This window comes from Nocardia pneumoniae NBRC 100136, from assembly GCF_000308755.1.
In the GTDB taxonomy this organism is placed as follows: domain Bacteria; phylum Actinomycetota; class Actinomycetes; order Mycobacteriales; family Mycobacteriaceae; genus Nocardia; species Nocardia pneumoniae.
The window spans coordinates 114,015-229,357 of sequence record NZ_BAGF01000075.1; the positions used below are offsets into that span (position 1 = coordinate 114,015).

The 115,343-nt window shown below is 67.8% G+C and carries 89 protein-coding genes and 1 pseudogene (2 of these 90 cut by a window edge); 39 read left to right on the forward strand and 51 right to left on the reverse strand.

Going from position 1 to position 115,343, the window contains the following annotated elements; all coding sequences use genetic code 11:
* A protein-coding gene (locus ON34_RS24030) for a lipase family protein (protein WP_040783287.1) crosses the window boundary here: on the forward strand, positions 1-496 show its 3' end. Its footprint begins 704 nt before the window's first position; only the last 496 of its 1,200 coding nucleotides appear in the window; its start codon lies off the left edge, out of view; its stop codon occupies positions 494-496.
* A 120-nt stretch (positions 497-616) separates the two neighbouring features.
* Here the strand turns inward: ON34_RS24030 and ON34_RS24035 are convergent, their stop codons facing one another.
* Positions 617-2,293, reverse strand: coding sequence for a cutinase family protein (locus ON34_RS24035; RefSeq protein WP_040783289.1), 1,677 nt, complete (start codon positions 2,291-2,293; stop codon positions 617-619).
* 270 nt (positions 2,294-2,563) lie between these two features.
* On the opposite strand from ON34_RS24035, the gene ON34_RS24040 reads away from it, so the two are divergent.
* Positions 2,564-3,919, forward strand: a complete 1,356-nt coding sequence (locus ON34_RS24040) for an MFS transporter (RefSeq protein WP_040783293.1) — start codon at positions 2,564-2,566, stop codon at positions 3,917-3,919.
* 123 nt (positions 3,920-4,042) lie between these two features.
* Positions 4,043-4,663, forward strand: coding sequence for a TetR/AcrR family transcriptional regulator (locus ON34_RS24045; protein ID WP_040783526.1), 621 nt, complete (start codon positions 4,043-4,045; stop codon positions 4,661-4,663).
* A 156-nt stretch (positions 4,664-4,819) separates the two neighbouring features.
* On the opposite strand, the gene ON34_RS24050 is transcribed toward ON34_RS24045, so the two are convergent.
* The 7 genes and pseudogenes from ON34_RS24050 to ON34_RS24070 form a co-directional block, all read right to left on the reverse strand.
* Positions 4,820-5,821 (reverse strand): NADP-dependent oxidoreductase, encoded by a 1,002-nt coding sequence (locus tag ON34_RS24050; RefSeq protein ID WP_040783528.1) that lies wholly within the window; start codon positions 5,819-5,821, stop codon positions 4,820-4,822.
* A gap of 23 nt (positions 5,822-5,844) precedes the next feature.
* Positions 5,845-7,068 (reverse strand): acyl-CoA dehydrogenase family protein, encoded by a 1,224-nt coding sequence (locus ON34_RS24055; protein WP_040783297.1) that lies wholly within the window; start codon positions 7,066-7,068, stop codon positions 5,845-5,847.
* Positions 7,069-7,264: 196 nt separating this feature from the next.
* Positions 7,265-8,305 carry a phosphotransferase family protein gene (locus tag ON34_RS24060; RefSeq protein ID WP_040783300.1) on the reverse strand — a complete coding sequence of 347 codons (1,041 nt, stop codon included), beginning with the start codon at positions 8,303-8,305 and terminating at the stop codon, positions 7,265-7,267.
* A complete protein-coding gene (locus ON34_RS38165; protein WP_281032465.1) occupies positions 8,305-8,427 on the reverse strand; it encodes a hypothetical protein in 123 nt (40 codons plus the stop codon). The genes ON34_RS24060 and ON34_RS38165 overlap by 1 nt, the downstream gene beginning before the upstream one ends.
* 19 nt (positions 8,428-8,446) lie before the next feature.
* Positions 8,447-8,548: pseudogene (locus ON34_RS38620) on the reverse strand (beta-ketoacyl-ACP reductase); the annotation flags it as partial.
* A 281-nt stretch (positions 8,549-8,829) separates the two neighbouring features.
* Positions 8,830-9,510 (reverse strand): TetR/AcrR family transcriptional regulator, encoded by a 681-nt coding sequence (locus ON34_RS24065; RefSeq protein ID WP_051023059.1) that lies wholly within the window; start codon positions 9,508-9,510, stop codon positions 8,830-8,832.
* Between the two features lie 218 nt (positions 9,511-9,728).
* Positions 9,729-10,427 carry a DUF8020 domain-containing protein gene (locus ON34_RS24070; RefSeq protein WP_040783304.1) on the reverse strand — a complete coding sequence of 233 codons (699 nt, stop codon included), beginning with the start codon at positions 10,425-10,427 and terminating at the stop codon, positions 9,729-9,731.
* Positions 10,428-10,811: 384 nt separating this feature from the next.
* Here ON34_RS24070 and ON34_RS24075 point away from each other — a divergent pair, with 384 nt between their 5' ends.
* Complete coding sequence (locus ON34_RS24075; protein WP_040783307.1) at positions 10,812-11,054, forward strand: hypothetical protein; 243 nt, start codon at positions 10,812-10,814, stop codon at positions 11,052-11,054.
* A gap of 109 nt (positions 11,055-11,163) precedes the next feature.
* Here ON34_RS24075 and ON34_RS24080 read toward each other — a convergent pair whose 3' ends face one another.
* Positions 11,164-11,361 carry a hypothetical protein gene (locus ON34_RS24080; RefSeq protein WP_040783310.1) on the reverse strand — a complete coding sequence of 66 codons (198 nt, stop codon included), beginning with the start codon at positions 11,359-11,361 and terminating at the stop codon, positions 11,164-11,166.
* Positions 11,362-11,533: 172 nt separating this feature from the next.
* Between ON34_RS24080 and ON34_RS24085 the strand changes: the two genes are divergently transcribed.
* The 3 genes from ON34_RS24085 (at position 11,534) to ON34_RS24095 (ending at position 13,785) form a co-directional block, all read left to right on the forward strand.
* On the forward strand, positions 11,534-12,601 hold the full coding sequence (locus ON34_RS24085) for an NAD-dependent epimerase/dehydratase family protein (protein ID WP_040783312.1): 1,068 nt from the start codon (positions 11,534-11,536) through the stop codon (positions 12,599-12,601).
* Between the two features lie 228 nt (positions 12,602-12,829).
* Complete coding sequence (locus tag ON34_RS24090; RefSeq protein ID WP_040783315.1) at positions 12,830-13,354, forward strand: cysteine dioxygenase; 525 nt, start codon at positions 12,830-12,832, stop codon at positions 13,352-13,354.
* On the forward strand, positions 13,351-13,785 hold the full coding sequence (locus ON34_RS24095; RefSeq protein ID WP_245548171.1) for a rhodanese-like domain-containing protein: 435 nt from the start codon (positions 13,351-13,353) through the stop codon (positions 13,783-13,785). The genes ON34_RS24090 and ON34_RS24095 overlap by 4 nt, the downstream gene beginning before the upstream one ends.
* An 859-nt stretch (positions 13,786-14,644) precedes the next feature.
* On the opposite strand, the gene ON34_RS24100 is transcribed toward ON34_RS24095, so the two are convergent.
* Positions 14,645-15,535, reverse strand: coding sequence for an NmrA family NAD(P)-binding protein (locus ON34_RS24100; RefSeq protein ID WP_051023039.1), 891 nt, complete (start codon positions 15,533-15,535; stop codon positions 14,645-14,647).
* Positions 15,536-15,592: 57 nt separating this feature from the next.
* Between ON34_RS24100 and ON34_RS24105 the strand changes: the two genes are divergently transcribed.
* A complete protein-coding gene (locus tag ON34_RS24105) occupies positions 15,593-15,949 on the forward strand; it encodes a winged helix-turn-helix transcriptional regulator (RefSeq protein ID WP_051023040.1) in 357 nt (118 codons plus the stop codon).
* Positions 15,950-16,107: 158 nt separating this feature from the next.
* Here ON34_RS24105 and ON34_RS24110 read toward each other — a convergent pair whose 3' ends face one another.
* Positions 16,108-16,434 (reverse strand): hypothetical protein, encoded by a 327-nt coding sequence (locus ON34_RS24110; RefSeq protein WP_040783318.1) that lies wholly within the window; start codon positions 16,432-16,434, stop codon positions 16,108-16,110.
* 203 nt (positions 16,435-16,637) lie between these two features.
* On the opposite strand from ON34_RS24110, the gene ON34_RS24115 reads away from it, so the two are divergent.
* A complete protein-coding gene (locus ON34_RS24115) occupies positions 16,638-17,081 on the forward strand; it encodes a Fur family transcriptional regulator (protein ID WP_040783321.1) in 444 nt (147 codons plus the stop codon).
* Between the two features lie 40 nt (positions 17,082-17,121).
* Positions 17,122-19,353, forward strand: coding sequence for a catalase/peroxidase HPI (katG, locus tag ON34_RS24120; protein WP_040783323.1), 2,232 nt, complete (start codon positions 17,122-17,124; stop codon positions 19,351-19,353).
* 51 nt (positions 19,354-19,404) lie between these two features.
* Here the strand turns inward: katG and ON34_RS24125 are convergent, their stop codons facing one another.
* The 3 genes from ON34_RS24125 to ON34_RS24135 form a co-directional block, all read right to left on the reverse strand.
* The gene (locus tag ON34_RS24125) at positions 19,405-19,851 is read right to left on the reverse strand and encodes a DUF6294 family protein (protein ID WP_040783325.1); all 447 of its coding nucleotides are present in this window, start codon (positions 19,849-19,851) and stop codon (positions 19,405-19,407) included.
* A gap of 389 nt (positions 19,852-20,240) precedes the next feature.
* Entirely contained in the window at positions 20,241-20,762 is a 522-nt protein-coding gene (locus ON34_RS24130) for a hypothetical protein (protein WP_040783327.1), read from the reverse strand.
* A gap of 183 nt (positions 20,763-20,945) precedes the next feature.
* Positions 20,946-22,157, reverse strand: a complete 1,212-nt coding sequence (locus ON34_RS24135; RefSeq protein WP_040783329.1) for an FAD-dependent monooxygenase — start codon at positions 22,155-22,157, stop codon at positions 20,946-20,948.
* Between the two features lie 91 nt (positions 22,158-22,248).
* Between ON34_RS24135 and ON34_RS24140 the strand changes: the two genes are divergently transcribed.
* Positions 22,249-22,980 carry a TetR family transcriptional regulator gene (locus ON34_RS24140; protein ID WP_040783331.1) on the forward strand — a complete coding sequence of 244 codons (732 nt, stop codon included), beginning with the start codon at positions 22,249-22,251 and terminating at the stop codon, positions 22,978-22,980.
* 41 nt (positions 22,981-23,021) lie between these two features.
* Here ON34_RS24140 and ON34_RS24145 read toward each other — a convergent pair whose 3' ends face one another.
* Complete coding sequence (locus ON34_RS24145; RefSeq protein ID WP_040783333.1) at positions 23,022-24,158, reverse strand: FAD-dependent oxidoreductase; 1,137 nt, start codon at positions 24,156-24,158, stop codon at positions 23,022-23,024.
* 90 nt (positions 24,159-24,248) lie between these two features.
* Between ON34_RS24145 and ON34_RS24150 the strand changes: the two genes are divergently transcribed.
* Positions 24,249-24,815: a TetR/AcrR family transcriptional regulator gene (locus ON34_RS24150; RefSeq protein ID WP_040783337.1), complete on the forward strand. Its 567-nt coding sequence runs from the start codon at positions 24,249-24,251 to the stop codon at positions 24,813-24,815.
* Between the two features lie 119 nt (positions 24,816-24,934).
* Here the strand turns inward: ON34_RS24150 and ON34_RS33790 are convergent, their stop codons facing one another.
* From ON34_RS33790 to ON34_RS24215, 13 genes are all read right to left on the reverse strand, one after another.
* Positions 24,935-25,714 carry an SDR family NAD(P)-dependent oxidoreductase gene (locus ON34_RS33790; RefSeq protein ID WP_157172405.1) on the reverse strand — a complete coding sequence of 260 codons (780 nt, stop codon included), beginning with the start codon at positions 25,712-25,714 and terminating at the stop codon, positions 24,935-24,937.
* Positions 25,711-26,652: a diacylglycerol/lipid kinase family protein gene (locus tag ON34_RS24160; protein WP_040783340.1), complete on the reverse strand. Its 942-nt coding sequence runs from the start codon at positions 26,650-26,652 to the stop codon at positions 25,711-25,713. Before ON34_RS24160 ends, ON34_RS33790 begins: the two co-directional genes overlap by 4 nt.
* The gene (locus tag ON34_RS36300) at positions 26,637-27,371 is read right to left on the reverse strand and encodes an HAD family hydrolase (protein WP_051023042.1); all 735 of its coding nucleotides are present in this window, start codon (positions 27,369-27,371) and stop codon (positions 26,637-26,639) included. Before ON34_RS36300 ends, ON34_RS24160 begins: the two co-directional genes overlap by 16 nt.
* The gene (locus tag ON34_RS24170; protein WP_040783343.1) at positions 27,368-28,774 is read right to left on the reverse strand and encodes a nucleotidyltransferase domain-containing protein; all 1,407 of its coding nucleotides are present in this window, start codon (positions 28,772-28,774) and stop codon (positions 27,368-27,370) included. The genes ON34_RS36300 and ON34_RS24170 overlap by 4 nt, the downstream gene beginning before the upstream one ends.
* Position 28,775: 1 nt before the next feature.
* Complete coding sequence (locus ON34_RS24175; RefSeq protein ID WP_051023043.1) at positions 28,776-30,068, reverse strand: aminotransferase class I/II-fold pyridoxal phosphate-dependent enzyme; 1,293 nt, start codon at positions 30,066-30,068, stop codon at positions 28,776-28,778.
* Entirely contained in the window at positions 30,065-32,809 is a 2,745-nt protein-coding gene (locus ON34_RS24180; RefSeq protein ID WP_040783345.1) for a PEP/pyruvate-binding domain-containing protein, read from the reverse strand. Before ON34_RS24180 ends, ON34_RS24175 begins: the two co-directional genes overlap by 4 nt.
* Positions 32,806-34,215 carry a cytochrome P450 gene (locus tag ON34_RS24185; protein ID WP_040783347.1) on the reverse strand — a complete coding sequence of 470 codons (1,410 nt, stop codon included), beginning with the start codon at positions 34,213-34,215 and terminating at the stop codon, positions 32,806-32,808. Before ON34_RS24185 ends, ON34_RS24180 begins: the two co-directional genes overlap by 4 nt.
* Entirely contained in the window at positions 34,212-35,960 is a 1,749-nt protein-coding gene (locus ON34_RS24190; RefSeq protein WP_051023044.1) for a fatty acyl-AMP ligase, read from the reverse strand. The genes ON34_RS24185 and ON34_RS24190 overlap by 4 nt, the downstream gene beginning before the upstream one ends.
* Positions 35,957-36,211 (reverse strand): acyl carrier protein, encoded by a 255-nt coding sequence (locus ON34_RS24195; RefSeq protein WP_051023045.1) that lies wholly within the window; start codon positions 36,209-36,211, stop codon positions 35,957-35,959. The genes ON34_RS24190 and ON34_RS24195 overlap by 4 nt, the downstream gene beginning before the upstream one ends.
* Positions 36,208-37,056, reverse strand: a complete 849-nt coding sequence (locus ON34_RS24200) for a hypothetical protein (protein WP_040783349.1) — start codon at positions 37,054-37,056, stop codon at positions 36,208-36,210. Before ON34_RS24200 ends, ON34_RS24195 begins: the two co-directional genes overlap by 4 nt.
* Positions 37,053-42,974, reverse strand: a complete 5,922-nt coding sequence (locus ON34_RS24205) for an aminotransferase class III-fold pyridoxal phosphate-dependent enzyme (protein ID WP_040783351.1) — start codon at positions 42,972-42,974, stop codon at positions 37,053-37,055. The genes ON34_RS24200 and ON34_RS24205 overlap by 4 nt, the downstream gene beginning before the upstream one ends.
* Positions 42,971-43,240, reverse strand: coding sequence for an acyl carrier protein (locus tag ON34_RS24210; RefSeq protein ID WP_051023046.1), 270 nt, complete (start codon positions 43,238-43,240; stop codon positions 42,971-42,973). The genes ON34_RS24205 and ON34_RS24210 overlap by 4 nt, the downstream gene beginning before the upstream one ends.
* A gap of 748 nt (positions 43,241-43,988) precedes the next feature.
* Positions 43,989-44,336, reverse strand: coding sequence for a cupin domain-containing protein (locus ON34_RS24215; RefSeq protein WP_063821734.1), 348 nt, complete (start codon positions 44,334-44,336; stop codon positions 43,989-43,991).
* Here ON34_RS24215 and ON34_RS24220 point away from each other — a divergent pair.
* Positions 44,317-45,819, forward strand: coding sequence for an aminotransferase-like domain-containing protein (locus tag ON34_RS24220; RefSeq protein WP_245548172.1), 1,503 nt, complete (start codon positions 44,317-44,319; stop codon positions 45,817-45,819). The genes ON34_RS24215 and ON34_RS24220 overlap by 20 nt on opposite strands.
* Here the strand turns inward: ON34_RS24220 and ON34_RS24225 are convergent.
* Together ON34_RS24225 and ON34_RS24230 are read right to left on the reverse strand one after the other, a co-directional pair.
* Positions 45,768-47,039: an NADH:flavin oxidoreductase gene (locus ON34_RS24225; protein WP_083889715.1), complete on the reverse strand. Its 1,272-nt coding sequence runs from the start codon at positions 47,037-47,039 to the stop codon at positions 45,768-45,770. The two genes, ON34_RS24220 and ON34_RS24225, sit on opposite strands and share 52 nt — an antisense overlap.
* Positions 47,036-47,620, reverse strand: coding sequence for a TetR family transcriptional regulator (locus tag ON34_RS24230; protein ID WP_051023048.1), 585 nt, complete (start codon positions 47,618-47,620; stop codon positions 47,036-47,038). Before ON34_RS24230 ends, ON34_RS24225 begins: the two co-directional genes overlap by 4 nt.
* 95 nt (positions 47,621-47,715) lie before the next feature.
* Between ON34_RS24230 and ON34_RS24235 the strand changes: the two genes are divergently transcribed.
* Genes ON34_RS24235 through ON34_RS24245 form a run of 3 tightly spaced genes read left to right on the forward strand, consistent with a single transcriptional unit; the run spans position 47,716 to position 49,934 of the window.
* Entirely contained in the window at positions 47,716-48,174 is a 459-nt protein-coding gene (locus ON34_RS24235; RefSeq protein WP_245548173.1) for a MarR family winged helix-turn-helix transcriptional regulator, read from the forward strand.
* Positions 48,171-49,604: an MFS transporter gene (locus ON34_RS24240; RefSeq protein WP_040783359.1), complete on the forward strand. Its 1,434-nt coding sequence runs from the start codon at positions 48,171-48,173 to the stop codon at positions 49,602-49,604. Before ON34_RS24235 ends, ON34_RS24240 begins: the two co-directional genes overlap by 4 nt.
* A 33-nt stretch (positions 49,605-49,637) precedes the next feature.
* Positions 49,638-49,934 carry a DUF1330 domain-containing protein gene (locus ON34_RS24245; protein WP_040783362.1) on the forward strand — a complete coding sequence of 99 codons (297 nt, stop codon included), beginning with the start codon at positions 49,638-49,640 and terminating at the stop codon, positions 49,932-49,934.
* A gap of 174 nt (positions 49,935-50,108) precedes the next feature.
* Here ON34_RS24245 and ON34_RS24250 read toward each other — a convergent pair whose 3' ends face one another.
* Complete coding sequence (locus ON34_RS24250; protein WP_040783364.1) at positions 50,109-50,759, reverse strand: response regulator; 651 nt, start codon at positions 50,757-50,759, stop codon at positions 50,109-50,111.
* Positions 50,756-52,000: a sensor histidine kinase gene (locus ON34_RS24255; protein ID WP_245548174.1), complete on the reverse strand. Its 1,245-nt coding sequence runs from the start codon at positions 51,998-52,000 to the stop codon at positions 50,756-50,758. Before ON34_RS24255 ends, ON34_RS24250 begins: the two co-directional genes overlap by 4 nt.
* A 112-nt stretch (positions 52,001-52,112) precedes the next feature.
* Between ON34_RS24255 and ON34_RS24260 the strand changes: the two genes are divergently transcribed.
* Together ON34_RS24260 and ON34_RS24265 are read left to right on the forward strand one after the other, a co-directional pair.
* Positions 52,113-53,111 (forward strand): SDR family NAD(P)-dependent oxidoreductase, encoded by a 999-nt coding sequence (locus ON34_RS24260; protein ID WP_040783368.1) that lies wholly within the window; start codon positions 52,113-52,115, stop codon positions 53,109-53,111.
* Positions 53,112-53,197: 86 nt separating this feature from the next.
* Positions 53,198-53,938: an SDR family oxidoreductase gene (locus ON34_RS24265; protein WP_040783552.1), complete on the forward strand. Its 741-nt coding sequence runs from the start codon at positions 53,198-53,200 to the stop codon at positions 53,936-53,938.
* Positions 53,939-53,957: 19 nt separating this feature from the next.
* Here ON34_RS24265 and ON34_RS24270 read toward each other — a convergent pair whose 3' ends face one another.
* Positions 53,958-55,406, reverse strand: coding sequence for a lipase maturation factor family protein (locus ON34_RS24270; protein WP_040783371.1), 1,449 nt, complete (start codon positions 55,404-55,406; stop codon positions 53,958-53,960).
* A gap of 178 nt (positions 55,407-55,584) precedes the next feature.
* On the opposite strand from ON34_RS24270, the gene ON34_RS24275 reads away from it, so the two are divergent.
* Complete coding sequence (locus ON34_RS24275) at positions 55,585-55,923, forward strand: MmcQ/YjbR family DNA-binding protein (RefSeq protein WP_040783373.1); 339 nt, start codon at positions 55,585-55,587, stop codon at positions 55,921-55,923.
* A 146-nt stretch (positions 55,924-56,069) separates the two neighbouring features.
* Here ON34_RS24275 and ON34_RS24280 read toward each other — a convergent pair whose 3' ends face one another.
* The 3 genes from ON34_RS24280 to ON34_RS24290 all read right to left on the reverse strand — a co-directional run bounded on the left by ON34_RS24280 (position 56,070) and on the right by ON34_RS24290 (position 59,592).
* Positions 56,070-57,275 carry a hypothetical protein gene (locus ON34_RS24280; protein ID WP_157172406.1) on the reverse strand — a complete coding sequence of 402 codons (1,206 nt, stop codon included), beginning with the start codon at positions 57,273-57,275 and terminating at the stop codon, positions 56,070-56,072.
* Positions 57,276-57,374: 99 nt separating this feature from the next.
* Entirely contained in the window at positions 57,375-58,499 is a 1,125-nt protein-coding gene (locus ON34_RS24285) for an EamA family transporter (protein WP_063821735.1), read from the reverse strand.
* 730 nt (positions 58,500-59,229) lie between these two features.
* Positions 59,230-59,592 (reverse strand): ArsR/SmtB family transcription factor, encoded by a 363-nt coding sequence (locus tag ON34_RS24290; RefSeq protein ID WP_040783377.1) that lies wholly within the window; start codon positions 59,590-59,592, stop codon positions 59,230-59,232.
* Positions 59,593-59,685: 93 nt separating this feature from the next.
* Between ON34_RS24290 and ON34_RS24295 the strand changes: the two genes are divergently transcribed.
* Both ON34_RS24295 and ON34_RS24300 read left to right on the forward strand, forming a co-directional pair.
* On the forward strand, positions 59,686-61,683 hold the full coding sequence (locus ON34_RS24295; RefSeq protein ID WP_040783379.1) for a heavy metal translocating P-type ATPase: 1,998 nt from the start codon (positions 59,686-59,688) through the stop codon (positions 61,681-61,683).
* A 151-nt stretch (positions 61,684-61,834) separates the two neighbouring features.
* Positions 61,835-62,758 (forward strand): phosphatidylinositol mannoside acyltransferase, encoded by a 924-nt coding sequence (locus ON34_RS24300; protein ID WP_040783380.1) that lies wholly within the window; start codon positions 61,835-61,837, stop codon positions 62,756-62,758.
* Positions 62,759-62,926: 168 nt separating this feature from the next.
* Here the strand turns inward: ON34_RS24300 and ON34_RS24305 are convergent, their stop codons facing one another.
* Together ON34_RS24305 and ON34_RS24310 are read right to left on the reverse strand one after the other, a co-directional pair.
* On the reverse strand, positions 62,927-63,868 hold the full coding sequence (locus tag ON34_RS24305) for a sigma-70 family RNA polymerase sigma factor (protein WP_040783382.1): 942 nt from the start codon (positions 63,866-63,868) through the stop codon (positions 62,927-62,929).
* 10 nt (positions 63,869-63,878) lie between these two features.
* Positions 63,879-65,069, reverse strand: coding sequence for an NAD(P)/FAD-dependent oxidoreductase (locus ON34_RS24310; RefSeq protein WP_040783384.1), 1,191 nt, complete (start codon positions 65,067-65,069; stop codon positions 63,879-63,881).
* A 483-nt stretch (positions 65,070-65,552) separates the two neighbouring features.
* Between ON34_RS24310 and ON34_RS34950 the strand changes: the two genes are divergently transcribed.
* Positions 65,553-65,900, forward strand: a complete 348-nt coding sequence (locus tag ON34_RS34950; RefSeq protein ID WP_083889719.1) for an ATP-binding protein — start codon at positions 65,553-65,555, stop codon at positions 65,898-65,900.
* Between the two features lie 36 nt (positions 65,901-65,936).
* Positions 65,937-68,117, forward strand: a complete 2,181-nt coding sequence (locus ON34_RS24315) for an ATP-binding protein (protein ID WP_157172407.1) — start codon at positions 65,937-65,939, stop codon at positions 68,115-68,117.
* Positions 68,118-68,881: 764 nt separating this feature from the next.
* Here ON34_RS24315 and gnd read toward each other — a convergent pair.
* Entirely contained in the window at positions 68,882-70,327 is a 1,446-nt protein-coding gene (gene gnd / locus ON34_RS24325) for an NADP-dependent phosphogluconate dehydrogenase (RefSeq protein ID WP_040783389.1), read from the reverse strand.
* Positions 70,328-70,531: 204 nt separating this feature from the next.
* On the opposite strand from gnd, the gene ON34_RS24330 reads away from it, so the two are divergent.
* From ON34_RS24330 to ON34_RS24340, 3 genes are read left to right on the forward strand one after another with little or no spacing between them, the layout of a single operon-like run.
* A complete protein-coding gene (locus tag ON34_RS24330) occupies positions 70,532-70,900 on the forward strand; it encodes a VOC family protein (RefSeq protein WP_040783557.1) in 369 nt (122 codons plus the stop codon).
* A 31-nt stretch (positions 70,901-70,931) separates the two neighbouring features.
* Positions 70,932-71,297 carry an ArsR/SmtB family transcription factor gene (locus tag ON34_RS24335; protein ID WP_040783392.1) on the forward strand — a complete coding sequence of 122 codons (366 nt, stop codon included), beginning with the start codon at positions 70,932-70,934 and terminating at the stop codon, positions 71,295-71,297.
* Positions 71,294-71,737, forward strand: a complete 444-nt coding sequence (locus ON34_RS24340) for an SRPBCC family protein (protein ID WP_040783395.1) — start codon at positions 71,294-71,296, stop codon at positions 71,735-71,737. The genes ON34_RS24335 and ON34_RS24340 overlap by 4 nt, the downstream gene beginning before the upstream one ends.
* 149 nt (positions 71,738-71,886) lie before the next feature.
* Here the strand turns inward: ON34_RS24340 and ON34_RS24345 are convergent, their stop codons facing one another.
* The 4 genes from ON34_RS24345 to ON34_RS24360 all read right to left on the reverse strand — a co-directional run bounded on the left by ON34_RS24345 (position 71,887) and on the right by ON34_RS24360 (position 74,640).
* Positions 71,887-72,183: a DUF3558 domain-containing protein gene (locus tag ON34_RS24345; RefSeq protein WP_040783398.1), complete on the reverse strand. Its 297-nt coding sequence runs from the start codon at positions 72,181-72,183 to the stop codon at positions 71,887-71,889.
* Between the two features lie 126 nt (positions 72,184-72,309).
* Complete coding sequence (locus tag ON34_RS24350) at positions 72,310-72,987, reverse strand: winged helix-turn-helix transcriptional regulator (protein WP_040783401.1); 678 nt, start codon at positions 72,985-72,987, stop codon at positions 72,310-72,312.
* A gap of 4 nt (positions 72,988-72,991) precedes the next feature.
* Entirely contained in the window at positions 72,992-73,696 is a 705-nt protein-coding gene (locus ON34_RS24355) for an alpha/beta fold hydrolase (RefSeq protein ID WP_040783402.1), read from the reverse strand.
* The gene (locus ON34_RS24360; protein WP_040783404.1) at positions 73,693-74,640 is read right to left on the reverse strand and encodes an LLM class flavin-dependent oxidoreductase; all 948 of its coding nucleotides are present in this window, start codon (positions 74,638-74,640) and stop codon (positions 73,693-73,695) included. Before ON34_RS24360 ends, ON34_RS24355 begins: the two co-directional genes overlap by 4 nt.
* A 96-nt stretch (positions 74,641-74,736) precedes the next feature.
* Between ON34_RS24360 and ON34_RS24365 the strand changes: the two genes are divergently transcribed.
* Positions 74,737-75,198, forward strand: a complete 462-nt coding sequence (locus ON34_RS24365) for an organic hydroperoxide resistance protein (protein WP_051023050.1) — start codon at positions 74,737-74,739, stop codon at positions 75,196-75,198.
* Between the two features lie 133 nt (positions 75,199-75,331).
* Here the strand turns inward: ON34_RS24365 and ON34_RS33800 are convergent, their stop codons facing one another.
* Positions 75,332-78,313: a tetratricopeptide repeat protein gene (locus tag ON34_RS33800; protein WP_051023051.1), complete on the reverse strand. Its 2,982-nt coding sequence runs from the start codon at positions 78,311-78,313 to the stop codon at positions 75,332-75,334.
* A gap of 156 nt (positions 78,314-78,469) precedes the next feature.
* On the opposite strand from ON34_RS33800, the gene ON34_RS24375 reads away from it, so the two are divergent.
* Both ON34_RS24375 and ON34_RS24380 read left to right on the forward strand, forming a co-directional pair.
* Entirely contained in the window at positions 78,470-79,696 is a 1,227-nt protein-coding gene (locus tag ON34_RS24375) for a TetR/AcrR family transcriptional regulator (RefSeq protein WP_169333895.1), read from the forward strand.
* Positions 79,697-79,919: 223 nt separating this feature from the next.
* The gene (locus tag ON34_RS24380; protein WP_040783408.1) at positions 79,920-81,755 is read left to right on the forward strand and encodes an acyl-CoA dehydrogenase; all 1,836 of its coding nucleotides are present in this window, start codon (positions 79,920-79,922) and stop codon (positions 81,753-81,755) included.
* A gap of 111 nt (positions 81,756-81,866) precedes the next feature.
* Here the strand turns inward: ON34_RS24380 and ON34_RS37795 are convergent, their stop codons facing one another.
* On the reverse strand, positions 81,867-82,157 hold the full coding sequence (locus ON34_RS37795) for a GNAT family N-acetyltransferase (RefSeq protein ID WP_281032466.1): 291 nt from the start codon (positions 82,155-82,157) through the stop codon (positions 81,867-81,869).
* A 284-nt stretch (positions 82,158-82,441) separates the two neighbouring features.
* A complete protein-coding gene (locus ON34_RS24390; RefSeq protein WP_157172408.1) occupies positions 82,442-83,785 on the reverse strand; it encodes an NsdA family TPR-like regulatory protein in 1,344 nt (447 codons plus the stop codon).
* A 195-nt stretch (positions 83,786-83,980) separates the two neighbouring features.
* Between ON34_RS24390 and ON34_RS24395 the strand changes: the two genes are divergently transcribed.
* The 4 genes from ON34_RS24395 to ON34_RS24410 all read left to right on the forward strand — a co-directional run bounded on the left by ON34_RS24395 (position 83,981) and on the right by ON34_RS24410 (position 85,389).
* Complete coding sequence (locus ON34_RS24395; protein ID WP_040783411.1) at positions 83,981-84,277, forward strand: hypothetical protein; 297 nt, start codon at positions 83,981-83,983, stop codon at positions 84,275-84,277.
* A complete protein-coding gene (locus ON34_RS24400) occupies positions 84,274-84,456 on the forward strand; it encodes a hypothetical protein (protein WP_040783413.1) in 183 nt (60 codons plus the stop codon). Before ON34_RS24395 ends, ON34_RS24400 begins: the two co-directional genes overlap by 4 nt.
* On the forward strand, positions 84,453-84,794 hold the full coding sequence (locus tag ON34_RS24405; protein ID WP_157172409.1) for a hypothetical protein: 342 nt from the start codon (positions 84,453-84,455) through the stop codon (positions 84,792-84,794). The genes ON34_RS24400 and ON34_RS24405 overlap by 4 nt, the downstream gene beginning before the upstream one ends.
* 94 nt (positions 84,795-84,888) lie before the next feature.
* Positions 84,889-85,389, forward strand: coding sequence for a hypothetical protein (locus tag ON34_RS24410; protein WP_040783418.1), 501 nt, complete (start codon positions 84,889-84,891; stop codon positions 85,387-85,389).
* 247 nt (positions 85,390-85,636) lie between these two features.
* Here ON34_RS24410 and ON34_RS24415 read toward each other — a convergent pair whose 3' ends face one another.
* The 3 genes from ON34_RS24415 to ON34_RS36310 all read right to left on the reverse strand — a co-directional run bounded on the left by ON34_RS24415 (position 85,637) and on the right by ON34_RS36310 (position 86,817).
* Entirely contained in the window at positions 85,637-86,125 is a 489-nt protein-coding gene (locus ON34_RS24415) for a hypothetical protein (protein ID WP_157172410.1), read from the reverse strand.
* 312 nt (positions 86,126-86,437) lie between these two features.
* A complete protein-coding gene (locus ON34_RS36305; RefSeq protein ID WP_157172411.1) occupies positions 86,438-86,608 on the reverse strand; it encodes a Sec-independent protein translocase family protein in 171 nt (56 codons plus the stop codon).
* Complete coding sequence (locus tag ON34_RS36310) at positions 86,605-86,817, reverse strand: hypothetical protein (protein WP_040783424.1); 213 nt, start codon at positions 86,815-86,817, stop codon at positions 86,605-86,607. Before ON34_RS36310 ends, ON34_RS36305 begins: the two co-directional genes overlap by 4 nt.
* A 270-nt stretch (positions 86,818-87,087) precedes the next feature.
* On the opposite strand from ON34_RS36310, the gene ON34_RS24425 reads away from it, so the two are divergent.
* The 6 genes from ON34_RS24425 to ON34_RS24450 all read left to right on the forward strand — a co-directional run bounded on the left by ON34_RS24425 (position 87,088) and on the right by ON34_RS24450 (position 93,461).
* Positions 87,088-87,444 (forward strand): hypothetical protein, encoded by a 357-nt coding sequence (locus ON34_RS24425; protein WP_245548176.1) that lies wholly within the window; start codon positions 87,088-87,090, stop codon positions 87,442-87,444.
* On the forward strand, positions 87,425-87,952 hold the full coding sequence (locus ON34_RS24430; RefSeq protein WP_040783426.1) for a DUF6879 family protein: 528 nt from the start codon (positions 87,425-87,427) through the stop codon (positions 87,950-87,952). The genes ON34_RS24425 and ON34_RS24430 overlap by 20 nt, the downstream gene beginning before the upstream one ends.
* Entirely contained in the window at positions 87,949-88,791 is an 843-nt protein-coding gene (locus ON34_RS24435; RefSeq protein ID WP_040783429.1) for a helix-turn-helix domain-containing protein, read from the forward strand. The genes ON34_RS24430 and ON34_RS24435 overlap by 4 nt, the downstream gene beginning before the upstream one ends.
* A 517-nt stretch (positions 88,792-89,308) precedes the next feature.
* Positions 89,309-90,352 carry a LacI family DNA-binding transcriptional regulator gene (locus ON34_RS24440; protein ID WP_051023052.1) on the forward strand — a complete coding sequence of 348 codons (1,044 nt, stop codon included), beginning with the start codon at positions 89,309-89,311 and terminating at the stop codon, positions 90,350-90,352.
* A gap of 50 nt (positions 90,353-90,402) precedes the next feature.
* Entirely contained in the window at positions 90,403-91,773 is a 1,371-nt protein-coding gene (locus tag ON34_RS24445; RefSeq protein ID WP_157172412.1) for a glucuronyl esterase domain-containing protein, read from the forward strand.
* Positions 91,774-92,018: 245 nt separating this feature from the next.
* Positions 92,019-93,461 (forward strand): MFS transporter, encoded by a 1,443-nt coding sequence (locus ON34_RS24450; RefSeq protein WP_051023054.1) that lies wholly within the window; start codon positions 92,019-92,021, stop codon positions 93,459-93,461.
* Between the two features lie 346 nt (positions 93,462-93,807).
* Here ON34_RS24450 and ON34_RS24455 read toward each other — a convergent pair whose 3' ends face one another.
* A complete protein-coding gene (locus ON34_RS24455; RefSeq protein ID WP_040783432.1) occupies positions 93,808-94,602 on the reverse strand; it encodes an FkbM family methyltransferase in 795 nt (264 codons plus the stop codon).
* Positions 94,596-115,343, reverse strand: partial view of a non-ribosomal peptide synthetase gene (locus ON34_RS24460; RefSeq protein WP_040783435.1) — the 3' portion only. 3,714 nt of this gene lie beyond the right edge of the window; 20,748 of the gene's 24,462 nt are visible here — the last part of the coding sequence; its start codon lies off the right edge, out of view; its stop codon occupies positions 94,596-94,598. Before ON34_RS24460 ends, ON34_RS24455 begins: the two co-directional genes overlap by 7 nt.

Here is a 115,343-nt window from a genome sequence, read left to right on the forward strand (position 1 = left end):
CGCCGCGCTGGACGGGAGCATCACTCCGGGCGCCGCGGTCCTGTTCCTCGCCTACTGGATCACATCGATGAATCGGATCCACCACCTCTACGACAATCCGGCCGAGGCCTTTCACCAGCCTTACGCCGACCGCGTCGAACAGCTCTTCGACGGCACCAAGAGCGAGATCACGATCGTGACCTCGTTGGCGATCACCCCGCTGCGGCTGCTGACCCCTCGCTTTCTCGAGTGGGCCGCCAACCCGACCGGCGCTGCCGAGAAGGCGCTCGCCGACAGCGATGGCACCTGTGACTGGACTCCGCGCGTGCCCGTCCACCTCTACGCCGCCACCGGTGACCATGCCGTCCCCTACACCAACGCCGAGCACTGCCTGCTGGCCCTGCGCAGTGACAACGTCACGCTGCACAATCTGGGCGACGTGGACCACTCCGGCACGGCCAGGGTCGCCCTTCCAGAGATCCTCCGCTGGTTTCAGCAGCAATTCGCGCCGAGCTGACCGGCACCGTTGACCGCGGAGTATGTCGATGGCGCCGCAACCGGTGGTGGTCGCCGAGCCGCGGATCGCGAACGGTCGCCTCGCGGCTACGCTCGCGATCCAACGCCTCCGGTGCGGCGGTCAATTCGATGTTCTCGGGCTGGCGGTCGTGGTGGTCGGCGCCGCCGGTCCGGTTGTCGTGGTAGTCGGCTCCGTGGTCGTGGTGGGCGCCGCGACCGAAGCGGAAGCCTGCGAGGTCGCCACCGGCGCGGTGACCGTCGTGCTCGGCGTCTGGGACGGCGACGCCGAAGTCGTCGGGACCGGGCTGGTCGGCGCGCTGCTGACCTGGGCCTTCGCCGGGACGGCGGTGGTGGTCGGTGACGCGGTCGTGCTCGTGGCCGGTTGACTTGTCGGCGCCGCCGAGGAGGTCGCCGCCGCCTTGTACGCGGCGGCGAGGTCCGCCGCTTCCGGCTTGGCTGTCGGGTCGACGGGCTCGCCCGCCTGCGCTTGCTGCGCCAGGTGGGTCAGCCAGGCAGCCGCGTACTCGGCGGAGGTCAGCGGTTTGCCATTGGCCGGATCGGCGTCATGCCAGTAGTCGAAGTGGTGACCGGTGTGGTTCGGTCCCAGCGTGAGCTGGTACGGGTCGCTCATGATCACCGGGATCGTGTTCTGGTTGGTCAGGATGAGGCCGATGATCTCGTTCAGCACCTTCTGCGGCAGGTAGGCCAGCGGCGACATCGCGTTGGTCGAGATCGCCTCCGCCTTCGCCGGAGTCTTCGGCGGCTCACCCGGCTTGTATGCCGGGTCCGACACCCTCAGCAGGACCTGGAGGAACGTCTCGTCGCTCTGCATCCAGTTCGGCTGCGACTGGATGTCCGCGAACGCCGCGAGCGCGATACGGCTGAGCACAACAGCGACGTCCTGCCCGGTGGCCGGGGTGAGCCCGTCTTTCTCGAGAGCGTCGACGTTCAACTGCCGCCCCACGTTGACCACCAACTGCAGCAAGGAGATGTTCTCCGGCGCCGAGCAGGTGAGATCGCCGTCGGAGCAGAACGACGCCACCTTGCCGTTCAGCGCACCGAAGTCACCGCTGGTCCCCGGAAGCGCACCCTGACCGGGGACGGGATTCGCGCCGTTCTGGTACTGCTGGTCGAAGCCATCGGGACTGCCGAAGGGGTCCTTCGCGCCGGGGAACGGCCCGTCCCCCGCTGATCGACCCGAGTCGGCGAGGATGACGACACCGACGACGTCGGCCGGATCCACGATCCCGTATTCGCCATCCTGGCCCGGCTCCTGATGACCGATCTGCATCGCGACGCGGCGGACGACGTCGGCGCCTTCGCTGTATCCGACGATGGAGAACTTGGTGTCGGGGCAAGCCTGCGCTATCTCCCGCATGACCCGTTCGGTGTTCGCGACACCGGTCGTGACCGCGTCTTCGTAGCTGGCCATGTTCGCCGGGTACGCGATGTAGACAGCGGCATACGAGCCCGGATCCACGGCGTCGCCCGGCGCGTTGACGACCGGATCGACCCACTCGCTGCTGTGGTCACCGGACAGCGCGGCGGGCAATGCGTTGCCGTTGGCGTCGACAAGCATCTTCGTGGTGCCCTCGACCGGAGTGTCGCCGCGACCGGCGACCGAGATGGTCACCATGTCGTGGCACTCGGTCACGGATGCCGTGAGGTGCGTGTCCTCGGTGTGCGGCGTGGATGTCAGTGCCCATGAGGCGGCGACGACCGCCGTAACCCCCAACACTGCTGGCGCGACAACGGCCGAAGCGATTCGATGTCGCGCGAAGAATTCGCGGAAAGCCACGTCCTGATCCCCATTCCATCAATTAGCAAAAGGACAGGCCCCCCGACGAAGCCATGTGCCACCAGAGACGTCGTGGTTGGGCAGGCGGGCGTTACCGGCGCGAATTGTCGGTCTCGCGACAGCATCGGCGGGCCACCGCTGTAACCGGGCGGGTAGGGCGTCCGATCACTGCCACCGAGCAGTTGAATTCGAAGTCAACTTCAAGTAACGTGCCGCGCACTGATGGTGACCAGCGTCACATCAGCTTCGCCCTCTACTTGGAGATTAGGTATGACTCCGAACACGGATTCCGGCACAACGGATCAGAAGAAATTACGGCGGCTCATGGCCGCTGCCCTGGTGGGAAGTTCGATCGAATGGTACGACTTCTTCATCTACGGAACGGCTGCTGCCCTGGTGTTCGGCAAGCTGTTCTTTCCCCATTCATCGCCACTGATGGGTACATTGCTGTCCTTCAGCACGTTCTGGGCGGGTTTCATCGCCCGTCCGCTGGGCGGACTGCTGTTCGGGCATATCGGCGACACGTTCGGCCGGAAACCGGCATTGGTCTCCTGCCTGATCCTCGTCGCGGCGTCCACCTGCGCGATCGGCCTGCTGCCGACCGCCGCGTCGCTCGGGATGGCCGCGCCGATTCTGCTGGTGACGTTGCGGTTCCTCCAGGGCATCGCTGTGGGTGGCCAGTGGGGCGGCGTCACCCTGCTGCTCACCGAAACGACCAGGCCCAACCGCAAAGGTCAAGCGGGAACCTTCGGCCAGATGGGCGTGCCGTTCGGCCTGCTGCTCGGCACGGGCGCGTTTCTTCTGGTCGGCGCACTGGTCAAGAAGTCCGACTTCCTGGCCTGGGGTTGGCGCGTCCCATTTCTGGCCAGCGCCGTCCTGTTCATAGTGGTTCTGTTCATCCAACTCCGCATCGAGGACTCGCCGGAATTCCGTCGGCTCCAGAAGCGCGCCGATGAAGCCACGAACACGATCGCGCAGGCGCCGATCCTCGAAGTGCTGAAGAAGCATTCGAAGCAGGTTCTCCTCGGCGCCGGCCTCCTGTTCGGAACGAACGCCGTCTTCTACATCAGCGTCGCGGGCGTCCTCGACTACGGTGTCCGGGAACTCGGGCTGGGCCGCAACGGCTTGTTGGCGGTCTCGCTGATCTCCTCCGCCGTCAGCGTGCCCGTCATCTATCTGTCCGGCTCGCTGTCCGACCGCGTGGGTCGCCGCCCCCTGATGCTCACCGGCGCGGCGATCATGGCACTCTGGGCCTTCCCCTTCTTCTGGCTGGTCAACACCGGTTCGCTCGCTGCGATTCTGATCGCGACCACGGTCGGCAGCGGCATCGGCTCGGGACTGGTGTACGGCCCGCTGGCGGCGTACCTCGCTGAACTGTTCGAGCCCCGAATTCGCTATTCGGGCATAACGCTGGCCTATCAGCTGGCCGCGATCCTGGTCAGTGGTGGCACCCCATTCCTCATGACCGCGCTGCTCGCGTCGACGGGATCGACCGCGGCGGTCTCCACCTTCATGATGATCATGGCGCTGTGCACGCTCGGCAGCGCCTGGGTCCTGCCGGAAACCGTGTCATCGGAGCAGTCCGTGACGACCGACGGGCATGCGTCCGCCTCCGTCCCATCCTGACCGATCTCGAATGAGCCGGCGATGTCGTGGACATCGCCGGCTCGCCATCTCGGCGGTGTTCCGGCGGGGTGCGCGGGCGCCGCGGCCGGCGAACGCCACACGCGCAGGTGAGAGACTATGCGGGTGACCGATGCCGAGGACCGCCCACGCGCGGACGAAACCCGTGCTCGACTACTCGAGGCCGCCGCGACTGCGTTCGCCCAACGAGGCTTCCACGGGTCGACGACGCGCGATATCACTTCTCTCGCAGGTTTGAGCACCGCGGCCATTTACGTGCACCACCGTTCCAAGGAAGAACTGCTCTATCAGATCTCGAAGACCGGTCACCAGGCCACGCTGGATCTCGTGCGCGCCGCCGTCGGCTCGGCCGAGGACCCGATCGGTCAATTGATCGCGGTCATGCACGACTTCGCCGAACACCACGCCAAGGCCCACGTCGTCGCCCGCGTCGTGAACTACGAGATCGCCGCACTCGCCGCGCCGCATCAGCAGGAGATCAAGGACCTCCGCCGCGATATCCACGGCGAGCTCCGCACCCTGATCGAGCGTGGCACCGAGACCGGCGTCTTCAATACACCGGATGCGCATATGGCCGCTACTGCCCTTTTGTCACTCGGCATCGATATCGCTCGCTGGTATCACGAGGACGGCTCTTGGTCTCCCGAGGACATAGCGAATTTCTATGCGGACCTCGCGCTGCGCATTGTCGGCGCACCTCGTCCAAGTGACGCGACTTCCGCCTAGATTCACATTCCCGAGCGGCCGCACGAGGAGGGCCGGTGATCTGCGCCAGAACGACGTCGCGGTGCAGAAGACGGGCCTTGCCGCCATTCTGCACCGCGATGTCGTCAGTAGTTGTAGAGCAAATTCACGCCACGACAGACCCCGTGGGCAGCCGCATCACACAGCGAGTACGAGCTTTCCCGTATTCGCTCCAGTGAACAGCATGTCGAGTGTCTCGCCGAACCGCGTGACTCCGCCCTCGACGACGTGCTCCCTGCTCTTGACGCGGCCGTCGGCCAGCCACTCGGAAATCTGGCTGATCGCCTCACCGTAGCGATCGGCATAGTCGAACACCACGAACCCGGTCATCGATGCCCGGAAGACCAGCAGGGACATATACCGCGATGGCCCCGGCGGCAGCTTCTCCGCGTTGTACGCCGATATCGCACCGCAGATCACCACTCGGGCGCCGCGTCGAAGATTGGCGAGCGCGGCATCGAGGATATCTCCGCCGACGTTGTCGAAGTACACATCGATCCCGTCGGGCGCGACTTCGCGCAGCCGTTGGAGGACGTCCTCGTTGCGGTAGTCGATCGCGGCGTCGAACCCGAGTTCTTCGGTCAGCACACGGCATTTGTCCTCGCCGCCCGCGATACCGATGACCCTCGCACCCTTGGCCTTGGCGATCTGGCCTGCGACGCTGCCGACCGCCCCGGCCGCCGCGGACACCACGACCGTGTCACCGGCGCGCAACTTGCCGACCTCGAGCAGGCCGAAATACGCGGTCATCCCGGGCATTCCGAGTGTGCCGAGCCAGGTCGGCCCCGGTGCGACGCCCAGATCGACCCGCTGCACATTCCGGCCGTCACTGATCGCGTACTCGGTCACTCCGAACGTGCCGCTCACGGTGTCCCCGACCGCGAAGTCCGGATGCGCGGACTCGACGACGGTCGCGATGTCCAGTGATCGCATGACCTCGCCGATACCCACCGGCGGCACATACGAACGCACATCGTTCAACCAGCCGCGCATGGCCGGGTCGAGGGAGATGTAGTCGACCTTCACCAGAATCTGACCGGCCGTGATGGCGGGAAGCTCCTCGGTCGTCAGACTCCAGGTATCCGCATCGATTTTCCCGGTGGGCCTTTTGGCAAGCCGCACCTGTTGGGTCTTGGTCACGTGTTTCCTCTCGTTGCCGGTGGTTACGCGCTCCGGCCCCAAGCGGGGTTCCGGCGTCGCAATTCCATCTGCGCGATCGTGCGCTTGTGGACCTCGTCGGGACCGTCGGCCAGGCGTAAAGTCCGTTGGTGGGCGTACATGTTCGCCAACGGGAAGTCGTCGGAAACGCCACCGCCGCCGTGCACCTGTATCGCACGGTCGATCACCTTCAGCGCGACCTGCGGCGCGGCCACCTTGATCGCCGCGATCTCGATGCGCGCGTTGCGATTTCCCACGGTGTCCATCAGGTATGCCGCCTTCAGGGTCAGCAGGCGCGCCATTTCGATCTCGACACGCGACTCGGCGATCCAGTCCTGGATATTGGCGCGGTTGGCCACCGGCTCACCGAAAGTCGTTCGCGCCTGCGCGCGATCGATCATCAGATCCAGCGCGCGTTCGGCCATGCCGATCGACCGCATGCAGTGGTGGATCCGGCCGGGCCCCAGTCGCGCCTGGCTGATCATGAACCCGTCACCCTCACCGGCCAGCAGCGCCGTCCGCGGCACCCGGACATTCTCGAACACGACCTCCGCGTGCCCTTCCCGGTCCTGGTATCCGAATACCGGAAGGTTGCGCAGGACGGTGACTCCGGGCGTATCGATCGGAACGACCATCATGCTCTGCTGGCGATGCGGTGGCGCCGCGGGATCGGTTTTGCCCATCACGATGAGCACCTTGCAGTTCTTGTGCAGGGCGTTGGACGTCCACCACTTCCGGCCGTTGAGGACGTATTCGTCCCCGTCGCGCTCCATCCGCAACTGGATGTTGGTGGCGTCCGAGCTGGCGACTTCCGGCTCGGTCATCGCGAACGCCGACGCGATCGTGCCGTCCAGCAGCGGCTGAAGCCACGTCTGTTTGTGTTCGGCGGTGCCGAAAAGGGTCAGCACCTCCATGTTGCCGGTGTCCGGGGCATTGCAGTTGGTGGCCTCGGGAGCCAAGTGCGCACTGCGGCCCATGATTTCGGCCAGCGGCGCGTACTCCAGATTGGTCAGGCCGGGGCCCCATTCCGGATGCGGGTGAAACAGATTCCACAGACCGCGCTTCCTCGCCTCGGCCTTGAGCTCTTCCAGGATCGGCGGGTGGAAATGCGGATCACCCGACTCCTTCATCTGCGCTTCGTAGACCGCTTCGGCGGGGTAGACGTGCTCGTCCATGAAGGCGAGCAGATCCTCCTGATACTTGCGGGCTCTCTCGGAAAGCTCGAACATCGGGCTCCTTCGATCGATGGTGGTTCCGCACTGCTGCGGCGATGACGTCGCGGATTACCTCGGCGCTGCCCGGTTGCTGTGCCGCGATCCGAGCCCTCCCCTTGGCCTGGCAGGCAGGGATCCGATTCGCACCCTAATTGAATCCGGCGTCAACTTCAATTCGCCGATCCGGTGCGCATCGTCGCGGACCGGGTCGTCAGCGATGATCTTGCGTCAGATACCCGATTCCGGCCTGCAACAGCGGTTCGACCGCGTCTCCCAGCTTCTCGAAGCCGGGACCCACGGTCTTGCCCTGGAGATGGCGGTAATGGATCCCCTCGCAGATCACGGCGAGCTTGAACGCGGCCAGCCCGAGATAGAATCCGATCCGGGTCAGGTCGCGGCGGCTTCGCTGCGCGTACCGCTCCAGCAACGCCGATTCGTCAGGGAATCCCGGGGCCGACGCGACATCGGTGACCACAGGAATGCCCAGCTCGCCGGAACGCAGGTAGACCATGAGCAAAGCCACATCGGTGAGCGGATCGCCGATGGTAGCCATCTCCCAGTCGATGACGGCGGTCACTCGGTCGCGCGAGTCGACGAGGATATTGTCGAGCCGGTAATCGCCGTGCACGATCCCGGCGGGTGATTGCCCCGGCTGGTGCCGCGCGAGCAGATCGTGCAATTCCGCCGCCGCGGGAAGGTCTCGGCTTCGCGACGCGTCCAGCTGGTTCTTCCAACGCCGGACCTGCCTTTCGAGGAACCCCTCGGGCCGCCCGAAATCATCGAGTCCGACGGCGGCGGGGTCGACCGCGTGGAGAGCGGCGAGGGTGTCGATCATGCCCGTCGCGATCGCACGGGTCCGGTCGACGCCCAGGGCCGCCAATTCGGTCGACGAGCGGTAGGGCGTACCGTCGACGCGCTCCATGACGTAGAACGGCGCACCGATGACGTCCGCATCCGCACACCGGGCGTAGGTGATCGGTACCGGGACCTCGGTGTCGGCCAGCGCGTTCATGACGCGGTATTCCCGCCCCATGTCGTGCGCGGTCGCGAGCACATGGCCGAGCGGTGGACGCCGCACGATCCAGTTCGATACTCCGTCGGTGACCTCGTAAGTGAGATTCGATCTCCCTCCGGCGACCAGATGCCCGTGCAGTGAGCCCGCGACGAGACCCGGAGCGGCGTCGGCGAGCCATGCCGCCAAGCGGTCCAGGTCGAGGCCGGGTAGATGCGAGGAGTCGTGTCCGGTGGTCATCAGGGCACCAACACCGCGACGGTCTCGGCTACGCAGGCGGGTTTGTTGGAGCGCCAGTCGCTGTACCCGAGATGGGTTCCGACCGCGGACTCCAGCTCGGTCAAGCCGTGGAATATACGCATGGTGGGTGTTCCTTCCGTGTCAGTTCCGCGGTCCGCCCGCGACGTAGGTCACCTGGCCGGACACAAAACCGGTGCCGTCGCCGACCAGGAACGACACCGCACGCGCGATGCCCGTCTTCACGGGTGAGTCCTTCCCAGCGCCATGACCCATGCCCTGACCGCACCTTCGGGGCAACTTACTGAGCGCTTACTTAGCCCTCGACACCATGCTGGATGGCTTGCGCAGTGGTCAAGGCCACCACCGATTCAGCCTGTATGACGTGAGTCACAGTGCCGTGGATTGCCTGCTTCACGGGCGCGACCGGCGACGCGACATCCCGCTGTTCATGCGCGACCCAGGTACGCGGTGATGGCAGCGGCGACTCGGTTATATCGAGTGCAGCGCGGTCACCTGCCGCACGCTCAGCTGGCGGCCTCGTCGATTTTCAGCGCGTTGGCCCACAGCCGCGTAGCTGTGCGGACGAGCTCGTCGAGCGAGGTCTCCTCTTCGAGGGCGAACGCGTAGTACGCCATCCGGCCGACCATGCCCGACAGCGCACGTGCCGCGGTATGCGGATCGAGTTCCCGGTCGGCGAGGCCTCGTTCCTGGAGATCCCGGATGGAGCGAGCGTTGCGGTCGGCGAAGGCACGGGCTCGGCGCCGACGCAGTTCGCGGAACTTCGGATCGATCGCGGCGACCTGATCGAGGATCAGCATCAATTTCGCGTTCCGCTTGTAGGCCTCGAAGTAGGCACGGTTGCTCGCCTCGATGACGGCTACCGGGGATGCCTCGTCGGCGCTCAGGCGTGGCATCCCGGGGTGCAGCATGTCGTGCTGGGACGCTTCGAGCACCGCTTGGAGGATTTCCTCTTTGCTGGAGAAATACGTATAGAAGCTACCCGTGGAGCATTTCGCCTCGGCCGTGATATCCGACAGCCTCGCGTCGAGGTAGCCGTCGCGTTCGAACACCACTCGGGCCGCGGCCACCAGCGCCGCGCGCGTGCGGACACCGCGGGCGGTGAGCGGGGGCTCCCGGAGGATGGAGGTATCGACGAGCGACGGGATCTCCGCCAGTGCCGCTTCGTCGTCGACCGTCCCGGCCATCCACACCCTCCCTGTCTGCCCCGGCTGCCCGGAGTGATCGTCGCATATGTGTCGACGATCTGCGCTCAGCCGGGCCGCGCCTGCGTCCGCCGGTCGAAATTCGAAGTTAGCCGAATATGATTCCAGCTTCAAGTTTCGCGGAGGGTCCTGCCCGGCCCCAGTGGGAACCGGCCGGGCAGGACAATTGCCTCACGGGATCGAGGACGCGGGTGTCGGCGTCACTTCGCCGGGGACGGCATCGGCTGGTTGATCGTCGTGAAGTACTGGACGGCCGCCATGATCGCGACCGGAGCGGTGATGAGCAGCTGGCCTGCCACTGCCCCGAGCGGACCGAGGGCCATGATTCCACCCAGGCATCCGATGGCGGCCGCGGGAATGAAGGCTCCGAACAGGCCGATGATCGCCGCGGAAGCGACGGTTGCCCCGGCGATGCCACCCAGCACGCAGCCGACCGCCGCGCCGCCGATGCCACCGACGGCGGTGCCGATCGTCGCGCCCATGAGGATCGTCGAGGACAAGCGCGCCCAGGCGGCTTGCTCGCGGTCGTACTGGGTCTTCCAGGGAGCCTGATCTTCGTAGGGCAGGGCCACCGGCTTGTAGGCCGCGTGCTCGATGTCGAACTGTGGCGTCAAAGTAACAGTGCGATCGCGGATGTCAGCGGCGATCGGGAAGACGAAATCGTCCACCCGGAAGGACAATTCGGAACCGGCCAGTACCATGCCACCGGGCGCTTTGATCTTCAATGCCCCGTCTTCGACGGCAAGCGAGCCGGCATCGACATCGATCACTGTCGATCGCTCTCCGACCGATACCTTGTACCCCACCGCACCAGCGTGGTCCGGTGCGGCCGACGCCGTTCCGGCCGTCACGCCGAGCGTCGAGACGAGCAGCGTCGCTGCTGCAAGCGTTTTCCTCATCTGTTTCCTTCTTCTCTGTGCCTCGAACCTCACGTTCGAGAACCTTCGAACCACGCCGACTTCGACCGCGATCGGTGAGGTCATGCGGTTTCCCTTGATCGAGATGCGGTCCGGATCCAGCTGCGGTGAGCTGCCGGACCCGGGTTAATTGAAGCTGAACTCAATCTCAAAATGTGATCTGCGTCAAGTCTTGAATCTGGAATCAACTTCACTTACGGTCCAACCGCGACAGGTGGAAGGTGCCCCATCGCCGTGCGGGGCGCGGCATGTTCGCGCGTCCGAATCCCGCACTGCCCAAGGAGGAACGACTGCTGACTGTTTGACCGCCTTCAGCCGGGGTAGGCGATCGAGCGGACAGGCAAGGCGACGAGGTGAGGAGTGGATATGGCCGAGCGCCAAGAAACCGGGACCATCACGGGCACCCGCGACAAGGACTACAACCTGATCTGGTTTGTCGAGGCATCGCTGGAGAACGCGTTGCGTTTGGACACGTTCATCCAGGACGCGGAACGGGACGGAGACAGCGAGCTCGTGGAGTTCTTCCGTAAAGCACAGGCCGAGAGCCGAAAAGGCGGGCGCCTAGGAAAGGAACTGCTGGCCCAGCGCCTCGCGAAGTCGGACATGTGATCACGTAGCGCCATCGGGACAGGCGGGAGCGTTGCGCTTGGGTGCGTTGTTCCACACCGAACAACTCACCCGACGCAACGCTTCGGCCTGTGCCGACTTCCCCTGGAAGTTATTCCGGCTCGGTGATCTGCGGTGGACGTTCGGTTCGTTGCACTCGTTCGTTGATGAGCGCGTCGTCATCAGCCGGCGGCTCGGGATCGTGCCATTCCTCCGCGCGGCTGGATCGGTTGCCGCGCAAAGTCCCCTCCAACTCATGGGCCAGTTCGTCGTCGCGTAGCGGACCATGCTTGCTGTTTCCGCGTTCCATAGTGTCCTCCTGGCTCGGTAACTCGCTATTCGGGGCGTACCCCGACTGCCATCGCTGACGCAGACGCACCAGCAGCCGACGAGGAGCCACCGACCGCATGGCTCGGAAGTGTCGTTGCCGAGACCGGGGGTAAGTCGGTTACGAATCCCGCCGACGAGCGAAGGAGCGGACAATGCGGGTTGTTGTCGTCGGTGCCACCGGAAACGTCGGAACGAGCATGCTCGAGGCGTTGTCGGATGGAGCGGGGGTCAGTTCGATCGTGGGTATCGCTCGGCGAGTGCCGGGCAAGCCTCGCGACGGCGTCGAATGGGTGCGCGCGGATGTGCGCACCGACGACCTGGAATCCCACTTTCACGGCGCCGATGTGGTGGTCCACCTGGCATGGCTGTTCCAGCCCACCCATCAGCCCTTGGCCACCTGGCATGCCAATGTCGGCGGCACCGAACGCGTGCTGCGCGCGGTAGCGGCGGCGCAGGTCCCCGCCTTGGTGTACGCCTCGTCGGTCGGCGCCTACTCCCCCGGTCGCGACGACGAGCCGGTGCCGGAGAGTTGGCCCACCGACGGTTGGCCTCCCGCGGCGTATACGCGTGAGAAGGCCTATGTCGAGCGGCTGTTGGACCGATTCGAGGCCGAGGACCCGGATCGGAGGATAGTTCGGATGCGACCGGCGTTCATCTTCCGCCGGGAAACCGCCAGCGAACAGCGCCGACTGTTCGCCGGTCCGTTGCTACCGAATGCCCTCGTCCGACCGGGGCTGGTGCCGATCTTGCCGATTCCACGCGGCCTGAGGTTCCAGGCAGTGCACAGCGCCGATATCGGCAACGCCTATGCGCGCGCGGTCACGACCGACGCCCATGGGCCGTTCAACCTGGCCGCGGAACCGGTGCTCGACCGATCTCGTTTGGCCGAGTTGTTCGACGCTCGTGTGGTGACGGTGCCGCCCGCACTGGTGCGCGGAATGCTCGCCGTGGGATGGCACGCGCGGCTGCTGCCCGCGGCACCCGAGCTGTTCGACGCGGTCATGCGTCTGCCGATCCTTGACACCGGGCGAGCCCGGGCCGAGCTGGGGTGGACGCCGCGCTACACCGCGATCGAGGCTCTGCAAGAGTTGCTCGCCGGTTTGCGCGAAGGAGCAGGGGAAGACACCCCGCCCCTGGCCGCCGATGCGGGCGGGCCATGGCGGTGGCGCGAATTCGCCTCCGGCGTCGGTGGCCGAGACCCGGTCGACCAGCACAATTGAGAGTGATGTGGCCGCTACGGCCACAATCCGCGACTGCTGACGTACAAGCCTTCCCGCGCAACGGTGCGCGGGAAGGCTTGTGCTCGGAGTCGGCTGCTTCGAATTTTGCTCGCGCTGATTCTGTTTGGTGGCATGCGCGCATCGACGACGGATAATCCAAGCGGCGCGACCGCACCACGACGCCGTAGGTACCACCGGGTTGTCCGTACGACCACGTCAGGAGCACATGTGACCAGTTCCCTCGCGGTGAATCTCAAGCACGCCAGGGATATTCATCCCGAGATCGACGTGCCGCTGGTTCAGGAGGCGATCCACCCGGAGCGGACACTGTGGACACCCGCTGAACTACACCAGCTGACCAGCGAGGTGGCCGCCGAACTGGCGACGCCGTTACTGGATATCGTGCGGTTCACCGCCGAGCAGCGCTGGTGGACTCGGCTCGCGCTGACCATGGGCGTGGAGGTGTGGCTCCTGTCGTGGGCTCCGGGACAAGGCACCGAACCCCACGATCACGGCGGCGCGGCCGGTGCCTTCACCGTCTCGATCGGCCAGCTCAGCGAAGAGTACCTGCACGCGGGCGGTCCCGTGCGAACCGCGGAATGGCAGGTGGGCGACACGGTCGCGTTCGGACCAGATCGAGCGCACCAACTCCGCAACCGCAGTGCACGCCCCGCCGCCTCGGTGCATGCGTACTCGCCACCTCTGCGGCCGGTGCGCGAGTACCGCACTCTGACGGATTTCACGGGCGTATGAGCGAGCGAACCATGGAGACAACCGGGCGAGTGGCAAGCATCGGCGCGGAGGAGATGGTCGAGCGGGCCCGGGCGCAGCTGGATCGGGTCACCCCGGAACAGGCGGCGGTGTTGCAGACCGACGGGGCGTTGGTGGTGGACATCCGGCCGTATGCGAACCGCCTTGCCGAGGGAGAGATCGCAGGGGCGGTGGTGGTCGAGCGAATCGTACTGGAGTGGCGCCTCGATCCGTCCGGTGATCATCGGCTACCGGGCATCGACGCGGACACCCCGGTGGTGATCATGTGCAACGAAGGCTACGCGTCCAGTCTCGCCGCGGCCGACGCACGCCGTCTCGGGTTGCGCAACGCCACCGATCTCATCGGCGGCTTCCGAGCGTGGAAGGCAGCCGGGTTGCCAGTGGTGCCGGGCGGAACACCGGCGGTGCCGTAACCAGCGGGTTGGCGGCTGACGATCGCTCGGCCGTGACCGGACGCCTCGATGTCCCCACCGCAGCGACCCGGAGCCGGGCGGCTGGCGTACCCGACGAACGCCAGCCGTCACCGCGGGCGGTGATCTCTGTGCCGTCATCGCTCCGATCCGCGTGCCACCGTCGCAATGGGCGACACATAGTGAAATTGACTCCGCACTTCGGACGAATGCAGAACTCGAAACGAACGCCTTTGCTGCGCCGCGATACTCGGTTGACCATCAGTCGGTACAAAGTATTCGATCCGCAGCCCGTCGGATTCGACTCTTCTTGTTTACGTCGGGTTCATGAAAAGGAAAACCGCGGCGTACAGACTCCAGGCTTCCTGTTTCCGAACAAGATGGAGCAATTGTGGAAATCCTCACCGTTTTCGCCGACCTCTTGACCGCCGTGTTCCAAGCCGGAAGCGGCAGCGCCAGCTGACCTGCGTAGTTGTCGCGTCGACGATCTCGGTGGCGTGATCGGTGAAGTGACCGTGTCTCGGCCTGGAGCGACGAATTCGATGACGCGGGCGATCGCCGATTCCTTCGGCAATCGAGCGAAAGGGCGTCTGTCCCAGCATCTTTCGTTCGACGGTCCGATCGTGCGCTGAAACGATTCCCAGTCGATGCGCGCCGCGCTCGCGTGGCTTGCCCTATATGGCTTCGCTATTGCGTACGATGGCCGTGCCAGGTGGACGTGGCGGCGTCCGCTCGGTAACGGGGAAGTGGCCCGCCCAGTGTCGCTGCGGCGCTGGGCGGGCCACGAATTTTCGGGACGCTTCCTATTGCCGTGGGCTGAGCCCGCACTGGGCGGCTCTGGCCCACACGGCCGCTTCTCCTATCAAGGACGGAGGGCGGGGGCGTAGGCGGCCCAGTTCTGGCGTGCCGCCCAATCCCGCAACGTAGTCGCGCCGGTCGTCACCACCGTGGGGTCAGGTTGTGGGGGCGGGGGCGTTCCCGGGGGCGGTGGTGTGTATGCCGCGGCGATCCCCTCGGCGACCTCGGCTCCCAGATGCGGGGCCAGCATCTCTTGATAGGTCGCGGGAGTTACGGCATTCCATCGCACGGGGTGTCCCAGGGCCGCGGTGAGCTCGGCGGCGACCTGGTCTCCGGTCAGGGCCTGCGGACCGGCCACGACCTGGACTGGCGGAGGAGCTGTCGAGGTGATCAGGGCGGCGACAGCGGCCCCCAGGTCGTCCAGCGCGACCCACGGCACGGGCAGGTCGCGCGGAAGCGGGTAGGCGAGTTCCCCGCCACGAACCAGTGGGGCGGACCAGGGCGCGGCGAGGTTCTCCATGTACGTGCGGGCGGGCCCGACCACGGTGGCGACCTCGACGCTGCGGGGCAGTTCGGCCGCCACCAGTACGCGGGCATCCACGAACGGCACCCCGACGGGCGCGGTCGGCAGCATCGCGCCCGAATTGAAGACCGCCCGCCGCACCCCCGCCTCCCGGAGTCCGGCCAGCACCGCCTCGGCCTGCTGGACTGCCAGGTCGGCGGCGAAGACCAGCGGCAACTGGACGATGACGGCGTCGGCGCCGGAGTACGTGGCGGCGAGCGCTCCCGGCTCGAGAAGCTCCGCCTGGACCGGCTCGGCGCCAGGATGCAGCCGGGAGCCGGAGCCGCGGCGGACGATGCCCCGCACCCGGTGTCCCGCGCTCAGGAGGCCACGGACGATAGCGGCACCCTGTTCGCCGGTCGCGCCATGGACGATCACGGTTTGTTTCTTCATGGCCGCGACGTTAGTTTTCAAGATGAACTAATACCCAGAAAGTAATATAGTGTCCGGATGGAAACTATTGGGAGTGAGCAGGTCGAGCGGCTGCTCGATTGCTCACCTCACGGGTGTGGCATCGAGCGCACGCTGAAGGTTCTCGACGGGAAGTGGACGACACTGATCGTCCGCGAGCTGCTCTCCGGCCCGAAACGCTTCGGCGACCTGCGCACCGCCCTTGGCTCCCCCAGCGCCAAGACCCTCACCGATCGCCTCCGGGTCCTGGAACACCAGCGGATCCTTACGCGCACCGTGTACGCCGAAGTGCCGCCCCGGGTTGTCTATCAGCTCACCGCGGAGGGTGAGAGTCTCAGCGAGGTCCTGTACGCGATGCTCAAATGGGGCGAGGAGCACCCACTTATCGACGATTGACATGGTTGCCAGCGCAATATGAGCGGCCGTGCGATCGCCGTTCGTGGCAACAGGGCCGCAGCGCGGTGCAGTGCTGTGGCCACACCCGGTACAGGGCGGAAAGCCCTTGCGCTACGCGGAGTTTCGGGCCGACCACTCGACGTGCGCAGGGGTACGACCTACGCCCAGAGCTGCGGCAGGACCGTTCGCGAGAAGGTCTGCTGCGGTGTCACGGTGATCAGGTCGCACACCTCGACCAATTCCTCGGGTACCGCCCCGCCGAAGTGATGGAGGCCCGGTGAAATGACCGCATCGACCGCGCAGGCTCGCACGACGTCGATCAATCGGCCGACCGGCTCGTCGGTGGCGGCCCCGAAGGTCACGGTTTTGGCCAACTCGTAGCCCAGCCGTTTCGCCAAGCTCTGTAGCTGCGCCTCATCCCAGGTCTGGGACACGCCTGACACGTCCTTGCGGAGATATCCCAGCGCGGGTGGTTTCGCCCTCACCCCTACTCCCTTGCCACGGTCGTTGCTGAAATCGGTTCGAGCGCCTGCATGCCCGCAGCTCTCGCACTGTCGTCTGTGTCGAGCTGATCAGGCTGAGCGAGGTTCTGACATCATATGTTGTCAACAGCAGCCGATGTCAACATTTGCAATATTGCATCTCTCAGAGACTTGATTCATTCCAGAAAAGCGGTCACACTACGACGGTGCCCACGAATTCGGACTTCGAGCGCAGGTTGCGCGGGGCGGGCCTGCGGGTGACGGCGCCACGGTTGGCGGTGCTGACCGTGGTGCACGACCATCCCCACTCCGACACGGACTCGGTCCTCGCTCGCGTGCGCGAGACGCTCGGCGCGGTGTCCCATCAGGCCGTGTACGACGTGCTTCGAGCGCTGACCGCCGCCGGACTGATCCGGCGCATCCAGCCGATGGGCTCGGTGGCGCGGTATGAGACCCGGGTCGGGGACAACCACCACCACGTCGTGTGCCGGTCGTGCGGCGTGATCGCCGACGTCGACTGCGCCGTAGGTGAGGCGCCTTGCCTGGACGCGTCGGACCACAACGGCTTCGTCCTCGAAGAGGCCGAAGTCATCTATTGGGGCCTCTGCCCCGATTGCTCGACATCGGAGACGTCCCGATCACACCGGTGATCACAGCCCGGTTCATTCCATCCTCGAAAGGAAAACGCCCGTGCCCCAGGAACATCCGCCCATTGCAGAGGCCCAAACGGAATCCGGAGAAATCGGGTGTCCCGTTGCGTCCGGTCGCCTGAAGTATCCGACCGAGGGCGGCGGCAACCGTGACTGGTGGCCGAATCAGCTCAATCTGAAGATCCTCCAGAAGAATCCCGCTGTCGCGAATCCCATGGACGAGGACTTCGACTACGCGGCGGAATTCCAGACCCTTGATCTGGCCGAGGTGAAGCGGGACATCGAGGAGGTGATGACGACCTCGCAGGACTGGTGGCCCGCCGACTACGGCCACTACGGGCCGTTCTTCATCCGGATGGCGTGGCATGCCGCGGGTACTTACCGCATCAACGACGGCCGCGGCGGCGCCGGGGCCGGTATGCAGCGGTTCGCGCCGCTCAACAGCTGGCCCGACAACGCGAGCCTCGACAAGGCTCGCCGCCTGCTGTGGCCGGTCAAGAAGAAGTATGGCAAGAAGCTCTCGTGGGCCGACCTGATCGTCTACGCCGGCAATGTCGCGCTGGAGTCGATGGGCTTCGAGACCTTCGGCTTCGGCGGCGGCCGCGTCGACCAGTGGGAGCCGGAGGAGGACGTCTACTGGGGTCCGGAGCAGACCTGGCTCGGTGACGAGCGGTACACCGGCGAACGGGACCTGGAGAAGCCGCTGGCCGCGGTACAGATGGGCCTGATCTATGTGAATCCGGAAGGGCCCAACGGCAATCCGGACCCGCTCGCCGCCGCGGTCGACATCCGGGAAACGTTCCACCGCATGGCGATGAACGACGTCGAGACAGCGGCGCTCATCGTCGGCGGCCACACCTTCGGCAAGACGCACGGCGCCGGACCGGCCGACCACGTCGGTCCCGAGCCCGAGGCGGCCCCGCTGGAGGAGCAGGGCCTCGGCTGGAAGAGTTCCTTCGGCACCGGCGTCGGCAAGGACGCGATCACCAGCGGCCTGGAGGGCGCGTGGACGCCCACCCCGACGAAGTGGGACAACAGTTTCCTCGAGACCCTGTACGGCTACGAGTGGGAGAAGACCAAGAGCCCTGCCGGTGCGTGGCAGTGGGTTCCCAAGGACGGCGCCGGGGCGGGTGTGGTGCCGGACGCCCACGACCCGTCGAAGACCCACACCCCGGTGATGCTGACGACGGACCTCTCGCTGCGGTTCGACCCGGTCTACGAGCAGATCACGCGCCGCTGGCTCGACCACCCCGACGAACTCGCCGACGAGTTCGCCAAGGCGTGGTACAAGCTGACCCACCGCGACATGGGGCCCATCGTCCGTTACCTCGGGCCACTGGTCCCGGAGGAGACGCTACTGTGGCAGGACCCGGTGCCGCCGGTGACGCACGATCTCATCGGCTCGGTCGACATCGCCGCCCTCAAAGGCCGGATCCTGGGGTCGGGTCTGACTATGGCCCAGCTTGTTTCGACGGCGTGGGCGGCCGCGTCGTCGTTCCGCGGCAGCGACAAGCGCGGCGGGGCCAATGGTGGGCGTATTCGGCTCGAGCCGCAGAGCGGGTGGGAGGTGAACAACCCCGACGAACTGGTGAAGGTGGTGCGCACCCTGGAAGAGATCCAGGAGGCGTACAACTCAGCCCAGACCGGGAACACGAGGGTTTCGTTCGCCGATCTCGTGGTGCTCGGCGGGTGCGCGGCAGTCGAACAGGCCGCCAAGAACGCCGGATTCGACATCGAGGTGCCGTTCACGCCGGGACGCACGGACGCCACGCAGGAGCAGACCGATGTGGAGTCCTTCTCCGCGCTCGAGCCGAATGCCGACGGCTTCCGCAACTACCTGGGGAAGGGCAACCGGCTCCCGGCCGAGTACCTGCTGCTCGACAAGGCGAATCTGCTGACGCTGAGCGCTCCCGAGATGACGGTGCTGGTCGGTGGTCTGCGCGTGCTGGGCGCGAACTACAAGCAGTCGCCGCTGGGCGTGTTCACCTCGGCCCCCGAGTCGTTGACCAACGACTTCTTCGTGAACCTGCTCGACATGGGCACGAAGTGGGAGCCGTCGCCTGCCGACGACGGGACTTACGTGGGCAAGGATCGCGTCACCGGTGAACACCGGTGGACCGGCAGCCGCGTCGACTTGGTCTTCGGGTCGAACTCGCAGCTGCGCGCTCTCGCGGAGGTCTACGCGGCCGACGACGCGAAGCGGAAGTTCGTCCAGGACTTCATCGCCGCGTGGGACAAGGTGATGAACCTCGACCGGTTCGAGCTGGCCTGATCATGATGTGGCACCCCGCGAGCTTGTCGGCTCGTGGGGTGCTTCAGTCCCTCAGCAATGCGACCGCAGATTGATCCGGTCGAGGTCGTCGAACCACGCCGCGTTGTACGTGCCCCAGACATCCCACCAATACCGTTGGTCCGAGTCGGGCAGGTTGATGACGAACCTGGTGATGTCGTCGACGCCCGGCTGCTGCGCGGCGATGTTGCCCTTGTAACCTTCGCTTCGGGTGAAGATTTCGGCGTGCATCAGCCAGGCGTCGTTGTCGTCGCCACTCGTCACCCACCCGGTGAAATGCGCCCAGCCGTCGCGTTGCAGCGTCCATTTGGCGCCCGCGAACATGGTGCAGTCCCCCGCGTGCAGGTCCCGGTTCCAGACGAACGTGCGCTCTCCCGAGTCGGCGTGTGCCTGGCTCGGCGCAATGCCGAGCAGCGCTGCGGCGAGTAGTGCCGCGGAGGCGATGCGAGCGACGACTGTCCCCCGAGTAGATCGGATCATGTTTCCTCCCGCCAGTGGTCGCCGCCCATATCCGAACGGCTGGGGCAGGATTCAGTGTGGACGCCAACTCGTTGACGCTCGCGAGTATCGGCGTACTCGGAGTGGTCGGAATCGCTGCGTATCGGCACCGGACAACTACTCCAGTGGCCTGGTGGCCGCATCCCGCCATACGTTCCTCGAGCTACTGCGGCCTGCGATCGTGCACGTCGCCTCCGGATCGCAGCGGGTCGCGATTTCTCAGGGCCCAGTGGGCGAGCGAACGGCCGACCTTCTCGACAACCGTCAAGACCTGTGGACGCCGCGATGCTCGACACGGTGTCAGGCTCTTGCCCCGAGGAGAGTTGGCGGCAATCCAAGGACCGCAACGTTTCCGGAGGCCGAGCGCGTGGTCACGGCGTGGTGCGGGCGGTCAGGTCGTCGAGCAGGATCATGACTTCGCCTTCTCGCTTGACGACCTCGGTGAGCCGGATCTTCAGAGCGAGGAGTTTCGCGTCGGCGATCGGATCGGCCGGTTCGTATCCGAGGCGTTGCCATTCGCCATCGGCGGAGACGTTGCCGAGCGCCAGTTCTCGTTCGCCCTGCTCGGTGCTGATGCGCGCCGACACCCCGATCGACGCGTGCGGCGAGCGCACCCACAGGTGCACGGCCGCCAACCGCCCGGCGATCGAGGACAACTGCCCCGGCTTCGCGACGAGGTCGACCTCGAGATCATCGGTCGCCGAGCGGATCAGCAGCACGAGCGCGCGGTAGTCGGCACCGGCGACGCCGTCGGCGTAGACGCCCGGCGTCTTGCTCGGCGCGCCCTCGGCGAACGTGGTGAGGTGAGTCCGGGCCGCTCCGTCCCCCGCGAGCTCCCATTTGTCCTTGTTCTCGAAGTCGTCCAAGAGCACCTCGACCGATGCGTCCGACATCCCCGCCGTTCCTTCCTCCGCGCATCCGACCGGACACCTTCCGGCTCGCCATGAACCCTACAAGTCGCCGAATACCGCTGCCGCGCTTGCCCGGCGCGCGTTCACCCGGCCATCGGGTCATCGTGCGGTCGGCTTCCCGGAGCGGCGGTGGCTCCCGCACCGCGACGATCGAGTGGTGGCGGTTCATGCTGCTTCCGGTTCGGGTGCCGGAGGGTAGTCGGGCAGGGGCTCGGAGATCTTCGGGGTCATGATGCGTTCCATGCCCGCCATGGATTCCAGCAGCGGCAGGCGCGTGATCGTGTTGCGGATGGCGATGCCCGCACGCGTCCTGGGCACCATCAACCGCAGGTTGGGGCCCACCTGCTGCTTGCGGTCGACCAGCGCGCGGTGGCTCTGTTCATAGCGGCGGAAGCCACGATGGTGATCGCCGCCCGCGGCGGCGAGGTCACCGGCGAGTCGGTAGGCGCCGATGAGCGCCAGTTCCGCGCCCGCGCCGGAGACGGGTGACGCGCAGTACGCGGCATCGCCGACAAGTGCGATACGCCCGTTCGACCAGACAGGCATGTGGACCTGGCCGAGGGCGTCGAAATACAGCTCGGCGTCGGTGAGCGCCCCGTCCAGCAGTCCCGCGACCTGCCAGGCGGGTTCGCCGCCGAATCGGGCGGTCAGCAACTCGCGTGCGGCCGCGGGGTCGCGCGGGTCGATATCCAGGCGCGGACTGCGGAACATGAAGTAGGCCTTGGCCTGGGCATGGTTACCCGAGCGGTAGATACCGGCCATCGTGCCGGGAGTGTTGTAGACGCTGACCCAGCGGTCGGGGCCGAGGGCCGCGTCGGCGTCACCGAAGGCGAAGTAGTGGTCCATGTGCCGCACGAATTCCGTCTCGGGGCCGAAAGCCAGCCGCCGGACGGTCGAGTGCAGGCCGTCGGCGCCGATCACCAGGTCGAACCGACGTGCCGGGCCGCGTTCGAGGGCAACGGTCACACCGTCGCCGTCCGGATCGAGACCCACAATGGAATCGCCGAACAGATACTCCACCGAATCGCTGGTGCTGTCGTGCAGGATCCGGACCAGATCACCACGCATGATCTCCACTTCGGCGCTGTCGTTCCGGTCCTTGATGTCCTGCATGTCGATGCTTGCGATGCTGTCGCCCTTGGCGTTCACGAACCGTATACCGGCCACATCCGCCGCCGCCGACCGAACCCGCGCCATGATGCCCATCCGCTCGGCGACCTCGATCGCCTGATCCCGGATATCCACGCCCTGACCACCGGTCCGCAGCCGGGACGCCCGCTCGACAACGGTCGGCCGGAATCCGTACCGCGCCAACCAGTACGCCAACGCCTGCCCGGCAATGCCCGCACCGGAGATGAGAATCCGCTCGTTCCGCACAACCCGCTCCCGTCTCGAAATTACTGACCATCGGTCAGGGGCGACCTTAGGGCACTGACCGATGGTCAGTCAACCGGTAGGATCGGTCGGCATGACCGACGACTCGCGTTCCCGGATCCTGCGTATCGCGCTCGACCTGTTCGCCGAGCGCGGCTACCACACGGTGTCGGTGCGGGAACTGGCCGAACGGGTAGGTCTGACGAAAACCGCTGTGCTCTATCATTTTCCGAACAAGAGCGACATCGTCGCCGCGCTCGTGGAGCCGCTGCTGGCCGATTGTGAAACGGTGATCGAATCAGCCCGCGGAGTCGCCGGCCCGCAGGCGCGGTGCTGGGCGGTGATCGAGGGGCTGATGGACGTGTGGTTGTCGCACGGCCGGTTGCTGCGTATGCAGATGCAGGACCAGGCGTTGTCCGCCGACAACGAGACGTTCGCGCGGTTGCGAACCATCGCCTTGTCAGCGCAGGAACTCATCGCCGGTCCCGGCGCCGATCTGCCTGCCCGAGTCCGGGCCGCGCAGGTCTACGCCGCGCTGAGCGACCCGGTGGTCATCTTCGCCGATCGGCCCGCGAACGAGCTGCGCGCGGCGATCCTCGATGGCGCCCGGCGCCTGCTGGGCTCCAACCCGCCACCGCCAGCGGCGGACCGCCAGGCGCGGGCCGCGGTGGCGAGCGCCGGCCCGAACCGGCGGGGCCGACCTGGTGCGATGACGGCGGAGATGGTCGAATCCGCACGCCGGATGCGTGATTCCGGCCGCTACTCCATCGCGGAGATCGCCACCGAGTTCGGCGTCTCGCGGGCCACGCTGTACCGGCATATTTGAGAATATTTTCGAGACGATGGACCGTCGGCGCCTGGCGGGCGTCATCCTCGCCGGGCGCCGAGCCCGGAGATGGCGGTCACCGCGATGGCAGCCGCGTTGCGCAGCAGGATTCCGGCACGGTTGGTGGGCACCAGCATGGCGGCACCGGCGCGGAAACCCCGCTGTTTGGGCTCGACCAGACGGCGGTGGGCGGTCTCGTACCGGCGGAAAGCCGCGACGGGATCCTCGGTTCGGGCGAGGGATTCGGCAAGGGTGTACGCGCCGGTGATCGCGAGTGTGGACCCGTCGCCGAGCAGTGACAGGCATGAGGCGGCGTCGCCGACCAGGGCGATGCGGCCCGACGACCACCGTGGCACATCGACGCGGCTGACCGCGTCGAAGTAGAGATCGTCGGCGGCGCGCACCCGGTCGAGCAGCTCGGGTACCCGCCAACCCGCGTCGGCGAAGGCGTCTATGACCAGGCGCTTGTGCAGGTCGAGGTCGCGATGATCGAAGTCGGGTACCGCGTCGCCGCGGAAGAGGAACGCGGCGATGGCGTGTCCGTTGGTGGGGTGCACCGACACCGCCCGTCCGGGCAGGTTGTGGAACATGACCTCCCGATCGGAGCCGAACGGCTCCGGGATCGGCAAGGTCGCCACATACATGCCCTGGTGGGCGCGGAAGTCGGTTTCCGGGCCGAAAGCCAGGCGGCGAACCGTCGAGTGCAACCCGTCCGCCCCGATGACCAGGTCGAACCGTTGCGGCGCCGCGTTGGCGAAGCTCACGTCGACGCCGTCGGGGTCGGGTGTGAGCGCGGTGACGGTGTCACCCCATCGGAATTCCGCCTTCTCGCTCACGGCGTCGAGCAGGATACCGGCGAGATCGGCACGCGGCAGCTCCACCTCTTTCGCGCCCGCGCCGTCCTGGAAGACCGAGAGGGGCAGCCCCGCAACGCGTTTGCCCTGCGCGTTGACGAATGTCATACGTTCCACCCGGGATCCGGCCGCCCGCAACCGGGGCAGGATGCCCATCTTCTCCACCACGTCGACGGCCGGACCTTTCACGTCCACCGGGTTGCCGCTGGAACGCTGGCCGACCGCCCGCTCGACCACCGTGACCGCGAACCCGCGCCGCGTCAGCCAGTAGGCCAGGGTCGATCCGGCCACGCCCGCCCCGGAGATCAGCACTTTTCCGCCCATTTTCGGCACCCTTCCGCTAACCGGACGATTTTCGTCCACAACGTCAACGTACACTAACCGGAACAAATTCGTCCAGTTGGAGGTTGTGCGATGCGGGCAGACGCCCAGAGCAACAGGGATCAGATCCTCGCCGCGGCGCTGATCGCGTTCCGCGAGCGGGGAATAGACGTGCCCATGAAGGAGATCGCCGATCGTGCAGGCGTCGGCGTCGGCACGCTCTACCGCCGGTTTCCCGACCGAGACGCGCTGCTCAGCGCGATCGCCCAGCCCTACCTGACCGACCTGGCCGAGCGCGCCGCCACCGCGCGGCGGGAGGAACCCACCGCATGGGCCGCGCTGAGCAGGTTCCTGCGCGAATGCGCACTCGCACGCCTCGGTGCGCTCGCCGGGGCCGTCGAACCCGCTCTGCACGCGCGCATCCAGGCCGATCCCCGGCTCACCGAAACCCGCTCGACCATCATCGATCTCATCGCGGCCATGACGACCGAGGCGCAGGCCGAAGGCGCGCTACGACCGGACGTGACCGCCGCCGACATCGCTCGCCTCATGACCGTGCAGATCTACACCCGCCCCGGCGAAGACGCCGACGCCGCGACTCGACGCGTCATCGAGTTGCTGCTGGACGGGTTGCGATCCTCTCGCACGGCCGAATCCTGAATCAGCGCACCGCGATTGTTCACATCCAACCGGACACCATCGCGAGGCAGGAGATGTGACCCGGTCAGCCCTGCTGGAACTCCCGGAGGCGACCTCGAGCCACCGGCAGGCTGCCGAGCCTATCGGAAACCGTAGTAACGCCGTACCAGTCGTTCATAGACGACGGCCGGGACCAGCCTGCGGGTCCAGAAGGACAACCGGACGTCCCGCCCGCACAGGTAGGCCTGCCTGGGCCGGTCGGCGGCCAGGATCATCGCGACCTTCTCGGCGACCGTGACAGCGCGCTGTCCCGCCGCCAGGTAGCCGCGCACCAGGTTCAGCACGGCCGCGCGGTCGCGGTCGTACGCGGCGATCGGGTCGGACACGTGCCCTGCCGTATCGATGATCGGGGTGACGGTCCATCCGGGTACGAGCACCGACACGTGCACGCCGAACTCGGCCGCCTCCATCCGCGCGGCCTCGCCGATGCGCTCGACAGCCGCCTTCGTGGCCGAGTACCAACCGCCGTACGGCTCCGCGATCGCGCCCGCTCCCGAACTCACCACGATCACCCGGCCCGCGCCCTGGTCCCGCAGTAGCGGCAGCACGGCTCGCAGCACGCGATGCGTGCCGAGCACATTGGTGTCGAACAGTGCCGCGGCTTCCTCGGGCGTGGTCTCCTCGACCGACCCCACCACGCCGTAGGCCGCGAAGGTGACGACCGCGTCGACCCGGCCATGCCGTGCGTGCGCCCCGTGCACCCAGCGGTCCACCGCTTCCGGGTCGCGCACGTCCACTCGGGCGACACCCGACGCCGCCACACGGTCGCATCCTTCGACGGTATAACCCAGTGCCGCAAGGTGTTCCATGGTGGCCGCGCCCATGCCGTTCGCGGCCCCGGTGACGAGCACGACGGTCATGCGGCGCACACCCGCAGTACCCGCGGCAGAACTTCCAGCCGCGCCGATTCCACCATCGTGATCTCGCCGTCCAGTTCCAGGGGCGCCGGACGGTCGGGCCGCAGCTCCACCGCCGCGTCCCGGTAGCACACCGCCAGCCGGGATCGCCGGAACCGCCCGGCGTACAGCCCGGCGATCAGGCCGAGGGTCCGCAGCCTTCCCGCCGCGGACCAGATGTTCACGTCGAACTGGCCGTCGCCGCGGGTGACCTCGGTGTCGTAATGCATGCCGCCTGCGAAGTGCACGCTCTTGAGTACGCCGATGTTGGTGATCGGGGCGCTGTGGGCCCAGGCGCCGCCGCGCACCGCGACCGGCAGCGGCCGGTGGGTGGCGATGGTGGCCAGCGCCGTGGCGAGGATGGCGGCTTCGACGCTGCGCGATTTGAGCCAGCCGACCACGCCGGTGGCGTGGTTGAACGAATGATTGCCCGCCGCGACCAGTCCCATGCTGGCGTTGAGCAAGAAGTAGCGGACGACGCGCGTGCCGTCGGCCAGCAGCATGCTGGCTTTGCCGACGTCGACGAGTTCGGCGCGCGCGGTGTCCAGCCGCACCGGGATGGCGCCGACGCGCGCGCTCGCGGGCACCGGCTTGTGGAAGTCGTTGGAGCTACCCAGTCCTACCGCGCCGAGCGCGGGCCCGGCGGCGCGCGGACGGTCGGTCGCGGGATCCATGAGGGCGTTCAGCACCAGGTTCACCATGCCGTCGCCACCGGCGGCGACCAGCACCCGCGGCGGATTCGGCCGGGTGACGGCCGCGCGCACGATCTCGGTAGCGTGCTGAGGGTCGGAGGGCAGTTCGACGGACAGGTCCGGATGCCGTGCGCGCAGCACGGATTCCACCGGCTGCCAGCGCCGCAGCGCGGTGCCCGCGTTCGACCGCGGGTTCAGGACGACGAGCACGAATCCTCCTCGATGCCGAGCCACCGGCGCAGCGCGCGGTGGTCTCCCGTGGTGACCAAACCGGTGCGAGCCACCGCGGCTGGTATGTCGGTGCTGCGCGCGCCCAGCAGGAACACCGGAATCCCGAGGTGCGCCGCGGGTCCGTCGCTTGCGGGATCGTTGCCGACCATCACGCACTCCCCCGCCGCCGCGCCGAGATGGTCGAGCACTTCGCGATAGAAATCCAGCCGCGGCTTGGCGCGGCGCATGGTCTCACCGCTGGTGGTGAACGCGAACGACGCGAGATCGTGTCCGCCCCAGCGGATCCTGGTCTCGACGGTGCTGCGCGGCCACAACGGGTTGGTCGCGACCACTTGACGCGCACCTGTCGCCGTCAATCGGCGCACCGTCGCGACCGCGGCCGGGTTCGGCGGGAAACACGCTCGCAGCCGGACGAATTCGACTTCCGACAGCCGCGCCAGGCGGGCCGCGGCCACGTCGCGGCTGGTGCCGACGCGTTCGGCGAGCAGTCGCAGCATCAGCTCCGTATTGGTGTGGTCGGTGTCGTTGACGCGCACGTCCAGCAGCGTGCGGCGCAACATCGGCAGGAAACGGTGCGGCGGCATGAGATCGCGGAACACCCATGCCGCCCCGGCGGGCATCAGCGTCGCGAAGGTGCGCCGCCGCAGTCCGATCAGGGTGCCGTCCAGATCCCACAGCACCGTGCGTCGCTCGCTCATTCCTGGCTGTCCAGTACGGCTTGCAGATCCGCCTTGGTCAGCCCGAGCCGGGCGGCGTATTCCTCGATACCGGGCGGCGTGGTCCGCGCGCCGCCGAGCCCGGTGCGCGACCGGAGCTCTCCGGCGTACGCCGCGCCGAGGTCGTAGACCGTCTTGGCGAGCGCGGCGGGGAACAGCCATCGGCCGAGGTCGCGCTGGAACACGCGGGTCAGGCGGTAGGGCGCGATCACGCGCGCGCCGAGGGCGGCCACCGGGCCCGGGTTGCGCAGCGAGCTCATCCGGGCCGCCTCCGCGCCGGGAACGAGCAGGAGCCCCGACCACAGCCGACCGAAGCCGTCCAGCTTCTCCCGCGCGTCGGCGGTCATATTGAACTCGGTGTAGGCCTTCTCGATGCGAGATGTATGTGTGGACCGGCTGCGGAGCAGCGTGTGCACGTCGGCGACCTTGCGCGCGGTGTCGCCGCGAGTGAACCGGTCCACGCGCGGAGCGATCCGGTCCAGCAGCCCGGCGAAGTCGGCGTTGGGCACGAGCCGGTGGGCTAGCGAAAGGGCGTGGTACATCAGCCCTTCGCTGCCCGCCGCCGCGATCTCGGCGGCGAGCAGGTCGTAGTCCAGATCCGCGCCCGCGTACCGGGCCAGGTTCCAGATGTCGCCCAGTTCGCGGACGCCGGTCTTGTAGTAGGGCAGGTGGATGCCCAGGTGATGCAGATTGTCCTCGTGCGCCATCGCCCACGCGGGCACGCCGTGGAAGTCGATGCGCCGCACACCTTTCCAGATCGCGGCATAGTCGATCCTGTAGGGCGCCAGCGGGGTGATCAGGCCCCAGTGGGTGCCCACCACGAGCGAGCCGTCGCGGGAGACGAACGACGGCAGGTGGTGGGAGCGCTCGGTCCGCGCCTTGGGCGCCTTGCCCAGCAACTCCGAGGTCGCGAACAGTCCCAACTCGCGATAGATCTCGACAACGGTGTCGACCTGCCCCGGTTCCACCAGGATGTCCAGGTCGTTCATCCGCTTGTAGCGCGGGTCGTGGTAGATCTCGGTGGCGAAGAGCATGCCCTTGAGCACCACGCAGCGCACACCCCGCTCATCGAACCGTCGCAGCAGGTTCACCGCACCCGCCAGACGACGGTCGTTCGCGGCCGCGATCCGCTCCGCGACGGCGTCGAACCGTACTCGCGTCAACGGCGGGACCAGCGCATACACCCCGGCGGCGAGCAGCGAGTTCCGCACCAGCGGAACCGTCGCGTTCAGTTGCGCCAGCTCGAAGAAGCTCGTCCAGTCGGTGACCCGGTGCGCCAGCTCGGTCAGCTCGGTGCGCTCCGATTCGGTCGGGGCGGCCAGCGCGGCGTGCACCAGCAGACGCTCGGCGTCCGTCCCGCCCGCGGCGATCATGGTGTCGGTCATGTCAGGCGATCCCTTCCTGTTCGGGATGGAAGCCGAAGCGGCGGGCGACGGTGTCGATCCGGTCCAGCGCGCGATCGAGGTGGTCCTCGGTGAGGGTGGCCATCATGCTGATCCGCAGGCGCTGCTGGTCGCGGGGCACCGCGGGGAATTCGACGCCGTTGACGAACACGCCCTCGCGGTGCAGGGCGGTGACCACGTCCGCGACGGCGAGGCGCTGCGGTACCAGGATCGGGATGATCGCGGTCTGCGGGTCCACCACGAAACCCATGGCGCGCAATCCGCGCACAAAATACGCCACGTTGTCGTGCAGTCGCCGGACTCGCTCGGGATGCTCGGCCAGGAAGTCGATCCCGGCGAGCACCGCCGCGACCACCGGCGGCGCGAGCGCCGCGGAGAACATGTAGGAGCGAGCGAAGAAGCGCAGCGTGTCCACCAGATCCCTGGAGCCGGTCACGAAACCGCCGGTGCTCGCGAAGACCTTGGAGAACGTGCCCATGGACAGCTCCACGGCGCCTGGTCCCAGCCCGAAGTGCTCGGCGGTGCCGTGCCCGCGTGCGCCGAGCACCCCGGTGCCGTGCGCGTCGTCGACCGCCAGCCACGCGCCGAACGCGTCGCACAGCGCGCGGATCTCCGGTAGCGGGGCGATATCGCCGTCCATCGAGTACACGCCCTCGACGGCCACAACGATGTTCGCGCCCGGATTGCGCCACCTGATCTGCATCAGCCGGTGGCGCAAGTGCCGTAAGTCATTGTGCGCGAATGCCATCGATCGCACCCGGCCGAGCTGGATGCCGTCGTAGAGGCTGGCGTGATTCTGCTCGTCGTAGAGCAGCACGTCGCCCTTGCGCAGCAGACCGGTCACCCAGCCGACGTTGGCGGCGTAGCCGGAGGAGAACACCATGGCCGCTTCGCTGCCCTTGAGCTCGGCCAGCCGTTCCTCGAGCCGCCGGTGCAGCGTTGTGGTGCCGTTGAGCAGCGGCGGGCCGCCGTGCCCGACACCGTATTCCCGGATCGCCGCGATGGCTGCCTCGGCGATCCGCGGTTCATTCCCCAGGCCGAGGTAGTTGTTGGACCCGAGCATGATCAGCTCGTCGGTCGCGCCGGTCGCCGGATCGCGCACCGGCACGACCGCGCCGGAAGGACCGGCCACCTCGCGCAGCACGAACCCGCTGCCGCGGGCGTGCTCGGCGTAGGGGCGGAACTCCGCGAAACGCTGTTCAAAGGTATGTGCCGCGGGGTCGAGATAGTGTTCGAGGCTGAAGTTCTCGCCATGGGCGAGATCGGGAGCTGTCATGCTCGCTGCTCCTTACCGAGCGTTACGGTTCCGGCCCGGCCGTCCAGCACCAGGACGTCGCCGCTGGCGACCAGCTGGGTGACGCCCGGCACGCCGACGACTGTGGGGATGCCGAGTTCGCGTCCGATGATGGCCGTGTGCGACAGCAGGCTGCCGCGCTCGCTCACCAAACCGCCCGCGGCGACCATGAGGAACACCCATCCCGGGTCGGTGGTGGAGGCCACCAGCACCTGGCCATCGATCGCCACGTCCGGGTCGGGGGTGTGCACCACCAGTGCGGGCGCTTCGACACGGCCGGGGGCACAACCGATTCCGCGCAGAACGCGCGCACCGGCCACGGCGCCGTCGTCCGGTTCCTCCAGCGTCGGGTCGGCGATGCCCGCCGCGGCGATCCCCGTGGTGACGATGCGGGAGGGCAGTCGTTGCGCACGCCAGCGATCGTGGTCGGCCTTGCGCAGGGCCACGGTACGGGCGGCGTCGGTGTCCACCGCGGTGCCGCGGGTGAAGGCGGCGATCTCCTCGTAGGTCAGCCAGAAGACATCACGCGGATCGTCCAGCAGCCCGGACGTGTGCAGCCGTCTGCCGTACTCGCGGAACACTCGCTTCACCAAGCCGAAAGAGCGGCTGCGGCCCAGACGCATGTTCTCGCGCTGCTTCACGTGTTCGCGCGCCAAGCGAAGCGTGAGGCGGAAGGCTGTGCGCGGTAGGGCTTTACCTTCGAACAGTCCGGCTGCCGTTTGCTCCGCAGCGCGGCGGATCGCCTGCTCCCGCGCGATCATGTCGTCGGCGTTCTGCCCGCCGCGCAGGTAGTTGCGCAGCATCGGCACCAGGCGCTCGGGGTGCTCGCCCAGCGGATCGGTCTCCAGCTTCAGCTCGTCCACGGTGCGGTCGCCGAACTCCGCGATGTGGCGCAGGCAGGCGGCGCGGAAGTCCGCGAACCGATCCTGCGACAACGTCGTCCACACCTCGCGAGCGGTGGCGGGGCCGTCGAACAGCGCGCGCAGCGCCGGATCGGTGCGCACCCGGGCGGTGAGCGCGAGCGCCGACCGCACCGGGTCGACGCTGTCGACACCGTCTTCACCGCAGAACAGCTCGTTGCGCAGGGTGAGCGCCGCGTCCTCGGCCAAGCCCGCCCGGCGCAGCTGCAGACCGACCACATGGAACATCTGCTGGGCGAGGAAGTCGTTGAAGATCTGCACCGAATACGCGGGCACGAGCTCGGCGAAGAAGCGTTCCGTCCAGGCCAGCAACGCCTGTGCGTCGCGTTCGCGCTCCGGCGTGCCCGGGTCCAGGCGGCGATCGAGGTCGGCGGTGGCCGCCGCCAGTTCGGTGAAGAATGCGCGCAGCCGCCGGGGCAGCCGCAGCCATCCGAGCAGGATGACCGCGAAGACCCGTAGCCGCAAGGCGATCGCGCGCACCCGGGCGACGCCATGGGCGGGCGCGTCCGGTCGCCGGTATCGGTTCTCGATGTTGAGTGCGGCCTCCCAGCCCTCGATGGCGAATTCCATGCCGGGTATCTCGAGGAAGAGCCGGTACCAGTTGCTGATGTTGTAGTAGATCCGGCCGCGCGCCGTGCCGACCAGATAGGGGTACAGATCGGCGGCGTTGCGCTCCACGATCCGCGCGGTGGCGCCGAAATCCCGGTGGCAGGCCCGGAAGACCTGCTCGTAGGCCGCCCGCAAGACGGAGAAGGTGAGTGGACTCGACAGTCCCGGATACGATTCGGCGACGTTGACGTTGTCGAAGATGGTCTCCCCCGCGCCGGTCACGGTGACCGGCCTGGCCTGCAATAGATGCAACCGGCCGTCGGGTGTGTACGCGAATTCGATGTCCTGGGGCGCGCCGAAGCGGTCGGCGAGTTCCCCTGCTGTCTCGGCCAATTCGAGGATCTGCGCGTCGGACAGCACCGGGGTGGTCACCGGATCGCCGAAATCTTCGACGGCGGTGCCCGTACCGTCAGCCGACGGCGTCACGCGGCTGTGCTTGTCGACGACGACACGCGAGGTGATGGCGCGGGTGTCGCGATCGACGAAGTAGGTGTCGCAGTCGACCGTTCCCGCCACCACGCCCTCGCCCAGCCCGAGCGCCGCCGCGACGACGGCCTCGGAGGGATCGCCGGTCTGCGGGTTGCAGCTGAACACCACCCCGGAGACGGCGCTGTCGAGCAGCACCTGCACCACGACGGCGCAGGCGATCGGGGTTGCGTCGAGGCCACGGCGCGCCCGGTAGAACAGCGCACGCTCCGACCAGGCGGAGGCCAGCACAGTGCCGATCGCGGCAGGCAGGTCCGCCGCGGCGACATTGAGCACGGTGTCGAGCTGCCCGGCGAAGGAATCGGTGGCCGAATCCTCGCCGCGCACCGAGGAGCGGACGGCGAAGCGCACGTCCGCCGTGGACGATCCGGCGGTGGACATTTCGGCGACAACGGCATCCAGTTCGGCGGCGATGTCCGCGGGCAGCGTCAGCGCCTCGACGATCGCCCGGATCCGCATCGAGACGGCCCGCAGCGCGGCCGGGTCATCCGGGTCGAGTCCGGCCAGCAGGTCGGTGATGGAATCGGCCGCCGAAGCGAGCACCCGCGCGCACGCGTCGGTGCTCAACACCGCGAACGGCGGGACGCGACGCCCGGCGGCGTGCAGCTTGGCGAGGTTGGCGGCCTTGGCGCCCGCGTGCGCGTCGGCTTCGGGGTCCGTGGCGAGGGTTTCCGCGCGCAGTATCGCGCCGGTGGTGGTACTGGTCATCGGGCGGTCTCCTGTCTGGCCGGGATCGCCGCGGCGGCGCGCTCGCGCCGGGTCAGCCGGACCAGGACCGGGTCGGGGGTGTTCGAGATCTCGGGGCGCTCGCGCACCCGCATCCCGTTCACCAGTTCGATGTCGTAGCGGGACAGCAGCATCGCGAGACCCACGCGGATCTCGATCAGCGCCATCTGCTGACCCACGCACAGATGCGCGCCCCAGCCGAAGGGGAAGTACCGGAACGGCGGACGCGCCCGGTTCCGCTCCTTGGTGAACCGGTCGGGGTCGAAGGTCAGCGGCGAGTCCCAGAAAACGGGCAGCCGGTGGTTGACGAACGGACTGATTACCACGATCGCGCCGGGACGCAGGTCGAACCGGTCGAAGCTGTCCGGCTCGAGCGCGGTGCGGCTGAACGCCCACGCCGGAGGGTGCAGGCGCATCGCCTCGTCGATCGCGCGGCCGGTGTACTCCAACTCGGGCAGCGCGGCGCGCATGGCGTCCGGATCGTCCAGACCGTCCGGCAGCATGTCGATCTCGGCGCGCACCCGGTCGAGTGCGGCGGGGTTGCGGCACAGCTCGTAGACCGTCCAGGCCAGCGCCCCTCCGGTGGTCTCGTGACCGGCCAGCAGGAAGGTCAGCACCTCGTGCCGCAGTTGCGCGTCGTCCATCGCGTGCCCGGCGTCGTCGCGCGCGGCGAGCAGCCGGGCCAGCAGCGAGTGGACGTCACCGTCGGTGTGCCGATGCCGCCGGATCACCTCGTCCACCACGTGATGCAACCGCCGCCGCACGCCGTGGAACCGCCGATTGCCCGGCGTCGGAACCCGCGGCGGCACCTGGATCGGCGCGGCCATGTGCCGCATCACCCAGGAAACGCCGTCGCGCACATCGTCTTCGATCTGTGGGAGCACGCCGTCGATGTCCGCGCCGAGTACCGCGCGGCACACCACGTCGGCGGCGAACCCCATCACCTCGGGCACCAGGTCGAACGCCGCACCTTCAGCGGCGCGCGCGTCCAGGCGGGCACGCATCCGGTGTCCGCACTCGACCATGAGCGGGATCTCAGTTTCCACGTGACGCCGCGCGAACGCGGGTTTGATCAAGGCGCGCTGGCGTTTCCACAGTTCGCCGCCGCTGGTCAGCAGGCCGGGGCCGAGCAGATGGTTCAGGCTCCGGTAGCTGATCCCCTTCTCGTATCGTGCCGCGTGGGTGACCAGCACCTGTTCGATGTGCTCTGGCTCGACCAGCAGGTGCACATGCAGGTGGGCCAGCCGCAGCCGCACGCTGCCGTGGGCCAGAGCGGACTCGTAGAACAGGGTGAGCGGGTCGGCTCGATAGTCGGGATAGACGCCGAGCGGATGTCGCAGGACGGGACCGTCCAAGCGGCGGTCGCCGTTTCGGGTCAGCAGTGTCATCGCGCGGCATCTCCCCCGCGCCCGGCGCCGACCAGTGCGTCGGGATCGTCCTCGAGCAGGTGTCGTGCCGCGGCGCGCTGCACTTTTCCGCTCGTTGTTTTGGGGATGCTGCGCGGCGCGACAATTCGTACGCCCGCGGCCAGTACCCCGGTCCGTTTGCTCACCGCGGCGCGTATCGCGCGGGCCAGTGTGTCGTATTCCTCTGGTGTGAGGGCGGATTCGACGATCAGATGCAATTCCTCCGACATGCCTTCGGCGTCGGTCACTCCCACCGCGGCCACGCCGCCGGGCCGGACGCCCGGCACCTGTTCGGCAGCGATCTCGAAGTCGGTGGGCAGATAGTTCGCACCGCGGATGATGATCAGATCCTTGCGTCGCCCGGTGACCCGCAGTCGTCCATCCCGCAGATAGCCCATATCGCCGGTGTCCCACCAGCCGTCCACGCGCGTGGCCGCGGTCGCCTCGGGCAACCGGAAGTAGCCCGGCGTGGTGGACGGTCCGCGGAATTGCACGCGGCCGATCAGATCCGGGCCGCGCGGCACACCGTTCTGGTCCAAGATCCGGACCTCGGTGCCCGCCACGGGTGCGCCGCAGTCGACGATCTCGAGCGCGTCGCCATCGTCGGCCGGAACGTCCATGGCCACACCGTCTTCGACGAGTGCCCGGCGCGAGACCGAGTCGTACGCGATCGGCGCCCGCGGCTGTGACACCGTCACCGCGAGCGATGCCTCGGCCAGCCCGTAGCACGGCACGAGCGCGTCGGGCGGAAGTCCCCAGGCGCGGAACCGGTCGACGAACCGTCGCACCGTCGCCGGATGGATCGGTTCCGCTCCGCAGAACAGGAACCGCCACGTGGACAGGTCCACCCCGTCGAGTTCGCTGTCGGCGATCCGCGCCGCGGCATAGCCGTAGGCGAAATTCGGTGCCGCGGTGAGCGTTCCTCGATGCCGGTGCACCGCGCGCAGCCAGTCAGCCGGATGGCGCAGGAAGCGGTTCGGCGGGATCAGCACCGCGTCGACGCCGCGGAACAGCGGCGTCAGGAATCCGCCGATCAGTCCCATGTCATGGTGCAGCGGCAGCCAGCCCACCCAGGTGTCGCCGGCACCGATCGCGGCGGCGCGGGCGATCTGCTCGCAATTGGCGGCCAGATTCGCGTGGGTGACCTGGACCCCCTTCGGTGTGCCGGTCGAGCCGGAAGTGGCCTGGATGAACGCGAGATCGTCCGGTGCGGGCAGGCGAGGCGTGAGCGCGGGCGTGTCCGGTGCGCTGGCCAGCGCGTGCAACACCGTGGCGTCGATCGCCTTCACCGACGCGGGCAGGGGCACAGCGTTCAGCACCGATTCGGCGGCCACCACGGCCGCGGGTTCCAGATAGGCGAGCAGCCGGGTGAAACGATCCAGGAAGATCTCCGCTGCCCCGAATCCGCCCGGGGTGGCGATCGCCGTGGGCACCGCGCCGAGCAGCAGTGCGCCGAAGAACGCCGTGACGAACTCCGCCGAAGTGGGCAGGCACAGCAGCACCCGATCGCCCTTGCGCACCCCTGCGTCGGCCAGCCCGGCCGCCGCCCGGCTCGCCACGCCGACGAGATGGTCGTGCCGCCAAGCGATCTCGTCGGCGTCAGGTGCCCCGGCACGCTCGGCCATGATGGTCGTCGACGCCACTGCCGTGCCCCGCTCGCCGCCTGCCAGCAGTGCGTGCACGATGCTCGGGTGTGCGGGGCGAAGCGCATCGGATGGTGTGGTCATGCCTGGTCCTCGACGTATCGCACGATCGTGGCGACCGTGGTCAGCCGGACGGCGACATCCTCCGGAATGGTCACGGAGAAGGCCTGTTCCAGCTGGATGGTCAGTTCGATGGCGGTCGGCGAGTCGAGTCCGTAGTCGATCAACGGCGTCGCCGGGTCCAGGTCGGCGGCGGCCACCCACAGCACCTCCCCGACGATCGCGCGTACTCGCGCCTCCAGATCGGCAGCGCCGATATCACCGCGCGTGCTCATCCCAGCAACTTCCCTTCCGTCACGCAGGAGCGCACCGATTCCTCGATATCGACGCCGTCACCGGTGTCGATGCGGTGGAATCCCACCTCGGGGAACGCGGTCGCGAGGGTTTCGCGCACCCGCTCGTAGCCGGTGCGCAGAGCGGCCAGCCGCTCGGCCGTCTCATGGGCCTCGACGGGCCCGTGCGCCGACCGCTGCACGCAGCGCGCCGCGGCCTGCTCCGGTGGCGCGTCCAGCCACAGCACCGCATCGGGCAGCGTGGTGCGGAACCGTTCGGCGAAACCGGACACGGCGCCGGAGATATCGCGTTCCACCAGCTCCGCGATCTCCGACAGCAGCAGCCACGGGTCCGGCGAACTGCCCAGCCGGGCCGCCTGAGTGTGCTGCCAAGCCAGGATGTCGGCGAAGGTGCCGGGGCGATGCCGTTCCAGTACCGCGGCGATCTCGTCCTCCCGCTCGCGGCAGCGTCCGTCGGTGCCCGCCAGCGCCACGTACAGCGGGCCGTAGACCAGCAGTTCGATCAGCGGATGCCGTTCGAAGACCAGCACATCCGGTGCCCAGGTGCGCAGGAAGTGCTGTTCCACGGGGCCGAACAGGGTCATCTGCAGGTACATCGCGGTGGCCTTCATCGCCACGTCGCCGATCTCGTCGCAGCCGACGCTGAACGCCCTGAGCTGCCGGGACAGATCCGCGAGCGGGACGTCCCTGGTGTCGTGGAAGTCGGGGCAGGTCATCGAGGCGAACCGGCCGACACCGGCGGGCTCGGCCAGCGCGCGCAGCCCGGCCAGCACCGAGGACTTCCCCGCGCCGTCGATGCCGACCAGGGCGACCCGGCGGGTGCTCATCGGTCGTCCTCGCGCAGCTGGGTGAGCACGGCGCGGGTGACCTCCGCGGGCGCCGCGGCGCCGTCGAGGCGGATCCAGCCGAGTTCCTCCGACAGCGCGTCGAGTGCCTCGTGGCTGCGCTGCTGGAAGGTCAGGAACGACTCCTCGTCGCCGTAGCCGCTCTCGTAGTCACTGCGCAAGCGCTTGCGGGCCAGCGCGTCCTGCGGACGCACCGCGAGGTAGAAGGTGCGGTCGGGCTCCGGGAATCCCGCCGCCAGGCTGCGCAGCACGGCCGGGTCACCGCCATGTGCGACCTCGGTGGCGTAGTACTTGTACCAATAGGCGTTGGCGAGCACGATGTCCGCGTCGCGTTCGGCGGCCAGGTCCAGCGAGAGCTGCATGGCGTGGAACAGGAAGTGCGCGCGGCTGAGCGGGGTGAGCAACTGGAGATAGCCGTAGATCTCGGCGGGACTGCCCCAGGGGAGTTTCGAGGAGACCTTGGGGTCGAGGAACGCGTCCCAGATCGTCACCGCGGCAACGCTGTGCCCCTGCGCCTCGAACTCGGCGGCGATCCTGGCCACCTGGGTCGTCTTGCCCGAACCGTCGCCACCCGCGAGGCAGATGAGACGTTTGCGTGCGGTCAGTGTGGTGTCCTTTCCCGAGCCACGCACAATGCGCGGCGGTGCGGCGAAATCCGTTGTTGTGATCGGTGTTTCCGGCCTCGCTCGGTCTGGCGGGTCCGTTTCCGGCGTTTCGCGAATCGCGGTGTCCGGTCGGGGCTCGTGGGAGACCGACTCGGTCACGGCGGGTTCGTCCGCCGGATCGCCGCCGTCCAGGACCTGCACCAGACCCGCACCGCCGTCGACCCGGATGCGCTGACCCGATCGCACCGCCGTCGTCGCCCCCGCCACATTCAGCACCGCCGGAATGCCGTACTCGCGTCCGATCACGGCCGCGTGCGACAGCATGCCGCCCACCTCGGTGACCACGCCGGCCACCAACCCCAGCGCGGGCGTCCAGCCGGGATCGGTGAACCGCGTGACGAGGATGTCGCCCTCGCGCAGCTGGTCGATGTGGTCCAGCGAGGTGATCACCCGGGCCGTGCCCTCGGCCACGCCTGGACTGCATCCGAGGCCGGACAGGTCGCCATGCCCCACCACGCGCACCGCCGCGACGGTCACCCCGCCGCCGAGTTCGTGCGGCGGCACGAGATCGCGGTAGCCCGCGTACATCGCACGGCGGTAGGCGATCACGGGCGCGAGGTCGCTGCTGGCCGCTCGGCCCGCGACCAGATCGGTCAGCTGGTGGATGGTCAGCTGGAACGCGTCGTCGGCGTGTTCCAGCACGCCTGCCGCGGCCAGCCGGGTACCGGCTTCCACCACGTAGGCGCGGACCACGGCGTAGCACTGCGAGGAGAATTCGCGCATCCGCTCACGGGCGACCAGATAACGCCGCATCCGCTCGATCTGCTTGTCCAGCGCCTTGGCGTACCGCACCCGCGTCGTCGGCCGGGCGCGGACCCGGGCGCGCACCGCCGCGAGCTCGGACTCGTAGCGTTTGCGCTGCTCCACCAGGGTGGTCGCGGGATCGGCGGGCACGGTCCCGTTGTCGAGCATCACCGCGATCATCGCCCGCACTCGCTGCGGGTCCTCCGACCAGCGCGGGCAGGTCAGGTCGAGTTCGGCGTCGGCGTGGAAGCCCTGTTCGTCGAGGAAAGCCGCGAGCGCCTCGTCCCACGCCGGGCTGTCGAGCCCGGATTCCCGTGCCACTCGGTGCAATTCGACGATGCCGCGTTGCAGCGCCATGTGGCTGATCTCGGCGAGGCCGCCCATGAGGGCGATGGCCGAGGTGGTCGCGCCGGTGGCCGCGTCCACTTTGTCCAGCAGCTGCTTGAAATCGGTTTGCAGGCTCGAGTTGTGGTAGATGGTGGTGAAGTAGGTGCGCTCGGTGGCGGCGTGCACGGTGAGCAGGCAGTCGGCCAGGTCGGCGGCGAAGGTCGCCTCGTCGGTCCGCGGCAGCGCGCGTACCCGTTCCCGCCAGGCCTGGTACTTGGCGGGCCAGCTCGCGGCGAACGCGTCGACCGCTTCGAGCTGTTCGCGATAGCTGCGCTGCACGGCCAAGGCGACGGGCAGCGCGCGAGCAATGGTCAACGGCGTGTTCGGTGTGCGAATCGGCCCCTGCGGGCCGTATTCGTTGAGGACGCCCAGATCGTCGTCGAAATGCTGCTCGTCGAAGCCGGGAATGCGCCGGAAGCACTGCTTCACCGCGCTGACGTTCCAGTAGGCCCGGCCGTAGTACATGGCCATCCAGTCCGGCTCCCGCCCCGGCTCGGCCAGCCCGAGCCCCTCGAAGAACCGCTGCATCGAGTACTGGAAGGCGTTGTCGTACAACGAGAACATCATCGGCGTGCACACCCGCGCCGAGACCCCGCCGTCCCGGAGATCCGCGTCGGAGAACTGCTCGATGTCGGTGCGCCAGCTGATCGCGGTGACCGCGCGTGACTGCAGCAGCCACAGTGCGCCGTCGCCGTCGATCGCCCACTCGATGTCCTGCGGCCGGTGCCGGCGCGCCTGCACGGTGAGCAGCAGCGCGGCCAGCGCCGCGGTGTCGGTGGCGTCCAAGTGGACATCCTCCTGTCCCGCGTCGCGCGCCACCACGGCCCCATCCGACAGCCGAAGGGTGTAGCGAGTGGGCGCGACCTGCCCGGAGACCAGTCGCTCGCCCACGCCGTGGCAGGTCTCCACCACCGCGTGCTCCTCGATGCCCGAAAGCACGTCGATACTGAAACCGACACCAGCGCAACGAGCGTCGACCATGCGCTGCACCAGCACGGCGACACTTGCGTCCGCCTCGGCCAGACCGCGCCGGGACAGGTAGGCCCGCACTCGTTCGTTGCGCACCGACGCCCGGCACTGCTCGATGTGCGTCCGCAGCCCGGCCGCGTCGGTGATGTCCAGGTAGGACTCGTACTGTCCGGCGAAACTGGCGTCGTCGAGATCCTCGAGCACGCCGCTGGAGCGCGCCGCCACCGGGAATCCGCCGATCGCCCGCACCCAGCCGGTCAGCTCGTCGTCGGCGACGGCGTCCAGGTCCAGGTCAGCGGGTACGACGAAGCCGGGTGGGACGGAGAATCCGTCGGAGAGCAGTTCGTGCAGGGTGGCGGCCTTGGCGCCCGCCCGCGACGGGGTGAAGTCGGCCGCACCGAGGAACATCGGTGTCGGACCGGACGCGGTCGTTGGGGTGATCACGGTGGTGGCTCCTGTCGGCAGCAGAACCGGGCGAACGTCGTGGCGGGCGGCCAGTTCCCGCGCTTGGCGTACGCCAGCGGCGGTGAGCGCGCCGTAGGACGGGCTCGCGGTGCGCGGCTCGAAGCCGAGCAGCAGTGTCTCGGCCATGCACGCGTACACGATCCCGGCGGGCAGCCCGGTTTCCGGAAAGGGCGGGGTCTGGCCGAGCGGCAGCGCCATGCGGCCGCCGTCGACCAGGGTGATGTGCGGCTGCTCGGCTACCGCCGGGTCCACATCGCCGGGCACAGCCAGATCGCAGATCAGCACGGGGTGATCGGTGGCGAGATGCCGGGTCGTGACCAGTGGCGCGGCCGAGTTGGTCGCGGTGACCACGACCCGGCAATCGCGCAGCGCGGTGAGGTCCTCGCTCACGACGACCTCGCCAGGCAGTCCGGCGGCCACCCGGCGCAGCCGCGCTCCGGCGCCGGGCCTGCCCACCAGGACCAGTGCATCAGCCAGTGGCGCAACGAGTTCGGCCATGACCGCACCGATGTTGCCGAGCGCTCCGAGGATGCCGACCCGCCGCTGTCCCGGCGCGAGGGCGGTCAGCTCTGCGTGCAGCACCGCATAGGCGCAGGCTGCCGTGAGTGAATTGCCGGAGGTCACGGTGACGGTGTCCTCCGCCACCTCGCGCGCGGCGTCGGTGACGATCGACGTGTAGCCGCCCAGACCGATCACCCTGGCTCCGGCCGCTATCGCCTGTTCGACCGCGAGCCACACCAGATCCCGCACGTAGGTGCGTTCACCGGCGCGCTGGTGCGCGACGATCTGCTCGGCCGTCAGCGGCACCGCGATCAGCAGCATCTCGACCTCGGCCCCGGTCGGTGAGGTGATCGTCCGCCTGGTCAATTCGAATGGATCGGCCACCGCGCGCAGACGTTCGAACAGTGCGGCGAACTGCTCGTCCGTCCATTCCGCCAGCTCGGGGGCGAGCCGGCGCAGATCCGCGACGTCGGGCAGGTTTGCCAGGAAAGCCACTCTGATCGGTTCGCGCGGATCTCGCGCTGGTGCCGCGTCGGCACGCCGCGGGAGGGGCGCGCGGTCCAGCGCCGCGATTTCGGTGGTGACCGGTGCGGCCAAGTGCGCCAGCAGCTGGGCGTACTCGCCGCGGTGCAGCAGCGCGGCGACGTCGTCCAGCGCCGCGGCCAGCCGGTCGAGGTCGCTGTCGCTGACGAAGGCCGAGGGCTGAACGCGCAGCGTGCTCGGAGCCGATAGCGTCGGCAGCATGCGGATCGCGTGGCGGTGCACCAGGTATCCGGCCACGATGTAGCCGAAGAGGTCGGGCGCGCAGATCTCGCGTAGCAGAGCGGATTCCGGCTCCGGTACCCGCAGCTCCACCCCTTGGAGAAGACCGCGCCCGCGCACGGACACGATCTCCTTCGGCCAGCGGCGGGCCACCGCGTCCAGTCGCGACCGGAGCCGGGTCCCCGCTTCGCTGATCCGGATCTGGTTGGCGCGCAGGAGATCCAGGGCGGCGTCCGCGACCGTCGCGGACAGCTCGTCGTCGGCGAAGGTGGAGGTGTGATAGCGCCCGAAGTCGGCGACCGAGTGCCGCCGGTCGACCAGCAGCGCGGCGATCTTGACCAATCCTCCGCCGAGCGATTTCGACATCAGGTAGTAATCCGCGCGCACCCCGGACGGGGCCGACGCCAGGAACGTGCCGGTGCGTCCCATGCCGCATTGGATCTCGTCGAAAACCAGTGCCGCCGTGTGCCGGTCCGCCAGTTCGCGCAGGGCCCGCAGGGTCTCGGCGGGAACCTCGCGGACGCCGCCTTCGCCCTGCACGGGCTCGGCGAACACCGCGGCGACCGGCGACAGATGCCGCCAGCTGCGAACAGGCGTTCCGGCGGCGTCGAAGCCGATGACGCCTACCGTGCACAGCTCGTCCGCGAACGCGTCGGCGATCTCCTCCGACGTCCAGGTGTCCAGCCTGCGCCGCTCGGGGCCGGGCACCACCAGGTCGGCCGGGGTGTCAGCCTGTTCGGTGAGCGCGAAGGCACCTGCGCTCTTGCCGTGGAACGCACCGGCCAGCGAGACGAACACCGGCCCGCGTTCGCGTAGCCGCGCGATGCGCTCGAGCGTCTCGGTGAGCACCGCGGCGGCCGTGCGCGGCTCGGCGTCGTCGGCGGGCGCGGCGGGTCGCACGTCGTGCAGGCCGTCGCGGCGCAGCCGACGCAGCGTGCGCCGTATGTCGGCGTCCAAGTCGGACAGGGCACGCGCGTGCGAGACCGCGGCGTGCCTGATCGCCGCTTCGACCGCATCCGCCCCGGTGGATCCGAAGGTGACGACATACTCGCGGCCGGTGCTCGCGCCGACCGACTCGGACAGCCGCCGCGCCAGCCGCGTCGCGCCGGGCCGGACGCTGCCCTGCGCCACGAACGGCGCCTGCTGATTCAGCAGCGCCGTCGCCGCTCGTACCAGGGCTGGATGGTTGTGCCCGAACAGTGCCGCGCCGAATCCGCCCACGAGATCCAGGACCCGGGTGCCGTCGGCGCGGACGAGGTGGTCGCCCTCCGCGGCGGTGTACACCACGTCCAGGTGGCAGGCCCGCAGCAACTGGGCCAAGCCGGGCCGGTTGTACTCGGCAAAATCGGTGAAGAGCTCGGATATGGCGGGCGACGCGTGTTCTCGCCGCCCAGAATGGACGGTCACGCTCGCGCTCCGGCCCGTGCGCGCCGGTCGGGTGTCGCTTTCCCCGTCACACAGTGGATCACGTCGCGCGTGGTGTGCAGCGTCGCGGCCTCCTCGTCGGAGATCGTGATACCGAACTCGCGCTCCAGCTCGATCACCAACTCCACCGACCGCACCGAGTCCAAGCCATAATCCAGCAATGGCGTGTCTACATCTATTTCGGTCACGTGCAAACCGCGTGAGAACAACACGCGCACCCGTTCGCCGACGGTCTCGGATACATTCATCGAGCGTCTCCCTCCGTCACGCCGCAGGCTTTTCCCGACGTGCGCGATATAGGGGTCCCTCGATCCTCCTCCGACTGATCCGAACCGGATCCCCACAGTTCAGCGCAGGGTTCGACACCCGCAGAGTCCGCGATCACATGCCCTCCGATATCCGCGAACGGGACTGCCGTATCCCGCTGTCCCGCTATACCGCGCGGGGTGCAGCCGCACCGCCACGCGTTCTCACATCTGTACACCCGCACTATGCGAGCTGCAATGTGAAAACCCGTGCGGTGCAGCGGGTTTCCGTCGATCGCAAATCTCTGGCTAATTTTTGGCCGTTTGGTTTCCGCGACAAATAAGAATGGAGCGCAGACCGCGAGGCGACAAGCACTGTCTCAGACGATTTGACAGCGCATCCGAGGGGGTGGCGAAAGCATCATCTGTTACCGTGCGCCACAGAAATATTGCCATTGTGGAAAATTTGCTGTTCATACCCCATTCATTGGGTGGGCAGGTATCAATCAATACCGACCAATAGGTACTTTCTGCTTTAATTCTTCCCTAGCGCACTCCACCGAGAATGTGAAGTCACGTAACCGGCTCTTCACGCATGCGCTGAGGCCGGCAATCCGATCGGATGACCAGCTAACTTCTCGGGTCGCGGGCATATGTGACGGCTTTCATTACCGGCAAGCAGTATGCGGAATTGCTGTGACTGGCCACAACCATGCATCGGGTCTCGCGCCGACGCACAACCGAGCATCATTCAGTTCCCGTACTGCTTGGTCTCGGGCCGTTCGATGAGCAGGACGTGGGCGCGAGTCTCCGCGACGGGGCGGTGCCGAACTCCTTTGGGGACGACGAAGACGTCTCCGGCTGAGAGGCTGACGGGTGCGCGGCCTTCGAGTTCGATGCGGAAAGCGCCGTCCCAGCACAGGAACAGTTCGTCCTCGTCGTGGTGGTGCCAAGGGAACTCGCCCTCGAGCCGGGCGGCGCGGACCACGGTGTCGTTGACCCGCGCGACATCGCGTTGCTGGAAAGGCCCCGGCAGCGCGGCGATGGTGCCGGGGATCGAAACGGTCAGGCGCTCGGAGATGGCTGCTTCTTCGCTCATGGGAGCCATGGTGGTCGGCGCGGGATGGTGGACCCAGATCCAATACGGCAAAATTGGTTTGCTGATGGATCCAATTGAGGTATTGCATCGTCTCGGTCGGTGGTCGACGGGGCGAGGTCCGTTGTATCTGCTGCTCGCGGCACGGCTTCGGCAGTTGATCGATGCGGGCGAACTCCCGCCGGGAACCGGGCTGCCGCCGGATCGGGTCTTCGCGCGCAGTCTCTCCGTCGGACGCAGCACGGTGGTCGCCGCCTACGGGCTGTTGGAGGGCGAAGGGCGAATCGTGCGGCGCCAAGGCAGCGGCACTCGCGTCGCGGGTGCGCCGACGGCGGCGCCGAAGACCACCAGCGCGCCCATGTTCCTGCATCTGCTGGAGCCGGACCCCCAGGTGATCTCGCTGGCTTGTGCCGCGCCCGGCGCACCACCTCCGGAGATGACCGCGGCGTTCGCCGCGATACTGCCCGAATTGGCGTCGACAACCGCTGACATCGGCTATCACCCTGCCGGTTGTTCGACACTCCGCGAGGCCATTGCCCAGCGCTACACCCGGCTGGGAGCGCCGACGCCCGCCGATCGGATTCTCGTCACCAACGGCGGTCAGCAAGCGCTTTCGCTGTTGGCTCGCGCGTTCATCACCCCCGGTGATCGCGTTCTGCTCGAGACGCCGACCTACCCGGGCGCGCTCGAGGCATTCCGCGAACAAGCGGCCGTTCTGGATGCGCTGCCGGTCGGGTTCACCGGATTCGAGGCGGCCGTTCGAGCGCACCGTCCCGCCGTCGGCTACCTGACCCCCACGTTCCAGAATCCCACCGGCACAGTCCTTCCCCGCCTGGTCCGACGCAGAATCGCCGAAGTGGCCGCTGCCGCAGGTGTCCCGCTCATCGCCGACGAAGTGCTCGCCGACCTGGGGTTCCCGGGCGAGGTGATGCCGCCGTTCGCGGTCGACTCCGACGACGCCATCTCCATCGGATCGTTGAGCAAGAGCATGTGGGGCGGCTTGCGCATCGGCTGGATCCGCGCACCGCGCCCGGTCATCGAACGCGTGACCCGCCTGCGGGCGGTGCACGACCTCGGCGGAAACCTACCGGCCCAGCTCGCCGCCGCCCGGCTGGTTCCACAGTTGGATCTGTTGTGCGCGAACCATGCGGCACAACGGCAGTCCTGCCACGACACGCTCCTGGGCGCGCTGGGCGCACACCTCCCCGACTGGACGGTGTCGGCTGTGCGCGGCGGCCAGACACTCTGGGTGCGACTGCCTTACGGCGACGGCAACTCGTTCGCCCAGACCGCGCTCCGCCACGGCGTCGCCGTGCTCGCAGGCAACGGTCTCGACGTGAGCGGCGGCAGCGGCGAATACATACGCCTGCACTTCCGTCACCCGGAAAGCACTCTCACCGCGGCCGTCGCGCGGCTGGCCACCGCCTGGGACGACTATCGCCCACCGGCGCGACCGGCGACCGCACCGCCGCCGCTGGCGGTCTGATCCGATGACATGGGTGTTTCGGTGCCCGACAGCGTCAACGGGATCGGCGCACCGGTTCTATCGGGGCGATAGACGCAGCGCGTGCGGGTGTAGATCGTCGGCATGCATTCGTTGCAGTGGACGCAGGCCGACTGGGTTCCGGCGTCGGATCGAATGCGGTGCAGGAGGTTCGGCTCCCGCAGCAGCGCTCTGGCCATCGCGACGAAGTCGAATCCCTCGGTCATCGCCTGCCGCATGGTGTGCAGGTTCGTGATGCCGCCCAACAGGATCAGTGGCATCGACAGCTCCCGGCGGAAGTGGCGCGCCCGCTCGAGCAGATACCCGTCCTGATAGGGGTATTCCTTCAGGAAAGCCCGGCCGACCAGGCGGAAACCCCAGCGCGCCGGTAGCGGAAGGACATTGGCGAACTCCCTCCGCGGCGCCTGGCCGTGGAACAGCAACATCGGGTTGAGCAGTGAACTTCCAGCGGTAAGCTCCAGCGCGTCGAGCGTGCCGTCCGCCTCCAACGACGCCGCCACTTGCAGCGACTCCGGCACCGTCAGTCCGCCCGGCACGCCGTCTTCCATGTTGAGCTTCGCGATCACCGCGAGCCGGCCACCCACGGCTTCCCGTACCGCCCAGGCGATTTCACGCGCCAGCCGGGCGCGGTTGGCGGTGGAACCGCCGTACCCGTCGGTGCGCCGGTTCAATCTCGGGCTCAGGAACGAGCTCACCAGGTAGTTGTGCCCGAAATGGATTTCCACCGCGTCGAAGCCCGCTTGCTCGGCCAGTGTCGCCGCGTTCGCGTGCGCGGCGATAACCTCGCGAATCTCCGCTTCGTCGGGCACCTTCATGAAGCGCATCGTGAGGGGGCTGATCATCCGGCTGGGAGCGAGCGCGGGAAAGCCGTTGGATCTCGCGTTGGCCACCGGTCCGGCATGCCCGATCTGCGCGCTCGCCGCCGCGCCCTCGGCATGGACGGCGTCGGTCAACTCGCGCAATCCCGGCACCGCCTCCGGGCGCATCCAGATCTGGTGCCGGTCGGTTCGGCCACCCGGCGCGACCGCGCAGTAGGCGACCGTCGTCATTCCGACGCCACCCGCCGCGGTCTCTCGGTGGAACTCGATCAGATCGTCGGTGACCAGTGCGTCAGGGGTACGGCCCTCGAATGTCGCCGCCTTGATCACCCTGTTGCGCAACGTGATCGGGCCCAGTTCGGCCGGTGCGAAGACCTCGTTCATTTCCGCTCTCCCTTGCCTGCGGTCAGCCCGGCGACGACGAAGTCACGCAAGGTGGTCACCGCCTCGTCCGACATCTCCCGCTCGTTGGTCCCAGCGCCGCCGAATCGCGTGATGATCAGGTCGAACGCCAACATCCAGCGGCGTCGGCTCTCCTGTTCGCCGACCTCTGGTAGCAGGCCGACCCACGAGTCCATCCGGAACCACGGCTGACGCCACTGCGTCACCTGCCGTCCCAGGACGAACTGGGCCAGCAAACGCAGATGCAACCGGCCCACCGGATCGGCGGCCAACTCGACGAAGGGCTCGATGACGGCGTCGACGACCTCGGCGACCGAGCCGTGCTCGGCGGTCACGGCCGACAACCGAGTCGCCCACCGCGGCCCCAACCGGTCCTCGAGCAACGCCGCGACCAGGGCGTCCTTCGACCCGAAGTGGTAGTGCACCGCGGCCGGATTCGCCCCGGCCTCGGCGCAGATGCTGCGCACCGACACGTCGTCGTATCGGCCGGTCAGCAACAGTCGTTCGGCGGCGGCGAGGAGCCGTTCGCGCGTGCTCGCCGATGTGGCGACCTGGTCGGTCATGTCTCTAGTGAAGCACTTTTCAAACAACGTTTCAATCATTGATTGAACGAAGGCATTTCCATAGATTATGAATATAAAAATGCTATGCTTCGAGCATGAGTCGTCAAGACGCCGCTCCTGGCGCGTCCGCCGCCATCGGGGCAGCCCTCTACGGCCTGGCCACCAGGGCCGCGAGACGCCTGCCCCGGGACATGAGCCTGACGTCCGCCGCCACCCTGGCCACCCTGGACCGGACCGGCCCGCGGCGCATCACCGATCTGGCCGCGGTCGAGGGCGTCACCCAGCCCGCGATGACCGCCCTGGTCCGGGTGATGGAGGAGTCCGGCCTGGTCGAGCGGCGGGGCGACGCGTCCGACAAGCGGGTCACGCTGGTGTGCCTGACCGAGGCCGGCGCCTCCTATGTGCGGACGCGGCGCCAGGCGGGCGTCCACGCGTTCGAGCGGTTGATCAGCGAGCTCACCGGCGACGAGGTCGAGGCGCTGGTGGCGGCCCTTCCGGCGCTGAAGCATCTGGCAGAGCTCGAAAGCCAGGACCGCGATGGGCCGAAGCAGTGACCGGGCAGCCGGTCGGCGGGGTCGCGGTGAAGGCGTTCCCGGTGGCGCGTTCCGAAGCGCGGCTGCTGGTCCCCGCCCTGATGTTCATCGCTCTGGTCGTGGCGGCGGTCGGCAGCCTCGGGGCGCCGCTCATCACCAGCGTGGCGACCTCGTTCCACGTCTCGCTCGGCAGCGCGCAGTGGACGCTGACCGTCGCGCTGCTCAGCGGCGCCGTTGCCACGCCGGTCCTGGGCCGGCTCGGAGCCGGCCCGCACCGGCGGGCCACGATCCTCGCCACCCTGGCGGTCGTCGTCGCCGGCAGCGCGCTCACCGTGCTGCCGCTGCCGTTCGCGTCGCTGCTGGCCGGCAGGGCGGCCCAGGGCGTCGGGCTCGGGCTGACGGCGCTGATGATGGGCGTGGCCCGGGACCACCTCCCCGAGGAGCGCAGCGCGGCCGTGATCGCCCTGATCTCGGTGGTCTCGATCATCGGGGCCGGCGTCGGCTACCCGCTGGCCGCACTGCTCGCCGAGCTCGGCGGGGTACGGGCCGCCTACGGCCTCGGCCTGGTCGTCACCGCCGCCGCCCTCCTGACCGCGTGGCGCTCCATGCCCGAGGCCCCCGAAGGCCGCGCCGCCCACGTGGACGTGGCAGGCGCGGTCGTCCTGGCCGCTGCGCTGCTCCTGGTGCTGTTCCTCGCCGGCGAACGGAATCTGTGGAGCCGGCACCTCGCCGTGGCGGCGGGTCTCGCCGTCGTCGCGGTGGTGCTGCTCTGCGTCTGGGCCGTCATGGAGCTGCGCAGCACGACGCCCCTGGTCGATGTGCGGGCGGTGCGGCACCCGGCGGTCGCCGGGGCGAACCTCGCCATGTTCGTCGGCGGGATCGGCATGTACCTCCTGCTCACGCTCATCACCCGGTACGCGCAGACGCCGCACGGCGCCGGCTACGGCTTCGGGCTGACCACCTTCGTCGCCGGGCTGGTCCTCATCCCGTTCTCGGTGCTGGGCTTCGTCGCCGGCAAGCTCACGCCGCGGGTCCGGACGCGGATCGCCGACCCCCTGCTCCTGGCCGGCAGCGCCGCCATCGTCGGCGGCGGGTTCGCCCTGTTCGCGGCGGCCCGGTCGGACCTGGCCGAACTGTTCGCGGCGATGGGCGTGCTCGGCTTCGGCGTCGGCGGCTTCTCGGCCGCGATGCCCGGCGTCATCCTGGCCGTCACCCCCAAGAGCGAGACGTCGAGCGCCATGAGCTTCAACTACGTCGTCCGCAGCGTCGGGTACTCGCTGGGCAGCGCCATCGGCGGTCTGGTCCTGGCCGCGGGCACCGGCCCCGGCCGCCTCTTCCCGAGCGACGACGCCTACACCACGGCAGCGCTGGTCGGCGTCGCCGCGATGGCGATCACGACGATGACCAGCCTCGCCCTCGCCCGCCGACGCTCGTCGAAGACCAACCCGTAAGTCAGATGCACTCATTCCAACACTGGAGGTTCCATGCCCAAGGGCTACTGGGTCAGCGTCTACCCCACCATCGAGGACCCCGAGAGGCTTGATGTCTACAACGAACTGGCAGGTCTAGCCGTCGCGGCCGCGGGCGGGCGGGTGCTCGCCAGCATCGGCAGCCGGGTCGACGCACACGAAGCCGGAATCGCCGAGCGCGTCGTCCTGATCGAGTTCGACAGCTTCGAACAGGCGGTCGCCGCACGCGCGAGCGCGGCCTACCAGAAGGCGCTGGCCGAACTCCCCGACGGCTTCGAGCGTGACTTCCGCATCGTCGAAGGCCTCGACTGACCGAGGTCCAGTCGGATCTTCACTGAAGGACTCTGTCGGGAATCTCGAGGACGGGCAGTTGACGTCCTGGAAACCGTGTACCGGGATGCCGGCACCGCCCGGCTCTTGCCCAGGCCGATCCGCCGCCGTGCCCACGGGCCGGTGTTCGTGACCCACGACCCCCCATAGCTGGACTCAGCGCGCTCGGACGCCGAGGACCGCGAGTTGAACTCGGTTGGATGCGCCGGTTTTGGTCATCAGGTTGGTGATGTGGGTTTTCACGGTGGTGACGCCGAGATGCAGGCGCTCGGCGATCTCCGCGTTGCCGAGGCCATCGGCGACGAGTGCGAGTACTTCGGTCTCCCGGGGAGTCAGTCCCCGCGGCGCGCGCTGGTCCGGACGCTCGGGTGTGGTCGGCCGGTGCTGCGCCAGGGCGGAATCGACGACGCGGCGCAGGACATCGGGTGAGAACGGGTGGTCACCGGCGGCGGCGCGGTGGATGCCGTGCAGCAGTTCCGCCGGTGCGGCGTCTTTGACCAGGAACCCGCAGGCGCCCGCGGCCAGGGCCGGATAAAGGTGATCGTCGTCGTCGAAGGTGGTCAACGCGAGGACCCTCGTGGCGGGCCGGGCCGCGAGAATGGTCGCGGTGGCACGGATTCCGTCCATCCCCGGCATGCGCAGGTCCATCAAGACGACGTCGGGACAGAGCTGTTCGGCGAGGCGCACGGCGTCCGCGCCCGCGGCTGCCTCCCCCACCACCTCGAGTTCGGCGTCGGTCTGACAGAGCATGCGCAAACCGGCGCGAACCAGCTGCTGGTCGTCGACGAGCAGGACCCGAACCGTCACGAAACCACTCCGTCCCGCAGGGGCAGGCACGCGGTGACCAGCCAGCCAGGACCGGATGGCCCCGCGGTCAGCTCGCCGCCCAGCAGCTCCACGCGCTCGCGCAGCCCGATCAGGCCGAGGCCGTGATCGCTCGGCACTCGACGGTTCTCGTCGCGTCGAGCGGTCGACTTCGGCCGTGCAGGCGCGGAACCGGCACGGAACCCGCTGTCGCACAAGGAGAAATGAACCGCCTCGGCGGCGCGCACGGTGACGGTCAGCGTGGCTGACGTACCCGGCCCGGCGTGCTCGACGATGTTCGCGATCCCCTCTTGGGTCAGCCGCAGCAGGGTCAGCGCGAGCACCGCGTCGACCGCGGTGATCTCGTCGTCCACCGTGGCGGTCACCGTGACATCCAGCTGGCGGGCGCGAGTCACGACCGCGTCGAGCGCGGCGGGAAGGTCCGCCGGTGCGATGAAGGATTCGCCCGCCATCGCGGGGTCGCGCAGGATGGCGACGAGCCTGCGCAGATCGGCGAGCGTTTCCTTGCCGCTGGCGTGGATGTCGTCGAGCACTTCCAGCGCGACGGGCGGCGCGTCGGTCAACGCGTGCCTGGCCACGCCGACCCGCAGCACCGTCGAGGACACGTGGTGGGCGATCAGATCGTGCAGCTCCCTGGCGATAGCGGTGCGTTCCAGCGCCCGCGCCGCCGCCACTTCGCTGTCCCGCCGTCGCGCGAGTTCGCGGGCCTCGTGTTCGGCGCGCTCCGTACTTTCGCGCGCCGCGCGCAGCAGGCCGCCGATCAGCAGTGGAGCCCCTGCCATGACCACCGCCCGGTAGCCGTTCGCGGCGAGATCGCCGGTCGGATGCAGCACATAGGCGGTGGCTACCGCGCCCGCGGCGGCCAGCGGAGGCCACCCGCCTCGACGCGCCGACAGTTCGGCCAGCGTGACGGCCGCCGCGACTTTGGGCACCACCGGGCCGGTGTCGCCGAACTCGAATCCGAGCAACAACAGACCGGCCACCACGAGTGCGGTCACGAACGGTCGGCGCACCCCCATGGCAGCGACGACGATGGCAGCCATCGCGATCGTCCAGTCCACCGTGCTCGCGCCGTCGACCAAGAAGAGCAGGCACCCGACGGCGGGCACCGCCAGAAGGAGCAGCCGCACCGGAACGAACCGCACGTCGAGCCAAGACTCGACGCCACGGGACACACCAGTAGCTTTCCACACGCCGACCATCATGCCGGGCGGCCGGGGCAACGCGGTTCCTCCGTGGGGAGGAGACACCTCACGAGCGCGGGTCCTCCGAGCGGCCGGAATCTCGGGCTCGATGGCGGATTCGCGGCAACGGCGACCTCGCGACAGTGGTGCCATGACGAACGAAGATCAGCACATCGCGTCCGATCCGGCCCGCGAGACGGCATACCCAGAGGCGCGCCCCAGCCGCAGGAAACTGCTCGGCACCGTCGCGGCCGCGTCGGGGCTCGCGGTGGGTGCGGCCGCGGGCTTGGCCGAAGGGATCGCGCTGGGAGCGGATTCGAATCCTCCGGACGCCGCGGTCAGGCCGCCGCTCGGGGCCTCCTGGCTGCGGCGCTTCGAGAACAAGACGGTGCTGATCACCGGGGCGACCTCCGGAATCGGCGCCGCGGCCGCACGATTGTTCGCCGCCGAAGGCGGCCGCGTCGCGTTCTGCGGAAGGCGCACCGAGCGCGGGCGTGCGGTGGAACGCGAGATCCGAGAGGCCGGTGGGGAGGCGACCTACTTCCGGGCCGACGTCCTGGTCGAAGCGGAAGTCCGCGCCTTCGTCGACGCGGCGGTCACCACCTACGGCGGGCTGCATGTCGCTTTCAACAACGCGGGCATCACCATTCAGAAGAAACTGCACGAGTACAGCGCGGAGGAATTCGATCGGGTCGTGCACACCAACCTGCGCGGAACCTTCTTGGCCATGAAATACGAAGTGCCGCATATGATTCACAGCGGCGGCGGCACCATAGTGGTCACCTCGTCGAGCAATGCCCTCGCGACCGACTCCGGCCGCGGCGCTTACACGGCGAGCAAGCGCGGTCTGGTCGGGCTCGTTCAGTCCGCCGCACTCGACTACGCCGCGGACGGCATCCGGGTCAACGCGCTGGTTCCCGGCACCACCGACACCGAACTGGTGCGCCGTGCGGCCGGTATGGAGAGCCTGCCCGACGACGCCTGGCAGGTCCTCATGAAACAGTGGGCAGGCAGCAATGTGCCCGGCCTGGGCCGACTGGCGACCGCGAACGAGATCGCGTCGTTCGCCCTCACCCTCGCCTCACCGGAACATCCGTACCTCACCGGAGCGCAGCTCGTCATCGACGGCGGAAAGACAGCGCACGCGTAGGTCGAGAACCCCTCGGATGGATCGAGCGGCGTTTCGCCCGCGAAGGAGGAAGCAGGGCCCCGGACACGCCGTGAAAGGTGGGAACCATGAAGTTCGCAGTGATCGGCGGTACCGGACGAATCGGCTCGCAGGTGGTGCGGAAGCTGACCGCGGGCGGACACGAGGCCGTCCCCGCGGCGCCGTCCACCGGTGTCGACCTGATCACGGGACAGGGCCTGGACCAAGCGCTGGAGGGTGTCGACGTCGTGGTCAACGTGGCGAACTCGCCGACCTTCGACGAGGCGTCCTTGGACTTCTTCCGCACCTCCATGAACAACCTGCTCGCCGCGGGAGACCGGGCCGGTGTCGGGCACCAGGTCGTCCTCTCGATCGTCGGAGTGGACCAGGTGCCCGAGCTGGATTACTACCGGGCCAAGACCCTGCAGGAGGACCTGCTCCGGCAGGGTCCGACGCCGTATTCCATCGTGCGCGCCACCCAATTCTTCGAGTTCATGGACGCGGTCTTGGCCGATACCTCCGACGGCGACACCGTTCGCCTGCCCGCCGCCCCCCTTCAGCCGATCGCCGCCGCGGACGTGGTCGACGCGGTCGTCGAGGTCTCCACCGGAAAGCCGCTGCGGGGCATCCGCAACGTGGCGGGTCCGGACGTCTTTCGCTTGGACGAACTCGGCAGGCTCACTCTGGCTGCGCGGCACGACACCCGGACGGTCATCACCGATGACAAAGCCGGTATGTTCGCCGTCGTCACCGGTGACGTGCTCACCGCAGGACCGGACGCACGGCTGGCATCCACGCACTACCGGGACTGGCTCCAGAAGACCCACTGAATTCCCGACCGCGTCACCGTCATTCTCCGCCGAGGTGTCGGTCGCCGGTCAGCGCCACCGGTGGGACGTATCGACTCACCAGCGTGCGGTGCCACCAGGCTCTGGTGCTAACCAGCTCGCGGGGCGTGGTGAATCGGTATTCGTACAGTTGCGCGCGCACGTAGCGCGGCGGGGACTCGGGGAAGGGGTTGCGCCGGAGTAGGCGCACGGTCGCCCGATCGTTCTCCAGTAGTCGCACCAGGAACGGGCCGAGCCAGTCCCGCGCATAATGCGGGGAGAAGGCGGCGAACCACATGAGCCAGTCCAGTCGCAGATGATAGGGGGCCCATTGCCGCGGGAGGCGGCGCGGATCGCCGGGTTTGCCTTTGAATTCGTATTCCTTCCATTCGGTCCGTTCGGTGATCGTCTGGTCCTCGGTTCCCTCGATCACCACCTCGAAGCGGATCCGGCCGACAGTGCCGAAGGCGCCGTAGGTGTTGACCAGGTGGTAGGAGTTGAACGACCGGTTCATGAGCTGGTGACTGGAGATCATGTTGCGCATAGGCCAGTAACTCAGGAACACCACCAGCACCGTGAACGCCATGACCAGGCCCGCGAACCATGGCGGTGGTTCCGGCAGCGAGGGCGGGGTCGGCACCGGAAGCACCGCTGCCGCCGAGGACTGACTGATCGCGCTACCGGCGAGGATGATCGTCAGCCAATTCAGCCACGCGAAGTTTCCGGACAGCACCAGCCACAGCTGGGTGACCAGGATGATGGCCGCGGCGATGCTCGCCACCGGCTGCGGCGCGAACAAGCCGAAAGGCACGACGAGTTGCGCGAAGTGGTTGGCCGCGACCTCGACTCGATGCAGCGGCTTGGGCAGGTGATGGAAGAACCAGCTCAGCGGCCCTGGCATCGGCTGGGTCTCATGGTGGTAGTACAGGCAGGTGAGATCACGCCAGCACGTGTCGCCGCGCATCTTGATCAGTCCCGCGCCGAACTCGACGCGGAACAGCAGCCAGCGCGCCGCCCACAACACCAGCACCGGAGGCGCGGTGCGGTCGTTGCCGAGGAATATCGCGAGGAAGCCGACCTCCAGCAGCAGGGACTCCCACCCGAACGAGTACCACGCCTGCCCCACGTTGACGATGGACAGATAGAGGACCCACAGCGTCAGCCACAGCAGCATCGCCGCCCACAGCGGCACCACATCGGCCAGGCCCGCGACCATCGCCGCGGACAGCGCCGCACCGATCCAGCAGACCGCGGCGAAGAAGCGGTCGGAATAGTGGGCATGAAAGATGCTCGGCGCCTCCCGGACGGATCGCCGCGCCAGCAATCGCGGCACCGGCAACATGCCGTGCTCGCCGATCAGCGCCCGGAACTGCCGGGCGGCCGTGATGAAGGCGATCAGATAGATGGCCGCGGCGCCGCGCGTCAGTACCTGCCTGCCCAACCAGTATTCGGGTGCGGTGAAGCATTCCATGCCCGCAACTCCTCGGATCGCGGACGTTCGTAACCCACCTTCGCCTACCTTAACCCGGCAGCGCGCAACCCGAGGGCGGATGCCGGAAGCTCCGCTACATGGGGTCGCGCCATGCCGGAATTCAGCGTCGATCTGAGCGCGTTCGCGAGTGTCGGTGCTGCCTGGAAGGATTCCGCGTATGAGTGCCACCGGGGACGATGCCCGCGCCTTTGCCTTGTCACTGCCGGAAACATCCGAGCAGTTCACGTGGGGAATGCCGACTTTCCGGGTCGCGGGCAAGTTGTTCCTCACGCTTCCGGAGGCCGAGACGTCGATGGCGGTCCGCTGCCCCATCGCCGACCGCGACGAACTCGTCGTGGCCGAGCCGGAGAAGTTCTGGATCGCCGCGCACGAAGCCAACAACGCCTGGGTCCGTGTGCGTCTCGCCGCGCTGGACGACCGCGACGAGCTGGAAGCCATCGTTCTCGATTCCTGGCGGCAAGCGGCCCCGCGAGATCTGGTCGACGACGCCGGATGAGGTCCTACCCCGGCGTCTTTCAAGGGTGCGGCAACACATCCGCCGAACCGTCGACCATCGAGCCCGGGTACCTCGACAGCCTCACCGACACGCTTCTCCGCGCTCTCGGCGCCAAAACCGGTTGATCGGTCCGGCCGCGCCGGTGATCAGCGTGCGCGGCGGCGGCGCGGGCGTGGAGCGAGCTTCAGGCCGAACAGCAGATCGGTGTTGCGAACCGGGGTCGGTTGTTCGGACATGCGGAGCAGTCCGGCTTGTCGTATCCAGCTGTGGTGCCAGTGGTACAGGTCCGGGAGGGTCACCTCGCATGCCGCGGCGATTCTGCGCAGACGGAAGCCCGCTCCACCGACGGCGCCGACGAACAGTTTGCTGTCGGGGGTGTCGTGCGCTTCCCGATGGACGCGGGCATCGTAGAGCAGCGGACGCGCCAACGGCGGTATCACCCATACGTATAAGTCGGGAGCATGCGCGTAGCCGATCGGGCCGTTGAAGATCAGCGCGTCCGCGGTGAGGGCGACGCAAGGAATCGCGTTGAGCTCCATCGCGGTAGCACCGGTGAACAATGCGGTGGCGAGCGCGGCGGCGTCCACCGGGTTGTCGGTCCTGGCGCGGATGCGGGTGATGATCGCCTGATCGATGGGAATCGTGGTCAGCCCCGGCCCCACCGAGTACGCGAGATCGGGTGGCAGATCCAGGCGCAGACCGTGCAGCAGGAACGCGGCTTGAGCGCCGCGCAGACGAGTGACGGTGTGTCCGCGGCTGGGACTATCGGCGACGAGACCGCCGAGGAACCGATACAGGCTCAGGATGTCGTTCCACTCGTCGACCAATCCGCCGCCGGAACCCTGTCGGATGCGGTCCGACACGGACAGGCGCGGTCGAAGAACCGTCAGCATGTGCGCGGCGAGACCGGCGCCCCCTGGGTCGACCCAACTGCGCTCGTGCTGATCGAGGTCGTGGTGACACGGCTGCCCGCCGTGTTCGGCCAGCCACCGGCAGGTCGCTCGGATTCCTTGGGTGTACACGGCGTCGACGCGCGCGAACTCGTCGGGCGGCAGGCTCCGGTAGGCGTCCGCTCGAAACGTGGTGACGTCTCCATCCGAGATCTGCGGCAGCAGCTCGCCTCCGGTCGTCTCCGGAAAGGTGACCATGCGGGACGGCCGGGTTCTGAGCTGTCGATACCCGACCTGGCGGGTGGGGCCATCGGGAACCTGTCGCGATCCCAGCCGCCGGGTCGGTCCATCGGGTACTCGTCGCGATCCGAGCTGCCGGGTCGGGCCATCGGGAATGGCGCCCCGCTTGGCCAATTCTTCCAGCTCGGATGGACGTAGCGTGGGCACGCTCGCGTCGACCACAGCTACAACCTCCTGGATGCATGGACCCGTGCCGGCACAGCGGGTTCGACGTCAGTTGCAGAGCATTCGATCACGTACCCAGGGGTAGATGCGAAAAGTTCACCGAGATTTGATGTTGCTTATCTCACTGGTGATCCGAGTTTCCCTGGAATCCGGTGAGTCGTGCCCATCCGGCGAAATCGCGGCGCTGCTGGCAGCGGCGCCAAAATCCGGTTGAGTGACAGCGAGTTTCACGCAATCGCGGTCCGTGACACCCGAGTTGTGCCGAATCGAGCGCTTGTTCACCCCCCTGGAACGCAAAGGCAGCCAGCGCTGTTTGGGAGCCACGCGAGACCGCGCGTCGACAGGACCGCGTGCCGACCCGGCGCAGGCGATGATCACCATGCCGATCCCCAGCCACTGGACCACCCGCAACTGCTCGCCGAGCAGCAGCAGTCCGACGCCTGCGGCCACCGCGGGTTCCAGGCTCATCATCACGCCGAACACCGCTGGCGTGATCCTGCGCAGCGCCTCCAACTCGATCGCGTGCGGCACGAGTGAGGACAGCACCGCCAGCGTCGCCGCCCCGGCGAGGAACACCGGATTCACCAGTATCGCGGCATCATTCGCGAGCACCGGCGGCAACGCGAGCAGCCCGCCGAATCCCATGGCCAAGGCCAATCCGTCGTGCCCGGCGGTGTGCCTGCCGACCACGGCGCTGCACGCGATGTAGGCGCCCCACCCGGCACCGGCGGCCACCGCGAACAGCACGCCGCTCCACGACAGCGGTCCTTCGGTGTCGACCAGCAGCAGCACGCCCGCGCCCGCGAGCGCCACCCACAGCGCGTCGTGCCAGCGCCGCGACCCGATCAGGGCGATGGTGAGTGGGCCGAGGAAATCAATGGTCACCGCCATACCCAGTGGAATGCGATCCAGCGCCGCGTAGAAGCACAGGTTCATGCCCGCTATCGCGACGCCGAGCCCGGCGATCGGGAGCATCGCTGTGCGCTCGACCCGCAGCGCAGGCCGCCACAACAGCATGGCGAACACACCGCCCAGCACGATCCGGGCGCACGCGACGGTTGTTGGCGAGGCGATCGAGAACAGGTGTTTGGCGACGACCGCGCCGAGCTGGATGCTGACCATCGCGACGACCACGAGAAGCGAGGTGGGCACGCCGCCGCGTTGCGGGGCGACGCGCGACGCGCTGTGTGCGGGGGTGTCCTGGACAGGACTGACGACCACGTGTTGCTCCGTTTCGGGGACGCGTTATGCCCGGGTGCGTAAGCGGATGTGTTTGTGCATGAGCAGGATTCGGACAACTCACGCCTCGCCGACCTCTGCGCATGGATCGGCGAGGGCGTGAATCGAGTGATTCCCGGCGGCGTCTCGGCTCGCCACCCGCGAGCCCGTGCTCGGCCCGCGACTGTGCTGGGTCGTAGCGAGGTGTCGGCTCCGGATTCACGGCGGTGTCGACCGAGCGGCGTAGGAGACCCGATTCAGGCCGGTCCACTCCAGGATGGACGGTGTCGGGGCGCTGCGCGCGGCCGTGTTTCACAGCGGGAGACGCTAGCTTCGCTAAGCAACGATTTGTCAACCGGTTGGTTGCCAGAACCCGGTAGGAATGTTGCGAGATGTGTATGGCGCTGTGCCGTGGGACACAAGAAACGATGTGATCGATAAGCGCTCAGCCGCACAGTGATTCAGAGCTCTCCCCCACGTTTGCTTGATCCACTGCCACCCCGGCCGTTATCGGGTCGGCATGCTCGAGGTTGGGCGGATACCACGGTCGGCGAGCGAGATCGCGAACTCTGCGGTGGCGAGCCGGAGCAAGGGCCACGGGTTGTCGATTCCGGGGCCAGGTCGAATCCGTCCTCCTCGGTCGATACGGGTCCGGCCGCGCGTACGCCGATGCCGGAGGCCGATAGGTGCCACAACGCGAAGTGCTATGGGCCCGAAGGAATTCTGCGGACGATCAACCAGCGGTCTCGGGACGGTCCGGTAGTCCGAGGCGCAGGTGTTCACTGTGGTAGATCGCCTCGTCCAACAGCTGGGCGACGTGGTTGTCGTAGAGGCTGTAGACGATGCTGCGGCCGGTGCGGGCTCCGGTGACCAATCCCAGGTGGCGCAGCAGCCGAAGCTGGTGGGAGACAGCGGATTGCTCCATCCCGATCGCCTCGGCCAGTGCGCTCACCGAGCGCGGGCCTTGGCGCAGCTCGGTGAGGATCATCAACCTGCTCGGGGTGGCCAGCGCCTGCAACGTGGTCGCGACGTGCTGGGCGGACTCGGGATCCAGGCGCGCGACAAGCTGCTCTCTGCCTCTGACGCCGTGTCCCATAGTGGAACAGCATACCTCAGGAACAAATGAAGACCTGTTCATATTTTCTGATATGGTCGGGCGGTCTGTTCCTGGCTGTTCTGGAGGTGAATCGTGGCCGCGCCGACACTCGCGCCGACTCGACCGAACCCGGCACCCGATCCGGCGCCGGTGCGCCGGACCCGGCTGTTCGCACTGACCGAGGTTCGATGGGCCGCCCTGGCCGTGGCGCTGTTCGTGGCGGGACTGGCAGTGCAACTGACCGGTGGGCCGCAGTGGTCGTGGTGGGCGTTGTATCTGGCGTGCTACGCCGCAGGCGGCTGGGAACCGGCGCTGGCGGGATTACGGGCGTTGCGGGAGAAGACGCTCGACGTCGACCTGCTCATGGTCGTCGCGGCGATCGGTGCGGCGGCGATCGGCCAGATCACCGATGGCGCGTTGCTGATCGTCATCTTCGCGACCTCCGGCGCTCTGGAAGCACTGGCCACCGCCCGGACCGAGGATTCGGTGCGCGGACTGCTCGATCTCGCGCCGGACACGGCGAACCGGGTGACCGGCGACGGCGCGGAACAGACGGTGAACGCAGCCGAGCTGCGTGTCGGGGATGTCGTCATGGTGCGGCCCGGTGAGCGGATCGCCGCGGACGCGACCGTGATCTCCGGTGGCAGCGAGGTCGACCAGGCCACCATCACCGGTGAACCGCTGCCGGTGGACAAAACCGTCGGCGACGAGGTGTTCGCCGGGACTCTCAACGGCACCGGCGCCCTGCGCATTCGCGTCGAGCGCCGCGCGCAGGACTCGGTGGTCGCGCGGATCGCGGCATCGGTCGAGCAGGCCGCGCAGACCAAGGCCCGCACGCAGCTGTTCATCGAGAAAATCGAACAGCGCTACTCGATCGGCATGGTCGTGGTCACCGTGGCGGTGTTCGCCATCCCGCTGCTGCTCGGGGACAGCGTGCAGCGCGCGCTGTTGCGCGCGATGACGTTCATGATCGTCGCCTCTCCCTGTGCGCTCGTGCTGGCCACGATGCCGCCGTTGCTGGCGGCGATCGCCAACGCGGGCCGCCACGGTGTGCTGGTCAAATCCGCTGTGGTGATGGAAAAGCTCGGCGCCACCGGGCGGATCGCGTTCGACAAGACCGGCACTCTCACCCGCGGCGCGGCCGAAGTACTCGAAATCCATTGTGTGGATTCTCGATTCAGCGACAGCGAGGTTCTGCGACTCGCGGCGGCCGCCGAGCGGCCCAGCGAGCACCCGCTGGCGGCGGCCATCGTACGCGCGGCCCGCGTCCGTGGCCTCAGCCTGCCCGAGACAGCCGAGTTCACCGCGCATCCCGGTCGCGGCGTGACTGCCCGCGTCGGTGATCGACTCATCACTGTCGGCTCCCCCGCCACCATGGGACCCGAAACCGAGAGCTCCCCCGAAACCGCGACAGCGCGCGCCACCGTCGACACCCTACAGGCGGGGGGCTACACCGCCGTCGTCGTGACCTGCGAGCAAATCCCGATCGGAGTGCTGGCCATCTCCGATCAGCTTCGACCGGAAGCGACGGCCGCCGTGCGCGCCGCCACCGAACTGACCGGCCTCGCGCCGGTACTGCTGACCGGCGACAACCGAGCTACCGCCGACCGGCTCGGCGCCGAGGTCGGCATCACCGATGTCCGTGCCGGACTACTGCCCGACGACAAAGTGATCGCGGTGCGGCAGCTACAGGCCGACGGACGAAAGGTGACCGTGGTCGGTGACGGCATCAACGACGCTCCCGCCCTCGCCGCCGCCGAGGTGGGCATCGCGATGGGCGGCGCGGGAGCCGACCTGACTTTGCAGACCGCGGACGCCGTCGTCGTTCGCGACGACCTCACCACGATTCCCACGGTGATCGCGCTCGCCCGGCAGGCGCGTCGAGTCGTCATGGCCAATGTGGCCATTGCCGCCACCTTCATCGGCGTGCTCGTCGTCTGGGACCTCGTCGGTACCCTGCCCCTGCCGCTGGGCGTCGCCGGACACGAGGGGTCCACGGTCTTCGTGGGGCTGAATGGGCTACGACTGCTGCGCCGGGCTGCCTGGGAACGCGCCGCCGGAACCCGGCCCCTACCCGAAGCCGGTCGGTGACCGAAGCAACTTTGTCCGAAATGGGACCGCCACCCAGGCTCACCCTCGAAGGATGAAGCGTAGTGTCAGCCGTCCATGGTGATCTCGTGGTCGTGACCGGATATGCGGATGTGTTCGTGCGGGCTCTCGACAAGAGCGCCGGGGGTGACTCGTGAAACCCACAGCAAAGGTATGGGATCTCGGATACGCGGCAGGGTGGCGGCTGGTGCGTGCCCTACCGGAGCAGTGGGCTATTCGTGCGTTCGACGCGGCAGCCGACCACGCGGCCCGGCGCGGTGGGCCGAACCAGCTGCGGCGCAACCTGTCTCGGGTGTTGGGTACCTCGCCGCAGGCGGTGCCTGCCGAACTCGTTCGCGCGAGCCTTCGTTCTTACGCTCGCTATTGGCGCGAAGCCTTCCGACTGCCGACGATGGATCCGGTGCGCTTGGCCGAGACCATCGAGTCCTCGGCAACCGGGCTCGAGCATATCTATCGGGCGGTCGAGAACGGGGCTGGGGCGGTGCTCGCGCTGCCGCACAGTGGGAACTGGGACCTGGCCGGTGTCTGGCTCGTACAACGGGTCGGCGCACCGACAGTCGTCGCGGAGAGGCTCGAGCCGGAGTCGCTGTTCCAGCGTTTCGTCCGCTTCCGCGAGCGTCTGGGATTCGAGATCATCCCGCTCACCGGCGGCGCGGCACCGCCGTTCCCGCAGCTGGTCGCCCGGATTCGACAGGGACGGATGGTCGGCCTGCTGGGTGAACGCGATCTGTCCGGGACGGGTGTGCCGGTCACGTTCTTCGGGGAGCCGACTCGCATGCCGAGTGGTCCGGCACGCCTGGCGATCGACACCGGCGCACCACTGCTGCCGGTGCACTGCTGGTTCACGCCGGACGGCTGGGGATTCCACATCGACTCCCCTATCGACACCGCCTGCGGTGTTCAGCCGGCAACACAGGAACTGGCCGATCGATTCGCCGCCGGTATCGCCGCACACCCCGCCGACTGGCACATGCTCCAGCCCCTGTGGACCGCCGACGTCGAGGCCCACCAAGCCCGCATGCGTGCTCGCCGCGACGCGCACACACCAGGGGACTGAACACCGGACCACCGGCTCGCCCTCCGATACCGAACCACAGCTGGCCGAGCAGCGTACGCGACGGTCATCCGGATAACCGCGAACGCCGCCCACGACGTCGACCACGGGCGAGCCGCGGTGCTCGCCGAATGGTTCGACGGTAATCGAGATTCACTGTCGGACGGCCGTTCACCACGATTCGATCAGCGGGAAATCATGCTCCTGCCGCCGCCATTGCTCGGTGAGGCGACCGAGTCGGTCCCGGGCGGCGATGCCGCGCACGCCCGCGATCTTGTCGTCCCGGATCTCCAGGATGACGACGCCAACGGCCCGGTCGCCGAGCGTGGCGAGCATGGCCGGTTGGTTGTTGACCACGACGGCATGGATGGAAGGCGAGCCACCGGCGAGTCTCCGCTTGGCCGCGGACGGTTTGAAGCCGGCCCGCACCGCGCTGGCGATCCGCTCCGGGGTGGCGTACCGGATCAGCTTCTCGGCCAGCCCCAGCCCGGCGCCGTCGGAGATGCCGGTCGCGTCGTCGGTCAGCAGTGCGACCAGTCGTTCGGTCCGGCCCGATGAGGCGGCATCGACGAACGCCTCGACGATTCGACGCGCGGAGGCACGGTCGATGTCAGCGCCGTTGCCGGCGGCGGCGATTCGACGCCGGGCTCGGTGGGCGTGTTGCTGACTCGCGGACTCGGTGATGCCGAGAATCTCGGCTATCTCGGCGTGGCTGTACGCGAAGGCCTCGCGCAGCACGTAAACGGCCCGTTCGACCGGCGACAGACGCTCCATGAGCGTCAGCACCGCCAGGGTCACCGATTCGCGCTGCTCGACGGTGTCGGCCGGGCCCAGCATCGGGTCGCCGTCGAGCAGCGGTTCGGGCATCCAGGCGCCGACCGCGCGTTCGCGCCGCACCTTCGCCGAACGGAGCCGGTCGAGCGCCAGATTGGTGACGATCTTCGTCAGCCATGCCTCGGGCACCTCGACGTATGCCTGGTCGGCGGCCTGCCACCGCAGGAACGCGTCTTGCACCGTGTCCTCGGCGTCGGCGGCCGAGCCGAGCAGACGGTAGGCGAGCGAGGCCAGCCGATTGCGGCTGGCCTCGAAACGCGCCACGGTGGCAGTGTCCATGAGCACGACTCTATGCGGCGACCACGTCGAGCGAGTGCTCTCGAGCAGTGGCCGAGCGGTACTTGTGACTCGGCTTTCCGAAGGTCGGGTGGCTCAGGCTCCAGGCGGCAGTGTCGAGGATTGCCGACTTGACGCGCGCGGCCGTCCGGCCACGGAGGGCCCACGACTTCGATCGCGCGTCACCGTCGACCAGCTGGAAGATCCCGTCCTTCCGGCCGAGGCTGATGTGGTTGCCGACATACGACAGCGAGGTCGTCGCGATCTTGCGCCCGGTCCGGTCCCCGATGATCGCGGCCGTCGCCTGCATGCTGGTGTATCCCGCGGAAGCGCAGGACATCGGCAACGGCCGACCGTTGTCGCCGATGACGAAGACGCTGTCACCGGCGACGTAGACATCCGGGTGCGAGACCGACCGCATCTGACGGTCGACCGTGATCTGGCCGTTGGGTTCCACCGCGAGGCCGCTGGCGGCGGCGATCGGGTGGACGGCGAAGCCCGCGGCCCACACGGTCGCGTCGGAGGCGAAAGCGGTGCCGTCGGCGGCGAACGCCGCTGCCTCCTCGACGCGCTCGATGGGGGTGTGCTCGTGCACCGTGATGTCGAACCGGTCGAAAGCACGCAGCAGGTGACGGCGGGCCTTCGCGCCCAGCCAGCCGCCCAGTTCGCCGCTGGTGGCGAGGCTGACCCGAAGTCCGGGACGGGATTCGGCGATCTCGGTGGCGGCCTCGATCGCGGTCAGGTTGCCGCCGACCACCAGCACCTTCCCGTTCCGGCCCAGCTCATCCAGGCGTGCGCGCAGGCGCAGCGCGGCCGGTCGCGCGGCCACGTGGAAGGCGTGTTCGTCGACGCCCGCAACGCCGTGGTCGGCGGCGGTGCTGCCGAGCGCGTAGAGGAGGGTGTCGTATGCGAGCCGGTCGACGCCCTCGCCGTCGGCGACTGTGACCGTCCGGTGCTCGACGTCGACGTGGGTCACCCGCGCCACCCGTAGCCGGATGCCGGTGCCCGCGAACACCTCCGCCAGCGGCCGGTGGCGGAGATCCTGCCCGGCGGCGAGCTGATGCAGGCGCAGCCGCTCGACGAAATCGGGTTCGGCGTTGACGACGGTGATCTCGAAGTCGTCGGAGTGGAGTTGGCGCGCCAGGTATCCGGCGGAGAAGGCTCCGGCGTATCCGGCCCCGAGGACGACGATGCGGTGCTTCATGATTCGCTCCTGTCTGGTTCGCGTGCTCCCTGAACGAGACAGCCCCCGAATTCCTGACAGCATTGACCAGTGATGTGGATCACCCCAGGCTCGCCCAGCGGACGAACTCCATTCCGCACCACGCTGGGCCGATCAGTTTCTCGGCCTCATCGACGGCTTTCGCGAAGCAGAGCACGGTACACCGTGCGGTGCAAGACCTGACCTATGTCGATCCGGATGGTCCGATGGAGTTGGAATTGACCGGCCGCGTGGATCTGTCGATCCCAGTGCGGAAACTTCTGTAGTGGCGCTCACAGCCAAATCGAATGGTGTGGACGTCTTCGGTCATGCCACCGCCAGAATCAGGCTATGAACTCGTGAAGCTCGGCCGGTCGAGCGGCGACCCATCGTGGCCGGGAGTCGCCGCCGCTCCGCGCGCAGCATCCCGATACAGGTCGGCTCCACACAATCCCGACCTTATTGCGAGGCCTATAATCGTGTGGTATGGACGGCCCGCGCCGGGAAGGTGTAGGCAGCCTACCGGTCCCTACCCACAGCTTTGTCGGTCGAGACCGGGAGCTGGAGAAAATCAGTACCCTACTGCTGGGCCCAGCCCGATTGATCACCCTCACCGGCCCGGGTGGGATCGGCAAGACCCGCCTGGCTTCCGAAGCCTTGCGCCGTTGCGGTAAAACCGAAGCCAGGAAGGCAAGAGCGTACTGGGTGCGACTGGCTCGACTGTCGCCGGATTCGGATACGACCGCGGTCGCGGAAGAAGTTGCCCATGCGGTGATCGAGGCGGATTTCTCCGGGCGATCGGCGTGGGATGCCTTGGTCGACACTCTCACGTGAACCGACACCACCGGACGGGCCCCGCACACCGTGCTGGTGCTCGATAACTGCGAGCACGTACTCTCCGGTGTCGGGCCCCTGATCGCCGACCTCATCGACGCGGTACCGGGGCTGAGCATCGTGGCCACCAGCCGGGAACCCATCGGCTGGATCGACGAACACCTGATCACCGTTCCGCCTCTCTCGCACCGCGACGCACTGGCCCTGTTTCGGCAACGCGCCGAACTCACCGAACATCCCGTCACCAGCAAAGACCAGGCCACCACCGCCGCCGAGATCTGCCGCCATGTCAACAATCATCCCCTCTATATCCAGTTGGCGGCCGCACGACTGCTGCGCCAACCCCTGGCCGCCATCCTGCGCGGGCTCACCGGCCACGTTGATGACACCCGACTGCGCTGGTCGTACGGCCCCCGCGTGGGCACCGACCCCCGTCATCGAGCAGTCGTCGATGTCATCTCGTGGTCCTATGAGCTGTGCAGCGACAAGGAACGTCTGCTCTTCGACCGCCTGTCGGTGTTCGCCGCCGGCTACGTCACCAATCCCGACGACACCACAGACGCCGCCCTGGATGTGGGCGCCGAGCTGGAAGCCATCGAGACCGTCTGCTGCGACGACGAAACCAGCGACACGCCAGCGACCCTGAACCGGCAGGAGGTCGAGGGCCTGCTCGAGCGCCTTGTCGATCAATCGCTGGTCACGGCGCACAGGACGGCTACCTCGGTGCGGTATTCCCTGGTGGAGAGCCTGCGGGTATTCGCCCAGCAGCGACTGCGCCAGCGCTCCACGGCCACGGTGGACGAACCCACCCGCTTGGCCCAGCGGCACTGCCGCTACTACCACGACAGGATCGGCTACGCCGCAGCCAACTGGTTCAGTCCCGAAGGGCAAAACCTGCTGGACTGGGCCCGGACGGTCTGGGCCGACACCCTCACCGCGATCGAAACCAGCATCAGCACCCCGGGCCGAGCCGGAGACGGTCTGGAGATCTGTCTTGGGCTGATCACCTTGCAGGTGTGCTTCACCAGCGGCTCGGTACGAGAAATACGTCAATGGACCCTACGCTGCCTCGATGCCACCCGGGCCGCGACCCCGCAACCCACCGAACTCCAGATCGGGGCCATGGCCACCATCGCATGGCTCGCCACGCTCCAAGGCACCCTCGAAGATGCCGAACAGATGCTCGAGGACTGCGCCGCCGCCTGCATCCCCCACTCAGACACCAGACGGAACTGGCGAGACACCGCCGAAACCGACATCGGGCTGCCCGCTCCAGTCGAATTCGCATGGGGGGCGGAGCTGATATTCGCGCGCCGTGATGCCCGTGCCATCACCGTCCTGAGCCGCGCCCGGGATAAATTCGAGGCCTACGGCGACCACGGCGCTGCCTCAATGAGCGAGCTGTTCACTGCCCTGGCCGCTGGCATGCTGGGAACCGCGCAGCAAGCCCATGAGATCACGCAGCGTTACCTCGATCGCGCGACCCTCTCCGGAATTCCATGGGAAAAGGCTTGCGCCGAACTCACCAGGTCGGCCGCCTTGACCCGACACGGCAACCCCACCGAAGCACTGGCCCTCGAACGATCCTCGCTGGCATATCACCTCGCCACCAACGAGCAATGGGCCGCGGTGTGGCTGGTGCAGTACCGGACCTGGTCATTGGCGCACATCATCACCGACTCGATCGTCGCCGGACGACCCGACCGCAAGAAACTGATTGCCCTCGCCACCGAAATCGCTCACTTGGCCGGCGGCACCACAATCCTGCGAGCCAAGCTCGGCATCGACATCAAGGCGTCGGGGCCCCTGCTCGACGAATCCGAAAAAGCTATCGCTGTCGCCCGCCGAGTGCTCGGGCCCGACGCCTTCGCCGCGGCAGAAGCCCGAGGCATGCGCCTGCGTCCGGAACAAGACGAAGTCCAACGGCTGGCACTGGGCACACTGACCATCGATACTGCAGCGGACGCGGACGCCACATCGCACTGGCACGAACTGACCCCGACCGAACAACAGGTCGCGATCCTGGCCGCGGCGGGGTGGACCAACATCGACATTGCCTTCCGCCGCGGAAAGTCTCCCCGAACTGTCGACGCCCAAATCGCGGCGATCTTCAATAAACTGGACATCACGTCACGTGCGGACATATCCGGGCACATCCCCAGTAGATTCGCCGACCAGGTACGAGACGAAGCCGCCCGACGACCGCGCTGCCAGTAGGGACTATCTGAAAGGCCTGCGGATCCGGACCTCGGAGCTGCCCATCCAGCTTCCATAGGTATGTCCCACATCGATTACCGATGCGGAGGTCTATACCTACGGCCCATGCTGGTTGTCGTGCACTTAGACGAAGGTCTCGGTGACGACCGCGTCACCAGGCCTCAACCACACAATCGTGCGACGGCCGAGCTCGAATGCCGAGCCGGCGGCAAACAGGTGAGTATATGCCGCCCTACGATGACCAGATCCATCCGGCTGACAGATGTGCAATCTCTGGTGGCCGGCCGACCGGAAAATCGAATCATCCCATGACAACCGCACTACTACCTCTTGCATACGGATATCTGCGCGACGATTTGCTCTGTGACCGCGACTCGAATTCGAGCGAGGACAGACTGCGGGACACTGCCAGGTCACTCGGCTACGAGCTCGGCACCGTTTTCCGCGAGCCCCCACCGCAGAACGGGACACTGCCCCCGGCGTTCGTCGATCTCGTCCATGAATGCCGGCGAGCTGCGGCCCACGCCGTGATAACCCTGCGTGGACACATGTCGGATATGTCGGTGTGTCGGATGGTCCTGCTGGCGGTCCTCGAAACGCGAGCCGGTGCCGTAGTGCACGAAATCTAGCTATCAAACCATTCCATCAACGCATCCGCCGCGAGGTACGGCCAAAGCGTGCGGAAGGTCAACCCCTGAGCTGCTGCGCAGGGTCGGTAGCAACCGCTGGCTGCAACCTGCCGGCACCGGAGCGCACGGGATCACTCAGTCCGCGGGGATTTCGCTGCGGTCGCCGCTCCAGAGGGTGTGGAACTTGCCCTCGGCGTCGACCCGCTCGTAGGTGTGCGCGCCGAAGAAGTCGCGCTGCGCCTGGGTGAGCGCGGCCGGGAGGCGCTCGGCGCGCAGGGCGTCATAGTAGGACAGCGACGACGCGAACGCCGGTACCGGAATGCCCAGCAGGGTCGCGGTGGAGACGACGCGCCGCCAGCTGTCGATCGCGGTTTCGATCGCCTCGCGGAAGTAGGGCGCGAGGATCAGGCTCGGCAGCTCCGGGTTCTCGTCATAGGCGTCCTTGATCCGGTTCAGGAACCGGGCCCGGATGATGCAGCCGCCGCGCCAGATCGTCGCCAGGTCGCCGGGGCGCAGGTTCCAGTCGTATTCGGCGCTGCCCGCGGCGATCTGATCGAAGCCCTGGGCGTAGGCGACGACCTTCGACGCGTACAGCGCCTGCCGGATGTCCTCGGTGAACTGCTCGACGTCGGTGGGCTTGTCCGCCAACCGGCCCGAAGCCAGACCGGTGGCCGCCTTGCGCTGCGCGCGGGAACCCGACAGCGCCCGCGCGAAGACCGCTTCGGCGATGCCCGTCACGGGCACCCCGAGATCGAGGGCGGACTTCACCGTCCAGCGGCCGGTGCCCTTCTGCTCGGCGGCGTCGACGATGACATCGACCAGCGGTCGGCCGGTTTTCGCGTCGACCTGCTCGAGCACCTCGGCGGTGATCTCGACGAGGTAGCTTTCCAGGTCTCCGGCGTTCCACTGGGTGAACACGTCGGCGATCTGCTTGGCGTCGAAGCCGAGCGCGTCACGGAACAGGTGGTAGGCCTCGCCGATCAGCTGCATGTCGGCGTACTCGATGCCGTTGTGCACCATCTTGACGAAGTGCCCGGAACCGTCCGGACCGATATGCGTGCAGCACGGCGTTCCGTCGACCTTCGCCGCGATCGATTCCAGCAGCGGACCGAGCGAGTCGTAGGACTCCTTCGGGCCGCCGGGCATGATCGCCGGGCCGTTGAGCGCGCCCTCCTCGCCGCCGGAGATACCGGCGCCGACGAAATTCAACCCGCGCTCCCGCAGCGCGGCTTCGCGCCGGATGGTGTCGGTGTAGAGGGCGTTTCCGCCGTCGATGATGATGTCGCCCGGCTCCATCGCGGCGGCGAGTTCCTCGATGACGGCGTCGGTGGCCGCGCCCGCCTTCACCATGATCAGCACCCGGCGCGGCTTCTCCAGCGCGGCGACGAACTCGTCGATGGTTTCGGTGCGCACGAAGTCGCCGTCGTCGCCGTGCGCCTCGAGCAGTGCGTCGGTCTTGGCGATGCTGCGGTTGTGCAGCGCCACCGTATAGCCGTGCTTGGCGAAGTTGCGGGCGATGTTGCTGCCCATGACCGCCAGGCCGGTGACCCCGATCTGTGCACGTGCGGTAGAGGTCGGCATCAATCAGCTCTCTCGTTCGACAGGTGTGGCGGGTCCGCGCGAAGCCGTTCGGCGGGTGCCTCGTGGAGTCCGTTCCACGACGCCTCAGACCTTACCCACCTTGCCGGTTCGCGCATGTGCCGCATGGCGAGCAGACGGAGGCAAAACAGGTAGGACAAAACCTACGGTTGACTGGTAGGGATAATCCTACATATAGTGACCGGCATGACGATTTCCCAGATCAGGACCATCACCGCGTTCGTCGAGGATCAGGATCGAGCCAAGCGGTTCTATACCGAGGTGCTCGGATTCACCGTTCGGGGCGACCAGGTGACGGGGAACAACCGATGGCTCGAGGTCGCGCCCGGAGACTCGGGAACCGCCATCGTGTTGCACAAGCCGTTTCCCGGCGCGTCCGGCGGGACGCTGACGGGCGTGATTCTCGACAGTGACGATCTCGACGGCGCCGTTGCCCGACTGCGCGAGGCCGGGGCGCAGGTGGAGGGACCGAGCGAGATGCCGTGGGGGCGGCAAGCCACCTTCGCCGATCCGGACGGCAATTCCTTCGTCCTCTCCAGTGCGAGAGACTCGTGATCACCCCACCACTCGTCCGAACGAAGGCCCGATGCCGCACCGCCTGAAATCCACGACCGCAGATCGCGTGTTCGGCGCACTGGCCAACCCGACCCGACGCGACATCCTGGACCTGCTGCTCGATGGCGAGCGGTCGGTCCAGGAGATCGCCGAGCGCTTCGATATGGCGCGGCCCAGTGTCTCCGAGCATCTGAAGGTGCTGCGGGACTGCGGTCTGGTCAGCGAGGAGAAGCGGGGGCGGCATCGCTACTACCGCGTCGAGCCGGAGCCCCTCCACGATCTGCAGTCCTGGCTCGACCCGTTCGAGCGGTTCTGGCGCGCCCGCATGCGCGATCTGGGCGCGACACTCGACGCGATGCCCGACGAATCCGACGACAGGACGGAACCAGATCGGTGACCGACGACCTCACCACCATCGAACTCGACCATTTCTATCCCCATCCACCGGCCAAGGTGTGGCGCGCGCTCACCACACCGCGCCTGATGGCGCAATGGCTGATGGAACCGGAGGGCTTCGAACCGGTCGCAGGCAACCGGTTCCGCATGCACGCGAAGCCCATTGCCGCGACGAAGTTCTCCGGCGAGATCAGCTGTGCGGTACTCGAGGCCGTCGCCCCGAAACGCCTGCGCATCGCCTGGGACGATGCCGCCTCCGACACACCGACCGGCTGGACCGTCACCTGGGATCTGTGTCCAGAGGGGCGCGGCACTCGAATCCTCTTCAGCCACAGGGGATTCGACCCCGACGATCCCACCGCTCAACTGGCTCGCAACATCATGCGCAACGGCTGGCCCGGCATGCTCCACCGCTTGGCCGCATTACTCGACGACGGGTAAGCCGCGGCCGCTTGATGAGTGCGCGCGTGTACCCGAGTACCGAACGAACCACGATCGGGAAGGATGCGACGACAACGGTGGTGGATGAAAGGGTGCGGGAAGCACGAGATTGGGCGTTGGGGTGACTCCGTCGAGACGGAATGCCCTGCTCAGCGGAGATGCGCGAGTATCACGGTGGCAACGTCGACGCTGATTGCGCAGGTGTCGAGTGTGGTTCCGCCGTATATACCGGCTTGGACGGTGATCTCGACGGAGATCGATCCTCCGGAGTCGGCGGCTACCTCGGTCTTGCAGCCGCCGTTCTTGCCGTCGGAGCGAGACTCCGGGATCCGCACTGCTCGCCGCCCGTCGACAGTGATCTGCGTCGCGCCCGCTATCGGCGGCAAAGGCGACGTGCGGTCGGACGACGGATGCGAATGGAATCCGATACCGAAATCCGTTGTCATCCAAAGGCATCCGTTCGGAATTCCCGGAACGTAGCGAATCGACCAACTTTTCGTGACTCGGCAGCGAACGTAACGAGTAACCAACAATCGTCGGGTTCGCCCGCCGAGAACCTCAATCGGTCATCGTCACGGCGACGCCTTTCGGGCATGCGCGGGCGGCATCCGGAACAGGGTCCTCAACCTGCGCAGTGCCTCGCTGTCGCCGACCGCCGATGCCTCGCCGCTCTCGACCGCCTCGGCCAGGGTGAGGCCTTGGCCGGTCAGGCGCAAGAACGCGGCAGTGCCGATGGTGATGGTCGCGTCTGGGTGTTGCGCGGGTCCGTGTTGCGCCTCGATGGTCTCGTCGTGGATGCGAGCGTGGAAAACCTCGTCGTCGATATGGAATTCGTAGACCGCGTGCAGTCCGGTGGCGGCGTCGGGGTCGAAGCAGGCCCGCAAGCCGAGCACGGCCCAGCCCGGGTGAAAGGTCTCGGACTCGCGCGGTTGGCCCATCGCCCATTTCAGGCCCCACCGGGCCAGCGCCAGGATCGCGGGGCCGAGTTCTGCACCGGCCTCGGTGAGCGCGTAGGCGGGCGTGCGGGCCGGCGGCGGAAGCGTGACCTTCTGTGCGAGTCCTTCGGATTCCAGGTGCTTCAGTCGGGCAGCGAGGAGCCCGGTGCCGAGCCCGCGGAGGCTGGCTTGCAGGTCGCCGAACCGTTTGGGTCCGGTGAGCAGCTCGCGGATCAGCAGCAGGGTCCAGCGCTCGCCGACGATGTCGAGGGTGCGCGCGGTCGCGCAGTACTGGTTGTAGGTTCGCTGGTCCACTTCATCACTCTAGACTTCGCGCTTCCCGATTTTGAACGAGCGAGGCTTCCAGGAGCAGCCGGGCGAGTGGTTCGGGTTGGGCGAGCATCACGTCGTGCGGACCGTCCACGGCGCGGGTCCGGTATCCCAGGGCTGCGCCGAACTGTGCGAAGGGATAGGTCTGCGGTTTGCAGTAGATGGCGGTGCCGGGAATTCGGTCGACTACTCCGCTCAGGCGCGTGGTCTCGGTGAACGTGCGCAGCGGTTGCGGGAGCAAGCGCGCGGCCAGCCAGGCCGCGTCATCGGCGTCGACGATGCCGAACGCCGCCGGAGGCGGTGCCGGGATCCGCCAGCCGTCCCCGCGTGACTCGGCTGCCGCCCGGACCGACGCAACGAAGGCGGCGGGGGCCAGGTCGAACATGCCGACACCGGCACGCCCCGCCCATCCGTCCACGAGGACGATGTGGTCGACGACATCGGGTCGGGCGTCGGCTGCTTCGCGCACGACCAGCCCGGCGTAACTGTGTCCGACCAGCACGATCTCCTCGTCGTCCGGTGCGGCGTCCAGCACGGCGGCGACGGTCGCGGCGTGGTCGTGGAGCCCGCAGTCCCCGACCGCGCTGAGGTCCGGCGTGCGGGTGCGCGCCCCGGCCGCGTGCAGCAGCGGGACGACCCGCTCCCAGGCCCACGGGCCGTGCCATGCGCCGTGGACGAGAACGAAGGTGGTCATTGCGAATCCTCCTCGCGCAGTAGGGGCAGCACCTGGTCGGCGAATTCCTCCAGGCCCTTGTCGTGGTTGTCGGTCGCCAAGCGGATCACGAGGTGACGGGCACCGGCCGCGACATAGCCGGTCAACCAGTCGGCGGCCTCGCGGGCAGTACCCGCGAACACCGCCTGGACCGACGCGATGAATTCGAGTGGGGCGTTGTAGTAGCCCTGGATGCTGGTCCGCAGGCGTTCGCGCGCCTTCTCCGGGTTCTCGTCCAGGCACAGCGTCGCGTACAGGGCGGGGGTTATCGGCCGCCGCGGACCCGCACGGTCGATGACATCGAGTTCGGCCCCATAGGTCTCGGCCTCGGTCGGATAGGGCAACCAGCCGTCGGCGAGGCGGGCCACGCGCCGCAACGCGGGCGCGCCGCTGCCGGCCAGCCAGATCGGCGGGCCGCCCGGACGCGATGGCGGCGGCGCGAGTCGCACGTCGTCGAAGCTGAAGTGCTCGCCCCGGTAGGACACCGGCTCCCCCGACCAGAGTTCGCGCATGGCTTCGATCGACTCCTCCAAGCGGCCGATGCGGCGGGCGAATCCGACACCGACCGCGGCGAATTGGGCCTCGGTGTGCCGGTTCGGGAACCCGCCGCCCATGCCCGCGACCAATCGCCCACTCGACAGCCGGTCGAGCGTGGCGAGCTGGTGCGCCAGCAGAATCGGATGGCGCAAGGCCGGGAGCAGTACCGCGGTGCCCAGCGTGACTCGTTCGGTTGCCTGGGCCACGGCGGCCAACAGCAGCAGCGGGTCCGCGCGCGGCCTGGTCACCGGGCTGTCGCCCGCCCATACCGAGTCCAGGCCCAGCATCTCCGCCCGACATGCCTGTGCGACAAGTCGTTTCGGTTCGTGTTCGCCCAGCACGGTCTGGTCGCGTGTCGGTAGCAGGTATCCGATCTCCAGCCTCGCCATATCGCCTCCCTCATCGTCAGGTTCCTGAGCTTAGCTATTGACTTCTTATTTTTGAAGTGCAAACTTCATATTGAAGTAGCGATGAAGGGAGTTGGCATGACAAAGGTGCTTTACCGGGCACAGGCGCACGTGACCGGCGGCAGGAACGGCCGCGGACGGACGTCCGACGGCCAACTGGATCTGGACTTACGTCAACCAAAAGAACTGGGTGGTAGCGGTGCGGGTGCGAATCCCGAGCAACTCTTCGCGATCGGGTACGCCGCCTGCTTCGGTACGACGCTCGCCCTCGTCGGGCAGCGCAGCAAGCTCCAGGCCGACGACGCGGAAATCGACTCGTCGGTCGCGCTGATCCCGATCGACGGCGGCCGCTTCGAACTCGGCGTCGAGCTGCACATCGCGCTGCCCTCGGTCACCGACGAGCAGGCAATCGAACTGGTCGACGCGGCCCACCAGGTCTGCCCCTACTCCAATGCCACGCGAGACAACATCGCTGTGACGCTGGTAGTGAATGGCATTCCTGTGCGGGCTCCACGTGCGGAGCCCACGCCTATCGAGTGATCTCTCACAGGCCTGTTCCAGCAAGCGGTCGCTCGGCGCCGTGTGCGCATCTCGTGGAGACGTGACTCAGCGGCGAACGTAACGCCTGACGTGCGGGGCGGCCAAGGGCGCGAACGGTCTGGCCGAGTGCCTTTCACTCTGCGTTCGCTGTCCAGAACGCGAGTTCGGCACGTGCTTTCGCGGTCTCCGCATCGTCCGTCCCATTCCGGCGTTCACGACGAATGACCAACTCGGCGTATAGATCCCGCGCGCTCGCGGGATCTCCCGCGTGCCCGGTCCACCTCGCCAGGCCCTCCAAGGCGAGCAAGGTGTCGGGATTGTCCGCTCCGTACAGGCGGGTGGTGACCTCCAGGAGGCGAGCGAGCAGATCGCGCGCAGGTTCAGGGTGACCGCTCATCCCGTACCAGTAGGCGAGGTTGTTCGTCGTGACCAGGGTCGCGGGGTGCTCGACTCCGGAGATGTCCTCGCGGTCGGCAAGCACCTCGCGCAGTAAAGCGACCGCGGCGTCCGCGTCACCGGCTACACCGGTCCACCACGCCTGGTTGGCTCTCGCCCACAGGGTGTCGTTGTGTTCGGGCCCCAGCACGCTCAGACAGAGCGGCACCAGATCATCGAGTATCTGCCTTGCCCCCGCCGGGTCACCGGACAGTCCGACGAAGCGCGCGTACTGGTCGCGGCAGCGCAGCACGTAGGGATGCTCGGGTCCGAGGACGCGTCCGAGATCGGGCAGGAACTCGGCGTAGCGGCGGCACGCACCGGCGATGTCCCCGGTCTGGCCGGTCCAGAACCCCAGGTCGGCGCGGATCCGCAGGACGGCCGGGTCGTCGGGGTCGCTCACGGCGGATTGCAGGGGCAGCAGTTCCGTGAGCATCGCGACCGCGCGTTCCGACTCCCCCAGCTGCCCGATCCAATTCGCCAGTTGCACACGGTATTCCAGAGTCCGGGGATGTTCCGGTCCGAACGTCTCGGTGCAGCGCGCGACGAGTGCGGCGTACATATCCCGCGCGGCGTGTGGGTCTCCGGCGTCGCCGGTCCAGCGGGCCAACCGTGCGCGCACGGTGAACAGGTGCGGGTCGTCCGGCGCCAGCGCGGCTTCGAACGCGGTATGCCATCCGGCCCAGGACACTCGGTTGTCGCGTGCTCGCCGCCCACTGTCGACTCGATCCAGGAAGGCGATGGCGCGCTCGGGGTACCCGGCGGCCAGATGATGGCGTGGCGCGGCCGTGTAGGCGTAATCGTCGATATCCGGGCCGGTGAGAGCGCCGAGCGCCGATGCCAGCGCGGCGTGGGCGGTGACCTGCGGGAGCGTCTCCGTCGTCGCCGCGGTGAGCGGGCCGGTGAAGGCCTCATGGGTCAGTCCGATGCGTTCGTCGTCTCGTCCCGGCTGCCCACGTGCGACCAAGATGCCCAGGTCGACGAGGGTGGTGCGCAACAGAGGCAAGGACACGCCGTGGCCGAGCTCGGTCATGGCCGCGGCGACGAGCCGAATCGGCGCCACCGGGCCGACGCCCACGGCGGCGAGCAGGCCCGCGAGGGCGGAGATCGCCGACGGGGTCGCGGGCTGCCGGTCGAGTGTCGTGCGAATTCGGTAGCGAACCAGCGAGTCCAGGTCCCCGTTCGCCGCCGCCCCGGCCTGCCGCCAGTCGATCTCTCCGACGAGCCGGGGAAGCAGCCACCCGCCCAGCCCGGCGACCTCGTGCCCGTCGAGCGACAGCGCCGCCGGAATCTCGACGTCCGATCCGCTGAGCTCGTCCAGGATTTCCGCGATCCGGGGCGGCTCGACGGGAAAGATATGCGCGTGGGCGAGCTCTTCGCGCTCTTCGACCCCGGTGCCCGAACGCACTCCGATCACAACGCGGACGTGCCTCAGACGGTCGTCGGTGGTCAGCGAGTGGATCGCGGCGAGAATGCCGTCGCGGCCGCCGGGTGCGGGCTGGTCGAGCCCATCGACGATGATGCGGACTCGTCGTGTGCGCGGCATCTTGTGCAGTGGACGCAGGAGCTCGATTTCCAGCGCGTCGAACTGATCGTGATCGGTGAGTTCGTCGACCACGGCGCGGCGAGCCTGATCGAACACGGAGCCGAACCGTACGCTCAGTTGCGCGACGATCTCCCGGCACATCGACTCCACGGTGCTCGCGACGTCGAGAAAGACCGCCGCGGACACGAAATCCGCGGTGAAGGAGACGGGTTCGGTCAGCGTGTCCGGCCGGATCAACAAGGCCAGCAGCGTCGATTTGCCCGACCCAGCCGGTCCGACCACCGCTTGCAAGCGGTCGCCGCCGGACTCGACCATCGTGGTGATCGTGTCCAAGACGGCCGGAGAAGCCACCACTTTGCGCAGTAGATGATCGACGAGACCCGTGGCAGGTCGCCCGCGCACGGCGTCCCGGTTGCGGGCGACGTTCGGCAGCAGCCAGAGCCCGCGGTCCTCAGGATCGGCTTGTGCGCCGTTGAACGACAGGTAGCGGGGCGTTTGGAACGGACACGCATGCGCTATGGGGTCGCGAACGTCGCCACACAGCAGATTCGTTCCCCTGCTCGGGAGCCCGTTGTCGAACGTGGTCAACAGGGTTCGGGTGAAACACCCCGAGTACGCGCTACCGGCTCCCGAGGCGACGAGCAGTTCCATTCGGCCGTCGGTCCGTTCCAGGATGTTCAGCCAGCGCTGGCCCGCCCCGAGCACTCCCGCCCCGGCCTCGCAGGCGTCGACCAGGACGATGAGCCCGTCCAGGAATCGGGCATTCGCGTAGTGTTCCTTGACCACCGATACCAGGTTCATGCTGTTGTCGGAGTCCAGCGGTTCCTCCTCGGTGGGCACGCCCGGAGAGTCGTGGGCGAGCAGATAGAAGTCGTCGTCTACGGTGAGACCGTGGCCGACGAAGGCGAGCAGCAGGGTCGCGTTCGCCTTCCCCGCCGATCGGAACGCCGCTTTTACCGTCGATTTCAATTGTGCGGCAGTGGGATTCAGCAGCGGACCGGCTCCATCGACGGGCAGCCAGTGACCGTCGGCGGTGAGCGCGGTGTGCAGGCGCCCGGCGAGATCGGCGGGGAATCCCAGATGTGGCAGCCGCTCGCATTCGGTCCCCACCACCAGTGCCAGCCGCTCGGCCATGGGGACACTATCGGCTACGCGCACGCGGGCCGCAAGCGGATGCGATCCGTGGGCCGTACACGCCGGGCAACCCGCACCACGGTGGGCACTCACCGGCTCTTAGCGAGGTAACGGCCGATGTCGTCGCAGAGCGCTCGATACGCCACACTGTGCGCGATGAGTACGAAGCGGAGCGGCAGGCAGCCGCGGTCGAGGCCGTCGAACCGGCGGGCGATAATCCTGAACGCCGCGGTGGACGCCTTCGCGCACGGCGGCTATCACGGGACGTCGATGGCCGATATCGCGGCGAAGGTCGGCATCTCCGCGACGGCGCTGTACCGGCATTTCCGCAACAAGCAGCAGCTGCTGGGACAGTGCCTGCTGGTGGGGCTCGACGACACCCTGAACCGGATCGACGCCGCGCATCGCGCCGACAAGTCGGGTGCCGCGGTACTGGCCGAAGTGGTGCGAGTGGCGCTGGAACTGCGCGGACTGCCGAGGCTGTGGCAGCTGGAGTTCCGCAACCTGACGGCCGCCGACAAGTCCGCTGTGCTGGTCCGAGTCTCGCGGCTCACCAGATACCTGCGGCAGACGATCCGCGCGCGCCGTCCGGAGCTGAGCACCGCGGACGTGGAGCTGCTGAGCTGGTGCGTGCTGTCGGTGGCGGTGAGTCCCTCGTATCACCGCGCCGAGTTGCCCGCGCCCGCCGCCGCGGAGGTGCTCGACGCCGCCGTCGCGGCGGTGATCTCCACCCCGCTGCCCGAGTATCCGGATGGCCGCGCGCCGACCCGACCGGCGCGGATGGACACCGGCAATACCGAACTCGACCGAGCGCTGCGGTCGGAGCGAATGCTCGCCGAGGCGGCTCGACTGTTCAGTACCCGCGGCTACGCCGCCGTCGGCATCGAGGACATCGGCGCGGCGGTGGGTGTCACCGGGCCCGCGCTCTACCACCACTTTTCCAGCAAGGCCGAGTTGCTGGACCAGATCGTTCAGCGGCAGGACGAATGGCTTCGCCTGCTGCTGGCCCGGGCGATCGCCGAGGGCAGCAGCGCCGAGGGGTCCATGCGATCACTCATGCGCAGCTTCGCCCAGTTGGGCGCCGACGAACCCGATCTGCTGGCCATCACGGTCAGTGAGACCAGGCATCTTCCCGTCGACGCGGTGCAGCGATACCGGCGGGTGCGCCTGGACTGCATCGTCCAGTGGGGCCGGATGCTGCAGACCGTCCGGCCGGAGTTGTCCCCTCCGGCCGCGCGCGTGCTGATTCGCGCCGTGGCCACCGTGGTCATCGATGCGGTCCGCAATCCACGCTTTCGGCGGCGGGCCGATCTCGTCGATGTTCTGGTCGCGATCGGCGAGGGGATCGAATCGGCGCCGGTCCGTGGCCGAGTTTTCGCATAGTGATATCCCTCACTTAGTGGCGATTAACTTATCTCCCGGCGATCGCGTGCTATCAGCGAATTAATGGCAACAAGACGGTCGACCATTTACTTAGTGGTCATTAACATGAGATTGCCTTCGGGCTGATTCGTACCGCACAGTGTGCCGTGGGTGACGAGCTATCCGTGCGCCCTCCCGCATCCCTCGCCGATACAGCGGCCGGTTTCTCGAAAGGCATTGGCCCGTGAGCCATTACAAGAGCAACGTGCGCGATCTCGAGTTCAACCTGTTCGAGGTGTACGGACTCGACGCCGTCCTGCAGTCAGGAGCATTCGGTGACCTGGACGGCGACACCGTACGGTCGATGCTGGCCGAGGCGGCCCGCCTGGCCGAAGGACCGGTCGCCGAGCCGTACGCCGAAACCGATCGCAACCCACCGGTTTTCGATCCCGCCACGCACTCGGTGAGCCTGCCGGAATCGTTCAAGAAGGCAGTGCGCGCCTGGTACGACGCCGACTGGTGGCGCGTCGGCAAAACCGAGGCCATCGGCGGTGTACCGGCCCCCGCGATGGTCAGCTGGGCGATCACCGAATTCATCCTCGGCGCGCAGCCTGCGGCCTACATGTACCTGACCGGTCCGATCATGGCCCACATCATGCACGGCCTCGGCACCGCGGAGCAGAAGCACTGGGCCGAACTCATGGCCGAACACGGCTGGGGCGCCACGATGGTGCTCACCGAGCCCGACGCCGGTTCCGACGTGGGCGCCGGCCGCACCAAGGCGCTCGAGCAGGAAGACGGCTCCTGGCACATCGAGGGCGTGAAGCGGTTCATCACCTCCGCCGACTCCGACGACCTGTTCGAGAACATCATGCACCTGGTGCTGGCCCGCCCCGAGGGCGCGGGACCGGGCACCAAGGGCCTGTCGCTGTTCTTCGTGCCGAAGTACCACTTCGACCACCAGACCGGTGAGCTCGGTGAGCGCAACGGCGTCTTCGTCACCAACGTCGAGCACAAGATGGGCCTCAAAGCCTCCGCCACCTGCGAGCTGACCTTCGGCGGCCACGGCATCCCGGCCAAGGGCTGGCTGGTCGGCGAGGTGCACAACGGCATCGCGCAGATGTTCAAGGTGATCGAGGAAGCGCGCATGATGGTGGGCACCAAAGCCATCGCCACGCTGTCCACCGGCTACCTCAATGCGCTGGAATACGCCAAGTCCCGCGTGCAGGGCAGCGACCTGACCCGGATGGCGGACAAGACGGCGCCGAAGGTGACCATCACCCACCACGCCGACGTGCGCCGGTCGCTGATGATGCAGAAGGCCTACGTCGAAGGCCTGCGCGCGATCTACCTCTACACCGCTGGACACCAGAACGACGTCGTGGCCGAGCACATCTCGGGTGCCGACGCCGAGCTCGCCGCCCGCGTCAACGACCTGCTGCTGCCGATCGTCAAGGGCGTCGGCTCCGAGCGGGCCTACCAGTACCTGACCGAGTCGCTGCAGACCCTGGGTGGTTCCGGCTTCCTGCAGGACTACCCGATCGAGCAGTACATCCGGGACGCGAAGATCGACTCGCTGTACGAGGGCACCACCGCCATCCAGGCGCAGGACTTCTTCTTCCGCAAGATCGCCCGCGACCGCGGTGTGGCGCTGGCCCACGTGGCCGAAAAGATTCGCGAGACGGCGCAATCCCCCACCGGCAACGGCCGTCTGAAGGCCGAGAAGGTGCTGCTGGCCACCGCGCTGGAAGACGTCCAGGACATGGCGGGCCGGCTCACCCAGCACCTGATCGCCGCGCAAGAACAGCCCACCGAGCTGTACAAGATCGGGCTCAACTCGGTGCGGTTCCTGCTCGCCGTGGGCGACCTGCTGGTCGCGTGGCGGCTGATCGTCGCCGCCGAGATCGCCCTCACCGCACTCGATTCGGGTGCCACTGAGCAGGACCGGGCGTTCTACCAAGGCAAGGTCGCGGTCGCGTCCTTCTTCGCCAAAACCGTCCTGCCGCACCTCAGCGCCGAGTGGTCGGTCATCTCCGATGTCGACACCAGTGTGATGGAGCTCGACGAAGCCGCGTTCTGACACCACGGGTGCGCCTAGCGCCGGAGCGTCCGCCTCGGCAATAGCACCACCAGCACAGCAGTGGCGTTGTCCTGACAGGCAACGCTACTGTTGTGGTCTTGTGCCGAGCCGCTACCCTGTGCCGCCTGGAAGCTCGCGCATCAAGACGTCGAACTGTGGGGCGTCCGGCCAGGATGGGCGCAGCACACCGACCCGGTACCAGCCCCACCGCCGATAGTTGTCGTAGGCGCGCTGATTGTCGGGGCGGACGAGCAGTGTCGCGCGTTGCTCGGGGCGGTCAGCGAGCAGTTCATCGTGCAGGGCGCGCGCGATGCCCCTGCCGGTGAATGGCTTGCGGACCACAATTTCATGAAGGCGAGTATGCGGGAACCGTTCTCGGCGGTGAACTCGGTCTCGTCGCATTCATGGAGTTGCAGCCCGGACCACCACCCAGTCTTGGCGGTAAGCGGCCAACCCCACACCTGGCCGCAGGGTTCACCGTCGATCCGGGCAATCACCAACTCGAACGCGCCCGCGCGTTCGAGATCGGTATAGGCGTCGAACCGGTGGATGAACTGCCGCATGGGATTCGAACTCTTCACCGGATTCGATCGCGTCGACGTAGGAGTCTCGGAAGATGCGTTCGACTTCCTCGCGGAGTCGGCGCGCCTACGCGGCGGTGTAGCGCTGGAAGTCGATGCGTTCGCTCATATGGTGGTTGTCGCTTTTCGTGCCACTTCATCGAATCGCACCGAGAATTCGTCGGATCGGCCTTCGGCAACTGCCCGAACGGGGTCCAGCCGTCGCAGCGTACGAGTAGACGATACGGAGTTCTCCAGGGCCGCGAGAACAGACATCCCCTGTTCGATAGCAGCATCGATGTCGCCGATCTTCGCCAACGCCGCCGCCGAGCTTGCCCGGTGGGCCGCCGAATTGCGGGCCTTGACCTGCTCCAAAGCGAGCCCGGCGTACAGGTCAGCCGACTTCGCGAGGTTGCCCAGACGGCCAATGCCGCGGGCTTCGTGGCTTCTGATCTCGGTGGCGTTGACGAACCGCAACCATGGTGGGCACTCCTCCAGCGGCTCATGGTCGAGAGCGAAATCGAATTCCCGCCAGGCTGTGGTGATCGCCTTGCCGAATGCTGCCTGGTCGCCGAGAGTTGCGTACGCTTGCGTCTCCCGTGTGGCGATGAGGACATGGATACGGCCGGGCGCGTGGCCGCGGGTGAGTGCCCGAGCGCGGCTCGCGAGATTGAGCGCGCGATCGGGATTCGCTTCACGAGTGCCTTGCCGTTCGAGCGCCAACAGTGCGGCGCTCATGCACACGTGCACGGTCAGTGCGTCGTCGCCAGCCTGGTTCGCCAAGGCGAATGCGTCGGCATAGCACCGACGGGCGAGCGGGTGCATGTCGGCGTCGTAGGCCAGCCACCCGGAGATGGTCGCGAGTTCCCCTGCGGCGCTCATGAATGCGCGGCCCGCCCGGTCGGAAAATGCGCACGTATCCAGCAGGTGCTTCGCCATCTCGAGTTCTCGAATGGCGTCTTGCACGAGCGCAGCTCCACCAACGACCTGATCACGACGTCGGAAGTCGGCGGCGAGCGCATTGAGCCGTTGAGCGTCGGCGATTCCGATGCGGCTCGGAGTCGAATCGGGATCACTGCCCGCCGTGATAAACGCGGCCCCCACTAGCATTCCGAATTCGCGTCGCTTCACATCATCCTCGACTTCCGTCGCGCTATTTTGGTCGCACGGAACCAGATTATCGCGCGTCAGATCTGTAGGGCGCTGGCGAGCGAGCGGCGTAGCGGCGTCGCGCACGTCGCTGACCTCCGCGCGGAATCGGGCACGCTGATCGTCGGTGAGCCGGGCGAGTTCGGTGTCCAACGCCTCTGCGGACTCGCCTCGGATCGGCCGCTGTTCGGTGGCCTTTTCCCACTTGCGGATTGTTGGTGTTTGGAACCCCAGCCGTTCCGCGAATTGGTCTTGTGTCAGCCGTAGGGCTGCCAAGCGGAGTGCTTTGACCTGTACGCCCGTCCATTTGCTGACGATCATGACCACCCCTATCTCGCGTCTGCAATGCGCTGCGTCGCAAGCGTATTACTTCCGTGCGGCTTAGGTGCCTGGGATTGCATACCCAGCACGGTGAGGCTAGAGGAGCCGCCGCCGAATGGACGCTGTGCCCGTCATCGGCTCCCCGGCAGCGGATGCCCACATCAACAGAACACAACGCGCCCAGGGGGTACCGAGATGTCCGCAGAACTCACAGTCGTCGTAGTCATCGGATCAGTAGTCCTGGTCGCTTGGCTGATCACCGGCACCCTCCATCGGCACGACCCCATCGACATCAGCCTCGACGACGAGCGCATGGAACGCCTAACCCCTGACCCGCACGCTGCCCCGGCACGCCCCTATTCGGTGGACGAGGCGCACTGGATCACGCAGGAGCACATCGACTGTGACGGGATCTCCTGCGCTGCGAAAGGTGCCGCGATCCGCGTGCTGACCGAGGCCGGACGCATGAAGCCTGCGAGGGACGTCCGATGATCGCCGTAGCCACAGCGGAAACGCGGGCCCGCTGGGAGACCACCGTCGCCGACTGCACATCGACCCCGGCCGTCGAGGGTATCGAGCATGCCCGCTACCTCCTGTCCGCGCATTCCGGCCACGGCGGATGCGAGCAGTACCTGACCGCTCTCGCCTACGTGTCGGTGGTGTGCGCATGATCAACGACGACCACCTGGGCTTCCTGCAATCCGACGACGGCACATGGTCCGTCGTCGGCCCGGACGGATGGCCGGTCGAAATCCGCTCCTACGGGGAGCTTCAAGACATGACGCGCGCCCTGGGCATGCCCACGATCGACGCCGAAGCCATCACGGTCACGGACACCGAGATGTCATCAGACGATTTGCCGCAGCGTGCACCGTTCATCGGGCCGCCGGTTCCCGGATTCGGGCAGTCAGCCGAACTGGTCGAGCTTGTCGCAAAAGCCCTGCGCGAGTGGGCGGGAGCGCACGACGCGGGTCACCACGCCGGAAGCGTCGCCGAGCCGCCGCGCTGAAAACCGTGCACGGGTCCCGAAACTGGGACCACGGCGGCGACAACAGCGCCACCATCTCCGCGACTTGCTGACACGACACGGAAGGACGCAGCCAATGGACACTCTGGAGCATCCAGCGGTCGCCGTGGCGATCGAGGCCCTCGCGGATGCCGACAGCAACCTCACCGCGGTCAGCGTCGTCGTCCGCGATGACATCGCCGCTGTCGTCATAGACGGCAACCAGGGCCGATACATCGTGTTCGTTCACCCCGACGGCGACCAGTGGGCGACGCACGGAACCATGTTCGGCGCACCCCGGCCGTCTGGGCCCCGGAACGACCGCACCTCGAACTGGGAGCCGTTGCAGCGACTCGGCACCCGGTTCCGGTCCGCCACCGCCGACCAGTCCGGCGAAGGCTGGTTCGCGGTGATCGGCCGCGCCGCACACGACGCGGTATCCCTGACGGTGAGTTCCTCGCTGGAGAAACACGTCACAGCGATCGGAGCGGATGGTTTGGCGTTTGCGGTCATCCGCGCCCACGGCAGCGAGGAACCGCACATCACCGTGACCACCCGCGATGGACGGGCGATCACAGCCGGGCCGGTCGCGGCCTGATCCGACGGCCCACGGCAACTAGAACTTCCAGTTGTGGCATGTCCGCGACGCTGTTCGGCAGCATTGCGGAATCCGCCACGAACCAACCTCCGACACACCGATCAACATCATCGGCAGCCAAGCCAACCAGCAACCACCCTGCGCCGCAGCGGCGCGAGCATGTCGGTGAGCTGACCCGCTCAGCCTGGGCTGCCGGGTACTGTGAGCGTGAGCGTCGGTTCGGGTGCTCGGTGACCGAACTGCGGCCTCAGATGTGATTGTGGCCAGAGCGGCGTTCGTGGTCGATTTCGTCGTCGCGTTCGCGGTCGCGCTGATAGTCGGTTTTGGCGTTCACGTTCCACGAGATCGGGTGTGCGCCGGGGCCGCAGTCCTGGCTCAACTGGATCGTCGATTCGGGGCGGATCCGTACCTCCTGGACCAGCGGGCGGAGGTCGCTGCACATGACAAATACTCCGGCGGTGGCCGGGCCCACATCGGTATTCGTGCACTCGATATCGAGACGGCTGTCGACCGGAACCGATGAGCAGAACGCGTCACCGGGCGGCAGCGCCTGAGCAGATCCCGCGCCGACGGTCGTCGAGACCGTCACGGCCGCGAGACCGGATACTACCGCGCCCACGATCGATAGCCGGCGAGCACTTCTCTTGGGGATGAACACCGAATTTCTCTCTTTCACTGCACTGCAGAACATTTCCCGAAATCTTAGGCATACCGGAGAGGCGACCGGCACGCCCACCGCAGCGCGCGCACGATCCCGCCCGCCGCCGCCACTCCTCCCCCGTTCCTTCCCGGACTCCGGTACTGGGACGACCCCTTCGGCAGGCTGTCCCCGCAAACCCTGAAGACCGAAACTGCCACTGGCAGCGCGGAGAACGATCCACCGCCGCTACCACGACCCCGCCGACGACACGAGCCTCGCGCACCTCGCCGAGGAATACAGCGTGGGCCGCGCGGACTCACATCGCGCCGAGCCGATCTCGCGGCGGTATGGCCATGCGAACTTCGTTCTGTCGGACCATTCCAAACTGCCTGACCAGCCGCGACCCGGTCAGTACTCCCGTGACGCATCGGGCTTCCTCCGGCCCGTGTCCTCGCACTCGATTCGTTCGCGAATTCCCTTGACGGTGCGGTCCTTGGGTATCCGCTCAGGCCCGAACACCGCCACGGCGAACACGCCGAGCGGAATACCGATGACTGCAAGCCATCCGATCGTGATCACGGCAGGTCCTGGAGCAGTCGCAGCACCCGCCTGCACAGCGCGGCGTTGGCAGGCTCGAATGGGCCACTCGGTGGATGTGTCTCGGCAGCGCCCGGGATCCGTTGTGGCAGAGTCGGCAACTCCAGATACACCGACCCGTCTTCGTCGCCGTAATCGGTGACCTCCAACAGTCCGCCGTCGAAGACGACAATCCTCGTGTGCTTGCCCACCTCGACCCCTCTGCCGTTCGGTGGCAGTGCAGTAGCCCTGCCTGGAGCCGACTTCGGTCGTCGGCCCCTGGTAGGCACCCCGTGACCGGTTAGGCGTCACATGTCACGGGGGCCAGCTCAGAACGCTAAGGAGTCGAGACCGGCCGTAGCTAGGAACTTGACAGAACTTGACCGGAGTTGATTGTACTGGCCACATAGTCGGCCATCTACGGGACCATGACACATGGCAGACGCCAAACAATGTCATTCCGGTAGGCAGGAGCAACGACAATGACAGACGGTGAAGCAGGGCGAAGACTGACCCTGAGATTCCTCGGCCGGGGCGGCTCGACCGTCGGCGAATGCCCGGCGTTGTACGCCACGGACGAAGGCTCGTACGTAGCGCAGGGCTGGGCTACGGGCCAGTCTGGAACAGTGGAGATTCCACACTTGCTACTCGGGTTCTTGGAGCCGGATACGTTCATAGGGGCCACGCTGACGGACACCGGCCGGGGAACGTTCACCCTGACCGGTCGACCGATCACGGATGCCGAGACGATGAGCCAGCTCGATCTGGCCGACGACGAAACGGCTATCGAGGTGCCGATGCTGGAAAGGACGTTCTACGGTGCTTCTACTGCAAGGTGATCCGTACCCGGATCTTCTCCGCTCATGCCAGCACGAAGCGTTCCACCTCGAAGTCCGCGACTCCTACGGCGTCGCTGTAGAGTCCGAGCCATTGCGTCGGTTCCTCAATGGGGAGCCGGCCAGGGACCTCGAATGGTTTGGTCCGTGGCGGTCGCTCATCGAGGAGACGACCGGCCGGGGTGTAGCTGTGCGACGGGTGCGGGTACTCACCGAGCCACACACCGACTACCACCGTTGGATGCTGACGACGACACCCGAGAACATCCATGCCGGGGAAGACATCCGGTACCTACCGCGCCATCTTGCGGACACAGTGCCCGATGAGGACTACTGGTTGTTGGATGACGAACGAGTAGCCTTCCACGTGCGCGATTCCGACGGGCGCGGACTTGGCGTAGCCGTCACCTCGGACGCTTGGATCGTTGATCACTGCGTCAGCGTGAAACGACGGCTATGGGAGCTTGCCACGCCATTCGAGGACTATGCGGGGCCTAGCACTCTGAAGTGAGCGACTCGGTTCACCAACAGCGGGAAGCGCTCGGTAAGCGACTGCGCGAGATGCGGAAGGACGCCGGACTCACCGGACGCCAGCTCGCGACTCTGGCGGGCTGGCACGAGTCCAAGGTGTCCAAGGTGGAGACCGGTGACCGTAGCCCCACAGAGGCCGATCTACGGGCCTACTGTGCCCACACAGGTAACCAAGGGCAGTTGGCAGACCTGATAGCTACCCTCCGCAATATCGAAGCCGCATACCTGGAATGGCGGCGAGTGCTTCACGCCGGAACCAGGCGACGCCAGGAACGATCTGTAGCGCTGGCCGAACAGACCAAGCTCATGCGGATCTACGAACCGGTGTTGATTCCTGGGATTCTCCAGACCGCCGAGTACGCCGAGGCGGTGCTACGCCGAGCCATCGAGTTCTACCGGATACCCAACGACGTGGACCAAGGCGTATCGAAACGACTCGAGCGGCAACAGGTTCTTTACCGTGGTGACCATCGGTTCCACATCCTGATAGCCGAGCAGTCCTTGTCTACGACTGTGGGAGACCCCGAGGTTATGACCGGTCAGCTAGACCGGTTGCTCGCTGTTATGGGGTTACCTCGAATGCTGTTCGGTGTGGTGCCCTCCGGGGCCGAATGGCTCACGCCTGCGACGAACTTCGTCATGTTCGACGACCGGATGGTTCTCGTCGAGGCGATTTCAGCGGAGCTGATGATTACTCAGCCCCGAGAGATCGCGTTGTACGCGCGTGCGTTCGAAACGCTCGCCGCGCAGTCGGTCACCGGCAAAGCTGCGCGTGCGCTGGTGGGGGCGGCGCTGGACCGATGGCGGAGCAAGCCCTAGGTAGCGGGGCGATCGGACGCGGGTTCGCAGTCCTGGCTGCGCCGCTACGCCACGAAATACTCGATACGGGTTCCGCCGCGCCTGGGCGGCGTTGCGGTTCAACGAGGGCAGCTCGAGTGAGTGGTGTTACACGCGTTGGTGTGCAACACCACTCACCGCACTACTCGGACCCGGGCTCGGGACGAGTCAGTTGTCTCTCGGCCTGACGGCGTAGACCTCGTGCAGCGACTCGGCACCCGGTTCCGGTCCGCCACCGCCGACCAGTCCGGCGAAGGCTGGTTCGCGGTGATCGGCCGCGCCGCCCACGACGCAGCATGAGGACATGTCTTAAGGGGGTTTTACAACTGTCCGGTATCGTCTCGACCGTTGTGAGTAACCGGTTCCTGACGGCGCTCGAGTGCGGGAGCGCTCCGGCGCGTGCATGCTGGACAGGGTTGACCCGGGGAGACCTCCTATGCTGGGACCGCTTGCCGACATGCGGAGCGGTGCGCGGGTGGGAAGAAGGAGACTGCGGAGGATGAGCGAGCGGGTCCGTAGTACGCATCCCGGCCGTGTCACCATCCGGACGGTCGCCAACGCGGCCGGGGTCTCGACCGCGACCGTTTCTCGTGTCATGAGCGGTGTGAACACCGTGAACCCCGAGCTCGCCGCGAGGGTCCGGCGAGCCGCTGAGGAACTGGCCTACCGCCCCAGCGAAGCCGCTCGCGGCCTGGCGCGCGGCGGCCTGCGCCATGTCGGCCTGCTGATGCCCGACCTCGCCAATTCCTATTTCCACGACATCGCCAAACATCTGCATCAGGCGGCATCACAGGCCGGCTTCCGCATGCTTATTGCCGATCACACCGGCGACCCGGCCGACGAGTACACCACCGCGTGGGACCTGATGGGCCACGTGGACGGTTTGATCCTGCTGTCCTCCCGCATCACTGCGACAGGGTTGAAAGAACTCGCCCGCCAAACCACCCCCGTGGTGCTGGTCAACCGCGTGGAGCTCGGTGTCGATCTCCCCATGGTCGGGGTGGACGGCTTCACTGGCATGCTTGAGCTCTGCGCCCATCTGGCAGACCTCGGCCACCGCCAGGTCGTATACCTGTCCGGTTCAGACCATGCCTGGCAGGACCGGGAACGATGGCGCGCCATCCAGACCAGCCACTTTTTGGGAATACAGGCCGTCAGGGTCGAATGCGACGGAACACTCGAGGCCGGCTACCACGCGATCGAACACGCGCTCGGTCACCACCCGACCGCACTGATCTGCTTCAACGACCTGTCCGCCATCGGCGCCATCTCCAAGCTGCGAGAACTCGGGATCGATGTGCCAACCGACATCTCGGTCACCGGTTTCGACGACATCACCATCGGGCGCCATGTCCCCCCTGCCCTCACCACCGTCGCAAGCCCACGAGACGAACTCGGCCGCCGGGCATGGTCCCTGCTCCACGCCGCCTTGGAACAGCAACCTCCCGCCGAGGTATCCACGCTGCTGACCACCTCCTTGATCAAACGCCAATCAACCGGCCCGAACATCACGACCGGCAAGTCCACTCGCGACGAGCTCTGACAACCTTGCCGCTATACAACGGGCCATCATCCACGGTATGGTCCTACTGCATGAGCAAAGTAACCGGTTTCTGGCGACATGCGCGGTGGCTGTGTGTCGTCCTGTGCGTGGGTGTGGCCGCGTGCGCGAGCGCCGAGCCCGGGCCAAAGACGGTCGACTACAACAACATGCCCGGCTACAACTACGACGAGGCGAAGATCCCGCCGTACGAGTTGCTCGACCCGCAGCGCATGGCCGACGGGAAACCTGTGACGACGCAGCAGCAATGGTGGACCCAGCGTCGGCCGGAGATCGTGAAGCTGTTCGAAGACAACATCTATGGGCGTACGCCGGCCGCCGCCGATCAGGCTCCCGTGCGCGTGGAGTCCGTCGAAGGCCGCGCCCCAGCATTGGATGGGCTTGCCTACCGCGAGCAAGTGGACCTGATCTTCGGGCCGACACCGAAGCCGGGCAGCCATACCGCCTGGCGCATGCGTGTGCTGCTGTACCTGCCTGCCCGTGCGACCGGGCCGGTGCCGGTGATCTTCGGCCTCAACGGTGGCGGCAACCAGTCGGTCGTCGACGACCCGGGTATCAAGCCGACCGATGTCTGGGTCAGCGAAGACGAGCAGGCGCCGCATCCCGAAACCCCAGGAGCGGACACCCGCGGATCGCAAAGCACGCAGTGGCAGGTCAAGACCGTGTTGTCACGAGGCTACGGACTTGCAACGGCCTACTACCAAGACCTCGAGCCCGACGCGAAAGACCAACGCGTCAATAGTGTCCGCGCCCTGTTCGAAAAACCTGGGACCTCCCCTGCGCCGAACGAGTGGGGCGCTGTCGCGGCGTGGGCTTGGGGATACCGTAAGGCGGTCGCATACCTGCGGAGCAACCCCGCCGTCGACGCGGCTCATGTCGCGGTGACCGGCCACAGCCGCCTGGGCAAGGCCGCCGACTGGGCCGCGGCCACCACACCGGAGATCGGCGCACTGCTGTCGACGGAATCCGGAAAAGGCGGGCAGTCGATCCAGCGACGCGAGCTCGGCGAAACCGTCGAACACCTCGCTGAGAAGTTCCCGCACTGGATGTGCCCGGCCTACGCCACGTGGATAGACCGTGACCAACAGATACCGGCAGACGGAAACCTGCTGCTGTCACTGGTGGCGCCGCGCCCGCTGTACACCGCGAGCGCCAACGACGACCGATGGGCCGACCCCAAAGGCGAATTCCTCTCCCTGCGCAGCGCCGCAACCACCTACACGCTGCTGGGAACGAGCGCCCTCCCGTCGGACACACCCATGCCTCCGGTCGATCAACCGATCGGAACCGACACCAACACCGCCTACCACATCCGCTCCGGCAAACACGACGTCACCGCCTACGACTGGCAGCGCTACCTCGACTTCCTCGACACGCGCTGGGGTGCACCCGCACACCGGTAGACAACGTCCGGCCTGCCCATAGACCGGTGTAACTCGTTCGTTCCTTGACGATTGGGTTACTTATGGGTGATGGGCAGGCCGGGGTTTCCCTGCTGAGATGAATAATTTACATCGATGAATTCGTCTGCGCGCCAACGAGTTCTGTGGCAAATCTGCAGAGTTCTCGCGAATAGTCCCCACAATTCGCGGACACCTGGTCCGTTTCAGCCCCTCACCGCACAATTCGATCGAATCGGCACAGCCCCATGACTTTTGCATCCGGCTCCGGGTCCGCTTCAACGCGCACCGCCACAGTCGACACTCCGATCGTGACAACTGCGGAGCTGCGCCGCGCCGCGTGGGGTAGCTCGGTCGGAAGTGCGCTCGAATACTACGACTTCGCGCTTTACAGCCTGGCCTCCACGCTTGTATTCGGGCCACTGTTCTTCCCGGGCAACACCGCCTCCACCGGGTTGATGCTCAGCTTCGCCACCTACTTCATCGGTTTCGCGGTGCGGCCGCTGGGCGGGCTGTTCTTCGGCCGTCTCGGCGACCGTCTGGGGCGCAGATTCGTGCTCATGGCGACGATCATCATGATGGGTGTGGCCAGCACCGGCATCGGTGTGCTGCCCACCTACCATGGCAACGAAAACGACTGGTACTCAACTGGAGTTGGCCTACTTGCCCCGATTATGCTGATCGGGCTACGCATCGTGCAGGGCCTCGGAGCCGGTGCCGAGATGGCGGGCGCGTCGATCCTTATGACGGAATACGCACCACCACGTCGGCGTGGCTTCTATGCCTCCCTCCCCTTCCTCGGAGTACAGGCCGGCACTGTCGCGGCGGCGCTGGTGTACTTCGCGGTGTTCCACGTCCACCACTCGATCACCGATTCCTGGCTGTGGCGGCCACCTTTCCTCGCCAGCGCGGCAATCCTCGTCGTCGCAATGTACCTGCGAGCCAACCTCAAAGAATCGCCGACGTTCACCAAGCTCGCCCCTCGCGACCGGATAGACGAGCGTCCACTGCGGAACCTGCTCGCATCGTCACGGCCGGTACTGCTGCGGGGCATCGGCCTGAGGATTGCCGAGAACGGTTCGTCATCGATCTACCAGGCCCTCGCGGTAGCGTATGTGACCAGCGCGGCGGTTGGTCTCGAAGGACCTATCGGCGCGTTGTCGCTGGTGTTCGCGGCATCGCTCGGATCGGTGACGATACCGATCGCCGGAATCCTTTCCGACCGGTTCGGCCGTGTGCGCACCTATCGAGCATTCGCCTACTTCCAGCTGATTTCGGCGTTTCCGATCTGGTGGGTGCTCAGCCGCGGAAGCGTGGTGGCGACGATCGTGGTCATCTCGCTAGCCCTCGGTGTCGGCACATGGGGGATGTTCGGCTCGCAGAGCGCGTTGCTGAGCGAACTGTTCGGCGCCCGGCAACGCTACCTCGGTGTGTCGGTGGCCAGAGAGATCTCGGCAGTGATATCCGGTGGTATCGCGCCATTGATCGGCGCATGGATTATCACCCAGGTCGTGGCCACCGACGGTGGACCAGACATCCCCGAGGCCGGCCTCGGCGCATGGAAATTCATCGCCGGCTACCTGTGCATCCTCACCACTATCACGATCGTCACCACCTTCATCACGCCGGATCCAACCAACCGCGACCTCGACGACCCGCGCGATGTGATCACCGCGATTCATCATCGGTGACAAGACAGTCGCTGGTGCAACCTCCCCCCACGGCACTGCAGTGTCCGGGAGTCAGTCAGTGGCAGGACTTGGCGATGTCGACCTGAGGTAACTGCGGCAACGCGCCATGGGACATCATGTTCTCGCCCGCATTCGACACCGTGGTGAATGCCGTCCAGGACTGGGCATTCCGGCGCGAAGGCTGGCGAACAGCGCTGGCCTGGGAACGGCTCCAGTTCGACGGTTGACCAGGCTCATCTCGACACCTATGTCATCCGCCTGAAACCACGGCCAGATTTGGTGAGTGGCGTTGCCCTGGCAGTGCAACGCCACTCACCTGTGGGCCGGGACCCGTGATCGGAACGTGTTAGTTGTCCGCCGACCTGACGGCGTATACCTCGTGCAGTTCGGTTCCGGCCAGGCTCGGGTCCTGCCGTGTACGCGCACACAACCCGCGCAGGCGCAGCAGTTCGCAGAACTGCGCGAGACGGCCGTCCCGGTCGTGGACTTCGGCGACGACGGCGCGGATGCGTGGCCAGTCCGCATCGGCGATACCACGCAGGACGTCCAATTCCGCTCGCTCGACATCGACTTTGAGCACTCCGATCTCGGCCGTCGGGCCGTGTTCGGCCAAAATCGCCGACACCGTGGTGATCTCGACGTCTATTTGCTCGCCCTCGTGCAGGCCGTCGGTGATGAGCGCGATCGCCTCGTCGTTCAGGCCGCTGTTGCGCAGGTAGATCGCGGTGGCCTCGTCGTCGGCCGCGCGGTCGGCATACAGACCCGAATTCGCCGATGCCCGTGGGTACCAGGTGAACGGCGCCACCCCGGGGGCCGCCCCGACGGCGACCCGCAGCGGCACGCCGTCAGGGATGAAGGCGGCCACATTGCGTTCCAGGCAATCGAACGTCATCGGGGCCGGCTCGGCGGCGATCACCCGGACGCCAGGGCAGGTATCGGCGAACATCATCGCGCTCAGCCCGATGTTCGCGCCGATATCTAGTGCGATATCCCCCGGCCGCAACCGTGCCGCGGCACGCCGATAGAACCCGTCCGTCGACATCTCGCCCCACAGCATCCGCGCCTCGGCCGGACTCGTGCAGGCCACCGTCCTGCCGTCGTCGAGCCGGAGTTGCTGGAATTGCTGGAGAGTCGTCAGCATTCGTTCAGGAACCTTTCGAGGATCGGGCCGATGACGGCCAGTGCGTACGGATGGGTCAACTCGAGATGCCGTGCTTCGACGACCGTGTTGTGCAGGTCGCCGGTGATGAAGGGTCGCCACGTCCGCACGACGGCGTCGTGGTCGACACGGTCTTTTCCTGCGGTGAAGAAGACCAGGTCTCCGTCGAAGACTTCCGGCCGGTAACCCTGGGCGATGCCGCTCGCGGTCTCGAAACTCTCCATGACCCGATCGACCTGGTCGGCGGTGAACATACCGGTCGCGGTCACCTGATCGTGGATGACACTCCACGCCTGCTCGTGCGTGTCTGCTGACACGTCGGCGCCGAGGTCGAACAGCTCACGCCACCCGCCGAGCAGATCCGCCATCAGTTCGCCGGGCGCGGCCTCGTCCGCGGTGGTGATCATCGCGGCGGCCAGGGCCTCCGATGTGCCGACGGCACTGTCCATCATGGCCAGCGTGCCGACCCGCTCACCATCGCGCTGGAGCCGCACCGCGATGGCGTGGGCGATAGTACCGCCCAACGACCAGCCGAGCAGGTGATACGGCCCGGTGGGTTGTACTCGGCGGATCTCCGCCACATAGCGTTCGGCCAGTTCTTCCACCGATCGCGCATGCGGTTCGCCCGCCACGACGTGGGGATCCTGCAAGCCGTAGATCGGCCGATCCTTGCGCAGATGTTCGACCAGCCCGCCGTAGAACCAGGCCAAACCGCCAGCGGGATGGACAGCGAACACCGCGGGCTGCGGTCCGTTCGCACGCAGCGGAAGCAGCACTTGCAGGCCGGAGCCGCCCGCCGCGCCGTCGGCCCGGCTCGCCAGCGCCATCGGCGTCGCGTCGTCGAACATCCACGGCAACGCGATCGTCACGCCGCGGGCGCGCAGCTCGGTCACCACCATCGTCGCCAGCAGCGAATTGCCGCCCAGGTCGAAGAACCCGTCCGACGCCCCGACCCGCTGGACGCCGAGAACCTGAGCGTAGACGTCGCAGATCGTCTTCTCCGTGTGGGTCCGCGGCGCGGTGAACTCGCTGGCCGATTCGTCGAAATCGGGCGCGGGCAGCGCTTTCCGGTCGAGCTTGCCGTTGACCGTCAGCGGCAGCTCGGGCAACACCATGATCGCCGACGGCACCATGTAGCTGGTCAGCACCTCGGCAGCGGCTGCCCGGACCTCGCCGGGATCGATCCGCTGTCCGTCGGTGCCGACGACGTATCCGATCAGCTGGTCCACGCCGCGATCGTGGCGGTGCACCGCGGCCGCGGCCTGGGCGACGTGCGGATGACGCAGCAGCGCCGACTCCACCTCGCCCAGCTCGATCCGGAAACCGCGCAGCTGTACCTGCGCGTCGGCGCGGCCCACATACAGCAACTCCAGTCCGCTCGCGGACTTGCGCCACCGGCCCACATCTCCCGATCGGTACAACCGGGTGCCCTGCGGATCGAACGGGTTCGCCACAAACCGTGCCGCGGTGAGCGCGGGAGCTCCGAGATAACCACGCGAGAGTTGCCCACCGGCCACATAGATCTCGCCGACGGCTCCGATCGGCACCGGCCGCAACCGGTCGTCGAGGACGTACACCCGCAATCCCGGCAGCGGCGCCCCGATCCCGGACGCCCCGGCCTGCGTGACCTCCGAGAACGTCACATGCACGGTCGTCTCGGTGATTCCGTACATGTTCACCAGTCGCGGCGATCCCGGCGCGTGCGCGGCGAACCAACCGCTCAACCGCGACGCGTCCAGCGCCTCGCCACCGAAGACGACGTAACGCAGGGCGAGCTCACCGGCAGGGCAACCGGATTCGCGGTATCTGCGCTCCGCGTCGGCGAATCCATAGAACGCCGAGGGAGTCTGACTCAATACCGTCACGCGCTCGCGTGCCACGACGTCCACGAACGCCTCGGGCGACCTGGAGGTGTCGTAGTCGACGACGACCACCTTGCCGCCGGTCAGCAACGCACCCCAGATTTCCCACACCGCGAAATCGAAGGCGTACGAATGGAACATCGTCCACACGTCGTCGGGACCGACATCGAACCGCTCGGCCGCGTTCGTGAACAACGTGACCGCTTCCCGATGGGTGACCGTCACGCCCTTGGGGCGGCCGGTCGAGCCCGAGGTGTAGATCACGTAGGCGACGTTGCCCGGCCGCGCGGCGGACGTCATCGCCGTGAAGACGCCCGCGGCGTCCAGGCAATCCTCCACCAGCACCACCGGCGCCGCGTACTCCGGCACAGCCGAGGCTATCTCGGCCGACGTCAACACCGCCGCGGGACCCGCGTCGTCGAGCACGAACCGCAAGCGCTCCGGCGGGTAGGCCACGTCCAGCGGCAGATAGCCCGCACCCGCTCGCACGACGCCGAGCAAGCCGACGATCAACTCGATCGAGCGTGGCAACGCCACGGCCACCAGCGATTCCGGTCCCACGCCATGTTCGGCGAGCCGAGCGGCCACCGCGTCGGCGCGCCGATCCAGCTCCGCATAGGTCAGCCGCGACCGGCCATCGGTCACCGCGACCGCGTCCGGCTGCGCGGCGGCCCTGGCGGCGAACAGCTCCGCGAGTGTCGTCTCCGGAACCGTGACGCCGTCGCCGCCGGAGGCATCGAACAGTTCGCGCCGCTGCGCCGGACCCACGAGGTCGATATCGCCGATGGCGACCTCCGGGCTCGCGGTCACCTCCGCCAGGACCCGCACGTACGACTGCGCGAACCGAGTCATCGTCTCTTCGACGAAAAGATCGGTGGCGTAGGTCAGCCGACCCACGATGCCGTCCGGACGCCCGTGGTCACCGAACCGCTCGACGAGTTTCACGTTCAAATCGGCCTGCGCCGGTTCGAAACCGTTCTCCACCGGCTCGACCGTGAGCCCCGGCAACTCCAACGCGGCCTTGGTCAGGTTCTGGACGTCGATCGTCACCTGATACAGCGGAAGATGCGCGGTCGACCGGGGCGGATTCACCGCCTCGACCACTTGCTCGAAGGGCACGTCCGCGTGCGCGAACGCGGCCAGGTCCGACTCCCGGGTCGCGGCGAGCAATTCGGTGAACGACTGCCGCGCCGACACCCGCGACCGCAACACGAGCGTGTTGACGAACATGCCGACCAGATCATCGAGCTCGCGTTCCCCACGGCCGGCCACCGGAGTGCCCACCGCGACGTCGTCGACACCGGCCAGCCTGGACAGCAAGACGGTCAACGCGGCGTGCAGGACCATGAACACCGTCGCGTTCGACCGGCGCGCGATCGCGCCGAGGCGCGCCTGCACGGCGGCGGGGATCTCGAAATCGACCGTGCTGCCACGCATGGACGCCACCGGCGGCCTGGGCAGATCGGTCGGCAGCTCCAGCAGCTCGGGCAGCCCGGCGAGGGTGCCGGTCCAGAAGCGCAGCTGCTGGGACATGACCGAGCCGGGATCGCGCTCGTCGCCGAGCACTTCGCGCTGCCAGAGTGCGTAGTCGGCGTACTGGACCGGGAGGACCGGCCACGTCGGCTCCGTCCCTTGTCTGCTGGCCTGGTAGGCCAGCGCGACGTCTCGCGCGAGCGGCAGCATGGACTGTCCGTCGGCGCAGATGTGGTGCACGGCGATCACCAGCACGTGTTCGGTGGCATCGAGTTGGAACAGCTCGATGCGCAGCGGGGGAGCCTGTGTCACGTCGAAGCTCGCCGAGACCGCGGCGACCGCCCGCGGCATGAGCTGCGCTTCGTCGATCCGGACCGCCGTGAGTGCGGGTACGACCTCGTCGGCGGCGACCGCGACCTGATGCGGTGTGCCGTCGGTCATCGGGAACTTGGTCCGCAGCGACTCGTGCCGGTCGACGACCAGTTCGCACGCGCGCTGCAACGCGTCCAGATCGAGTTCGCCCTTCAGCCGGACCACCAGCGGGATGTTGTACGCGCCGATAGAAGTGTCCAGCTGATTGAGGAACCACATCCGCTGCTGCGCCAGAGACAAGGGCACCAGCGCGGGCCGCGTGCGCGGTGCCAGCCGCGCCCGGGCACGCCGCTCGAAACTCGCCAGGCGTGCGGCGAGCTCGGCGACGGTCGATGCTTCGAACAGGTCCCGGACGCTGATGCTCACGCCGAGCGCCGTGCCCAGCTGTGCGGTCACCCGCGTCGCCGACAGCGAGTTGCCGCCGAGGTCGAAGAAGCTGTCGGCCGCTCCGACCCGTTCGACGCCCAGCACGGTGGCGAACACGTCCGCGACGCGTCGCTCGGCCTCGGTCCGCGGGGCGATCCACTCCCGGCCCTCGGCGAATTCCGGCGCGGGAAGCGCCAGCCGATCGAGCTTGCCGGTCCTGGTGAGCGGGAGTTCGCCGAGCACCATGCAGGCGTCGGGCACCATGTGCGCGGGCAACCGCAGTCGCGCGGCGCTCCTGACCTCGTGCGGATCCACCTCCTCGTCGCCGACGAGGTAACCGACGAGCCGGTCGACGCCGCGCTCGTCCTTCCGCAACACGACGACGGCGTGTTCCACTCCCGGATGCCCGGCGAGGACGGCCTCGATTTCACCGAGTTCGATGCGTTGACCGCGGATCTTGACTTGGAAATCGCTGCGGCCGAGGTATTCCACGGTGTGCTCGGGTGTCCAGCGCGCGAGGTCGCCGGTGCGGTACATGCGTGAGCCCGCCGCCCCGAACGGATTCGCCACGAAAGCGCCAGCCGTCGTCGCAGGCCGGTTCACATACCCGCGAGCCAGTTGCACGCCCGCGAGATACAACTCCCCTACCACGCCGACCGGCACCGGCCGCAACCACGCGTCCAACACCACGGCCTCGACGCCGCCGATCGGACCGCCGATCGTCACGAGATCGCCGGGCCGCAGCGGATCACTGATTCCGGCCAGGATCGTGGCTTCGGTCGGCCCGTACCCGTTCAGCAGTTGCCTGCCCGGAGCCCACACGGCGACCGTTTCCGGTGTCACCGCCTCGCCTCCGGCGATCAGCACCCGCAACGAGTCCAGTCCCACGGGCGACATGGTCGCCAGCACGCTCGGCGTGATGAACGCGTGCGACACCCGCTGTGTCCGAATCAATTCCGCGAGGTCGGGTCCGCCGAACACGTCCGATGGCGGCAACACCAGCACAGCGCCGTTCGCATGGGCCAGCAGCACCTCGTGAACCAGCACGTCGAACCCTGGTGCGGCCGCTTGCAGTACTCGCGAGTCGCTGTCGACGCCGAACCGGTCACGTTGTACCGCGGCGAAATTCGCCAAACCTTCGTGGGTTACCGCCACGCCCTTCGGTGTTCCGGTCGACCCCGACGTGTAGAGGACGTAGGCGGTATCCCGGACATGCGGGGTCCGTACCCGATCCGCGTCGGTCACCGCGGCCGCCGATCGCGCCGCGATCGCCTTCTGGGTCTGCGGGTCGTCGAGGACCAGCAGACGAACCGGGTCCGGCAGCAGTTCCCGGGACGCCTCGACCGTGAGCGCGACCCGCACCTCGGAGTCCGCGACCATGTGCAGGACGCGCTCGGCCGGATTCCGCGGATCGACCGGCAGGAACGCCGCGCCCGCTTTGGTCACCGCCCAGATGCCGACCACGAACTCCACCGACCTGGCCATCGCCAGCGCGACCTGATCGCCCGGGCCCACGCCCCAGTCGATCAACGCACGCGCGACACGATTCGACCAGGCGTCCAACTCGACGTAGGACAGCGTGCGCTCGCCCGAAACCACCGCTGCCGCGTCGGGGTTCACGACCACGCCAGCGGACAGCAACTCCGCCAGCACACACGCCCGCTCGGCATGACCGCCCGAAGCGGGCACCAGATCACGCCGCTCGCCGACGGACAACAGATCGACCGCACCCAGTCGCGACCGCGGATCGGTGGTGATGGCGCGCAGCACGGTCTCCAGACGCGCGGCCAGGCCGGACGCCGTCCGGTCATCGATGCGGGCCCGCTGGTAGCGGATCCTGACGTGCAACTCGTCGGTCTGGTGCGCCTGCACGGTGATCGGGTAATGCGCGGCGTCGCTTCCCTCGGACGAGACCACCCGCATACCGTCGATGTCCGCGTCGCCGAGCCCGCTGCTGTCGACCGGATACGACTCGAAGACGACCAGGGTGTCGAACAGCTGGGCAGTGCCCGCGGCCGACAGGATCCGGGACAGTTCGACGTCGTGATGGTCGAGCAGGCGGGTGTTGTCGGCCTGCAACCGGTTCAGCGCGTCGTCGATGGTCCAGTCCCGCCGCACGTGCGCCGCCACCGGAATCGTGTTGATGAACAGGCCGATCATCGACTCCACACCCGGCAGGTCGGCAGGACGCCCGGAGACGGTGCTACCGAACACCACGCGTTCGGCGCCGAGCTGGTTCGCCAGGACCATGGCCCAGGCGAACTGCACGATCGTCGCCATCGTGACCGCTCGTGCCCGGGCGAACTCCACCAACTCGGCCGTGACCGCGCGATCGAGCACGACCTCGAGGTCGATCGGGATGTCGACCGTCGCATCGGTGCGCGAATCGGCGACCAGCGTCGGTTCGGTGAACTCGCGCAGCGCCTCTCGCCAGACCTCGACGCCGGTGGACAACTCGCGCCGATCCAGCCATTCCAGGTACGTGCGATAGGACGCGGCGGCGGGCAACAGGTCGGCGCGGGCGCCCACCGCGTACAAGCCGATCAGCTCACGCCACAGCAGCGGCAGCGACCAGCCGTCCAGCAGCAGGTGGTGGGCGGTCAGCACCAGGCGGAAGTCCTGTGGCGCCACCGCGATGAGCAGGAACCGCAGCAGCGGCGGATCGGCGGGATCGAACGGAACCGCCCGCTCGGCCGCGATCAGCTCGTCCGGCGTCATCGTGCCGCCGGTCAGGTCGATTCTTCGCCACGGCACCGCGGTCGCGGCGGGAACGACCTGCGCGGGAACGCCGTCGGCCGTCCGGACGAACGCGGCACGCAGGTTCGGATGCCGCTCGAGCAGCGCCGCCGCCGACTTTTCCAGCCGGTCCTCGTCGACCACGCCGGACAGCCCGAGCACCGATTGCGCGGTGTAGACGTCGATCTCGCCTGCCGCGAGTTCGGCGTGGAAGAGCAGTCCTGCCTGCAGCGGCGCCAGTGACCACACGTCGGTCAGGGTTCCGTACCGGTCGGCGAACGCGTCCAGGTCGGACTGCGTGACGTCGACGAGCGGAACGTCGGACCGGGAGAAACCCCAGTCGTCGTCCGCCCGGGCCGCGGCGGCGATCCCGGTGACGGCGTCGACCCATTCGTCGACGAGTTCGGCGACCTCGTCGTGATCGAGCAACCGCGAGGCGTATCCGACATGCGCCGACAGCTGCGGTCCGGCCACGGTGTCCAGGATGTTCACGTCGATCGTGACCACCGCGGCCGCAGGCATGTCCGGATCGAACGAGGCCCGCCGGTCGAACTGCTCGTCGGTCGGAATCCAGGCGAGGTCGGACAGTGTCGTGAGATCGGCCCCGACCCGGCCCAGGTTGTTGAAACTGATCTGCGGCTCCGGCGACCCGGCGAGCCGGTCGGCCGTGTCGGTGTTCAGGTAGCGCAGCAGACCGTAGCCGATGCCCTTGTCGGGGATGGCGCGCAGCTGGTCTTTCACGGCCTTCACCGCCGCGCGCGGGTCCGCGGCGTCGACGCCACTCAGATCGAGCGCCACCGGGTAGGTGTTGGTGAACCAGCCCACCGTGCGGGACAGATCCGCTCCCTCGGCGATCTGCTCGGCGCGCCCATGGCCTTCCAGCAGGACTTTCATGCCCGCGTGCGCGATGCCGCGCCGACTGCGCCAGCGAGTCAGCGCCACGGTCAGACCGGCCAGCAGCGCGTCGTCGACGCTGCCGTGGACCGCCGCGGGCACCGCGTCGACCAGCGCCGACGTCACGTCCGCTGGCATGGACACCGTCAGATGGCGGACGGTCGACTGGGTGTCGACGGTGGGATCCAATGCCGCGCGGCCGAGCAGCGGATCGTCCGCAGCGCTCATCCGCTGCCACAGCTCGAGCTCGTCGGCGCGGTCCGCGGCGGCGTCGGCCAGCGCATGCGCCCAGCGCCGCATCGAGGTGCCCCGCGCGGGCAGCTCGACCACTCGTCCCTGGATGACCTGCTGCCAGGCGGCGGCGAAATCGGGTATCAGGATCCGCCAGGACACCGCGTCGACGGCCAAGTGGTGGATCACGATGAGGGCGCGGGCATCGGCGTCCACACCCGATGCGGGAAGCAGGCACACGACCTGCACCATCCTGCCCTCAGCCGGGTCGAGGCGGTCGGAGGCCTCGGCGAGCGCGGCTTCCAGGACGGCGGTGAACCCTTCGCTGCCGGGCGCTTCGTCCGTGCCGAAGGTGCGGGTCAGCACCGAACCAGCGACGTCGACGGTGCTCGCGGGCACTACCTCCAGCCTGTGCGCCCGCAGCCGCGAGCGCAGCATGTCGTGCTGGTCGAGCACGGCCTGCACGGTCGAGGTCACCTCCTCGACGCGCGCGTCACCTGGCAAGCGGACCAGCATCGACTGGGCGAATCGCGGTGCCGACCCGAGCCGCTCGGTGAACCAGGAAACAACCGGTGTGAACGGGATTTCGCCGACGCCGCCGCCGGGCAGTTCCTCGAGCGACACCCGTTCCGCGGCATCGGCGACGCGGGCCAGAGCCCGAACGGTCTTGTGCTCGAAGATGTCCCGAGCCGTGACGATGACACCCGCCGACTTCAGCCGGGACGCCAACTGGATCGAGAGGATGGAATCACCACCGAGTGCGAAGAACGAGGTGGTCACCCCGACCGAGGCGATGCCGAGCACGTCCGCGAACGCGGCCGCGATCGTGCGCTCCAGATCGGTTTCCGCCGCGACGGCATCGTCACCCGCTGCCTGGAACACCGGTTCGGGCAACTCTTTGCGATCCACCTTGCCGGTCGAGGTGATCGGCATGCGGTCGAGCACGGTGACCGACGACGGCACCATGTGCGCGGGCAGAACCGCGGCGACGTGGTCGAGCACGGCGCTCGGTTCGACGACCGTTCCCGGTTCCGGCACGATGTACGCGGCGAGCAGAGGCTGCCCGCCGGGTCCGCGACGGCTCACGGTCACCGCGGCGGCCACCCGCGGATGGGTGAGCAGGGCGGCGTCGATCTCGCCGAGCTCGATGCGCTGGCCGCGAATCTTGACCTGGAAGTCGCTGCGGCCGACGTATTCCAGTGCGCGCCGCGCGTTCCAGCGGACGATGTCGCCGGTGCGATACATCCGGGAACCGGGTTCACCGTAGGGGTTCGCCACGAACGCGGCCGCCGTCGTGCCGCGCCGGTTCAGGTATCCGCGCGCCAGCTGAGCACCTGACAGGTACAGCTCCCCTGCGACCCCGACCGGCACCGGACGCAACCGCGCGTCCAGAACCAGGGCTTCCGCGCCCCGGATCGGGCCGCCGATGGTGATCGGTTCGGCAGGCCGCACCGGGTCGCTCATCGTGATCACGATCGTGGTCTCGGTCGGACCGTAGACGTTGTGCAGGCGGCGTCCCGGCGCCCATGCGGCGATCAGGTCCGCGGGCACCATCTCGCCGCCGACCGCAAGCATCCGCATCGACTCGAGACCAGCAGGCGACATCGTCGCCAGCACACTCGGTGTCAGGAACGCGTGCGACACCCGATGCCCGCGGATCAACTCGGCCAGGTCCGCGCCGCCGAACACGTCCGGTGGCGAAACGACCAGCGCCGCGCAGGCGGCGTGCGCCATCAACGCTTCCAGCAGCACCGCGTCGAAGGCGGGCGAGGCAACCTGCAGCACGCGCGAGGTGCCGTCGACCTGATAACGCTCGCGTTGCTCGGCCGCGAAGTCCGCCAACCCCTCGTGGGTGACCACGACGCCCTTCGGCGTTCCCGTCGATCCGGACGTGTAGATCACATACGCCGCGTCCTGGACGCGCAGTGCGCGAGCGCGATCCGCGTCCGTGACCGGGTGGTCGGATCGCGCGGCGATCTCGGCGGCCGAACGCGGATCGTCGAGCACCAGCCATGCGACAGCGTCCGGCAGCGACACGCGTGCGGCCGCGAGCGTGATCCCGGCCTCGACACCCGAATCGTGCACCATGTGCGCGATTCGCTCGAGCGGATACCGCAGATCCACCGGGACGAACGTCGCGCCCGTCTTCGCGATCGCCCACATCGCGACGTGGTAGTCGACCGACCGCGGCACCGCCAGCGCGATGCACATTCCCGGCCGCGCGCCTCCGGCGAGCAGCTGCCGGGCGAGCCGGTTGGCCCGCTGGTCGAGTTCCCCGTAGGTGAGCGTCTCGGCCTCGCCGATCAGTGCGACCGCCGAGGGGTCGGCCGCCACGGCCGACGCCAGCAGATCGGGCAGCAAGCACGGCTGCGCGGCGTCGCCGCCCCTCGCCGGGACCAGCTGCTCGGTCTCCTGGGCGCTCAGCAGCCCGATCGCGCCGATCGGGCGGGCCGGATCGGAGGTGACCGCTTCGAGGACACGGACGAACCTCTCCGCCAACGACACCGCGGTCGATTCCACGAAAAGGTCGGCGGCATAGATGATTTCGCCGTCGATACCGGCGGGTCGAGCACCGTCGGCACGCTCGGTCAGCAACACCGTGAGGTCGGCCTTCGCCTGCGCGATGCCCGGGTCGAGGACCTCGACTCCGACGCCGGGCAGCTCGAACCGGGCCGGGCGGGTGTTCTGCAACCCGAACATCACCTGGTACAGCGGCGCGTACGCCGTCGAACGGGGACGGCCGAGGACGTCGACCAGCCGCTCGTAGGGCAGATCCGCGTGCGCGAGCGCTTCCAGGTCGACGTCGCGGACCTCGGTCAGCAGTTCACGGAACGAACGGTCGTCGTGGATCCGCGTTCGCAGCACCACCGTGTTGACGAACATGCCGACCAGATCGTCCAGCTCCGGCCTGCCGCGACCGGCGACGGGTGTGCCCACCGAGATGTCGTCGGTGTGCGCGGTGCGCGCCAGCAGAATCGCCAATGCCGCGTGCAGCACGACGAACACGGTGACGCCCTCGCGGTGTGCCAGCCGCACGATGTCGTCGTGCAGCCGCGCGGGCAGCTCGAAGCGGACGTTGCCGCCCGCCGTCGAGATGGTGGCGGGCCGCGGGCGGTCGGTCGGCAAGCCGAGCAGTTCCGGTGCGTCGCCGAGGTTTTCGCTCCAGTACTGGATCTGGCGCGCGATCAGCGACGTCGGGTCGTCCTCGGAACCCAGCGTCTCCCGCTGCCACAGCGCGTAGTCGGCGTACTGGACGGCCAGCGGTTCCCACTGCGGTTCGCGACCGCTCACCCGCGCCCGGTAGGCGGCGAACACATCGCGGGCCAGCGGAGCCATCGACGAGCCGTCGGCCGCGATGTGATGGACCACGAGCACCAGCACGTGATCGTCGGCCGCGGTGCGGTACAGCCGCGCCCGCACCGGCACCGTTCGCGCGATGTCGAATCCGGTCGCGACGGCGGTGCGGATCCGGTCGGCCAGTTCCGCCTCGTCGCCGACCGGCTCCGGGTCGAGAACCACGTCCGCGGTCATCGCCGCGGCATCCTGCACGACCTGGCGCGGTTCGCCGTCGACCGCCGGATACACCGTTCGCAACGGCTCGTGCCGGGTCACCACGTGGTGGAACGCCGCCCGCAGTGCGTCGACGTCCAGTGGCCCGGTCAACCTCGCCGCGAAACAGATGTTGTATGCCGCCGAGTCGGTGTCGAGCTGGTTGAGGAACCACATCCGTCGTTGCGCGGCCGCCAGCGGGATGTTCGCTGGGCGTGGCCGCGGTGTGAGCGGCACGATCTCGCACCGGGTTCGCGGCGCGATCCGTTCGGCCAGTCCGGCGATCGTCGGCGCGTCGAAAATGTCGCGGATGCCGACGTCGACGCCGAGGGCTGCTCGGGCTCGCGCCGCGAGCTGAGCCGCGGAGAGCGAATTGACACCGATGGTGAAGACGTTCGCGGTAGCGCTCACGCGATCGGCGCCGGTGAGTTCGGCGACCAGACGCGCGAGCACCGCCTCCCGGTCGTTTCGCGGCGAGACGAACGCCTCGCCGCTGTCGAACACCGGCTGCGGCAGCGCGGCGCGGTCGAGCTTGCCGTTGGCGGTCAGCGGCAGCGCGTCGAGCACGTGGACGCCGTCCGGAACCAGATAGGGCGGCAGCGTATGGGTGAGCTGCTCGCGTATCGCGCGGCCATCGATCACCGCGCCCGGCGTCAGCGTCACGTAGCCGACGATTCGTTCCGCCGTCGCGATCGCCACCGCACGCGCGACCTGCGGAATCGCATGCAGCGCGGCTTCGATGTCACCCGGTTCCACCCGCTGGCCGCGCACCTTCACCTGGAAGTCGCTGCGGCCCAGGTACTCCAGCTCTCCGGTCGCCCGCCACCGGACCAGGTCGCCGGTGCGATACAGCCGCTCGCCCGCCGCGCCGAACGGGTGCGCGACGAAAGCGCCGCAGGTGAGGTCGGCACGCGCGTGATAACCGCGCGCCACCTGGATGCCCGAGACGTACAGCTCACCGATGACGCCGACCGGAACCGGTCGCAGCCGCGAGTCCAGGACATACACCTTCATTCCGGCCGCCGGCGCACCGATCGGCACCGTCGTGGTCGCCGCGTCCGGCACGCATCGCGCAGCCGTGACGACCTCCGCCTCCGCGGGTCCGTACCAGTTCACCAGCTCCGCGTTCCGGAACACGCGCGCCGCGGCGTCGACCGTCCGTTGCGCCAGCGCCTCGCCCGCGACGAATATCCGCCGGATCGAGGGCAGGTGGGCGACGGCGGACTCGAGCAGAACATCGAGCATCGACGGGACGAAGTGGACCGTGGTGATCTGGTGACGCGCGATGACGTCGGCCAGATACGCGGGGTCGCGATGCCCGCCTGGCTCGGCGACGACGATGTGCGCGCCGGTCTGCAACGGCCAGAACAGCTCCCACACCGCGATGTCGAACGTGATGGGAGTCTTGTGCAGCACCGCGTCGGACGCGTCGTGCGGCCACTGCCGCTGCGCCCACGCCAACTGGCTCATGGTCGCGGCGTGGGTCAGCGCGACACCCTTCGGAACACCGGTGGAGCCGGAGGTGAACAGCACGTAGGCGATGTTGTCCGGCCGCAGCGGCGCACGCCGCTCTTCGTCCCCGATCGGCCCCTCGGGCAGATCGGCGACGTCCAGCCGGTCGATCGGAACGGACGAGCAGGTGCCGGGCAGATTCTCGCCATCGGAGGATGTGGTGAGCACCATCAGCGGCTGCGCCGCCTTCAGTACGTTCGCGATCCGCGCGCTCGGGTGTTCCGGGTCGATGGGCAGGAACGCCGCTCCCGCCTTCACCACCGCGTACAGTGCCGTGACGAGCTCGGCTGAACGGCGAATCGCCACCGCCACAACGGTTTCCGGCCCCGCGCCGCGTGCGATGAGCCACCGGGCCAAACGATTGACCCGTGTGTCGAAGTCCCGGTAGGTGACCGCGCTTGCGCCCGGAAGGCGCAGCGCCAGGCTGTCCGGGGTGCGCGCGACCTGGTCGTCGAACGCGTCGACGAGCGTCCGGCCGGGTGCGGCGGAGCCGCCGGTGTCATTCCAGCGCTCCAGCACCTGGTGCCGTTCGGCATCGTCGAGCAGGCCGATCGCACCGACGGCCGACTCGGCGTCGGTCGCGGCGGCGTCCAGAACGCGGACGAATCGCTCGGCGAAGCGCCGCACGGAGTCCTCGTCGAAGAGGTCCGTGGCGTAGGTCAGGCGCAGTGTCATGCCGGTCGGCTCGTTGTGCGTGCCGTGGCCTTCGGCCATCATCAGCAGCAGGTCGTAGATCGCGGCACGCTCGCCGGGGTCCACACTCTCGACGGTGAGATCCGGGAGTTCGACGCGCGCCTGCGCCATGTTCTGGTAGGCGAGCAGCACCTGGAACAACGGTGTGTGCGCGGTCGACCGCGCCGGGTTCAGCGCGTCCACCAACTGCTCGAACGGAACGGTGGCGTGGTCGAAGGCCTCGATGTCGGTCCGCCGCACCTGATCCAGCAGACTCAGGAAGGTCTGGTCGAGGCTGATCCGGGTGCGCATCACCAGGGTGTTGACGAACATTCCGACCAGGTTGTCCAGCGACCGGTCGCCACGACCCGCGTGCGGCACACCGATGGTGATGTCATCGCTGCCGGACAGGCGGGACAGCAACACCGCCAGCGCCGTGTGCACCACCATGAAGGTGGTGGCCCCGGCTCGGCGCGCCAGCGCCTCGACCCGTCCTTGCAGCTCACCGGGGATCGCCACATGGATCACCGCGCCACGCTGGGTCTGCTCGACCGGCCGCGGCCGGTCGGTGGGCAACTCGATCAGATCGGGTATCCCCGCGAGCTGGGTTCGCCAATAGGCGATGTCGCGGGCGACGAACGAATGCGGATCGTCCGCCGAGCCGAGCACCTCGCGCTGCCAGAGGGCGTAATCGGCGAATTGCACGGCCAGCGGCGCCCAGTCCGGCGCGTTTCCGCCCGACCGCGCCCGATAGGCCGTGACCAGATCCGCGGCCAGCGGCGCCACCGAGAAGCCGTCGCAGCTGATGTGGTGCGCGGCCAACGCGACCGTCCACGCCTCGTCCGACAGCTGGTACAGCGCTATGCGCAGCGGCACGCCCTTGGCCACGTCGAAACCGGCGCTGGAGAACTCCGCCAGCAGGCGCGACAGCTCGCGCTCGCCGACCGGCTGCGGCGTGAGGTCGAAGGTGGCCAGGACATCGGCCGCGTCCAGCACGACCTGGGTAGGGGTGCCGTCGACGGCCGGGTACACCGTCCGCAGGCTCTCGTGCCGCTCGACGACATCACCGATGGCCGCGGTCAGTGCCGCGAGGTCGAGGACGCCTTCGAGGCGAATCGCCAGCGGCACGATGTATCCCGGCGCATCGGGATCGAATTGGTTGAGGAACCACATCCGGGTTTGCGCGTGCGACAGCGGAATACGATCCGGGCGCGGTTTCCGGACCGGCGCGGGAAGGCTCGGCACCGCACGCAGTCGGGTGATGCGCTCGGCGAGGTCGGCGACGGTCGGCGCCTCGAAGATGACGCGGACCGGGATGGACACGTCCAGGACGTCGCCGATGCGGCTCAGCGCGCGAGTCGCGACGAGCGAATTGCCGCCCAGGTCGAAGAAATTGTCATCGGCGCCGATCTCCGGCCGGTCGAACAGCTCGCCGAAGACCGCGGCAACGGTCTGTTCGACGAGTCCTCGCGGCGCGCGGTACTCGGTCCGGTCATCGCTCGCGTCCGGTGCGGGCAGCACTCGGTAGTCGACCTTGCCGTTCGCGGTGAGCGGTATCGCGTCGATCCGGACCACCGATGACGGCACCATGTAGGCGGGCAGCCGGTCCAGCAGGAAGGCTCGCACCTGCTTGACGTCCAATGCCTCCCCGGCGACCACGTAGGCCACCAACCGCTGATCGCCGCCGTCGGTGCGCACCTGCGCGACGGCCGCGCTCACCGAATCGTGCGCGACCAGCGCCGCCTCGATGTCGCCGAGTTCGATCCGCAGGCCCCGGACCTTCACCTGGGTGTCGGCGCGGCCGACATACCGCAGGCTGCCGCCCGCGTCCCAGCGAACCAGGTCGCCGGTGCGGTACAGGCGGGAACCGCTCGCGTCGCCGAACGGGTCGGCGACGAACGTCGCCGCCGTCAGGCCGGGACGCTCATGGTACCCGCGAGCCAATTGAACGCCGCCCAGGTACAACTCGCCGGTGACGCCGATCGGAACCGGATGCAGCCGCGCGTCCAGCACGTGGACGACCACGTTCGCCTCGGGCACACCGATCGGTACCGTGACGCCGTCGACCGCGTCGACGCGGTGAGCGGTGACGCTCACCGCGGCCTCGGTCGGTCCGTACAAGTTGTCGATGCGCGCGTCGCTGAGATCCTTGAAGCGGCGGACGGTCTCGGCCGGAAGCGCCTCACCGATGCACAGCACCCGACGCAGGTCCGGGAACTCCTGCCCAGCGGCCACGTCGAGGAAGGCCGAGAGCAAGGACGGCACGAAATCCACGGTTGTCACACCGTGTTCGGTCATCAGCCGCGCCACCGCGCGGGGGTCGCGCTGCGCGTCCTGACCCGCGACGACCAGCGCCGCGCCACAGGTCAACGCGGAGAACAGCTCCCACACCGACAGGTCGAAGGTGACCGGCGTCCGCAGCAGCATGATGTCGTCGCCGCCGAGCCGGTAGTGCTCCCGCATCCACCGGAGTTGATTCACGACCGCGGCATGCGACACCGCCACACCCTTCGGCACGCCTGTCGAGCCGGAGGTGTAGATGACGTACGCCAGGTCGTCCGGATGCAGCGGCCGGGTCCGATCGGCATCCGTCACCGGCGACGCGTCGGTGCGCTCGCCCCCGAGTTCCTCGAGCGCCCATACCGGCACGTCGTCGGGCAGGCTCACCTGGTCGGCCGGACGGGTGAGGACCGCCGTCGGCCGCGCGGCCGTCAGGACCGCGCGCACACGCTCCACCGGATGATCCGGATCCAGCGGCAGGTAGGCCGCGCCCGCCGCATGGATCGCATACAGCGTGACCAGCAGGTCGACCGAGCGATGCATCGCGACGGCCACCACGGTGTCCGGGCCGACACCGCGTCCGATCAAGGCTCGGGCCAGCGAGTTCACCCGTGCCGCGAAATCTCGGTAGCCGATCCGCGCGCCGCCTTCGGCGTCGAGCACCGCCGTGCTGTCCGGCGTGGCCGCCGCCTGCGCGGCGAACAAGTCCGCGATCGTCGCTGGCGGCGTTTGCGTCGTGACGCCGGTGGAATAGTCCGCCAGCTCGCGGGCTTGCGCGGCGGTCAGCAGATCGATGTCGCCGACGGCGCGAGCGGGATCCTCGACGACCGCGCGCAGCAACAGCAGGTAGCGGTCGAACATCGCGGTGATCGTCGATTCGTCGAACAAGTCTGTCGCGTAACCGAATTCGACCGCCATCTCGCCGGGTTCACCGTCCGGCTCCAGGGCGTCGACGAGATTGAGATGCAAGTCGTATTTGGCCACACTGGGATCGACCATCCGGGTCGACACCGTCAGGCCCTCGAATTCCACGGTGGGAATCTCGATGTTCTGGAACGAGAACCCGACTTGCGTCAACGGTGCGTGCGCCGTCGTGCGCGGCGGATTCAGCACCTCGACCAAGCGCTCGAACGGGATGTCGGCGTTCTCGAACGCGGCCAGGTCGGTGGCCCGCACCTGATCCAGGATCCGGAGGAAGGACGCGCCCGGCTCGATCTGGGTCCGCAGCACCAGCGTGTTGACGAACATGCCGACCAGGCCGTCGAGGCCGGGCTCGCCCCGGCCTGCGATCGGTGTGCCGACCGCGATGTCGCCGGTTCCGGAAAGCCGGGCCAGCAGCGCCGCGTACGCCGCGTGCATCACCATGAAGACGGTGGCGTCATGGCGGCGGGCCAGCGCGACGACCGCACGATGCAGCTCGGCGGGCAGGGTCGTCGACACTGTCGCGCCGCGGAAGGACTGCTTCGCCGGCCGCGGACGGTCGGTGGGCAGGTCGAGGACCTCGGGCAGATCGGCGAGCGCGCCGAGCCAATACTCGGTCTGGGCGACGGTCGGACTGTGCGGGTCGTCCTCGCTGCCGAGCAACTTCCGTTGCCACAACGCGTAATCGGCGTACTGCACGGGCAGCGGCGCCCACTGCGGCGCCTGTCGCCGCACGCGGGCCCGGTACGCGGTCATCAGGTCCGCGGCCAGCGGCGCCAGCGACGACCCGTCGAAGCTGATGTGGTGGACGACGAGTACCAGTGTGTGCTCGTCGGGTGCGCTGCGCAGCAACGCGATCCGGATCGGCACCTCGGAGGTGACGTCGAATCCGGCCGTCACTTCCGCGGCGATGCGCGCCTCGACCTCAGCCGGTGCGACCGGAACCGGCGTCAACGGCGGCAGCGCCGTCTCCAGCGAGACGACCACCTGGTGCGGTCCGCTGTCGCTGTCCGGGTAGACGGTGCGGAGTGATTCGTGGCGTTCCAGCACGTCCGCGATCGTCGCGTGCATGGCGGCCACGTCGAGATCGCCCGACATCCGGACGACCAGCGGAATGTTGTACACCGCTGCGGTCGTGTCGAATTGGTTGAGGAACCACATCCGGGCCTGGGCGGGCGAGAGCGGAATCCGGTCCGGTCGCTCCTGCGGCACGAGCGGTTCCCGTCCCGCCGCCTCGGCGGTGCGCAAGCGCTCCGCCAGTGCCCCGACCGTCGGCGTCTCGAAGATCGCGCGCAGTGGCACCTCGACGCCGAACGCGCCGCTCAGCCGCGCCGCCGCCCGGGTAGCCGACAGCGAGTTGCCGCCGAGGTCGAAGAAGCTGTCCAGGATGCCGACGCGATCGACGCCGAGGACTTCGGCGCAGACATCGGCGACGATCTGCTCGGAGGCGTTGCGCGGTGCGACGAACTCGGTGGCCGGCGCGAACTCCGGTTCCGGCAACGCCCGTCGATCCACTTTGCCCACCGACGACAGCGGGAGCGTGTCGAGCACCATCACCGTGTCCGGGACCATGTGCGACGGCAACCGTTGCGCGGCGTACTTCAGCAGCTCCGCCGTATCGACGGCGCCGTCGGCGGGCACCACGTAGGCGGCCAGTCGCGATCCGCCGTCCGTGCCGACGCCCACCGCCACCGCCGTCGCCACCGTGGGATGTCCGGCGAGGACGGCTTCGATCTCGCCGAGCTCGATCCGTTGCCCACGGATCTTCACCTGGAAGTCGGTGCGGCCCAGATACTCCAGGGTGTGGTCGGCGGTCCAGCGCGCCAAGTCGCCGGTGCCGTACATGCGCGTACCAGCCGGGCCGTAGGGGTTGGCAACGAACGTGACGGCCGTGGCGGCGGAACGGTTGAGATAGCCGCGCGACAGCTGCACGCCCGAGACGTACAACTGGCCGGCCACACCGACCGGGACGGGCCGAAGCCGGGCATCCAGCACCACCGCGTCGACGCCGCGGATCGGGCCGCCGATCGTGACCGGGTCGCCGACACAGAGCGGATCACTGATCGCGACCATGATCGTGGTTTCGGTGGGCCCGTACCCGTTGTGCAGCCGCCGTCCCGGCGCCCACACCGCGACCGTCTCGGCCGACACGGCCTCGCCGCCCGCCACCAGGACCTGCAAGGAATCCAACCCGGCGGGCGACATCGTCGCCAGCACACTCGGCGTCACGAACGCATGCGACACCTGCTGTGCGCGAATCAACGCCGCCAACTCGGTCCCGGCGAACACCTCCGGCGGCGACACCACCAGCGCCGCACCGTTCGCGTGGGCCATGAGCAACTCGAGCATCACGGCGTCGAATCCCGGGGCCGCCACTTGCAACACCCGCGACCGGGGCTCGACGCGATACCGTTCGCGCTGCTCGGCGGCGAAATTGGCCAGGCCCTCGTGCGTGACCGCCACGCCCTTCGGCGTGCCCGTCGACCCCGAGGTGTACAACACGTACGCCGTGTCGAGGATGCGGCAGGGCCGCAGGCGATCCGCGTCGGTCACCGCGGCCGAGGACTGCGCCGCGATAAAAGCGCCCACTTTCGGGTCGTCGAGGACCAGCTGCCGAACGTGCCCGGGAAGCAGGGAGCCCGCGGCGTCGACCGTGATCGCGACGTCAACGTCGGAGTCGGCGACCATATGCGCCACCCGCTCGCTCGGGTACCGCGGGTCGACCGGCACGAACGCGGCGCCGGCTTTGGCCACCGACCACACCCCGACCACGAACTCCACCGACCGCCCCATCGCCAGCGCCACCTGATCGCCGGGACCCACGCCCCAGTCGATCAACACCCGCGCAACACGATTCGACCAGTCGTCCAACTCCCCGTACGACACCACGCGGTCCCCCGACACCACCGCGGGCGCGCTCCGATCCTGCACCGAGAACACCTCCGCCAACACCCGCGGAGTCTCCGCACGCCCACCCGACGCGGGGACCAAGCCCAGCCGTTCCATCCCCGAGAGCAGATCCACATCTCCCACGCGGGCCCGCGGATTCGACACGAACGTATCGAGGACCCGATTCAATCGCGCGGCCAGCTCCTCGACCGTTTCCCGATCGAACAGGTCGGTGGCGTAGTTGATGCGAAGGGCGACATCGCCACCGCCAGAGGTGTTCTCCGCGACGGTGACGATGATGTCCACCTTCGCCGGTTCGGCGCCGGGATCGAGGAGCTCGACGGTGAGCTCGGACAGTTCCAAGCTCGGGCGGTCCATGTTCTCGAAGGCGAGGTACACCTGGCACAGCGGTGCGTAGGCCATCGACCGCTTCGGATGCAGTTCCTCCACGACGCGCTCGTAAGGCAGGTCGCTGTTGGCGAACGCATCGACGTCGATGTCTTTGACCCGCGCCAAGAACGCGATGAACTGCTCGTCGGAACGCACCTCGGTGCGCAGCGGGACGGTGTTGACGAACATGCCGACCAGCGGCTCGAGCGCCCGCTCGCCACGACCCGCGACCGGGGTCCCGATGGTGATGTCCGCCGCGCCCGCGAGCCGGGCCAGCAGCACGGCCAACGCGGCGTGGACGACCATGAAGGTCGTGACGTTGGCCGTGCGAGCCAACCGCTCGATCCCGGCGAAGGTCTCGGCCGGGATCACGGTGTCGGCGATGTCGCCGAGCATGGATTGGCGGGCCGGGCGCGGCCGATCCGCCGGCAGTTCCAGCACCGGCGGCATGCCCGCCAGTTGTGCTGTCCAGTACCGCAACTGGCGTGAGGCGAGCGAATCCGGGTCGCCCGCGTCGCCCAGCAGGCGGCGATGCCAGATGCTGTAGTCGGCGTACTGCACGGTCAAGGGCTGCCA

Excerpts from the sequence above, each read along its gene's own strand:
- ON34_RS24040 (WP_040783293.1), top strand. The coding sequence starts at position 2,564 with ATGACTCCGAACACGGATTCCGGCACAACGGATCAGAAGAAATTACGG.
- ON34_RS24055 (WP_040783297.1), bottom strand. The coding sequence starts at position 7,068 with ATGTTCGAGCTTTCCGAGAGAGCCCGCAAGTATCAGGAGGATCTGCTC.
- ON34_RS24060 (WP_040783300.1), bottom strand. The coding sequence starts at position 8,305 with ATGACCACCGGACACGACTCCTCGCATCTACCCGGCCTCGACCTGGAC.
- ON34_RS38165 (WP_281032465.1), bottom strand. The coding sequence starts at position 8,427 with ATGCGTATATTCCACGGCTTGACCGAGCTGGAGTCCGCGGTCGGAACC.
- ON34_RS24065 (WP_051023059.1), bottom strand. The coding sequence starts at position 9,510 with ATGGCCGGGACGGTCGACGACGAAGCGGCACTGGCGGAGATCCCGTCG.
- ON34_RS24070 (WP_040783304.1), bottom strand. The coding sequence starts at position 10,427 with ATGAGGAAAACGCTTGCAGCAGCGACGCTGCTCGTCTCGACGCTCGGC.
- ON34_RS24075 (WP_040783307.1), top strand. The coding sequence starts at position 10,812 with ATGGCCGAGCGCCAAGAAACCGGGACCATCACGGGCACCCGCGACAAG.
- ON34_RS24080 (WP_040783310.1), bottom strand. The coding sequence starts at position 11,361 with ATGGAACGCGGAAACAGCAAGCATGGTCCGCTACGCGACGACGAACTG.
- ON34_RS24085 (WP_040783312.1), top strand. The coding sequence starts at position 11,534 with ATGCGGGTTGTTGTCGTCGGTGCCACCGGAAACGTCGGAACGAGCATG.
- ON34_RS24095 (WP_245548171.1), top strand. The coding sequence starts at position 13,351 with ATGAGCGAGCGAACCATGGAGACAACCGGGCGAGTGGCAAGCATCGGC.
- ON34_RS24100 (WP_051023039.1), bottom strand. The coding sequence starts at position 15,535 with ATGAAGAAACAAACCGTGATCGTCCATGGCGCGACCGGCGAACAGGGT.
- ON34_RS24105 (WP_051023040.1), top strand. The coding sequence starts at position 15,593 with ATGGAAACTATTGGGAGTGAGCAGGTCGAGCGGCTGCTCGATTGCTCA.
- ON34_RS24125 (WP_040783325.1), bottom strand. The coding sequence starts at position 19,851 with ATGATCCGATCTACTCGGGGGACAGTCGTCGCTCGCATCGCCTCCGCG.
- ON34_RS24130 (WP_040783327.1), bottom strand. The coding sequence starts at position 20,762 with ATGTCGGACGCATCGGTCGAGGTGCTCTTGGACGACTTCGAGAACAAG.
- ON34_RS24140 (WP_040783331.1), top strand. The coding sequence starts at position 22,249 with ATGACCGACGACTCGCGTTCCCGGATCCTGCGTATCGCGCTCGACCTG.
- ON34_RS24145 (WP_040783333.1), bottom strand. The coding sequence starts at position 24,158 with ATGGGCGGAAAAGTGCTGATCTCCGGGGCGGGCGTGGCCGGATCGACC.
- ON34_RS24150 (WP_040783337.1), top strand. The coding sequence starts at position 24,249 with ATGCGGGCAGACGCCCAGAGCAACAGGGATCAGATCCTCGCCGCGGCG.
- ON34_RS33790 (WP_157172405.1), bottom strand. The coding sequence starts at position 25,714 with ATGACCGTCGTGCTCGTCACCGGGGCCGCGAACGGCATGGGCGCGGCC.
- ON34_RS36300 (WP_051023042.1), bottom strand. The coding sequence starts at position 27,371 with ATGAGCGAGCGACGCACGGTGCTGTGGGATCTGGACGGCACCCTGATC.
- ON34_RS24170 (WP_040783343.1), bottom strand. The coding sequence starts at position 28,774 with ATGACCGACACCATGATCGCCGCGGGCGGGACGGACGCCGAGCGTCTG.
- ON34_RS24175 (WP_051023043.1), bottom strand. The coding sequence starts at position 30,068 with ATGACAGCTCCCGATCTCGCCCATGGCGAGAACTTCAGCCTCGAACAC.
- ON34_RS24180 (WP_040783345.1), bottom strand. The coding sequence starts at position 32,809 with ATGACCAGTACCACCACCGGCGCGATACTGCGCGCGGAAACCCTCGCC.
- ON34_RS24185 (WP_040783347.1), bottom strand. The coding sequence starts at position 34,215 with ATGACACTGCTGACCCGAAACGGCGACCGCCGCTTGGACGGTCCCGTC.
- ON34_RS24190 (WP_051023044.1), bottom strand. The coding sequence starts at position 35,960 with ATGACCACACCATCCGATGCGCTTCGCCCCGCACACCCGAGCATCGTG.
- ON34_RS24195 (WP_051023045.1), bottom strand. The coding sequence starts at position 36,211 with ATGAGCACGCGCGGTGATATCGGCGCTGCCGATCTGGAGGCGCGAGTA.
- ON34_RS24200 (WP_040783349.1), bottom strand. The coding sequence starts at position 37,056 with ATGAGCACCCGCCGGGTCGCCCTGGTCGGCATCGACGGCGCGGGGAAG.
- ON34_RS24210 (WP_051023046.1), bottom strand. The coding sequence starts at position 43,240 with ATGAATGTATCCGAGACCGTCGGCGAACGGGTGCGCGTGTTGTTCTCA.
- ON34_RS24220 (WP_245548172.1), top strand. The coding sequence starts at position 44,317 with ATGGCTGCTTCTTCGCTCATGGGAGCCATGGTGGTCGGCGCGGGATGG.
- ON34_RS24215 (WP_063821734.1), bottom strand. The coding sequence starts at position 44,336 with ATGAGCGAAGAAGCAGCCATCTCCGAGCGCCTGACCGTTTCGATCCCC.
- ON34_RS24225 (WP_083889715.1), bottom strand. The coding sequence starts at position 47,039 with ATGAACGAGGTCTTCGCACCGGCCGAACTGGGCCCGATCACGTTGCGC.
- ON34_RS24230 (WP_051023048.1), bottom strand. The coding sequence starts at position 47,620 with ATGACCGACCAGGTCGCCACATCGGCGAGCACGCGCGAACGGCTCCTC.
- ON34_RS24235 (WP_245548173.1), top strand. The coding sequence starts at position 47,716 with ATGAGTCGTCAAGACGCCGCTCCTGGCGCGTCCGCCGCCATCGGGGCA.
- ON34_RS24245 (WP_040783362.1), top strand. The coding sequence starts at position 49,638 with ATGCCCAAGGGCTACTGGGTCAGCGTCTACCCCACCATCGAGGACCCC.
- ON34_RS24260 (WP_040783368.1), top strand. The coding sequence starts at position 52,113 with ATGACGAACGAAGATCAGCACATCGCGTCCGATCCGGCCCGCGAGACG.
- ON34_RS24265 (WP_040783552.1), top strand. The coding sequence starts at position 53,198 with ATGAAGTTCGCAGTGATCGGCGGTACCGGACGAATCGGCTCGCAGGTG.
- ON34_RS24270 (WP_040783371.1), bottom strand. The coding sequence starts at position 55,406 with ATGGAATGCTTCACCGCACCCGAATACTGGTTGGGCAGGCAGGTACTG.
- ON34_RS24275 (WP_040783373.1), top strand. The coding sequence starts at position 55,585 with ATGAGTGCCACCGGGGACGATGCCCGCGCCTTTGCCTTGTCACTGCCG.
- ON34_RS24290 (WP_040783377.1), bottom strand. The coding sequence starts at position 59,592 with ATGGGACACGGCGTCAGAGGCAGAGAGCAGCTTGTCGCGCGCCTGGAT.
- ON34_RS24305 (WP_040783382.1), bottom strand. The coding sequence starts at position 63,868 with ATGGACACTGCCACCGTGGCGCGTTTCGAGGCCAGCCGCAATCGGCTG.
- ON34_RS24310 (WP_040783384.1), bottom strand. The coding sequence starts at position 65,069 with ATGAAGCACCGCATCGTCGTCCTCGGGGCCGGATACGCCGGAGCCTTC.
- ON34_RS34950 (WP_083889719.1), top strand. The coding sequence starts at position 65,553 with ATGGACGGCCCGCGCCGGGAAGGTGTAGGCAGCCTACCGGTCCCTACC.
- gnd (WP_040783389.1), bottom strand. The coding sequence starts at position 70,327 with ATGCCGACCTCTACCGCACGTGCACAGATCGGGGTCACCGGCCTGGCG.
- ON34_RS24330 (WP_040783557.1), top strand. The coding sequence starts at position 70,532 with ATGACGATTTCCCAGATCAGGACCATCACCGCGTTCGTCGAGGATCAG.
- ON34_RS24335 (WP_040783392.1), top strand. The coding sequence starts at position 70,932 with ATGCCGCACCGCCTGAAATCCACGACCGCAGATCGCGTGTTCGGCGCA.
- ON34_RS24345 (WP_040783398.1), bottom strand. The coding sequence starts at position 72,183 with ATGACAACGGATTTCGGTATCGGATTCCATTCGCATCCGTCGTCCGAC.
- ON34_RS24355 (WP_040783402.1), bottom strand. The coding sequence starts at position 73,696 with ATGACCACCTTCGTTCTCGTCCACGGCGCATGGCACGGCCCGTGGGCC.
- ON34_RS24360 (WP_040783404.1), bottom strand. The coding sequence starts at position 74,640 with ATGGCGAGGCTGGAGATCGGATACCTGCTACCGACACGCGACCAGACC.
- ON34_RS24365 (WP_051023050.1), top strand. The coding sequence starts at position 74,737 with ATGACAAAGGTGCTTTACCGGGCACAGGCGCACGTGACCGGCGGCAGG.
- ON34_RS33800 (WP_051023051.1), bottom strand. The coding sequence starts at position 78,313 with ATGGCCGAGCGGCTGGCACTGGTGGTGGGGACCGAATGCGAGCGGCTG.
- ON34_RS24375 (WP_169333895.1), top strand. The coding sequence starts at position 78,470 with ATGAGTACGAAGCGGAGCGGCAGGCAGCCGCGGTCGAGGCCGTCGAAC.
- ON34_RS37795 (WP_281032466.1), bottom strand. The coding sequence starts at position 82,157 with ATGCGACGAGACCGAGTTCACCGCCGAGAACGGTTCCCGCATACTCGC.
- ON34_RS24390 (WP_157172408.1), bottom strand. The coding sequence starts at position 83,785 with ATGATCGTCAGCAAATGGACGGGCGTACAGGTCAAAGCACTCCGCTTG.
- ON34_RS24395 (WP_040783411.1), top strand. The coding sequence starts at position 83,981 with ATGTCCGCAGAACTCACAGTCGTCGTAGTCATCGGATCAGTAGTCCTG.
- ON34_RS24400 (WP_040783413.1), top strand. The coding sequence starts at position 84,274 with ATGATCGCCGTAGCCACAGCGGAAACGCGGGCCCGCTGGGAGACCACC.
- ON34_RS24405 (WP_157172409.1), top strand. The coding sequence starts at position 84,453 with ATGATCAACGACGACCACCTGGGCTTCCTGCAATCCGACGACGGCACA.
- ON34_RS24410 (WP_040783418.1), top strand. The coding sequence starts at position 84,889 with ATGGACACTCTGGAGCATCCAGCGGTCGCCGTGGCGATCGAGGCCCTC.
- ON34_RS24425 (WP_245548176.1), top strand. The coding sequence starts at position 87,088 with ATGACAGACGGTGAAGCAGGGCGAAGACTGACCCTGAGATTCCTCGGC.
- ON34_RS24440 (WP_051023052.1), top strand. The coding sequence starts at position 89,309 with ATGAGCGAGCGGGTCCGTAGTACGCATCCCGGCCGTGTCACCATCCGG.
- ON34_RS24445 (WP_157172412.1), top strand. The coding sequence starts at position 90,403 with ATGAGCAAAGTAACCGGTTTCTGGCGACATGCGCGGTGGCTGTGTGTC.
- ON34_RS24450 (WP_051023054.1), top strand. The coding sequence starts at position 92,019 with ATGACTTTTGCATCCGGCTCCGGGTCCGCTTCAACGCGCACCGCCACA.
- ON34_RS24455 (WP_040783432.1), bottom strand. The coding sequence starts at position 94,602 with ATGCTGACGACTCTCCAGCAATTCCAGCAACTCCGGCTCGACGACGGC.